Source organism: Nonomuraea sp. NPDC050022, assembly GCF_044460705.1.
In the GTDB taxonomy this organism is placed as follows: Bacteria; Actinomycetota; Actinomycetes; order Streptosporangiales; family Streptosporangiaceae; genus Nonomuraea.
The window spans coordinates 1-108,001 of the sequence record NZ_JBITKE010000016.1; the positions used below are offsets into that span (position 1 = coordinate 1).

A 108,001-nucleotide genomic window follows, 5' to 3' on the forward strand; every position below is an offset into this window, starting at 1 on the left:
TCCCGCGGTCCCCGCGCCCGCCGCCACCAGCCCGGCCGCGCCCGGGATGAGGATCTGCCCGGTACGGTTGCGCGGGGGGGGGGGGGGGCGGCGCCCCCCCCCCCCCCCCCGGGGGGGGGGGGGGGGGGGGGGGGGGGGCCCCCCCCCCCCCCGCCCGGCTCACCAGTCGCTACTGGTGAGGCTCACCTCCTCCGGGGCGCGGCCGGGGGTGCCGGTGCAGACGTGGTTCTTCTCGGTTCCCGAGTGGTCCCGAAGTTTGGTCAGGCAGGTGCCGAGGGCCCGCTGGCCGTAGTAATTGGGGTGAATGGATTCCTGACTCTGGCCCTGGGATTCCAGGACGACGAGGAAACGAGTCCATTCGCTGATGTCGCCGGGCAGCGGGTTCTCAAGAGAGTTGGCGGCGGTGGCTTGCTGCGCACGGTTGGCGCAGACCTCGTGGCCGTCGAACAGGTTGCGCAGGTCGAGGAATTCCACGTTCTGGGTGCGGGCGACGTCCTTGAGCATGTCGGAGATCGCGGGAATGACGGTGTTATGGGCCCAGTCGGAGTCGTCGTTGAACATCGGGCAGCCGCCCACGGTGAAGCGCGAGTCGCTGAACTCGTGGTAGCGGTTCTGGTCGCCCAGCGGAACGGGAGACGGGTAGGACTGCAGGACGAGCCGGTAGGAGCCATCGGCGTAGTGGGCATCGGTCATGGCCCGCTTGATTTCCTGGACGGCCTGCTCGACCTTGGGCTTCGTCTTTGCCAGGCCGTCACGGAAGACGGGCTCCTGGTCCACGTGGCAGTGCTCGATCCCATGCTGCTTCTGCCATCTCTTGACGCATTTCTCAAGGACGGAGGCGAAGCCGAGGTCGTTGCCGCCGATGGACAGGACCACCAACTCGACCTTGTACCGCTTGGCGGCCCGGCGGAGCTGGTCGGCCTGGGGAGGCTCGCCCTTGAAGGATTTCCCGCCCGCGTCGGCCCCGATCACGTTGACGGTTCTGGCGCCGGAGCAGGCGAGGTTGATCCGGCGCAGCACGTTGATGGCCGCGCTCTGGATCTCGGCCGAGTCCGAGCGGTTGCAGCCGTTGTCGAAGGACTCACCGTAGACGCGCCGGCCGTCGTGACCGCACCGCAAACCGATCGCGGTGCAGTTGTAGGCGGCGCGGTCGGTCCCCCAGCGGTCACCCCGGTTGCTCGCCGGTACGGCATTGCCCTTCCAACGGCCGGCCTCACCGGAGATGTAGCTGTCACCGAGGGAGACGACGGCGGTCCGGTCCACAGGTCTGTCGAGAACGGCCACACCGATCGGAGACCGGCCGACGTTGATGGTGGTGACCTGCTCTTTGGTGGCGGTGTTGATCACTGACACGCTGTCCGACCGGTTGTTGGTGACGAAGGCGCGCGTGCCCGCGGTGTTGATCGCCACACCACTCGGTGACTGACCGACCTGGATGGTGCTGGTCTCCTTGTTGGTGGCGGTGTCGATTACCGAAATGGTGCCCGAGAAGTGGTTGGCGACGTAGGCGAAGGTGCCCGCAGGGTCGATCGCCACCGCGATCGGATGGTCGCCGGCGCGGATGGTGTCAGTGACCTTGCTGGTGGTGGTGTCGATCACCGACACGAGATTGGGGTTGGCCGCCCCATAGTGCGTCACGTAGGCGCGGGTGCCGCCGGGCGTAACGGCCACACTCTTGGGCCAGGACTTGACGCCTATGGTGGTGACATTGCTGGTGGCGGTGTCGATGACCGACAGGCTGCTCGACCCGTAGTTGGTGACGTAAACGCGGGTGCCGTCCGGGTTGATCGCCACACCGGTCGGAAAACGACCGACGGCGATCGTGGTGACAGAGGGCGGGGTGGCGGTGGTGTCGATCACTGACACGTTGTCCGAGCCGCTGTTGGCGACGTAGACGCGGGTGCCGTCCGGGTTGACCGCCACACCACTCGGCGAACGACCGACGTCGATCGTGGTGACGGCCTTGGTCTCGGTGTCGACCACCGACACGTTGGCCGAGGTGCTGTTGGTGACGTAGAGGCGGGTACCGGCCAGGTTGATCGCCACCTGGCTGGGAGCTCTGCCGACACCGACGGGCGTGACGGTCTTGTAGAACGTGTCGACCAGCGACACGTTGTCGGAACCGCTGTTGGCCACGTAGAGGAAGTCCTGAAGCTGTGGATCGGCGGACTTGGTCAGTTGTGGCTCTGTGGCCGCCGCCGCGGACTGGGTCAGTCGTGGGCCGGCGGTCGCCGGCGCGGATTCGGCCATGGGCACCGCCAACCCCGCTGCGACGACAACCCCCGCCGCCAACACCCAGACCCGGGACGGCCGCACCGGCCGATCTCGTCTGCCAGATGGTGGCCTGCGGCGGTCCCCTGCCGCCTGTCTCGTCTGACGTCTCAGCATCGAACCCCCGTATTCCGTAATGAGGGTCCTGTTCTAGCCAGGACGGCATCTCGCTCAGGGGGGCGACGCGCCTGGAAGAGGTTTCCTGGCTGATCATTGGCAGGTTACATAGTCGCCACCGCCGGTCACAGCGTCAGCGCGGCTCCGCGCCGTCGCCGCGTACGATCTTGTAGAGCCCGTACAGAGCCTCCAGACCGCCGAGGACCATCAGAACCAGCCCGACCTTCGTCGGTGTGAACACGAAGATCTCGGTGTCGAGCCCGAACAACCACAGCGCCAACCCGGCGGCGAAGACGGTCAGACCGGTGAGGAATGTCTTACGGGCGGGGGCCATGCGGATCTCTTTCGATCATGAGGGACGCGGTGCTGAAAACGCTAATCAACTACCACCGTTTGAAGCTGGTGGTTTGCTCTCGCGGTCCCGTCTGGCTGAAGGGAGGCCGGTAGCGTGTGGCTGGTTGATGGCAGCCCAGCCCGCTATGCCGCGTGTGGCGATGTTGCGGGCTGCGATGTGGTCGGCGTGCCCAGCGAGGCCGCACCTTTGGCAGACGAACCGGCCCCGCGCCGGCCGGTTCGCCCTGCTGACGTGCCCGCATTCCGGGCAGGCCTGGGAGGTGTAGGCGGGGTCGACCAGCAGGAAGGCGACTCCGGCGCGGGCGGCCTTGTAGCGGGTGAAGGTGATCTGCTGGGCGAAGGCCCAGCTGTGCAGGGTGCGCCGCTGGAGCCGGTGAGCCCTTACCCGCTCGCGGATGCCCTGCAGATCCTCCAGGGCGATGCCGCGGCCGGTGCGTTCGGCTTCACGCACCACAAACGTCGAGATTTGGTGGTTGAGGTCGGTCATCATCCGGTTCTCACGCCCGGACAGACGGCGCAGCACCCGCCGCGCCGCAGACGTGCCCTTCTTCTGCAGCCGTCGGCGCTGACGGTGCCGCCGCTCGCGCAGGGTGCGGACGTGGCCGTTACCGCCGACCGGCCCAGGCAGGGCCGGGCCGGGCAGCACCGCACCATCGGAGGTGACCGCCAGGTTCACCACCCCTTGATCAACCCCGACAAAGCCGCCGACCGGCTCACGCACCACCGGCTTGGGCAGGGTGACGGCGACCTGCAGCAGCCACACGCCGCGCCGGTAGATCAGGTCGGCCTCGCCGAGAGGCAGCGTGTCGATGGCTTTGAGGTCTTCTGGCCGGCCGGTGTAGGGGAGGGTGACGCGGCCGGTGGGGGTCCACAGGGACACGGTGCGGGCGTCACGGTTGAAGCTCATCAGCCGGGCGTCGTAGGGGACCGCGCCGTGCGGGCGGAAGATGTGGGCGCGTTTCTTGCTGGCGCGCCGGTTGGCGTAGGCGCCGGCGACCCGGGCGATCGCCCGCACGGCCGCTTGCGCACCCAGCCCAGCCACCTGCCCGCGCACCTCGTAATAGGCCAGCCGATGCAACTCCACCACGGCGAAGACGCGGTGCTGCCAGGCCAGCCGGGACACGACGGTGGCCGCCTGATTGCACAGCAGCACCGCCGCCGCCAGCGCATCGCCCTGAACCGGTGCGGGTGTGAGCCGCAATTGCACGACGGTGGGCAGGCCGTGGCGTTTGGTGGCGGAGCGGCGGATCGCCATCGCACACCTCCTGTCACAGCGTCCTCACTCACCGCACACATTACCGAACGTGACCGATAGTTTCCATACTGTTTTCGAAAGGAAGGGTGGCGCTTCCTCCCGCCCCTGAAGGACCGGGTCTCCGCGTCACCATTCAGATGAAGAGCCAGATCGGAGGCTTCCTGCGCGTTGAGGAGATCGGCCTAGATTCTTCGGGTGACGCCACTCCTTGCCTCTGGGCGGTTTGGGCTGGCATCATGCCGAACATGATCGAGAGAATCGAGTCCTTCGTCCGCCGGTGAGCGCGATGACCGAGCCTGGACCGCTCGGACCCCGGATCAGCCTGTTCGAGTACGCGCTGAGCCTGCACCAGCTAGATCCGAACTCTCCTCTGCCGCGTGACGGCGACCCGTACCCCGACGAGGAGCAGTACCGCCGACGATCGCGACGAGATATGCCAGAAGATCAACGGCTGGTCGGCGTGGATGTCGCCGTGATCCCGGACGGGCACTTCGCCAGAGCCGATGCACCGCCCAGCGAACTCGCCGATGCCTTCCACGACGTTGACGTCCCGATCCATCGCAACGAGCACATCGCCGCCGCAGCGCTGCGGGCGGACGCACAGCGTGTTCAGCAGACCGGGTGATGGCTCGTACGCCACAGCGGCGATCGGCGCTCCGCCGTCGTGGGGCTGGCGTTGCTCGCCGCCGATTGGGCGGAAGAGGACATCCCGCTGATCCGGACGATTGGGCTGCTGTCGAACTGGTTCGGTCCGTTGGCCGCCGATGCCCTGCGACGACGCCATCGTGGTGGCCAGGAGGCACTGATGTGGCTCGCTCAAAGGGTCGTCGGATGGGGACGGGTCTACGTCATTGAGGAACTCTGCCGGGGGAGCGCGTCGTCCAAGGCGCGCCCATGGCTGCTGCGTCACTTCTGCGACGGCGACTTCCTCAACGGCTACTTCGCCGGCCAGGTCGCCACCTCCGCTCACCTCCACGAAGCGACCACCGGGCCCGATGTCGACGACGACCTGATCGATCACACCGGCCGACTACTGAAGACCATGGCCGACTGCGGCGGCATGGGTCTGACCCTGGAGCGCTATCCGCTGGCACGCATCGTCCTGGACGCGTACGTCGGTCATCTCAGCCGCCAGACAGCGACCCTGAACAGGTATGTCGACGCCGCCATGATTGCCGACCACCTGGCCCAGAAACCGGCGGAAAGACTCGGTTACACCCCCGAACAGCGAGACCGCCTCGTACGCCGGTACCTGGCAGTGCTCGACCGGGAGGACTGGTGCGAGACGGTTCGCGCGGCCCATGACCCGGACAGCGACTTCTTCGCTTGGTTCGCCGGCAACGTAGCAGCGCGGCTGCGTCTACGAGCGTTCACCGATCCCAACACTGAGAAATCATGAGTAAGGCCCTCCGCTTCGCCCGGGACCAGCTGATTGGAGCGGGATTTCCACATCATTAGCGGGGATAGTGCCGCCCAATCTCCTCGAGCGCCAATGCCCAGGGATAAGTGTCCAGATTCTCTCCTCCGGTCTCAGCGGGAGGTGGCTCGAATTGGCCGGGGCCGAGGAGGACGGGGACGCCTTCGGCGCGCAGGCTTTCGACGCTTCGGAGAAAGGGGTAGCGGGAGGCTAAAGCGCTGCTGACGAAGGGCAGGACGACGACGGGAATGCCCAGGCCGGGCGCCTCGGCGAGGAGGCCGAGAGCGTAGGTGTCGGCGATGCCCTGGGCGAACTTGTTGATGGTGTTGTAGGTCGCGGGAGCAACGATGATCGCGTCGGCTCTGGGGGGTTTCGGCTCGTGCGGCTTGCGGTACTGGCTGCGGACGGGGCGGCCGGTCTGCCGCTCCAGTTCGGGGACGTTGATGAAGTCCAGGGCGGACGGGGTGGCGACTATCTGGACCGTCCAGCCCTCGTCCTGCGCGTAGGTGACCAATCGGCCGACGTCGGCGGCGGCTCCTGCGGCGCACACGATGATGTAGAGGATCTTGCTGGATTGGATCACGTGAGGGCTCCCGGCTGCGCGGCATACTCGCGGGCTTCACGCTAGACGCTGAGTCGGCGGCCTGAGACCAAGCCCGATACGTTCCTCAGGTACTCCCGCCTCTTGGAGAGGAACCACGCCCCTCGTGAACGTCGGCATCTTCGGGCAAGCCGCCGGCCTGTTCGCCGTCACCAACATCGACGACATCGTGATCCTGGCGCTGTTCTTCGCCCAGGGGGCCGGGCACCGCGGCGCCACCTCGCGGATCATTCTGGGGCAATACCTCGGGTTCGCCGCCATCCTCGTCGTCGCCATCGCCGCCGCTTTCGGCGCTACCTTCCTGCCCGAGCCCGTCATCCCGTACCTCGGCCTGCTACCGCTGGCCTTGGGTCTCAAGGCCGGCTGGCAGGCGTGGCGCGTCCACGTCAACGGCGAGGACGCCGACAACGAGCAGGCCGCTACGGGTGGACCCAAGGCGTTGGAGGTCGCCGCGGTCACCTTCGCCAACGGCGGCGACAACATCGGCGTCTACGTCCCTGTCTTCGCCACCGCTGGTCTCGGCGGCATGAGCGTCTATGCCGTCGTCTTCCTCGTCCTGGTCGCCGTCTGGTGCCTGGCGGGCAGGTTCTTCGCCACCCGACCCGTCATCGCCAAGGCTCTCAGCCGGTGGGGGCACATTCTCCTGCCCATCGTCCTGATCGGGATCGGCCTGCTCATCCTCGTCCAAGGCGGAGCCTTCGGCCTCTGACCGGGAGTGCGATGGCCACAACGTGGCTCGCTAGCGCGCGACCAAGGAGTCGTGCTCCGGTGATGGCTGTGGGGCGGAGCGGGCTTGGCGGTACCAGTCGAGAATCTGCTCACCGGTCCAGAACTCGACGTCCTGGTGGGCGCGGATGTGCTGCAGGGCCTGCTCGAAGTACCTCAGGCGGTGCGGTGCGCCCATGATGTAGGGGTGTACGACCAGAGCCATGACCCGGGCAGACTCGGCAGAGTCCTTGTACAGCTGGTCGAACTGGTCGACCGCCCGCTGGAAGTACTCACGAGCCGGATGGTGCTGGATCAGCATCATCGCGACGTCGTTGCACTCCTGGGTGTAGGGAATGTTGACGATGGGCGAGGTCCGGGTGGCCAGCTCCACGGGTTGGTCGTCCAGCACCCAGTCGCATACGTACTCATATCCCTCCTCGACCAGGATGTCCGGCGTCTCCCAGGTCTCGGTCAGTCCGGGGCCCAGCCAGCCCCGTGGCCGGGCACCGGTCACGGACTCGATCGCCCACGTGGTGGCCTGGATGTCGGCTCGCTCGTCCTCGACCTTCTGCATGTTCTTCTGGGTGAACCCGTGGCCGAGAAACTCCCATCCACGATCTCGCGCCGCCTGCGCGATCTGCGGGTAGTCCTCGACGGACTGGCCGTTGATCGCCAACGACGCTCGTACGCCCTGGCGGTCCAGGGACCGGAGCATGCGCCAGAAGCCGACCCGGTTGCCGTACTCGTGCCAGGCCCAGTTGGGCACGTCGGGTGCCGGGATGCCACCGGCCGGAGGGGTCAGGACGGTCCGGGGCATGGGATCGGTGTCGGACCAGGTCTCGACGTTGACGATGACCCAGACCACCATTCGCTTGCCATCGGGCAAGGCGAGTGCGGAGCGGCCTTCGATGGGGTCGTACTCGAGCCGTTCACTGGGACGCATGGGCGTCTCCTTCGCTGATGGTCACGGTCAGGGCGGGCAGGCCGGTGATCTCGACGCGAATCTGGTCACCGGGGCGTACGGCGGCGACGCCGGCGGGAGTTCCGGTGTAGATCAGGTCGCCGGGCATCAGGCGGTAGGAGTGGGACAGCTGGCTGATGATCTCCGGAACATTCCAGATCATCAGGTCCAGGCTGGTGTGCTGCCGTTGGCGGTTGTTGACGCTCAGCCGCAGTTCCCCGGACAAGGTCGAGACGGCCTTCTCGATGGGGAGGATCGAGCCGCAGGGCGCCGAGTGGTCGAAGGACTTGCCGGCCTCCCAAGGACGGGCCATGTCGCGGCAGTCACGCTGCCGGTCGCGCCGGGTGAGGTCGATGCCGGCGGCGAGGCCGAAGATGTGCCCCGGCGCGTCCTGCGGGCTGATGCCGGACCCGGCCGCGCCGATGGCGACGACCAGTTCCCCTTCGAACTGAAGATCCTCCGTTTGAGGCGGGTAGGGGATGGCGGAGCCGTCGGGGACGACAGCGTCCGTCGGCTTCTGGAAGAAGAATGGTTTGTCGCGTTCGCTGCCCTCCCGCATCTCCTGGATGTGGTCGAGATAGTTCCGCCCGACACAGTAGACGCGACGGACCGGGAAGGACTTCGGCCTTCCGACAACGGGCAGGGTGGTCTGGGCGAGTTGCCAGAGCACAGGTGCGGTCATGGGTCAGTGATCCTGAGTCGTAGTGGTTTTGCTGAACAGGTGCGGGTGCAGGGTGAGAGCGAGGACGGCGCCGAGCACCGAGAAGCCGACGATCTGCACCATGCCCGCCGTGATCCAGTCGGTGGCCGAGACCAGGCGGCTGAACAGCAGACCGGCGACGCCGGCGGCGACATAGATACAGGTGACGAACAGTCCGGCCGCGCGGCTGACGTTCTCGCTGTTGACGGACTTGATGAGGTAGCCGGCCGCGGCCACGTACACACCGCTGCTCGCGAAGAGCCCGAACAAGAACGAGAAGGTCGCCTGCCAGGACGTCGAGCCGGGCCCGAGGAACAGGGCACAGCCGGACGCCGCGACACCGAGGTTGAGCGCCGGCAGCACGATCCGCGGACTCCACCGGTCGACCAGATGGCCGCCGAGTGGTGAGGCGAACGCCGCCAGTCCTGACAGCCCGATGACGAACCCGGCCCCGCCGGGGGTGAAGTCCAGTTGCTCACGGAGATAGCTGGCGTAAAGGCCGATGAACGCGAAATCGGCAAGACCGAAGAGCGCGACGATGGCGGCGAGTACGAGCGGGTTACGCGAGAGGAGCGTGTCCGCGCCACCGATGTGCGGGGACTGGCTCGCCGACGAGTCGACCTCTGTGAATCGTGGCGACACCAGCACCACGATGGCCAGCGCGAGGGCAATGCCGATGGCGGCGAACACGAGCATCGGCGCCCGCCAGGTGCCGTGACTCTCGAGCAGGCCGCTGCCGAGTGACGGGCCGATGACCGACCCGGCGGCGAAGGCCACGTTGACGCTGCCGATGGCCACGCCGCGACGGGCCGGGAACGCGGTCGAAGCCACGGCGATGATCATCGCGAGCTGCAGCGCCTCACCGACTCCGGACAGCACGCGCCACAGCACCATGTCCGTGAACCCGAACGAGGCCGTGGTCAGGGCGGTCGCGAGCGAGAACACGACGGTGCCGGCCACGATCGTCCGTTTGCGTCCGAGCATTCGCTGGAGCCGTCCGGCGGGTAGGCCCGCCAGCCCCATCCCGATGGCGAACACGGTGGCCTGCAACCCGGCCGCCTCGAGACTGAAGCCGTACTCGCCACGCACCTCGACGAGCAGGATCGGAAAGACCATGCGGTCCATGGCGTTGACGGCGTAGGCCAGCAGCAGCAGGCCGAACATCGCGACCGCGGCTCTGGGAGCCAGGCCTTCCCTTGGCGAGGGCAGGATGGAGTGGGGGGTGGCGTTCATCGTGGTCTTCCTTCATCCGCGATCGTTGGGGGATCCGAGATGGGCTGGGACGGGGTGCCGGCGCCGTGGGCCGGCCAGTCGCCGGCCGCCGCGGCCCTGCGCAGCAGCGCGTCGCGGCGGGCGGCGGCCACGAGGACGGGGTTGTCCGCGTCGTCGGTGGGCTCAAGCCGTCCGTGTCGCTTGAGAATCCGGCCATCGGCGATGACGGTGTCGATGTTGTCGACCTGGCCCGTGTAGACCAGCGCCTCGACCGGGTCGCCGGAGGGGACCAGGTTGATGTCGGACGAGCGCAGGATCACGAGGTCCGCGCGCTTGCCGGGGGTGACCGAACCGACGATCTCCTGCAGTCCGAGATCCTTGGCACCGTCGATCGTCGCGAACTGGAGCAGCCTGCGCGGTGTGACCGTACCGGAGCCGGTACGGGCGGCCTCAACCGAAATGATCGTGCGCAGGTGCCCGAGTATGTCGGCGCTGGTCGGCATGGCGAGCGTGTCCAGGGAGAGCGATACCCGCACGCCGGCTTCGAGGAGTTCCGTGAGCAACGGGAACCCCATGGTCCGCATCTCCGTGATCGGGCTCAGCGACACCCGGGTCCGAGTACGGGCAAGCGCGTGGATGTCCTGCTCGCTGGCATGGACGGCGTGGACGATCTGTACGTCCTCACCCAGCAGTCCGAGCTCTTCGAGGCGGACCAGGCCACAGCTGCGGCAGCCTTCCTCACGCAGGCATCGATCGCAGTGCATGGTGATCGGCAGGCCGAGTGACCGCGCCGCCGCCCACTCGCGCTCGTACACCTCTGGAGGGGTGCGGTAAGGGCCACGCAGGGCGACGCCGAAGTCCAGTCGGCCGTCGAGACGGTCACTGGACCAGCGCGCCCGCAGCGCGGCCAGGTCGTCCAGGTCGTTCGTGCTGCTTGGGGCGGCCGAGTCGGGGGGACCGTAGGAGAAGCGTCCGCGCAGGCCGGAGTCCAGATGCGCCTGGATGTTGGCGTCGGCGTCGCGAGGCCCGCGAACGTTGTGGTCGAAATTGTGCACCGTGGTGATGCCGCCGCTGATCGCCTCGGCCAGCCCGAGACGGGCCGCCCAGTAGAAGTCGTCCAGCTCGAAATGCGGCGCGAGCGCACGCTTGACCGTGAAGTAGTCCGTTCCGGGCCGGTCGCCGACCGTGCCGCGCAGGAGCGAGTTCCACAGGTGCCAGTGGGTGTCGACGAAGCCGGGAAGGGTGACTGTTCCGGCCGCGTCGATGATCTGCGCGTCGCCGGCCTCTCGGTCCGGGTCGTGCGGGCCGACGTCGATGATCTGACCGGCGCGGATGAGGATGTCGGCGGATGGAACGTCCCCGATGGCGGGATCCATCGAGATCACGTGCGTGCCCGCGATGAGCAGGTTGTGTCGTTGACGCATGGTTACCTTATGAAGAGTGCGACGGACAGGACGAGACCGGCGCCGACGATGAGCCAGCGAAGGTATCGGGGTGGCACGCGCCGGGCGAGGACCACTCCGCTTCGGCCACCGGCGAGGCCGGTGAGCGACATGACGGCTACCGGGATCCATTCCACCGGCCCGAACATGGTGAAGCACAGCGCGGAGACCGAGCCGACGAGCAGTGACAGGGCGCCCTTGAGGGCGTTGAGCCGGTGCAGGTCCGCGGCCACGAAGGCGCCGAGGACGGCGAGCATCATCACGCCGAGCCCCGCGGCGAAGTAGCCGCCGTACATCGAGACCGCGAACTGGCCGATCAGCAGCCCGCGCCCGCCGCCGGCGGCTCTCGCTTTGTCGAGACGTCCCGCCACCATGCCTTGCAAGGCCAGGGCGATGACCGACACGAGGACCAGAACCGGGACGATGGATCGGAACTGCTCCGCCGGCGCGCCGAGCAGGATCGCCGATCCGCACGCCGCGCCGGCGACACTCACCGCGGCGAGTTGCCGGATCTTCGGGCCGACTGTGCCCAGTTCGTCACGGTATCCGACCAGCCCGCCCACATAGCCGGGCAGGGTGGCCAGCGCGCTGGTGACGTTGGCCGCCACGGGTGAGTAGCCCATGGCCAGCAGTGTGGGAAACGAGATCAACGAGCCGCCGCCGGCGACCCCGTTCACGGCACCGGCCAGGAAGCCCGCAACGGCGAGAACGGTCAATCGCAGGGGGTCCAGCACGGCGCTCCTTGTCTCGAATGTCTGGGTACTAAGTATCCACTGCATGCAATGCATGTCAAGGATTCATTCGGCGTTCACAAGGTCGACTGATTTGCATGCAGCGTATACTGAGCGAATGGCGATCTCCTCGGACTCCCAGCCCGGTAGCGCCCACGCGGTGTACGTCGCACTGCGCCACAGATTCTCGGATGGCGAATTCGCGCCTGGTCAGCGGCTCACCGAGACCGCTTTGGCCGCGGACCTGGGGGTCAGCCGGACGCCGGTGCGCGAAGCGATCGGCAGGTTGCTGGCCGAAGGGCTGGTCATCCCGGCGGCGCGAGGGGTCGCCGTCGCGGCGCTGACCTCAAGAGAGGCGCAACAGCTGTTCGTACTGCGCGCCGATCTCGAGGCGCTGGCCGCGGAGCTGGCGGCCAAGCGGCAGGCGCATGGCGAGCTCGCCCCCATCGAGGTCGATGCCCTCGATCGAGCCGTGGACCAGGTCGAGATCGCGGTGAAGGCGCAGGACGCGCGCGCTTCCGCGCAGGCCAACCTGGCCTTGCACCGCGCCATCGGAGCCGCGGCGGGCAACGCTTTCCTCGAAGACGCCCTGCACCGTGTGTGGGATCGAATCGCGGTCACCACCGTGGCGAACCTGGATGACCCCCACTGGGCCGGTGCGATCACCGAACAGCACCGCGCCATCGTCGCCGGAATCCGCGCCGGAGACCCGGAGACCGCCCGGCGCGCGGCCAAGGCGCACATAGAGGCGGCTGGTCGCGCGTATCGGCCGGTCACGTGAGGTCAGAGTAGGAACCGGCCTCGGCCCGTCATGACCCAATAGATCGCCTCAGGCCTGATCATCGAGCTTCGCGGGCCGCGGCGCCTCGAAGCAGGCGAGCCAGGTGGTGAGCAGCGACTCCAGCTGGGCGGCCTGCTCGGGTGTCAGGCCGTCGAGCAGGCGGCGCTCGTTCGCCACGTGCTCGGTGAACGCCTGGTCGAACAGTTGCCGGCCGGCTCGGGTGAGCGCGACGACCCGGCCGCGCCCGTCGCTCGCGCTGCGCTGGCGGGTGACCAGACCGGCGCGTTCGAGCCGGTCGATGCGCTTGGTCATGGCGCCCGTGGTGACCATGGTGTGCGCGGCCAGCTCGCCGGGCGCGCGTTCGTAGGGCGCTCCAGCGCGCCGGAGGGCGGCGAGCACGTCGAAGTCTCCCTCGCCCAGCCCGTACTGGCGGTAGACCACGCACAGCCGCTCGGTCAGGTGACCGGCGAGGCGGTGCAGCCGTCCGATCACGCCCAGTGGGCTCACGTCCAGGTCGGGCCGTTCGCGGGCCCACGCCTGCTGGATGCGGGCGACGTGGTCGAAGTCGTTCGTCACGATTCCAATATAGCTTCCACGGAAGCTATATTGCTTCCATGGAAGGTACTTTTCGGTGGGCGGCTGTGACCGCGCTCGCGCCGATCGCCTGGGGCTCCACCTATCTGGTCACCCACCGATTTCTGCCACCCGATCATCCGCTGTACGGGGCGGTGATCCGGGCCCTGCCGGCCGGGTTACTCCTCCTGCTGCTCGCCCGGAGGCTCCCCCGGGGAGCGTGGTGGTGGCGTTCGCTGGTGCTCGGCACGCTCAACATGGGGGCGTTCTTCGCGCTGGTCTACCTGGCCGCCCAGAAGCTGCCGACGAGCATGGCATCGACGATCATGGCGACCTCCCCGGTGATGATGATGCTGTTCGCCTGGGCGGCGCTGGCCGAGCGCCCAAGGGTGGCGCACCTGACCGGGGCCGGGATCGGGATCGCGGGCGTCTGCCTGCTGCTGCTCGACGGTACGGCGTCGGTCGACGCCTCCGGCGTACTGGCCTCCGTCCTGGCCATGGTCATGTCCTCGGCCGGCTATGTGCTGGCCAAACGGTGGAGCGCGGGGGTCGACGTCTTCTCGCTGACCTCCTGGCAGCTCATCGCCGGCGGGATCGCGGTGCTACCCGTCGCCGTCGCCGTGGAGGGCGCGCCGCCGTCGCTGGACGGCCCGGCGCTGTTCGGCTTCGGCTATGTCACGGTCGTCGCGACCGCGCTGGCGTTCGCCGCCTGGTTCGCGGGGCTGCGGCACCTGAGCGCCGCGACCGTCGGTCTGATCGGGCTGCTCAACCCGGTGACCGGCGTACTGCTCGGCACCGTGCTCGCCGGCGAGACGCTCACCGCGCAACAGGTCTGCGGGCTGATCCTGGTGCTCTCCGGCATCCTGCTGGGCCAGCCGGCCGCCAAGCGCCTCGTCGCGCTGATCACGACAAGGCTCAGTCACACCATGGCCAGATAAGCGGCGAGCTCCTCCGCTGACGAGGTCGAGATCCCGACATATCCATCCGGCCGGATCAGCGTGTGGCGCTCGGCGCCGTACGGCTCGGCCAGCTCGTACGCCCGCACCTCCGGCCCGCCGACCACGCGCGGCGCCGGATCGGGCGACAGCAGCGTGAAGTGCGTCCCCCGCAACAGGTCGAACATCCGGACCTGAGACCCGTCGGCCAGCCGCACCCGACCATCCGGCACGCGGTCCCCGCCCCGCCGGGCCAGCGAGCCGCCCCGATAGCTCACCATCAGCTGGTGGGTCTCCTCGTCGCGTTTGTGGGTCTTCTTGTCGAGCAGGTCGGTGCTGAGGCCGAGTACGCGGGCGGCGACGGGCCGCCGCTCCTCCTCGTACGTGTCGAGCAGCGCCTCCGGCGCCCCGGCCAGCACCCTGGCGAGCTTCCAGCCCAGGTTGTAGGCGTCCTGTACGCCGGTGTTGAGCCCCTGCCCGCCGGCGGGCGAGTGCACGTGGGCGGCGTCCCCGGCGAGGAAGATCCGGCCGGTCCGGTAGCTGTCGGCCAGGCGGATGTTCACCCGGTACAGGGACGACCACAGCAGCTCGGTGATCCGAACCCCGCCCAGCATCGACCGTTCCCCGAAGAGCCGCTGGAAGCCGGCGAGCGTCTGGTCCGGCACCACGCCCGGCTTCAGCGGGGCGAGCATCTGGAAGGTGTCGGTGCCGGCCATCGGGAAGAGCACCACCATTCCCTTGCCCGGCCGATACCAGACATGGATGTGGTCCCGGCCGAGCCCCTCGACCCGTACGTCGCCGAGGGCCATCCGCTCCTCCTCGCGGGTCTCCCCGGCGAAACCGATGCCGAGCGCCTTGCGTACGAAGCTCTTGCCGCCGTCCGCCGCGACCAGGTAGTCCGCCCGCAGGGTCACCCCAGCGCTCAGCCTGGCCGTCACGCCGCGCGCGTCCTGCTCGAAACCGGTCAACCCGGTGCCCTGCTCCACCTTTCCGCCCAGCTCGGTGAGCCGCTCGCGCAGCACCGCCTCGGTGCGCCACTGCGGGTGCATCATCACCATGGGGTACGGCACCGCGTCGGTGGGAGTGACGAGCTTGTGCATGCGGCCCTGGTACACCGGCACCCTGCCGATCCTCCCCCGAAGCGGCGGATAGAGCGTCGTAGCCGCCAGGACCCGGTCGATCACCCCCAGATCATCGAAGACCTCCTGTGTCCGGGGCTGTAGCCCCTTGCCCTTGGAGCCGCCCAAGGGCTCCGGCGCCTGCTCCACGATGCGGCAGCCGACGCCGCGCCTGGCCAGATCCACGGCGAGAGTGAGCCCGGTCGGGCCGCCGCCGACGATGAGTACGTTCGTCTTCTCGGTCATGGTGCGACCATGCCTGTCCGTACTGCCAGATCTCTGTCAGCGTCCCGCCCGCCACTGTCATCGTCGGACTCGCTTGAGATACTTCCCATATGTCCTCCGTGATCTCCAGTGCGCTCTCTGTGATCGCGATCTCCTTCCTCGTCCTCTATGCGGCGTGGATGATCATCGCGAACCTGCCCCGCCGGGATCGGGCGACGTCGCACGCGCTGGCGGATAGAACGGGCGTGGTCGTCTACTGGCGGCCCGGCTGCAGGTACTGCATGAGGCTCCGCACGCGTCTGCGCTTCACCCGGTTGCGGCACGCCGAGGTGAACATCTGGCGAGACCCTGAGGCGGCGGCGTTCGTCCGCTCGGTGGCGAACGGGAACGAGACCGTGCCGACCGTGACGGTGGCCGGAAAGACGATGGTGAACCCGTCGAAGGATCAGCTGCTGGAGGCGGTCAAGACGGAGGCCCCGCACGTGCTGCCCGACCCCGGTGGCCGCGGCGGACGGCAGTCCTGACTGGCATACTGCCCGGATGTCCGACTTCGCTGCCTTCTTTGCCGCCGGACGCGACGCCCTCCTGTCGGGGCGCGCCGTCCACGACCGGCCGATGGTGGAGGGTGGCGCGCGCTGGGGAGCCGCCGCGGTCCTGCGGCCCGCCGGTACGGTGCTCGACCGGCTGGTGGAGCTGGCCCGTGAGGCGAGTACGGTCGCCGGGCCCGGGCACTGGGCGCACGGCGCGGACTGCCTGCACGTCACACTGCGGTCCCTGGAGCATTACCGGTCGGTCATCCGCATGGACGATCCGCTACGGCGTGCCTGGGCCGACGCTCTGCGTGAGGCGGTCGCGGGGTTGCCGCCGGTCCGGGTGGTGCTGCGGGGCGTGAGTCCGCACGCGGGTGGGGTGCTCGCCTGTGGTTACCCGGTCGACGACGCGCTGGTCACCCTCCAGAAGCGGTTCGCGCACGGGCTGGCCGCTCGTGGGGTGCGCGACTTCGAGCGTGGCCGGGTGCGTGATCGCTGGTACGTCAGCCTCGTCCACTTCGCCGAGCCCGTGTCCGTGACGACGGCCGAGGAGATCGTCGGGTGGTGCGACGAGCGGGCCGACCTGCCGATCGGCCTCGCGGAGCTCACCGCGGCCGAGATCGTCCAGGCTGTCTTCACAGGGACCGGGGTGCGGCTCGACACGCTGGAGTCGGCCGAGCTCTGAGGGGGCGTCAGTACGGCCCCGCGCCGCGTCGACGCCCCCCGCCCCCACCAACGCACAACCCCCACCGTCGCCCAAGGACCGCGCGGCCCAAGACCGTGCGGCCCAGGACCCCCGGCGGCTACCTCACCAGCAGCGCGGTGACGAACTGCAGCAGGTGCCACGCCACATAAGCGCTGAGCGAGCAGAACGCCCACTCCTTGGCCCGTGCGATATGCGACACCCACCGCAACGCCTCGGCCGGCTCCCGCCGCGGCCGAGCCGTGATGGCGAGGAAGCCCGCCGCCACCAGCCAGGCCGCCCCCGACGCGGTCACCAGCCCCAGCGAGATGGCCAGCAGGGGGCCCGACCCGGGCATCGGGTCGGTGGGGGAGAGTTGGCGGATCCAGGCGGCGAGCACTCCGGCTAGCACGGAGAGCGTGATCCGCCGGTCTTTGCGTCCTTGTCGCTTGAGCCAGTGCAGGTCCCGACTGAGCCAGCGCAGGTCTCGACGCGGCTGGTTTCTGAGCATCCGGTTCACCTCCGTTGGAGTAGCTGGTAGCACCAGCTAACGGCAGGGAGCCGGTCAAGATCTGCGACCTCAGGTCGCGAAATTTACGACATTTGGCGGAGTTCTGCGGTGGCCTTCTTGAGCTCGAAGACGTCGCCCACCTCTTCCAGGATGCGTACCGCCTCCCTCAGGTGGGCCACGGCTTCCGCGCGGTCCCCGACCCGGTGGGCGATCAGGCCGATGGCCCGCAGCGCACAGCCCAGGTCGCGCCGGGTGCCGGAGTCGAGATGCACGTCCCTGGCCTGCGACGCGAACGTCAGCGCCTCCACCGGCCGGTCCAGGTCCAGCAGGATCATGGCCAGCGTGGTGAGCGCCGCCGCCCAGCGGTCCCGGGTGCCGCTCTCGTTCTGCAGCTCGACCGTCTCCCTGGCGTACCCGAGCGCGGCGGCCGGCTTGCCCGCGACGTGCATGGCCTGCGCGATCGACAGCAGCGAGCTGGCCTTGTTGTCGCGCAGCTCCTCCCTGATCGCCAGCGACGCCTTGGCGGCGCGCAGCGCGTCCTGGTGCCGGTCCAGCGACAGGTACGTGTAGGCCAGCGTCTCCTGGACGTCCGCCTCGGCCCGGCGGTTGCCCATGCCCTGGACCAGGTCCAGTGCCTCCAGCGCGTGGACGAACGCCACCTGCGGCAACCCCTGGCGGCGCCGTACCCGCGCCAGCCGGTTGAGCATCCGCGCCTCGACCGGCAGGTCGTGGATCTCCCGGCTGATCGCGAGCGCCTGGTTGAGGTAGTCGTCGGCGCGCAGGTAGTCGGCCAGCCGCCAGTGCACCAGCCCGATGTCGCCGAGCGTCTCCGCCCGCCCCTGCTCGTGATGGAGCTCCCGCTGTACGGCCAGCGCCTGCTCGTAGTGTTCGAGGGCCTCGTCGTAACGGGAGCCGTTGCGCGCGATGCGCCCCAGCGTGCACAGGGCCCGGCCGCAGCCGTGCTGGTCGCCGGTGGCCGTGTACCCGGCCAGGGCCCGCTCGGCGTCGCGCTGCGCGTCGTGCGGCAGCCGGAGCGAGTCGTAGATCTCGGCCAGGCAGAGCAGCGTCTCGGCCTCGCTGTGCTCATCGCCCAGGTCGTGGCAGATCGCCAGCGCCTCCAGCCCCTCCGACAGGGCCGCGTTCGGCTCGCCCAGGTGGTGCTGTACGCGGGCCAGGATGATCAGGCTCTGCGCGGTGCCGTGCGGGTCGCCGAGCTGCTCGCGTACCTCCAGCGCCCGCCCGGCGTGGTGCAGCGCGAGTTCGTGCCGTTCCTGGGACAGGTGCAGCCGCGACAGCGAGTGCAGGCAGTCGGCGACCCCGGCCAGGTCGCCGATCTCCTGGTAGAGCTCCAGGGCCTCGCCCGCGCACTTGAGCGCGTCGCCGCTGTTGCCGGCGATGCCGTGTACCTCGGCCAGGTCGTTCAGGGCGCGGGCCCGGCCCTCGCGGTCGCCGAGCGAGGTGAAGTCGGACAGCGCCTCGCCGATGTAGCGGGCGGCCTGAGTGGAAGGGCCGATGTCGCGGTAGATCGAGCCGAGATGGCTGCGCATCAGCGCGATCGCCCGCCGGTCGCCGATCCGCGCCGCCGAGTCGAGCCCGATCTGCTGGATCTCCAGGTCGTTCTGGTAGTACCGCAGCCGCCTGAACGGCTCGAACACCGCCTCGGCCAGCCGCCAGGCGGCGTGGTGCGCGCCGGTCTCCTCCGCCAGCCGTACGACCGAGACCAGCGAACGGCGCTCGGCCTCGAACCACGCGCGCGGCGTGGCCGGATCGGTCGCCATGCCCAGGTAGTGGTCGAGCAGGCGGACCCTGGCCTCGCGCACGCCCGCCTCCGCGTGCCGGCCCAGCTCCCTGGCCAGCCGCTTGACCAGGTCGTGCACGCGATAGCGTGTCTCGGCCATCGGCTCCACCAGGTACGCCCGGTGCAGCCCCTCGACCGCGATCACCGCCTCGCTGACGGAGCCGCCCAGCGCGGCGGCCAGCACCTCGGGCGTGAAGTCCCGGCCGGGCAGCAGCCCGACGTGCCGGAACGCGCGCCGCTGCGGCGGAGACAGCGACTCGTAGGCCAGGTCGAGCGCGGAACGGAAGGCGTCCTCCGGATCGCCGGACAGCGGCTGCCGCTGGTCGGGACCGCGCAGCTCATGTACGCGCGACTCGACGCTCAGCCCGGGGTCCTCGGCGAGCTTGGCCGCCGAGATGCGCAGCGCGAACGGGTGATACGAGCAGACCCTGGCCAGCTCGGCCAGCGCGTCGCGGTCGGCGGCCCGTGGCGACTCCTCGCCGAGCACCGCGACCAGCAGCGCGACGGCGTTGCCCGGATCGAGGACGGACAGGTCCATCAGGTCGGCGTGCCCGGTCGCGCGCAGCGGCGCCATCCTGGTCCTGCTGGTCACCAGCACCACGCAGTCCTTGCTGCCGGGCAGCAGCGCCCGCACCTGGGCCGGGTCGGCGGCGTTGTCCATGATGAGCAGCAGCTTCCGCCCGGCCAGCCGGCTGCGATAGAGCAGCATCAACTCGGCCTCGTCGGCGGCGGGCATGTGCTCGCCGACGCCGAGCGAGCGCAGGATCTGCCCGAGCGCCTCGGCCGGGGTCATGGGTGGCTGGCTGGGGGACTGCCCGCGCAGGTCGATCACGATCTGCCCGTCGGGGAACCGGGCCGCCTGCTGGTGCGCCCAGCGCGTCACGAGCGCCGTCTTCCCCACGCCGGGAAGCCCCTGTACGACCATCGTGTTCGGGCGGCGTGGCCGGTCCAGCCATGAGGTGAGCAGATCGAGGCTCTGCTGCCGCCCGGTGAAGTCGGACACGTCGGCGGGCAGCTGAGCGGGCCGGGGCACCTCTCCGGCGGGCAACGGCTCAGCCGACGCGCCCGGCCGGGTCAGGAACTGGGTGACCCGCCCCTCCCAGGGAGCGGACAAGTGCTCCCAGGCCCCGGCGACGCCCCGCAACGCCGCCGCGTCGGCGATCCGCAGCCGCCGATAGCCGGGCCGGACCAGCCACCCCTGCCGTACCCACCGGGTGAGCTGCCGCTGCACCACATCGGGCGCGCTGCCCACCAGATCGGCCAGCGTCTCCATGGACAGGGGCGGCGCCGACTCGCCGGCGAGCCCGTAGCGCTCGTCCAGGTGCAGCAACCACACGGCCAGCCGCGCGGCGACGGGCGCCCGGGCCAGCGCCTCATGGCGGCGAGCGGCGACGTCTCTGGCGAACAGTTCCTGCACCAGCGCCATGGCCACCGCCGTATTGGCCGCGGCGTGCTCGCGCAATGTCCGTACGTCGATGGACCAGGCGCGTACCTCGGTCAGCGCGTCGATCCGCACCCGTTCGCCAGGACTCCAGAACGCCAATTCCCCGACGAGATCGCCGCCGGCCCGCAGATCGTGAATGCCGTCGCGCTCGCCGCCCGCTAAATACTCTCGCGCATAGCCATAATCGATCACAAATACTCGGTTGCTCGGCCGAAATGCCGAACAAATGCTCTCGTTACGCCGAAAGATTCGGGGCCGCGCGCCTTCTTCGACCAGCGACCGGAAGATCCCCACCCCGACACCACCCCTCTCGGGACGGCGGTGTCCACGACCGAACGACATGACAGCGATACGACGGCTGAGGGCCGCCCTGTCACATCAGTGGAACCCTGGGTGCGTCACATGTCAACCGTGGAGGATCAGACGTGGGCCGGGTCGGTGCGGTCGGGGACGAAGCGGTAGCCCACGTTGCGGACCGTGCCGATCAGCGACTCGTACTCCGTGCCCAGCTTCGCGCGCAGCCTCCGGACGTGCACGTCGACGGTCCGGGTGCCCCCGAAGTAGTCGTAACCCCACACCTCCTGCAGCAGCTGGGCGCGGGTGAACACGCGGCCCGGATGCTGGGCGAGGTATTTCAGCAGCTCGAACTCCTTGAACGTCAGATCGAGCACCCGCCCCCGCAGCCGCGCCGTATATGTCGCCTCATCAATGGACAGATCACCGCTACGGATCTCGTCCGGAACATCCTCGGCCTGAGTCGTACGGCCGACGGCCATTCGCAGCCGCGCCTCCACCTCAGCCGGCCCCGCGCTCTCGAGCAGCACGTCGTCGACCCCCCACTCGGCGGTCATGGCCGCCAGCCCGCCCTCGGTGACGACCACCAGCAGCGGGCAGTCGATGCCCGTCGTGCGGATCAGCCGGCACAGGCTTTTGGCCTGCACCAGCTCCTTTCGGGCATCGACCAGAACGGCGTCGGCGGGCGGCGTGTCGATCAGCGCGGACGCCTCGGCGGGCGAGACGCGGACCGAGTGGAGCAGCAACCCCAGCGCCGGAAGCACCTCGGCCGACGGCTCAAGGGCGTTGGTCAGCAGGAGCAGGTTGCTCATATCGGCCTCCTCAAACACACAAGGACCCGGGGGCTTCGTCGCCCAGGTCCTGTAGGCGAGGATATCTCACGCGGCGTTCGCGTCCATTGCGCGTCCACCAGATGAACAGCGCAAACCCTGGAACGCCGATGTTAACGCGGTCGCACAATGGAGCCGAGAAGAATGTGAGGTGGCCATGGCCACGGGAAAGGTACGTTATTGGGCCGCCGCGAAAGAGGCGGCCGGAGTCGCCGAGGAGCCGTTCGACGCGGCCACACTTGGCGAACTCATGACAAAAATCACACAAAATCGTGCCGAACTGGCCCGCGTGGTCAGCCGTTCGTCGTTCCTGGTCGACGGCTCGCCGGTGGGCAAACGGGCACACGAGGAGGTGATCCTCGGCGACGGAGCGACGGTCGAGGTGCTGCCGCCCTTCGCCGGGGGGTGATCGAGCGCTCGGCCAGGGAATGAGGCATTCCAGTCGATAAGCTCATGATCCCCCGTGAGACAGGATGTCCGATGCGCAAACTGATCGTTTTCTTGATCGTGCTGGTCGTTCTCCTCGCTGTCGTCGACCGGGTGGCGGTCACCGGAGTGCAGCGCGACCTGGCCAACAGGATCTCCGCCGCGGCCGACCTCAACAACCAGCCGACGGTGACCATCGAGGGCATCCCATTTCTCACACAGGCGGTCTCCGGCCGCTATCCAGAGGTACGGTTCAATCTCGGCACTCTCACCTACGGGGGAGTTCCGGTGAAGGACCTGCAGGGCGTCGCCTACGACGTGACCGCCCCGCTGGCCGACGTGCTCCAGAACAGAGCCAACGTCCGGGCCGGGCGCCTGACCGTCCACGGCACTCTGACCAGGGCGACGATCGACAAGTACGCACCGCAGGGCGTCAAGATCTCCGGGAACGGCCAGCGGCTCGTCGCGTCGGGTGAGGTGACGGTAGGGGTGAACAAGGTGAAGTTCAACGCGGAGATGCGCGTCCAGGTGGCCGACGGCGGCATCAAGCTCCAGGCGGAGAAGATCCAAGGTGTGCCCGACGCGCTCGCGAAGTTCGTGACCTACACGATCCCGTTCAAGGGGAAGCTCCCGTTCGATGTGAAGGTGACCGGAGTGAAGAGCGTGGCCGACGGGTTGGAGTTCGCGGCCGAAGCGTCTGACGTGCCACTCCGTGGATGACATCGAACCGGTCGGTCCCGCCGTACGTGATGAGGGTGTGACTGCAGCCGACACCGCCGACGAGGAACTGGTCAGGACCCTCTTCGACGAGCACGCTGGGCCACTCTACGGATACGTGTTGCGACTCACGGGCGATTCGGGACGAGCGGAGGATGTCGTGCAGGAAACGCTGCTGCGGGCTTGGCGGCATCCTGACGCCCTCACCGGCCGCCCGATACGTGCCTGGCTGTTCACCGTCGCCCGTAATCTCGTCGTGGACCAGCACCGCGCCCGCAAGGCGCGCCCGCAGGAGACCGGCGACGAGGCGCTCGCCGTGCTGCCTGCTGACGACGAGCTGGAGCGGGCGGTCGAGTCATGGGCCGTGGCCGAGGCGCTGGCCGCGCTGCGGCCCGAGCACCGTGAGGTGCTGATGGAGGTCTACTACCGGGGGAGATCGGTGAAGGAGGCGTCGGCCACGCTGGGCATCCCGCCGGGCACGGTCAAGTCACGCACCTACTACGCGCTGCGCGCGCTGCGGCTCGCGCTCGAGGAGCGAGGGCTGGCGCCGTGATGACGTGTGAGGAGGTGCGGCTGGCACTGGGCGCGCACGCGCTCGGCGCGCTGGACCCCGACGAGGCGATGGAGATCGACACCCACCTGGCGACCTGCGAGGCGTGCGGTGCCGAGCTGCTCGACCTGGAGGGCGTCGCGTCGTTCCTCGGCAAGGTGTCGGAGCGCGACGTCGAGCTGGTCTCCAGCCCCCCGCGTCAGGTGCTCGACCGGCTGCTGAACGCCCGTGCCCGGCGCCACCGGAGAGGACGCGCGCTGCTGACCGTGGCCGCCTCCGTCGCGGTGATGGCGGTCGGCGTCACGGTGTGGATGGGCTCGCAACAGGCGAACCACACCCAGTCGGCCGCCCAGCCCGCCGCCACCTCCGGGGAGGTCGAGTCCAAGGCGGTCGCGCCGTACGCGGCGCAGGACACCGCGCCGAATGACGCGCGGCTCAAGAAGTCCGAGGCGCGGCCGACTCCGCGGCCGTCGGCGAGCCAGACGGCGCCCGGCCGTGAATTCCCCGGCGAGAACGCGGCCAAGGGCTATCACGCGAGCGTGACGGCCTTCCCCGGCGGCGACGTGACGAAACTGTCGGTGCGGGTCAGCGGCCTGCCGCTCGGTACGACGTGCCGGCTGGTGGTGTTCGCCAAGAACGGCGCGTACGACTCCACCACGAGCTGGAAGGTCAGCCGGGAGACCTACGAGAACAAGGCCGTCTTCCCGCGCCAGACGCGGATCCTGATGAACGACATCGCCAGGTTCGAGGTCGTCGACTCGGCCGGAAAGGTGCTCGTCAAGATCCCGGCCCCGAAGGGGAAGTAAAGCGTCCCCTCCGGGGTTGCACCACGAGATGACAGGACTGTGGGTGGCGCTGGCGACGCTGGCGCTCGGCTCGGTGATCGGGGTGGTACGACTGCGCCGCGACGGCAGGGTGCGCGACACGGCTCGGGCGGACGACCGCCTGGCCACCGCCGACCTGGGCGCTGACCTGGGGGAGCGGGCGACGCTCGTACAGTTCTCGACCGCCTTCTGCCAGCCGTGCCGGGCGACCCGGCGGGTGCTGGCCGACGTCAGCGGGCTCGTGCCCGGGGTGGCGCATGTCGAGATCGACGCCGAGTCGCGGCTTGATCTCGTCCGGCGGCTCGACATCATGCGTACGCCGACGGTCCTGATCCTCGACAGCGCCGGAAATATCGTGAAAAAGGCGTCTGGCCAGCCGCGCAAAGCGGACGTACTCGCCGCCTTGGCCGGGGCAGTGTCCCACGTTTCGTCTCAGAACGCGGACGAGATGTGACAGATGCCGAGACGGCGAGTAGTGTCCTTGCCATGAACCCATCGACAGAGCTGCTGACGAAGCGGCGCGCGGTTGATTTCTGCCGCGTAGCCACCGCGCTCTGTCGCGCTGCCTGAGGACGGTCTCGCGCGGACTTCCGATCCGCCCCAACCCGACCCCCTTCAGGAGCATCCTTCGATGCGTGCCGACCCTAGAGCGTTGCGTTTCAGCGCGGCCATCACGACTGCGATCCTCGCCATCGTCCTGGTGACGGGGAGCGCTTGGCCGTTGGCTGCCCAAGTGCTGCTGGCCGCCCAGGCGGTGGTCTTCGCACTCGGCGTGGCAGGGCGCTCGCCTTACGTGGTGCTCTTCAAGGCGCTCGTCAAGAGCGCTCCCAGGGAGACGGAGGACGCCCGCCCACCCCGCTTCGCGCAGGGTGTCGGGCTCGGCTTCGCGGTCGTGGGTCTGGTCGGATACCTCGCCGGGATCACGCCGCTCGCCCTCGTGGCCACGGCCGCGGCACTCCTCGCCGCCTTCCTCAACGCAGCCTTCGGATTCTGCCTCGGCTGCGAGACGTACCTGCTGATTCGCCGACTACTGCCCGCCGCCAAATTGGAGGTTCCCCAATGAGCCGCTCCGCCGTCCTGGTGGATGCCGAATGGGTCGAGGCCAACCTCGACACCCCCGGCGTCGTTCTCGTCGAGGTTGACGAAGACGCCAGCGCCTATGACAAGGGCCACATCCGTGGCGCCGTGAAGGTCGATTGGCAGAAGGACCTTCAGGACCCGGTCCGCCGTGACTTCGTGGACAAGACCGGCTTCGAGACACTGCTGTCCGAGCGCGGCATCTCCAACGACGACACCATCGTGCTCTATGGCGGAAACAACAACTGGTTCGCCGCCTACGCCTACTGGTACTTCAAGCTCTACGGCCACGACAACGTCAAGCTGCTCGACGGCGGGCGTAAGAAGTGGGAGCTCGACTCGCGCGAGCTGGTCAAGGACGTGCCGCAGCGCGCCAAGACCTCCTACGTGGCCCAGGAGCAGGACACGTCCATCCGCGCCTTCCGTGACGACGTGGTCGCCGCGATCGGCAAGCTCAACCTGGTCGACGTCCGCTCTCCCGACGAGTTCACCGGCAAGCTGCTCGCCCCGGCCCACCTGCCGCAGGAGCAGGCGCAGCGCGCGGGCCACGTGCCCACCGCTCGCAGCATCCCGTGGTCCAAGGCGGCCAACGACGACGGCACGTTCAAGACCGACGAAGACCTGCGCACGCTCTACGGCGAGGCGGGGGTCAATTTCGACAAGGACACGATCGCCTACTGCCGCATCGGCGAGCGTTCCGCGCACACCTGGTTCGTCCTGCACGAGCTGCTCGACCAGGCGAACGTGAAGAACTACGACGGTTCGTGGACCGAATACGGCTCGCTCGTGGGCGTGCCGATCGAGTTGGGGGAGGCCCGCTGATGACCACCACTCAGACTGCCCAGAACGTACAGACCGCACCGGGTTGCGGAGCTCCGGAGCAGACCATCGCGCTGCCCGCGGGGATCGACCTGTCCACCCAGTCCGTGATCCAGGGCGTCGTGACGGGCGCCGGCACCGCCTACGCGCGGCTGCTCGACCACTCCGGCGAGTTCACCGGCGAGGTCGTCGTGTCCGACGAGGGCGTGTTCCGCTTCTTCGCCGCGCCTGGCGACTGGACGGTGCGCATCATCGCCGGCGGCGGCGTCACGCGTGACGTCAAGGTCCAGGCGAAGCTGGGCGAAGTGGCTCAGCTGGCCGTCGCCGTCTGACCCACCGCAATATCTAGCAGAAGGCTCGCGTCCGATCTCGGACGCGGGTCTTCTGCTTTCCGGGTCTGTGGTGGCTGGTGTCCTTTGGAGGGATCCCCCCTTCGGGGGAGCGGGAGAAGCCGGTCCGTGGTGGTTGGGAGCCTTTGGGGGATACCCCCTCCGGGGGGAGAGGAAGCAGCCGGTCCGTGGTGGCTGGGGCCCTTTGGGAGGGATCCCCCTCCGGGGGCGGGAGAAGACGGAGCGCCTTCTCTACGTAACAGAAAGGCTACTTTCTGTTACGGCACCGCCTGGCTGGCCGCCACCCGCCGCACGGGGTCTGTGGCGTCCAGGAATACGGCCTCTGACCCGCACGGGGCCGGGCGCCGTGACGAGACGGTGAGACCATGGCCGGTCAAGGGTGCAACGGATTACGGCCCGGCGGTGTTGTACCTGGTGTGAGTGACATCGACTGCCTCGACCCGGTGCGAAAGGCGCTGCTCGACGACCTCGACGGAGGGTTCGCCGAGCTGTTCGGCGCGTATCGCGGCGTGGTCTTCTCGACCGCCCTGCGGCTGAGCGGGCGGTGGGCCGATGCCGAGGACCTCACCGCTGAGACGTTCTTGCGTGCCTACCGTGCCGTCGCCGGCTATGACCGAGAACGGATCGCCGCCCTGCAACCGCGGGCCTGGCTCCTGACGATCCTGCTGAACATCTGGCGCAACTGCGCCCGTACCAAGTCCCGGAAGCCGCCACCCGATCTGCGCGAGGAGCCGGTCGATACCGTTGATCCACGCGAGAGCGTCGAGGACGCGGCGGTGCGGCACGAGACCGGTGACGAACTCGCCGAAATGCTCGGCATGCTGCCGGAGGATCAGCGGGTGGCCGTTGTGCTCAGGCATGTCGTCGATCTACCGGTCAGTGAGATCGCCACAGTCCTCAGGATTCCGCAGGGCACGGTCAAATCGCATGTGTCACGGGGTCTGCGGCGACTGCGCACACTTGGAGGTGTCCGATGACCCAGGACCTGACCCGGGATCCGCTGCTCGCCGGACTCGCGGCACTCGCCACGGACGCGCCCGACGGGCTGCTCGAGCGGATCGCCGCGCGCTGGGTGACGGCGCCGAGCCCGCTCGGGGAGCTGTCCGTCGCGTTCACCGGCCAGGGCATCGCCTACGTCCATCAGGGCGACGGGTTCGCCGCCGCCTTCAGAGCGCGGGCCGGACGCCCGCTGCTGCCCGCCGACCGGCCGCCTGCCGGACTGCTGCCCGCGCTGCGCACCGGCCGCTCCTCGGGGGTCGCGCTCGACCTGCGGGGGCTGAGCGACTTCCAGCGCGACGTCCTGCTGGCCGCCCGGACGATCCCCAGGGGCGAGGTACGGCCCTACGCCTGGATCGCGGCTCAGATCGGCAGGCCCAAGGCGGTACGCGCGGTGGGCGCGGCGCTGGGCGCGAACCCGGTGCCGCTGCTCGTCCCGTGCCACCGGGTGACCAGATCCGATGGGGTGGCGGGCGACTACGTGTTCGGGGCGGCGGCCAAGGAGCGGCTGCTGGTGGCCGAGGGCGTGGATCTGGACGCGGTGCGGCGGCTGGCGCGGGCACGGGTGTTCTACCTGGCCAGCGACACCACCGGCGTGGTGTGCTTCCCGACCTGCCACAACGCGCGGCGCATCACCGCCGCGCACCGGCACGGCTTCCGCAGCATCGCCCAGGCCCAGGAGGCCGGTTACCGGCCCTGCCGCACCTGCCGGCCCGCTTTGGCCGCCTGAGGCGCCCGTCCTGAGGCCGCCGCCGTGAGCGCCCGTCCTGGGGGCGCGTCCTGAGCGCCCGTCAGGTACGGGTGTCCGGTCGGATGCGGGTGTCCGTCAGGTCTGGGTGTCCGTCGGGTAGCGCATCAGCAGTGAGGCTCTGACCTCGTCCGGCGGGACCGCGCGGTAGCCGTGCGGGACGTCCGAGCGCCACGAGATGTGGTGGCCGGGGCCCGCCGTCAGCGGCGCGTCCAACGGTCCCGCGATCAGTGTGCCGGCGTAGACCGTGAGGTGCTCGGTCACCCCTTCGAGATGCGCGGCGGAGGTCTGGATGATGCCGGGCGGGATGCGCAGCCGATAGAACTCATAGGTCACCCGCTCGTCCTCGAACACCTCCAGCAACGCGGCCTCGATCGCCGTGCCGCGCACGACCTGCGGCGATGGCGGTGTGTCGAGTATCGCGCCGATCGGCACGCCGAGCTGCGCGGTGATGGCCCAGAGCATCTCCGCCGTCGGCTTGAGCAGGCCGTCCTCGACCTCGGACAGCGTCTCCCGGTCGATGTCGGCGCGCCTGGCCAGCTCGGACAGCGAGACGCCTGCCGCCTGACGCAGCAGCCGCACCCGTCGCCCGACGATGACCGGATCTGTGTCCAGCGCAGGCCGTCCCTCCATGTCGCCATGTTCCCCCACATCTCGCCGGATTGCGCCGGGCGTCCTGGTCTGTTGTCGCTATCTCCCGGCGGTTCGCCATGAATGCTTGGCGATCATCACGCCTGGTAGTCGCATGTCTCGACATGTCGGTAGGATCCCGTGGGTGTCCGCGATGTCAGGAGTGATGGCCCCGTCCCGGCCCGTGTCCGTTCCGGGACCGATGCCGTCGCCGTTCTCTCTGCCCCTGCACGCGCTACGCATCGCCGGGAAGTGCGCGCTACCGCTGATCGCCTGGTTCTCGGCCGGTCAGGCAGTGCGCTTCGGGTTGCTGTACCTCGGTACGGAGATCTCTCATGGGGACGCCCGGCAGCTCCGCCTGGTCGCGACCATCGCGGTGCTGACGCTCATCGTCATGGCGTCGATGACGATCACCGCGGGCATGCTGTGGTCGCTACGCGGCGCGCTCTGGGAGATCAACGCCCGGCGGGCGGGCGGTGAGGAGGACGAGCGCTACTGGGTCTCCATGAACCGCGTCGCCCCCGCCTTCGCGGTCATCTACCTGACCTGGGGGTTCCATGTCGAGGACGCCCGGGACTTCGTACAGACGGACTACCTGCACAACATCGACGACTTCTTCAGCGACAGCTTCCTCGGCAGGAGCAGCACGGTCGGGCGGGGGCTCATCGACCTCGACTGGCGGATCTCGCTCGGCCTGATGGCCGTGGCGTTCCTGCTGCGCGCGCTGTTCAGCAAAATGGTGGAGCGGGGCGACGGGAAGATCTCGGGGCTGGGCACCGCCCTGTCCGAGTTCGCCTTCGTGTTCTTCGGCCTGAACGCCACCTTCGTGCTGGCCAACGCGCGCTCCGACTGGGTCTCGCACCGCCTCGCCATCTCCGCCTCGGGCGAGCTCGTGACCCAGGCCGAGCAGAGCATCCCCGGCTGGGAGGCGTTCTGGGGAGCGGTCGGTGAAGTCTGGCCGTACATCGTGGACGGTGTCTTCATCCCGCTCACCTGGCTGACGGTGGCGGTGCTCGTCTTCGGTACGTACGCGGACGACGCCCGCACGATGCTCCGCGACACCCGCTTCGAGAAGGGCATCGACAAGCTCTACTCGACCCACTCGATCACGCAGAAGTCGGTCGAGCGGATCACCGGCGGCTTCCAGGAGCGCTGGGTCCCCCTGGCCAACTCCTTCAGGCAGACGCTGACGGGCGGCGTGGCGCTGTTCGGGATGATGTGCCTGTGCTACGTGTCGCTGCACGTCGGCGCGGAGTACGCGATGCGCGGCGTGCGGACGCTGATCGGGTCGAAGGTGGAGTGGCTCTGGATGCTCGTCGGCGCCCCCGTCGACTTCGTCAAGAACCTGCTCGTCACGGTCCTGACCATGGCTCTGCTGGCCGCCGCGTTCGACATCGCGGCCACGCGGGGCCGGCGGATGGCGCCGGCGCCCGAAGCGCCGGAACCGCCCGCCGTACGAGATGGCCGGACGGGCGTCAGCGCTTGAAGCGCAGCACGTCCAGCTCCGGTTCCGTCTTCGCGGTCATGAGCTGGGCCGTGGGGATGTCCGAGCGGTAGTTGCTCGGCGTGAGCAGCAGCTCGACCTCGGCCGCCTGCGCGGGCGGCACGCGGGCGTAGGCCGTCATCTGGTACGACTCGCCGATCTCCATCTTCTCGGCCGGTGTCGTGTCGTTACCGACCAGGGCCACCCACGTACGGCCCTGTCGATCCGTCACGAACAGGTCCTTGGGCTTGGCCGTCTTGACCGCTCCGTCCGCGTCGACGGCCGACCGGGTGATGTCGATCTTGATGTAGGCCGATCCCGGCTGGGGCTTGCTGCCGGGGACCTGCGGCACGGTCTCCATCGTGGACTTCCAGCTGACGTGCTTGACCGTGACGGACTGCCCCGCCGGTACGACCTGCTCCTGCTTCGCCGGAAGCTGCCCAGACCTGACCAGATAGACGTGATAGCGGTCGTACGTCGTCGCCCCGACCGCCACGACCAGCGCGGCCACGGCTCCGAGCGCCGTCAGCATGGGCCGGCGGCGGCGCGGCGGCGGAGTCACGGCGACCGGCACCTCGGCGACGACCGGAACCGCCGGTTCCTCGGGAGGGGGCGGGACGGCGGGGAGGGGTGGGACGACGGGGAGGGGCGGGACGGACGGCCGGGGAAGTGGCCCGGCGCTGGGGATGGCCGGGATCGGCTGGGTGGAGGTGTCCACCGAGGGTTCCGTCCGCTTGGGCGGCCACACCTGCTGATCGGGAGGGACCACCCGCGTCGCGGCCGAACGGCGCCGCCGCGGCCGCGGCCTCTGAGATCGCGGTTGCGGCTGGGACGGAGGCGACGCCTGGGGCTGGGGCTGGTCCGTGTTCTGGCCGGCCGGAGGGGAGAACCAGCCGCGGTCGTCTGTGCTCATCAGCTCTTCTTCAGGATGTAGACGTCGCTGGGCGCGGACTTGAGCTGGGCCGCCGCCGGGCCGTCGATGCCCAGATCGACCTCGGCCTCCGGCTCGAACGGCTCGACCAGTGCCGATCCGGGCAGCTTGAACACGACCCGCGCGCCTTCGAGCGCCGAATCGGGGATCTCGAAGACGAAGTTGCCGCTGACCCAGAAGCCCGGCTGTACCCAGGGGTTGGCCAGCGTCTCGGATGCCTCGATCTTGTCCGTGGCGTCGTAGCTGACGCCGTCCGGGGTCAGCAGCGCGGGGGTGCCCAGGTGTATGGGCTTGGTGGCGGAGGTCGCGGACGCCTGGACGATCAGGAAGAGCTGCTCGGTCTCCACCTTCCCGCTCGCGCCCTGCACGGCCCGCGCCACGGCGACCGAGTTGACGCGGACCGCGAACCTGCCCGTGTTCACCTCCTGGCCCTTCGCGCCGACGGTGGTGATGGGGGCGTCCAACTCGTTCGGGGTCAGGTTGCGCGTCTGAAGGCCGACGGCGCCGCCCAGCAGCACCAGGCCGACGAGGGCGCCGAGCACGCGCGAGCCACCTTGCCGGCGGGCGCGGGAGCGGCGGCCGGGCGGGCGGCGGGACGCGGTGGCGGTCATGTCGCCTCCGCGCCGTGCACCGGGAGCGTCACCTGGGCCTGGATGACGGGGCGCCGTCCGTTGCCGGGCACTCCCGAGCCGGACTCTTCCGAGTCGGTCTCTTCGGAGATCAGGCCCCAGTGGAAGGACGGGTCGTTGAAGCCCGGCTCGTATTCGAAGCCCGCCACGTCCAGCGTCACCTTCTGCGGCGGCTTGGCCGCGCCGTCCAGGTCGTAGCGGAGGACGACCGTGGTCGGGACGCCCGGCTGAAGCTGGCCGCTCTGCGCGTTCTTCGACAGGCTGTAGACCGTCGGCACACCCTTCGCCTGGACCTGCGGGGTCACCTTGACCAGCGACCCGGCGAAGCTCGTCGCTGAGATCGAGCCCTCCGGCTTGCTGGGCGGAAGGCCGACCATGGCCGTGGCCTTGCCCTGGTTCGTCACCTTGAAGGTCAGCTCCACGAAGCGTTTGTCGGTGTCCCAGTCGGCCTTGGCCTTCTGCGTGGCCAGTTTGGCCGTCACGAACTGCGTACTGAACTGCCCCTGGTCGAGCACCGCCCCCTCCCCGTATTGGGGTGGAGCCGGATCGGGAACCTCGGCGAAACCGCCGAGCAGGGCGGTGATGCCGAGGGCGGTGACTGCCACCAGGGCCACTGCCGGCACCGCTACCGGGCGTTTGGGCTTGTTGCTGCCGCCGGAGGGTTCCGTCATGGGTAAGGATGGTAATAGGTCACGCTTGCCCCATCTGCCGCTAGCCTCCCATCTGGCTGGTCTAATTGCCGAGAACCCTGCCGCAGCAGGGGGTCTAGCTCATACGCTGTCACGGAGCGGAGGGTCAGCCCCCACTAACGACATATCGCGGCCGGAGGGTCACGTGGCGGACGTGCATCCCGAGCATGCGCAGCTCCAGGCGGACCGCATCTACCTGGGCTGGCAGTACATCTTGCTGCACCCCGACCCGGGACCGCCGCCCAAGCGCCCCTCGCCCGGCGAAGGGGAGGCCGCCTCCGCGGAGGCCGACCAGGAGTTGCTGCGCCGCGAACGCTTCCAGCAAGACCTGCTCAACCGGCCCGTGCGGGTGTTCAGGGTGTTCATGGTCATCCTCACCGTGCTGATACTCGGGCTGGCCGTCGCCGGTTACCTGCAGTGGTCGTTCGCGCTGCTCGGTCTGGTCGCGGCCGGCGGCGTGGCGATCATCTGCAGCTACGCGCTCGTACAGGGTGACCGGGCGGTCCGCTACCGGGTGAGCGAGCAGCAGGCCCGTGACGACCGGCAGCGACGGGAACGTGACAAAGAGCTGTTCCGCGCGCAGGAGGAGCACGCCCAGCGCTACCGCGAGTGGCAGGAGGTCAAGGAACGCCACGACCGCCAGCTCACCTGGTACGCCGTCGCCGTCCCCGACGAGATCGACCGCATCGACGTGGCCGGCGGCACGCTGCCCGGCTGGTCGGCGCTGATCACCCTGCTCGGCGCCACCCGCCTCTACAGCGGCGGCCACCTCACCGTGCTCGACCTGTCCGAGGGGGCGATCGCCAAGGACCTGATCGAGCTGGCCCGCCGGGGCGGCGACGACCCGCTGGTCTGGGTGCTGCCGACGGACCTGCCCCGGCTGGACCTGGGCGCGACGCTGAAGCCCGAGGCGTTCGCCGACGTGCTCGCCCACGTGGTCAGCGTGAGCGAGGAACACCGCACCACGCGCGACCTCAGCTTCGACAACGCGATCCTGGAGCGGGTGCTGGAGGTGCTCGGCGAGAACGCCACGATCAATCAGGTCACCGCCGCCCTGCGGGCCCTCGCCCAGGTCGGCGACCCGCGCGACGACCTGAGGTTCGGGCTGATCACGGCGTCGCAGCTCGAACGGATCGGCACGCTGTTCGGGCGGGGCGTCAGCGACCGCGTGGTGATCGAGCGGGCCTGGGCGCTGGAGTCCCAGCTGCGCAAGCTGGAGACACTCGGCACGGAGGCCGTACGGCTGCCGCCGGCCAGGTTGCGGGTGGTGAGCATGGACCGGCAGGCCGGGGTGTTCGGCAACCGGGTGCTCGGCACCTACGTGGCCACCGCGCTCACCCACATCCTGCGCCAGTCGCCTGCCGCCGACCGGCCCTGGTATCACACGATCATCGTGGCGGGGGCCGACAAGCTCCGTGGCGACGTGCTGGACCGGCTCATGGACGCCTGTGAGACGTCCAGGACCGGCCTGGTGCTAACGTACCGGAGTCTGACCCCGACCGTGCGGGAGCGGCTCGGCAGGGGCCACGCGGCGGTGGCGTTCATGCGGCTCGGCAACGCCGAGGACGCCCGGGTGGCCAGTGAGCACGTCGGCACCGAGCACCGGCTGGAGCTGGCCCAGCTCACCGAGACGATCAGCGACTCGATCCCCGGCCTCGACGGCGGCTACACCTCCACGATCTCCCAGGTCGAGGATGCCACGGAGGAGCGTGGCGACAACCGTACGGACCTCGCGGAGGACCTCGTGGAGTCGACGGAGTGGGGCAGGACGGCCGACAAGATCTCCGAGAAGGAGCGGGTGCTGCAGCGCTCGCGCGAGTTCCTCGTCGAGCCGCACCAGCTCCAGCAGCTGCCCACGACGTCCGTGATCGTCACCGACGCGACCGCGCAGGGCCGCCGGGTCCGCCTGGCCGACGCGAACCCGGCCATCCTCACATTTCCCAAGACCACGCTCGGCGAGCTGGACGACGTCCGCGAGGCCGTACTCGCGATCGACGGCAAGGGCGCAGACGGCGACGGAGAGCCGCCTCCGAACCTCGGCCCGCCGCCGCCACGCCTGGACTGGCGCAAGGACAGGCAATGACATGGTCAATGTCAACGTGGCGCGCTGACGGTAGGCGGATTTTACTAGCAACCGTCTGTGGGGGAATGAAATGCAGTCGAGTGTCTCGCTGAGCGGGCCCTGGTACCGAATCCAGTCGATCGCGGCACCCTCGCGAAGCTCGTCGGCGGAGTGGGACTTCGTCACCGTGCTGCCCGCCGTGCTGTCCGCCGCCCAACGTGACCGGCCGTTCGTCATCGGGTGGCTCTCCCGTGGCTCCGGGGCGCCGCTCGAACTCATCACCAACGCCGGGCCGCTGTCGCCGCCGCGCCAGCCGCGCCGCGCCACCGACGCGCCGGGGGCGCCGGCCGGGCCGCAGCCGCTGCTGTTCCCCGGCGGGGCGCGCGGGGTGCAGCTCGACGAGGAGTACCTGGCCGACCTCGCCGACCTGGTGTGGACGCCGTGCCCGGGACGGCAGGCGCCGCCGCTGGGCGGCCGCCGCGAGTTCGGCGGGCTCGAACCTGACGAGCTGAAGCGGCCGACGCTGTTCGAGGCGACGCTGGTCACGCTCATGTCGAGGCCGTTCGCGTGGCTGGTGGTGGCCGAACCGACCGACCTGCTCGACGCCGAGGTCGCGCACCTGCGTACGCAGCTCAACGTGCTCAGGCAGTACGGCGACGCCTCCGAGCGCAGCAGGTTCGACGCCGAGCGGGCCGAACGCCGCATGCAGGAGCTCGACGCCTTCCGCGAGGCGGGGCTCTGGAACGTACGCGTGCTGGCCGGCGGCGCCACGGCCGAGGAGCTCCGGCAGATCGCGCCGGTCCTGGTCGGCTCCGTCGAGATGAGCCACCACCCCTACCGGCTGCGCAGCGCCCAGGGCGCCGTCTACGGCCTGTCGGAGGCGCTCGCCCTGACGATGCAGGACCCGGCCGACGGCGCCGCCGCGCCCTTCGCCGCGACCGCCGGGGCCCTCGCGGCGCTGGCCGGGCTGCCCAGGCGCGAGGTGCCTGGCGTACGGGTGCTCGACTCCGGGTTCTTCGACGTGACCTCCGAGGCCGAGGAGGGCGAGCTGGACCTGGGGGAGATCCTCGACGGGCAGGACCGGTGCGTCGGCTCCTTCCGGGTGCCGCTGAGCACGCTCAACCGGCACGCCTTCGTCACCGGGGCCACCGGCTCGGGCAAGTCGCAGACGGTCAGGCACCTGCTGGAGCAGCTCAGCAGGGCCGGCATCCCGTGGCTGGCGATCGAACCCGCCAAGTCCGAGTACGCCGCGATGGCCGGCCGCATCGAGCCCGGCACGGTCACTGTGATCAACCCGTCGGCCCCCGCGGGCGTGCCGTTCAGCATCAACCCGCTGGAACCCGAGCCCGGCTACCCGGTCCAGGCCCACATCGACATGGTCAGGGCGCTGTTCATGGCGGCCTTCGACGCCGAGGAGCCGTTCCCGCAGATCATGTCGCTGGCCCTGCAGCGTGTCTATGAGGCCACCGGCTGGGACGTGGTCACCGGCGGCGCCGTACCGGGCTCCAAGGTGCCGCCCAGCGTGCCGACCCTCGAACTGCTCCAGCAGCACGCCATGGACGTCATCCGGGAGATCGGCTACGGCCGCGAGGTCCAGGCCGATGTGGAGGGCTTCATCTCGCTGCGGCTGCGCTCGCTCCGCGTCGGCTCGGCCGGCCGCTTCTTCGAGGGCGGCCACCCGGCCGACATCGGCGGCCTGCTGGAACGCAACGTGGTGCTGGCGATCGAGGACGTGGCCAACGACGAGGACAAGGCGTTCCTGATGGGCACGCTGATCATCCGCATCGTCGAGCACCTGCGGATGCGGGCCCGGCAGGAGAAGTCCACCGGCCTGCGCCACGTCATCGTCATCGAGGAGGCCCACCGGCTGCTGCGCGACCGCGGCGCCGGCCGCGCCTCCACCCACGCGGTCGAACTGCTGGCCGGCATGCTCGCCGAGATCCGGGCGTACGGCGAGGGCATCGTGGTGGCCGAGCAGATCCCCACCAAGCTCGTCACCGACGTGGTCAAGAACACCGCGCTGAAGGTCGTCCACCGGCTGCCCGCCGAGGACGACCGGCAACTCGTCGGCGCGGCCATGAACCTCAGCGAGGAACAGTCCCGCCACGTCGTCTCCCTGCAACCGGGCTCAGCCGCGGTGTTCGCCGACGGGATGGACCGCCCGCTGCGCGTCCGGGTGCCGCTCGGCGAGTCCCGCGAGAAGCTGCTGGCCAGCCCCGCCCCGCCGATCCGGGGCCGAAGATCGGCGGCCTGCGGCAGCCAGTGCCGCACCGGCCAGGCGTGCACCCTGGTCGAACTCCGCGAGGCCGACGTCCTCGCCGACGCGCCCGACTGGGCCTGGCTGCGCATCTGGTGCGACACGGTCGTCCTGGCCTTCGTGAGCAACCGGCCGCTGCCCGGCGTACCTCGCGCGCTGACGGCCGCCTGGTCCGAACTGCCCGCCAGGCGCCGGGAGTGCCTGCTGGCCACCCTGATCGAACGCTCGGTGCAGCGCCGGGCCTGGTCGCTGCGCAGCTGGTTCGACCCGGCCCTGCTCACCGAGAAGGCCGCCGCGACGGCCACCCGCCTCCTCGCCGCCGTGGACAGCGGCGGCGAACGCCCCGGCGCCTCATGGGTCATCCCGCAGGTGCGCTGGCTGCACGAGGTCGACAGACTCTTCCCGTACGGCCAGCCGGCCCCGAACCTGCGCAGCCCGGCACCGCCGATGGAGTACGCCCTGTTCCGCAACGCGCCCAACGGCAGCTCGGCCGAACTCCTGCAATCGGAGCTCCTCGGCCACCGCGCCAAGGCACTGCGCCACCACCCGCTGTCGATGGAGGTCGACCACAACAGGGCGCTGGCCTGGCGGGTCATTCTGGGCGACGACGAGAGCGAGGGCGTGCAGCGCGACATCAGCACGGTCGCGATCGGCGTCGACCCGTCGTCCCGGTTGCGGCACGTGGGGCAGACGATGGGGGCTGGGTGGTTGGAGGGGGTGCTGTCTTGGCCGCGTAGGTTCGTGCTGCCGTTCGACCGGGACGGCGCCCCGGAACTCTCTTTCGCCGAGCCGGGCTGAGCTTTACAAAGCGTTCTTCCTTTGGCGCTCGTCACAAAGGGCTCGCAGTCGGCGCTTCGCGCATTTGGAAGCTCGACGTTCTTCCTTTGGCGCTTGTCGCGCACTGCAAGGGCTCGCCGATCGGCGCTTCGCGCCCATGGGCTCGGCGTGCTGCCCGGGGCCTTCGGCCCCTCCTATGCGAGGGCAGGCCCTCGCGCTCCCACGCTCCGCCACGGCCAGACCATGGGGCGCAAACGTGCGACGTGTGCTGCCTGGGCACGCTCGACGATTGGGGGTGCTGTAATTATCCAGTTACTATATGTGACCGATCATGGAGTCCCCCCATGCGACAGATCCGCACAGCCCTCGCCGCCCTCACTGGCACACTCCTCACCCTGGCTATCGCCGGGGTCTCACAAGCGACCGCCGCCCACGCGGCGGAGATCGTCATCATCGACGGCTACACCAAGACGGTGAGGGAATCGGCCCGAATCCCCGTCGCCTGCCCGACCGATCAGGTCCTGCTCGGCCGCGCCCACTTCGGGGACGAGAACGGCGAGACCACCTACTACTGCGGCCTGATCCTCATTGACGGGCAGCGCGTCAAGGTCGGCGCACCGTCCTGGAGCGACGCCCAGCGAGAGAGCAACTCGTTCTTCGCGGCTCCGCAGGATGAGGTCCTGGTCGGCCGGCAACATTCCGGCGATGAGAATGGGCCCACCCGCTACGCCACCGCCAGCATGAGCGCGTGGGGGCGGACCGTCGAACTGACCTCCTACCGCTGGGCTCCCGGACAGAGGGAAAGCAGCAGCCATTCCAAGGCGGGCGACTACGAAGTCATGGTCGGCCGCCAGCACTCCGGAGACGAAATCGGCCAGACCCGCTACCAATACGCCAGGATCGCCGACTAGACCTCAGCGACTGTCGGGCCGCCTCCGATCGCCCTTGGCGGCCCGACAGCTCCACCACCTCTGGAGCTCTGCCCGGCAAGGCCCACGATCTGAGCGCCGCCCGCATCTGGGGTATCTTGCGCGCGTTGGAGCAGGCCGGGATCATCACTCTGGCCGACAAGGCCTATCAGGTAGCCGAGGGGCCGGTCCGCGCCCCGTACAAGGGCAAGAACAAGCCCGACTCCCAGAAGCGGGCTAACCGCGCCCACGTCAAGCTGCGCGGGCCCGGCGAACGTGCGAACGCCCAGTTGAAGAGTTGGAAGATCCTGCGCAAGCTACGCTGTAGCCCCTCCAAAGCCGGCCACCTCTGCAAGGCCATTGCCGTCCTTCAGAACCACCGCGTTGCTCAGGCCGCCTGAGGATGAAGGAGGTTCAATGTTCCAATTGCGCGGCCGTGCCGCACTACGATCACCCCGAAGATCTATGCACATATATGTCGGCCGCCGAAGGCCAGGTCACGGTGTACGGGAGGCGACCGTGGGGGTCTGCGTCTACATCGACGTCGTCAGAGACGGAAAGAAACTTGGCAGCTACGACCTCGACACGAGCGCGCACTATCTCCGCGTGGGGCTGGATGCCCTGGGGCTCGACGGCGACGAGATCGTTCACGGAGAGGGAGGTCCGGACGGCGCTGACGCCGAGGAGTCGGAGGAAGGATTCGTGGGCCGACTCACCTCCGAGCAGGTCAAGGCCTTCTGGGAACGCCTCTCGCCCGTCACTGTCGAGCAGTTCATGACGGGCCTACGGACGACCGAGAACGTCAAGGTCGACGACGAGGAGTACTTCGCGCTGTACTTCGCCGACCTCAAGAAGGCGTACAGCGCGGCCGTTCGCGCGGACGCGGGTATGACGATGTCCTGGTACTAACGGCCCGCGTTAATTCGAGATCCACGCTTTCAGACGAATGCGCGACTCGCGATCATGCTGTGATCACCGGCCTCTGCCGAGGATGAAAACAGCTCACGCATGATCGTAATAACAGCCGTCGCGCTGGCGGCCGTCGGCTGTTCCGGCTCATCGGCTTGTAAGGGCGCTGTCCGGCGCTTCCCACTACTCGCCTGGCCTGGTCATTCCGGAGCGGAGCCGCCGCCGGAGCCATGATCAAATTCGCTGCGTCTCCGCCAGCACAGGAGAGCGCCCGATCGCCACGCAGGCGACCGGGCACTTCCTCTGAAGGCTGGACTATGTGCGTGCTTAATCATCCAGGTCGAATTGACCAAGTTGGGCACCGCCGATGAAAGCCCGCCACTCAGCAGGCGTGAAGATGAGTACCGGTCCCTGGCGGTCCTTGCTATCACGAACGGCCACGACCTGGCTCAGGTTGGTGGCAACCTCCACGCAGGCTCCACCATCGCCATTACTGAGGCTGCTCTTACGCCATTCGGCACGAGACAGGTCTATAGGCGCTTGCGTCTCAGGGTTCATCCCATGGACCTTCTCTCTAGAGCGCCCAACTATTTGATCTCTTTCGCCACTTGCGCGATGAAGGCGCGGGAAGCTTCGGCTGGTAGAGCTGATGCACGTAGGTGGTCGAACGCCACCATATAGGAGTCTATTTCAGGACTTTTCTCCAGATACAGACTACCTGTCTGATACTCGATGTATACGACTGCGCCAGCTGGCGGCGGGAAGCTGAGGGCGTGAAATCCGCCGCCCATCGCTGCGTGCGCTCCAGCGGTGAAGGGAAGCACTTGGAGGGTTATGTTGGGAAGCTTGGTAGCCTCCACGAGCCGCGTGAGCTGCTCATTCATGATCTCCGGTCCCCCCACTACGCGGCGAATGACCGCTTCGTTGATCACCGTCCAGAGCTGCGGCGCCTCGGCTTGGGTGAGCAACGCCTGCCGAGCTGTACGTACGGCAACCATCTGCTCAATCTCGTCATCGGTTCTGCGCTTCTTGGCTCGATGTAGGGCTCGGGCGTAGTCCTCCGTCTGGAGGAGGCCGGGGACGAACTCGCTCTCATAGATCAACAGCGAAGACGCCTCGGACTCCAGACCCAGGTAAACCTGGAAGGACTCGGGAACTGCGTCGCCGTACGCCTGCCACCAGCTTCGTTGCCGCGCTTCCCGGGCAAGCGCCAACAAGGGTTCGGCGTCGGACCGTGCGAGCTCGTACACCGCGAGCAGGGCTCGAACATCGCTTGTTCTGACTGCACGCTTGGCAGTCTCGATCCGGCTGAGCTTGGTTGGGTGCCAATCGACCTCATCGGAGACCTGTTCGAGCGTGAGACCACGCTCTTCGCGCAAACGACGCAATTCGGCAGCAAGACGTCGGCGGCGAACCGTGGGGCTCTGCATCGGTATCAGGACCTCTTTCATTGCTCTGCCAGTCTGCCAGTGCAGCCGGTCAAATGCCCATCCTCTGGACAGTTGCCTTTTGGCACTTGCCACATGGCGTTCGCTGCATGACACTAGCCATGTTGACAGCAGGCGAGGGTGCAGTTGTGGAAATCTACTTAACGCTGCGTAACGATTCAGTCGCAGCCCGCTTGCCGCAGCAGACCTGAGACCGCACGCGGTCGAACTCAGGAACGACTCTCGACAGAGAGGAAGCCTCGCCGTGGGAGCGAAGGGGGCGCACCTCCCGGTCGCTGGCGCCGGCGCCGAGGTTGCACATCGTCCTAGCCAGCTCGCAAGATGCCCGACCCCGCAACGGAGCCAGCCCTCGTCATGAATAACCCCTAACCCCAAGGAAGATCCGTTATGCGGTCCTTCGATCACGATGAGGAACGGTTCATTCACTTAGTGCGATTGTTGTGGGATCTCTCTCGGCTCGGGCTCGGGCTGGCCCTGGAGTGGCCTCGAAGGAACGAGCCGTTCATTTCCATTCTTCGGGCGCGTGGGGCTTTGCGGGTGCGGGCTGCGTTGAGGGGTGATTCCTGGGTCTTCACCTGGGGCCATGGTCGGGGTCGGTGGGTGGATGCGTATGACGAAGACGCGGTTGCACGGGTCTGGGGGGAGACGCAGTGAACGAGCGGTTTCTTGGTGAAATCGTGTTGCCGGGGGTGGCGCAATCGGTGGCGGTGGCCCGTCGCTGCGTCGGGGAGATGCTGGCGGCCGCAGGGCTTCGAGTCGTAGAGGACATGCGGTTGATCGTCAGTGAGTTGATCACCAATGCGCTGATCCATACCGCTTCGGGGCTGCACGGCGGGGTGGTGACGGTGGAGGTCGTCGCCGTTGATGCCGAGATCGTTCGCGTTGAGGTGACCGACGACGGGTCGGACACGGTTCCACGATCGCGTGTGTCCGGCGATGACGATTGTCACGGGCGAGGTCTGTGGCTGGTCGAGCAGGTCTCGGTCAAGTGGGGCGTGCGCCTGTTGGGTGCGGGGCAGCGCGCGGTCTGGGCGGAGATGTTCACGGGTCAGGTCGCGCCTGTCTGTGGTCGGGAAGACGTGACGGTCGGGGTCGCGCACAGCGGGCGGCAGGTGAGGGGGTGAGTTGGGTGATGAGTCAGTGGCGGTTTCCTCCTCATTGCACGGCGCCGCATGTATCAGCCGTGCAGTCGCACTACGAGGAGCTGACATGGAACGATCCACGCCGGGGAGAGTCGGACGGCCGGGTTATGCAGTGGACCTGCGACTGCGATGAGGTCGTTTACGAACTGATCACGCTCGGTGGGTTGCGGTCCATTCGGCGTACAGCTTTCCGGGCCGGGAAGAGCGTCATTCATGAGAGTGATCGCTGGCCCTTCCGTGTGGCAGATGCCATGTGGAGTGCCCTGCTGATGGGGCTCGCGAGATGAGCGGAAGATCATCGGGTCGGCGTTGGCCGACCAGACAGGCAGCAGCCTCTATCGCACTTCGTAAGTGTTCTCTGGTGGCTCTCAAACGAACGGTTAACAGCTAAGTGTTCGTATGAGCGGGGTAGTACAGCTGTGGCCGAGTACATCAACCTGCCGTGGCAGGGCGCCCCTAACGGCGCAGCGCGAGCGGAACGTCAGAGCTGCGGCTACAGAGCTTACGTTCCCGACCCTCTGCTGGGCCGCCCATTGACCCTGAAGGGACAGCGCGCAGCGGACGTGAACGACGTCGAACGCCGGCTCATGGAGTTGAACACCTCCGAACGTCCTCCGGTCAGCCTTGAAGCACGGGCCAGGCTTCTCCTACGGATCGAGGCCGTAGCGAGTTCCTTCATCGAAGGCATGCAGATCAACGTGCGACGTCTGGCCAAGGCCGACGTGGCGGAACGTACGGGCATAGAAATGCGCGACGACACGGCACACGCCGTCCTCGGAAATGTCCGGGCGATGGAATCAGCCCTCGGACTTGCGGACGCGCCAGCCGTACACCTCGACGACGTGCTGGAGCTGCACCGGCGACTTCTCAATGGGACTCGGGACGCACGCTTCGGTGGGCTGATCAGAACCGAGCAGAACTGGGTCGGTGGAACCGGGATGTCACCCTGCAGTGCCGACTTCGTACCTCCACCGCCGGATCGAGTGCACGCGCTCCTCGAAGACCTGTGCGCATACATGTCGGGGGACGAACACCCTGCTCTTGTCCAAGCGGCTATCGCACACGCGCAGTTCGAGACGATTCATCCGTTCGTTGATGGAAACGGGCGTACTGGGCGGGCGCTCATCCACTTGATCCTTCGGCGTAGAGGGCTGGCGCCCCGTTTCGTTCCGCCGATCAGCCTCATCCTGGCCTCACACGCTGACGCGTATATCTCCGCGATCACGTCATATCGGTATGAAGGAGCCGCTGACTCCCCAGAGGCCCAGGAGTCCATGGGCGTGTGCATGGATCGATTCACCGTGGACACCGCCCGCGCCATCGTCGATACGGATCGCTTCGGTGCGGACCTCGACGCTCTGGAAACGGACCGGCGACAAAAACTGGGGAGCGTCCGCTCGGGATCTTCTGTCGATCTCTTGCTGCGGGTGCTTCCCTCCGCTCCTGTGCTCACGGTGGCCACTGCCGCCGACCTGATCGGAAGATCCAGTCAGCGAGCCAATGACGCTGTCAATCAGATGGCAGCAGTGGGCATACTCCGACAGACCACCATCGGAAGACGCAACCGCGCATTCGAGGCACCCGACCTCATCAACGCCCTCACCGGATTCGAGCGAGCACTCGCCAGCCCTCTGGGTGATACGCGACAGGCGCCGCCCGCGTCCGGCGCGGGCAGCCGACAGTCACAAGAGTCGCTGCATCCACAGCGAGCTGATGTACTGGCCGTTCTTGGTGGCGTACTCGCGGAAGGTACCGACTTCTGTGAAGCCGAACTTGCGATGGAGGGCGACCGACGCGTCGTTTGGCATGGCGATTCCCACGACGACGGCGTGGATCGGCTCGTCGGCGATGCTTTCGAATAGGGCTCGATACAGCGACGTTCCCACGCCCCCGCTTCGGCATCCAGCGTCGAGAGAAACGCTGAGCTCAACAGTGTCCCGGAACGCCTCGTGGTTCCGATAGGGCTGACTACAGGCGTAGCCGATTGTCCGACCGTGACGCCGAGCGACCAGCAGCCGGTAGGGGCCTGTCGGAGAGAACTGCTTGAACCAGGCGTGCCGCTCGGCCACGCTGGTCGGCCGGGTATCGAAGGTTGCGATCGAGGTTGCCGCCACGTTGTTCAAGATGTCGACGATCCCGGGGAGATCGGTCTCATCCGCAATGACGATCTCGACGGGTTCTTGATCCGCAATCATGCGCATAGTGGTCATTCGTCACATCATGTCCGACTAGCCACCCCCCCGCTACCTCCGATGCAGAAGCGCCAACCGCTCACCGCGCTCCCCACGTTGTCCGGCTATGCCCGGGCGTCCGCGACCTGGCGGGAGTACGGTTCCGCTCACCCCGCACCAGGACGACCACGGCCCGCAGACCCACAGCCACCAAGAGTGCGGTCAGTTCCCACGAACGAAACCAAACGCTTGTGCCTGAGAGCATCACCCTGTCGTGGCAGGGCATTCCGGTCGACCGACCGCAGGCGGAGGCTCCTGCTCGCGATCACGAGTGCTCCCCGTGTTGAGGAGGCCCGCCGGTTGCTGCGAGATCGAGGCATGGACCGCGCCTCCACGCACACGGTCGAACGACTAACCGGCATGCTGGCGCGGGTGTGTCAAATAACGGCTGATCTTGGCTGGTGATTGGTCAGTTGTTGCTCGGGGTCAGGCGGCCCTCGAAGGCGATCTGGAAGGCGTTCAGGGGCGCCTTCCAGCGCATGGTCCACCGCTTACGGCCCTTCCCCGTGGGGTCTAGGCTCACCAGCGCCATGTAGACGCATTTCAACGCGGCGGCCTCGTTCGGGAAGTGGCCACGGGCGCGGACGGCCTTGCGGATGCGCGCGTTGACGCTCTCGATGGCGTTCGTGCTGCAAATGACCTTACGTATCTCGACGTCGAAAGAGAGGAAGGGGACGAACTCGGCCCAGGCGTCCGACCACAACTTCACGATCGCCGGATACTTCCGGGCCCCAGGACTCCTGGAACTCCAGGAACCGCTCTGTCGCCGCGTCCTCGCTGGGAGCGGTGTAGACGGGCTTGTGCCCTGGCGACCTTATCCCAGTCCTGGCGGGCGGCGTATCGGAACGAGTTGCGCAGCAGGTGAACCACACACGTTTGGACAATTGTGCGAGGCCAGACGGTCTCCACGGCCTCGGGAAGGCCCTTGAGCCCGTCGCAAACCAGCATCAGCACATCGTCCAGACCGCGGTTCTTCAGCTCCGTGAACACATGCAGCCAATACTTCGCGCCCTCACCCCCGTCGCTGGCCCAGATGCCGAGGATGTCGCGGGTGCCCTCCACGGTCACCGCCATCACCACGTAGATCGGACGGTTCGCGACCTGCCCGTCCCTGATCTTGACGTTGATGGCATCCACGAACAAGACCGGGTAGACGCGGTCCAGCGGCCGGTTCTGCCATTCGGCCATGCCATCCATGACCTTGTCGGTGATGGTGGAGATGGTCTGCTTGGACACCTCGGCGCCGTACACCTCGGCCAGATGCGCCGAGATCTCCCCGTGCGTGAGGCCCTTCGCCGACAGCGACAACACCATCTCATCGACGCCGGTCAGGCGGCGCTGCCGCTTTTTGACGATCTGCGGCTCGAAGGTGCCGGCGGTGTCACACGGCACCCCTGACCTCGACCGGTCCGACATCGGTTAGCACGGTCTTGGCCCGGGTGCCGTTGCGGCTGTTGCCGCTGTTCTTCCCCGCCACATCGTGCTTGTCGTAGCCGACATGGTCGGTGATCTCGCCCTCCAGCGCGGACTCCAGCACTCGCTTGGTCAGCTGCTGCAACAGCCCGCCCTCACCGGTCAGCTGCAGCCCTTGGTTCCGAGCCCGATCAACCAGCATCGCGATCAGCTGGTCATCCGAGGTTGCAACAGTCGACTTCTCTATCGGCTGGCCGGCATGCTCGATCTCCACGGCGGTCTCCGTCATCAGAAGCAAGCTCCTTGATCATCAGATCCGCCGTTAATTAGACACTCCTGCTGGCGTACATCGGCTGATCCCAGGCGCGGCCCTCTCTGGGAGTCCTCTCGGAATCCGCGCGGAGGTTACGCCTGATGCGGAACGCGCCCGTCTCCCGGCTGACGGCAGTCATCGACCTGGGTCCGGCAATCGTGGGCAGCCCGCAGGAGATCGCCGCGATCGCTGAGCAGGTGCGGCCCGGCAACGGGGCCAGTGTCCTGGAGTACGTCCAGGACTTGGAGCAGGCGTACGCGATTCCGATCCTGCAGGTGCGCGAGTTCGAGGGCCTGTCGGCGGAGGAGTTGCGCGAACTTCTCGGCTCGTGGCATCCGCCGCAGGGCTATCTGCGGCTGCGCAACCCGGGAAATCTGGACATGTTGCGCATCTGCGAGAAGATCGCAGGTGGGGAGCCGATCCGGCAGATGACCGTGCACCATCCGTAAGCTGCCGCGCCGCGGGGGCGAGCGCTACGCCGCCAGCTAGTACAGCTGGATGCGGGTAATGACGCAGTGCGGCTCAGCTGCGTCTGCAACGACGATGTACTCGGCCACGCCCAAGATCCCGTTCTTGCCGAGTGGAACTCTGCGCTGTTGTGGCCACTGGGCGGAGGTGGTCTGTCCGGAGACGTCGCCTCTCGTCTCGTTGATTTCAACGGACAACGCGACGATTGCCGAGAACAACGTCGGGCTGATCTGAGGGTCCGCCAGGAGTTCCGCTACCCCGTCGGAGAAATGGCAGGGCCATCCCTCCTTTTCGGAATCACTCAAGGGGCAGGCCCTGCTGCTCTCGGTGGGCAAGGATGTCTGCGAGGGTGACGACAGGCAGGGTGCCTTCCAGCGCGGCCTTGCGAATCTGATCGGCCTCAGGATCAGTGTCGAGCATCGCCTCGCACCACCAACGGCGCAGGACCGCCTCGGCCTGGTCCAGCGGTGCCGTGCCGAGCTCGCGGTAGAACTCCATCCGTCGGCCGCCTTGGAGAGCTGCGGCGATCCCATCGACGGTACGCGGCACCCTGGGCTCGCCAGGAACGTGCGGGCGGAGGGGCTGAGCACTCATACCGTGAGGATAGCTGTTGGAGGGAGATCGCATTGGGAAGAGACGGGACGACTTCAGAACCCAAAGGAGTCTTCTCGTTGACTGAGTTCGCGCTGCCGGTTGATCGAGCTTGACTGCCCGGCCGTACTGCTCCTGCGGACGGTCACCGAAGCCCAGTTTGTGGGGATTGCCGTTGGCAGCCGCAGCCGCAGTGGCGCGGGCCGCGCCCGCTTTCCTCGGCGGCGGACAGGACGCAGAGCTGCGCTTGCAACCTTTTGCGCTGGCGTGGACGCTCTTGGACGGTGGCTGAGGACGGGTGTTGAACAAGGCCGGCGTAACCCGCCTCAGCTTCAGCCGGCGTCACTTTGGGTGGCTTAGGTCGCGGCCGGCGGCGATCTCCTCCGCGCTGAACACGCCGGTGGCGGGATCGAGCGCGGCTTGGCCGTAGCGACGAATTGCAGTGATTTCACGGACCATCTGGAGATATGTCTCCCGGTAAGTCCGTCCCTCGGCCTGGCCGCGAGCGGATGGGGATGCCATGGTGCGGTTTGAGGTCGCTGCTCGGCGGAAACGGGCGGCCATTAATTGCAGCCAGGCGTCCTCGGTCAGGTTGGGTGGAGGGGCGTCTTCCAGCATCTTGGCGGCGCCGCGGTAGATCATGGCACGCCCGGCGAGTTCATCGTCGATCAGTGAGCCTGGGTTGGGAGATGCGGGCTGCTGCGGCGATGTGTCCCAGAGTTGCGCGGCACGAGCGCGCAGGATGAAGGCGTATTCGTTGGCCGGCGGGAAGGGGTCCGCGACCAGAACGGCGTCACGGTCGCCTTGCCGATAGGCGCGGCGCGCCATGGGCTCCAGGATGCGGTCGATGGTGGAGCGGGACATTCCGGTGATCTCATGTACTTCGGAGGGGTCAACCCCGGAGGCCAAAGCGCCCCGCACCAAGGGGTCGCGGCGGTCGTCGAGGTCGCGCTGAGTTTCGACATAGGCGCGAAGAAGGATCTTGGCTTGGTGTGGATCATCGAAGGCGAGAGCCGGTTCAACATCATCCATGTATCGCACGATACGCCATAGATGTATCGTGCGATACATGATTCGCTGAACGAAATGAGCGTGACGTCGGCCTGGTCTGGTAGGTGCACCTTTTGGAACCCATTGAGCAGCTCGTTGAGGTCGTCGGAGGGGTCTGAGTTCTCGAGGCTCACGATTAGCCAGCCTGGGGGTACTGATCGCCAGGACGCGACGGTCCGGCGCCCCCCGAACCGTCGATCTGCATGGTGGTGATCCAGTCAACAGGTGCCGTCCCGTAGAGCGATGTGCGCTGCTGGTGACCGACTATGACCCGGGCGGCCCGTCCTGTTCTTGCCGCCCCTCTCGGTGCGCCGGTGCCGGAGACTCGGCCGTTGGCGGCAGGGCTGCGGCGATGCAGTTGAGGACCTAGGCCAGCTTCGGCCAGCGAGCCAGGCGCTCGGGCCGCATTCAGGTCACCGCTGAACCCTCCAGTTGCGTACGCGGTACCCAGTAATTTACTCTGGCCACCGCAACTGCGTACGAAGTACCCAATGGAGGGGATCATGGATCCGATCGTGGTCGCCGAAGGGCTGCACAAGTCCTTCGGCGACACCCACGCACTGCGCGGCCTCGACCTGAGCGTCCCGAAAGGCACTGTCTGCGGCGTACTGGGGCCCAACGGCGCCGGGAAGACGACGGCGGTGCGCATCCTGGCGACCTTGTCCGATCCCGATGCCGGGCACGCCCGCATCGCCGGATACGACGTCGTCCGCGAGGCCGGCAAGGTGCGGGAGAAGATCGGGCTCGCGGGCCAGTACGCCGCCGTGGACGAGAAGCTCACCGGGCGCGGCAACCTGCGCATGTTCGGACGCCTTTCCCACCTGTCCCGGCGTGCGGCGCACCGGCGGGCCGACGAGCTGCTCGAACGCTTCGGCCTGATGGACGCCGCCGATCGCCAGGTCGCCGGCTACTCCGGCGGCATGCGGCGCCGCCTCGACCTGATCACCAGCCTCATCCTGCGCCCAGAGGTGCTCTTCCTGGACGAGCCGACCACCGGCCTGGACCCGCGCAGCCGCGGCGAGATCTGGGACAGCGTCCGCGAGCTGGTGGCGGACGGCACCACGGTGCTGCTCACCACGCAGTACCTGGACGAGGCCGACCGGCTGGCCGACGACATCGCCGTCATCGACCACGGCCAGGTGATCGCCACGGGCACTCCCGACGAGCTGAAGGCCACCATCGGGGACCGCCTCGACGTCGTCGTCGAAAACCCCGCCGCACTGCGCCCGGCGGCGACCGCGCTGAATGCCATGGCCGGAGCCGAACCCACGGTGACGGGCGCCGACCGGCTCAGCGTCGCCCTGCCCGGCGGCGGGTTCCGGCTCGCCGACATCGTGCGCGAGCTCGACCGCGCCGGGGTCGCCGCGCTCGACGTGAGCCTGCGCCGCCCCACCCTCGACGAGGTGTTCCTGCGCCTCACCGACCGCAAGGAGATCGTCCGATGACCGCCCAGACCAGCCATCTGATGACCGCTCGCACCAACCAGAAGAAGACCGTCCGATGACCGCCCTCGCCCCGCCGATGGGCCGCCGCCTGCGCTGGACGTTCATCGACGGGCTCACTCTGGTCGGCCGCGAGCTGGGCCGGGTGCGCCAGGAGCCCGGCGAGATCGTCGGTGCGCTGCTCTTCCCGGCCATCGTGGTGGTGCTGTTCGGGTACGTGCTCGGCAGCGCGATCCAGGTGCCGGGCGGCGGTGACTACCGCGAATACCTTATGCCCGGCCTGTTCTCGATGGTGACCTTCACCGCCCTGCAAGGAGTCATGGCGCGCACGGCCGCCGACGCCTCCCGCGGCGTGATGGACCGCTTCCGCTCCATGCCGATGGCCCGGCTGGCGGTGCCGTTCGGGCAGACCGGCGCCGACTCCCTGGTCGGCCTGCCACTCCTGGCCATCATGGTGGGCACCGGCCTGCTGGTGGGCTGGCAACCGCACCATGGCCTGATCCCCACGGCCGAGGCGTTCGGGCTGATGCTCCTGCTGCGGTACGCGCTGAGCTGGGTGGGCGTCTTTGTGGGCCTGGTGGTGAAGAGCGAACAGATCGTCGCCCAGGTGGTGGTGCCGCTGTTCCTGCCGTTCACCATGCTCTCCAACTCGTTCGTCCCGACCGACGGCATGCCCGGGTGGCTGCGTTTCCTGGCCGACTGGAACCCGGTCAGCGCGCTCACCGCCGCCTCCCGTGAGCTGTTCGGCAACCCGGGCGCCCCCTCCGGCGACGTGGCCTGGCCGCTCGTGCATCCGGTGACCACCGTCCTGCTCTGGTCGGCCGTCCTTCTGGCGGTGTTCGTCCCGCTGTCGCTGCGCGCCTACATGCGTAGAGGACGCTGAACGCCGCCTTGTTCTCTGCTTAATCGCTCTCCGCCGGAAAGGCAGCAAAATGACCGACAACACCTACGAAAAGGTGCAGCAGATCCTGGACTCGGCTGTGGCCGAGGACGGCATCCCCGGCATCGTCGCCGAAGTCCATGACGCCGGCGGAACGTGGTTCGGCGCCGCGGGCGTGGCCGACCTCGCCACCGGACGCCGCCGTCAGCCGGGGGAATACCTGCACATCGGCAGCTCCGGCAAGGCCTTCACCGCCGCCGCGGTGCTGGCCTTGGTGGCCGAAGGCAGGTTGAGCCTCGAGGATCCGGTGAACAAATGGCTGGCCGGTGTCATGGACGCGGGCGGCTACGACGGCAACAAGATCACCATCCGACAGCTGCTCAACCACACCAGCGGCCTGTTTCTCACCGGCCTCGCACCAGAACTACAGCACAGCATCGTCACCCAGCCGGCCCGCGTCTGGACCATTTCCGATCTGCTGAACCTCGCGGTTTCCCAGCCGCCGGTCGGCGAGCCGGGCGAAGACTTCGTCTACGCCAACGGCGGCTACTACCTGGCCGGCGCGATCATCGAGAAGGTCACCGGCAACAGCTACGCCGCCGAGGTCGAACGTACAGTCATCCGGCCGCTCGGCCTGACCAGCACCTACGTACGGCCCATCACCGACACCAGCTACCCGGACCCGCACCCCCAGGCGTACGTCGCCAATATGCTCAAGGAGGGTGTCGACCCGGCATCGCTCACCCCGGAGGACTATGCCTCCCTGGAGGACTCCGGCCTGTCGCCCATCGACTGCACCGCGCTCAACACCTCATGGGGATGGGCGGCCGGCGGCATCGTCTCCACCACCGGCGACCTGAGCCGCTTCCTCAAGGCGATCGCGACCGGCAGCCTGCTGCCACCGGCCCAGCACCATGAGATGTGGACCATGGTCTCCTCCGGCAGCGCCGTCTGGCTGCCGCACGCCGGCTATGGCCTCGGCGTGATCGAGTTCGACAGCGCGGGGACCAACGGCCTGACGCTGAGAGGCGTGAGCGGCACCCTGCCCGGATCCTTCACCCTCGCGCTGAGCGCCGACGACGGCCGGCAGGGCGTCGCCGTCCACACCAACATCGAGCCGAAGAACTTGGACATCCCCATCAAGATCATCAAAGCGGTGTACGGCGTCACCCTCGGCTGACCGGATGGCCGGATTTGGGAGGCAGTCGTACCGCCCATACGAACACTTGGCAGCTAAGTGTTCGTATGGGCGAGAGCTGGTAACCCCGGGTAAGTGATCCCGAACGAGATCCGCCGGCAAGGATCGGGGTTCGGTGAAACCCACGTCCGCCCTCGTTCTAGTGTGCGAAGCAGGGCCCGCTGATCAGCTGACCCCCGACACGCTGTACGCCGCCCAGGCACGATGGCACGACGCCCGATGCGGCTCATTTCTGGCCGGGGCCGTCCACCACCTTGGCCTCCAATAGGGCCGTCAGGGTAAGCGGTGTGCCGGCCTTGACGACGTAATTAGGGCCGTCGGTATAGTCCGTGGTCCGGTCCTGCACGGTCACTCCGTATGTGCCGAGAAAGCGGAAATCGACGGGATCCAGAATGAGGTCGTAGCGGGTCCATCCGCCGGTGTAGCTGAACGCGACGCCCTGCCGGCCGTCGGCGTCCACGGCGTTCTGGTTGACGGTCACCCCGGGGATGGTGGCGAGGCCGCGGAACAGTGCCGCCCGCACCTGCGGCGGTAGCGCCTGGGTGCCCATGATCTGGTAGACGGCCTGGAACAGCCGCTCATCCATCGAGGGCGGCGCATCGGTTCCCGCCGACGTGATGTGCATGTCCGCAAGCTTCTGGCGGATCTTCGCGAGTAGCCCCTCGGGAGTGACTGGTTGGCGGGCCAGCTCGTCCGCGCTCAGCCCCGGGTGGTTGCCCTGTACCAGCAGCTTGCCGTTGGGGAACAGAGACGCCATCTGCAGGCCGTCCACGCTGTTCCACTCCTCCCGTACCTCGCGTCTGGACAGGTCGACGCCATAGCCGCCGTCCGCGGACTGCGGGGCCTGGAGCTGCTTGATGTACAGCCACTGGCCGGGGTTCGGCGCCTGTCCGCGGTCGTCGTAGACGGCCTGAGCGGCCCGCTCGCTCAGTTCCCGCACGCTCACCACCGGAACCGCGCGCGGATGGTCATTCGCCACCACCACGCTCACGCCGACCGCCACGGCCAGCGCGCCCGCGAGCACCAGCCGTCGGCCGAGCCGCGGCCCGCGCCGAGGTTCACGGTGAGGCTCGTGCTCACGCGCCGCGGCAAGAAGCCGGGCTCGGGCGGCGCTCGCCGCCTGTGCCGTCATTGGTGGGGTGTCCCGCCGGAAGTCCTTGATCGTGCTCATCACAGCTCCTCATCTCCCAATACGGCCCGTGCCTTCTTCCTGGCCCGGTGCAGCCGCGACCGGACGGTCCCAGGCGGGATGCCGAGCGCCTGGGCCACCTCCTCGTAGCTGAGGCCCTCCCACGCCACCAGCAGCAGCACGTCGCGGTCACCGCGCGACAGCGACGCCAGCGCCCCCGCCAGCTCGCGCTCCTTGCCCCGCGCGGCGACCCGCCGCACCACGGCGTCGGCAATCGGTTCGGGTAAGGGATCCAGGCCGGTACGCGCCAGCGCTCGCAGCATTCGCTCCTCCTGCCGCCTGTGTCTGGCGACGAGCGTCGTGGCGATGCCGTACAGCCAGGGGCGTGCCAGCGGAAAAGATGTGTCGTACGAGCCGCGCCGCCGGAACGCGGCCAGGAATGTCTCGGCCACGATGTCGTCGGCGGCCTGCGTGCCGATGCGCCGCGCGGCGTACAGGTGGATCTGCCGTGCGTACCGGTCGAACAGCGTGGCGAACTGCTCCGGGTCACCGACGGATCGCCTGATCAGCTCGGCGTCGTCGCTCTCGGCCGTCTCAACGGTCAACGGCCCTCCTTAAGGTCGGTCGGTCACCCTGCTGTCTCCCGCACCCCATGGCAAGGTTCTCGACCCCGGCGGAAGAGTGACGGACGTCACAGGCACGGCCCCAGTCGAGCAACTTCACAGATCTGGCTGCGTCGCGTGGACCTTGCCGCCGTCACCCGTCACCCGTCACCCGTCACCCGTCATCTCGAACAACGCGCGAGCCATCCCCACGCCGTGTGCGTCCAGGGCCGGTGGGCGCCGGACGGCGTGTTGCGGCTGAAGGTGTCGTCGCCCGGTACGAATCGGGATGGCGGCATCGTTGATCAAGAGCAAGCCTGGAAACGCGGCCCCTTGTCGTTGCCCGCTGCTAGCCTGCAACCCCAGTTGATCTTCCCCTGTGAAAGGCGAGCGATGTCGGGCGATGCCGGCTCCCCGGTCGAATACCTGTCTTCAGGAGTTCTTGCCCAGCTCAAGCGGCTACATGGCCACATCCCCGAGGACTTCGAGCCACGCGAGTGGATCGTGACCACGCCCGTGGGCGAATATCCGGTTCCGCCGTCTGTCCAGGCGCTACTGGCCGTGGTCTGGCCCGCAGAGCAACGCCTGCGGACGAATGACGAATTCGAGTGGGAGACCCTCCTCTACTACGGTGGCGAAGGTTCGGAAACCGAGCCTGGTCTCGTGGTTGAGGACCGCGCCTGGTACACGGTCGGTGAGGACTCGGGGCAATGGTTCTTGCTCGTCGACCTGGCCGAGGCCGCGACGGCGATCGACCCGCTGACCTACCGCGTCGACCATGAGGGATGCCAATCGGCGCCGGTCGGCGTCTGGCTCTCCAACAGGCTCTCCGAGCTCAAACGATCAACGGCCGCCATCGAGTTCGGCCGGGCGTGCGCATGGGGCGATGTGGAGGCCGTACGGGCGGCTCTGGAGGGCGGTATCGGTACGGGGCCATTGGAGCAGTCCGGCCTTACGCCGCTCCATCTGGCTACGTTCTCAGGCTCGGTGGAAACCGTACGAATCCTCCTCGACGCCGACGCCGATCCCAACACGGCACTTGCCGATGAAACGGCTCCGCTCGACATTTTTTCCACCTATTTTGAAAAGTACCGTGGCCGGCGATCGGATATCGATCCGCTGTTGTCCTTCTCTCGCGATAAGGGTGATACTCCCCTGCATTTTGCGCTGCGTAACCTTTACAGCATCGATCACATCGATGGCATACGCGCATCGCTGCTGGGCATGGTCAGACTGCTGCTGGCCGACGGAGCGCAGTGCACGTTCCCCAACGAGGAATACAGCCCTGCGGACATCGTCTTCGACATGACTGTCAGTATGTCGAAGACCGATGCGCCCGAGGTATACGAATGTCTTGAGCTGCTGTATGACGCCGGAGCGGAACTTGTCGCTTACGCCGGCTGGACCCCTGATGAGGAATGAGGAGATCAGCCGCTCCTGATGCGTCTTCGGACTCACTCAAGGGGCAGGCCCTGCCGCGCTTCGGCGGCCTCCATGATCAGGTCGGCCACCGCGTCCGGCTGTGAGATCGACGGTGAGTGGGACGCCTGTACGCGCACCACGTGTGACCCGGCGCGTTCGGCCATGAATTCCTGCGCCTGGGCCGGGATGGCGTTGTCCTGTGTCGCGATCAACGTCCACGATGGCAGGGTGCGCCACGCGGGCTGGCCGGACAGCTCGGCGGTCAGTGCCTTCTGGAGCACCGGGCGCTGGGTGACTGCCAGGACATTCGTGGTCGCTTCGGGCAAGCCCCCGGCGATGACGTCCCGGAAGTGCTCGGGCATGGGGAGATGACGATCGCCCAGGACCTCCACCCCAAGGACCGGCTCCTGCGCACCGCGTCCCGCCTGTTCTACGCCGAGGGCATCCGCGCCGTGGGCGTCGAGCGCCTCATCACCGAGGCCTCGGTCACACGCGCCACCTTCTACCGCCACTTCCCCGGCAAGGATGACCTGGTCGTCGCCTACCTCAAGGCCACCGCCGAGGGGATCAAGGACGCGGTCGAGCGGGCACGGGGTGACAAGTCACCGCGCGAAGCGGTCCGCGCGGTCATCGACGATCAGCGCACGTGGCTGTTCAGGACGCTGCGCGACCTGTTGGGCAGGGCCTGCGGCACGACGTCAGGGCGTCGGCCCGGAAGCCGCGGTAACAAAGGCCGTTCGGCGGATGCGGCGTGCCCGAAAGGCCGATGGCAGCGTCGGGTGATCCGAGGACGATCTCGATCATGAAATGGACACCCCTCATCACGAGCCTGGTGCTGATCGCGGCAGTAGCTCCAGCGGTTCCTGCCGCTGCGGCCAGCACGATCGGAGCAGCCGGCCTGAGCGGTACGGGCACGATCGGAGCAGCCGGCGTGAGCGGTACGGGCACGATCGCCTGGCGGGCCTGCGGAACCGAGCCCGGGGCCGAGTGCGGCACGGTTGCCGTGCCGATGGACTGGGCGAAGCCGGACGGGCCGGCGATCTCGCTGAACGTGACGCGGCGGAAGGCCACCGGCGAACGGATCGGGGTGCTGTTCTACAACCCAGGCGGTCCCGGGACGGGCGCGGCCGATCTGGTGCGGGACTGGGCGCCGCAGTTCTTCTCGCCGGAGTTGCGCGAACGCTTCGACGTGGTCGGGATCGACCCGCGCGGGGTCGGGGGCAGCGGGCAACTCCAGTGCGGGAAGGCGGTGCATGATCCGTCGGTCACGCAGTTCCCGGCGACGCGGGCGGAGTACGACCGGCTCGTCGCGCACAACCAGGCCGTGGGCGAGAGCTGCGGGCCGATGATCCAGTACGTGGACACCGGGAGTGTGGCGCGCGACTTCGACGCGGTACGGGCCGCGCTGGGCGAGGAGCGGGTCAGTTACCTGGGCCGGTCGTACGGGAGCATGCTGGGGACGGAGTACGCGCGGCGGTTCCCCGGCCGGGTGCGGGCGATGGCTCTGGACGGGGTCGTCGATCATGGGATGAGCTCGCGCGAGATGGTGCGGGATGCCGCGTCGGCGGTGGAGGACGCGTTCGAGAGGTTCGCCGGGTGGTGCGAGCGGACGACGGAATGCGCGCTGCACGGCCGACCCGTGGCGCAGGTGTGGGACGCGCTGGTGCGCGGGGCGGAGAAGACGCCGATTCCGGTGGCCGGTGGGCGTCCTCTGACGGCGGAGGAGCTGCGTTACAGCGCGTACGCGATGCTCACGATCGCCCCCGACTTCTACGGCGGTCTGGCCAGGGGCATCGTCGAGGCGGAGCGGGGCGACGCGGTCACCTTCGGGCAGATCCGGGCCGAGGCTCTGGACAACCCCGCGACGACCTCGGCCTATCGGGCGATCCTCTGCCAGGACATCAAGCCGGAGATCAGTGGCTTCCTGGAGCTCAGGGCGCGGGCCCGAGACATCGCGCGGCGGGCCCCGCACATGCGCGGTACGTCGGAGTTCTGGGACATGACGACCGGATGCGTGGGATGGCCCGCCTCGCCGGCTAATCCGCAGCGGCCGGTGCGCATCACCAAGGCGCCGCCCGTGCTACTGGTCGGGAACACGCATGATCCCGCGACGCCGCTCGCCTGGGCCGAGAGCCTGGCCAAGGGCATCAAGGGGTCGCGGGTGCTGACCTCCGACGGCGACGGGCACACCGCGTATCTGCGCAACGCGTGCGCGACCGCGAGCATCGACCGCTACCTGGTCTCCGGGACGCTCCCCGCGCCCGGCACGGTCTGCCGCTGAACCGGCACGCGGAGCTGATCAACCGGGGCATGGATCGATGCCCGTCGAGCGGAGACCGGCCGCGAAATCCCGGTCTCCGCCGATCGCCGGGCAGTCGATCAGGTGATCTTGCAGACGGGCGTGGCGGAACTGATAACTGCCGCCCACCTGCCGGAGCACGCCGTGACGGTGGGCATGGTCCAGGAAATCCATCACCCGCCAGGGCAGTTTCCTCCTGAACACCAGCCAGGCGCGGATCAGCATCCACCGCCCCCACGCGGTGCTGCTCACCGCGATCAGAGTGACCCCGATGCCCACCCCGGCGCCGGCCACCAGCGCGGCGCCCAGCCTGGCCGCGGGATGGGCGAGCAGGGCCGCCGCGACGCCGACCATCAGCCCCGCGCCGAGCCCGCCGCCGAACGCCTGGGTCAGCGCGGTGGCGCGGTCCAGGTCGAGGAGCGAGCGGGGGCTGATGTTCTCCTCGGGCCCGACCGGCGCGGTCAGGCCCGCGCCCAGCCCGACACCGATCCCTCCGGTGACTCCGGCCACCACGCCGGCCATGAGCCCGATGCCCGAGCCGCCCGTCATGAACCAGAAGACCACCCCGAACACCAGGCCGGAGAACACCCCGACGGCCACCCCCACGAGGACTCCCCGGAGGACCTGGCGGCGGCGGCCCTTGATCGGGAGCCGGACCCGGGAAGGCGACGGCCTTCTCCCGAACCCGGACACCAGCGCCGCCCCGACGCCGACACCGAGCCCGGTCCCGCACCCGGCGACGGTCAGGAACGATCGCCCGAACACGAGCCCCGCCACCAGCCCCATCACCGGTCCCGCCGTCAGTCCGGCCGCCAGGCCGGCCATGAGCTCGAAACCGCCCCGGGGGAGGGTCCGGTGCAGCTCCCACCAGCCGAGATCACGGGTGCCGAGGGCTCTCAGATGCCGGGCGAGGTGCGCGAGCCAGGCCCGAGCCTGGTCGTGCTCGTACGCGCGGATGGGCGTCGCGGGGGATCCGGGACGGTCCGGCGGCGGCAGCGAACGCGCCGGATAGACCGTGGGAAGGAACGCGTCGAGCAGGTGGTGTTCGATCGCGGAGCGGTCCGGGAACCTGCCGAGGTCGAGCAGGTCGGACGGGTCGGTGCCGGGAGGCGCGTACGCCGAGCGCGTGAGGGAGACCATCAGCGGAGACGACAGCGATCGGGCCAGCGGACCGTCGGGGCAGGCCAGGAGATGATCGAACATCGGCCCCCAGCGATCGTCGCCGGTGGGAAGGGCGGCGCGCAGGTGGTCGACGGCGTCCTCGGGTTTGACCGGTTCGATCTCCACGACCGCCGCGTGGGCGAGTGGCTGGCCCTCCGCCGCGACCGCGGCGGCGTACTCCGCGCCGCGACAGGTGATCACCAGTGGGCGCTCGTCGAGGACGGCTCGATTGATCGCTTTGATCGCCGTCGGGTGCAGCCCGCCCGGCATCTCGTCCAAACCGTCGAGGACGAGCATCACCCGCGCGTTGTGGACCAGCCGCCATGCCACGTCGGTGCCATGGACGTCCCGGTCCGCCAGAAACGGGTACTCCTCACGCAGCCGCCTGGCGAACCAGACGTCGAGCCGTTCCCGGGCCGGGTCCCATGAGGACGCGGTCAGCAGGACGGGCACCGGCTCGGCCGGCTCGCGGGTTCGGAGCATGCCGAGGGTGAACAGCAGCGCCAGTACGGTCTTGCCGGCCGCGTGCTCTCCCAGGACCATCAGCTGCTTGCGCGGGAGCTTCCGGAACGCCGCCACCACGTCGCTCAGGCTGCCGTGCAGCCGCAGACGCGTGGGCCGCCCCGGTATCGTCCCCTTGCCCAGCACCGCGATCGGGGAGGCACCGGGACGGCCCGAGGACGACCAGCGCAACTGCAGCGGATCGGGCCGGCCCAGCGTCCGCATCGCCGCCTCCTCGGTCCACTGGCCGCGAATCCGGTCCGCCAGCCGGGCCACCCACGGATCCAGCGCCCGAGCCTCGTCCGCCGGGGAGACGGCGCCGTCTCCCCGGGGTGCGGCGGCACCCCATCCCAGAGCGGCCACGGACACCAGCAGCGAGACCGCGCCGAACAGCAGGCTGCCGACGCTGGCGAGCTTGTCGGCCTTCTCCAGCCGATCGGGCGAACCAAGGAGAAAGAACACGAGCACTGCGGCCACGGCGATCAGAAACGCCGCACCGCTCACCCAGAGCAGCACTGAGCGTCGTGATTTGATTACTCTCCGCACCTGGACATCATCGCCCACCGAGGTCCGGGCGGGGGCGGGAACGCCCTGGTCCAGCCCCCTCAGCGTCCGGCCGGGGTGATGGCGGAGATCTGCGTGGCGAGCGCCGCCAGGTGCGCGAGTGAGGAGTCGGCGGCGGCGTCGGGGACGGCCACGATGACGTGGTCGATGCCCAGAGCGGCCAGGTCGCCGCAGCGCTGGACGCTCTCTTCGACGCTCTCGCCGTCGGCGACGCGCATGTGGAGGGTCTTCTCGATCTCCTCGTACGGCCGTCCCAGGCGTTCGCAATGGCCGCGCAGTACGCCGAGCTTGTGCCGTACATCGGCGCCGTGCAGGAAGTTGCAGGCGTCGGCGTATTCGGCGACGAGACGGAGGGTCTTCTTCTCCCCGCTGCCACCGATCAGGATCCGGGGGCGGGCCTGCGGGGAGTTGAGCGTGCGCTCCAGCTGGTAGTGGGTGCCCTCGTACGGCTTGTCCTCATCGCTCCACATCTGTTTGGCGATCTGGAGCGTCTCCTCCAGCCGCTCGAACCGCTCGGCAAGGGCAGGGAAGCGGAGGCCGAGACCTCGGGCCTCCTGCTCGTACCAGCCCGCGCCGATGCCGAGGACGGCGCGGCCGCCGGAGAGCGCGTCGAGCGTACTGACCTGCTTCACCAGAAACCCGGGCGCACGGTAGACGGCGCCGGTGACGAGGGTGCCGAGCGTGACCCGGCGGGTGAGGGCGGCGGCATAGGACAGCGCGCCGTACGCCTCCAGCATCGGGTCCTCCACGGCGCCGAAGTTGGGGATCTGGAAGAAATGGTCCATCACCCACAGGCTGTGCAGCCCCGCCTCGTCGGCGCCGCGGGCGACGGCCGCGAACCTCTCGGCGATGGCGGTGTCACCGCCGGGCCAGATGAAGCGAGGGCAGGTCAGACCGAGTTTCATGGTGTCTCCTTGATCGGGGAATGCCTGCCGCAGGATGACGTCGCTGCGATTTCGGGCATGAAAAAACCCTCCCGCCTGGGTCGCTGGACCCGAGGCCGAGAGGGCTCCGTACGAGTAATTATCTCATGGGGACGAAGGTCCTAGCGGTCGCGCCGGCGTTCGATGCGCTTGCGGCGGGAGACCTCGCGCTTGTGCCGGGCCAGGGCCTCGCGGCGATCCTTGCGGTCACCGGCGGCCTCCCGCTTGCGGCTCTCCAGCTCCAGCCGCATGGCCTCCTGCGCGGCCGTACTCCTCGAAGAGACCCGAGCCGCCGCCCGCGCGGCCAGTTTGGCGGCCCGCTTGGGATTGACCCGCCCGCCGCCCCCGGAACCGGCGGGAACGGGTGGCGCGGCCGACGCCTGGGCCAGCAGCGCCAGGCCGTGCCGCATCAGATGCTCGTACAGTTCGGGGTCGGTCGGCTCGGCGCCGAATGTGAAGCGGGTGGCCCGCAGTTCGCCGTCCTCGACGATCTCCAGCACGCCGATCCAGAACGAGCCGTCGAGATAGACCGACAGCGTCACCATGGTTGCCCTCCAGCGGGTATGCCGAACGACGGCCTGACGAGGCCGCTTCCGGCACACCGGACATCCCTGGAAGGGCGGATACGAGAAGCGTCGCCCGGGCTACCGAACCGGGCCGCGTTTTCGTGTGCCCCACCAGAGTAGAGCCCAACGCCGACTAGGATCCTGTGCCATGACCCAGCTTCCACTGCGGGCTCAGCTCGCGAGCGCCCTGGGCCGCAGTGCCGCCACGCTGTCGAGGATGACCGGGCGCGGCGACGGCTCGGTCATCGGCGGTCGGGTCGGCCTGATGCTCGAGCCCGACCTGCTCCGGCAGCTCGCCCGTGACCGCAGGCTGGCCCTGGTCAGCGCGACCAACGGTAAGACCACCACGACCCGGCTGATCACCTCGGCGCTGCTGGAGCTGGGGGAGGTGGCCACCAACGCGTTCGGCGCCAACATGCCCGCGGGGCACGTCTCGGCGCTCTCCACGCACAAGGACGCCCCCTACGGCGTGCTGGAGGTCGACGAGAAATACCTGCCCGAGGTGCTCGACACCACCGGCGCCGGCGTCGTCTGCCTGATGAACCTCAGCCGCGACCAGATGGACCGCGCGGCCGAGATCTGGCTGCTCGCGCAGAAGTGGCGCAGGGCGCTGTCCGGCAAGCCGACGCACGTCATCGCCAACTGCGACGACCCGCTCGTCACCTGGGGCGCCTCGACCGCGGCCAAGGTGACCTGGGTCGCGGGCGGTCAGCGCTGGAAGGAAGACTCCTGGTGCTGCCCGGAGTGCGGCGGGCCGCTCGATCGTAAGGACGCCGACTGGGCGTGCCGCGAGTGCACGTTCCACCGGCCGGAGCCGCAGTGGGTTCTCGACGACGACGCGGTGGTCGATCCGCGCGGGCAGCGGTGGCTGCTCGACATCCAGCTGCCCGGCCTGGCCAACCGGTCCAACGCCGCGATGGCGCTGGCGGTGGCCGAGGCGTTCGGGCTGCCGGTCGAGCGGGCGCTGCCCCGGCTGCGCGAGGTCACCTCGGTCGCGGGCCGCTACACCACGGTCGAGCGCGACGGCCGCCACGCGCGGTTGCTGCTGGCCAAGAACCCGGCGGGCTGGCTGGAGGCGTTCGACGTCTCCGACCCCCAGCAGCCGATCATCCTCTCGGTCAACGCGCAGGGGCCCGACGGGCGTGACACCTCCTGGCTGTGGGACGTCGACTACCGGATCCTGCGCGGTCGCCCGGTGTTCGTCACCGGTGAGCGGCGGCTGGACCTGGCGCTCCGGCTCGACGTGGCCGACGTGCCGTTCTCGATCTGCGGCACGTTCAGCGAAGCCCTATCCATGCAGCCGCCGGGCCGGGTCGACGTGATCGCCAACTACACCGCCTTCCAGCAGATCCGATCGGAGTTCGGTCGTGCCGTCTGACAGCGCCCTTCGCATCGTCTGGATCTATCCTGACCTGCTGAGCACGTACGGTGACCAGGGCAACGTGCTCGTCCTGGAGCAGCGCGCCCAGCGCCGGGGGATCGAGACCGAGACCATCTACGTGCGCTCGGCCGACCCGGTGCCGGAGAGCGGCGACATCTACCTCATCGGCGGCGGCGAGGACCGCCCGCAGATCCTCGCGGCGGAGCGGCTGCGCAAGGACGGTGGCCTGCACCGCGCGATCGCGCGGGGCGCGGCGATGCTCGCGGTCTGCGCCGGTTACCAGATCATGGGCAGTACGTTCGGCGGCGAGGAGGGGCAGCCGGTCGACGGCATCGGCGTGCTCGACATCGCCAGCTCCCGCGGCCCCGCACGGGCGGTCGGCGAACTGGTCGCCGAGGTGGACGCCGAGCTGGGCCTGCCGACGCTCACCGGCTTCGAGAACCACATGGGAGTCACCCGCCTGGGGCCCGGCGTCAAGGCGCTGTCCCGGACGACCGTGGGAGTGGGCAACGGCGACGGCTTCGAGGGGTGTTACGCGGGGCACATCGTCGGGACCTACCTGCACGGGCCCGCGCTGGCGCGCAACCCGGCGCTCGCCGACCTGCTGCTCTCCTGGCGCGCGGGCGACCTGGCCCCGCTCGACGACACCCGCTACGAGCAGCTTCGGCGAGAGCGTCTGGCCGCCGTGCTGGGCAGCTGACCTTCTAGCGCGCCGGCCTTGGCGTGCAGGTAGCGCTGCTGCTGGAGGCTGTTCGTTCGCTGTGCGGCCGCCTCGTACGACTCACGGGCCGCCCGGTGGTCGCCGGACATCTCCAGCAGGTGGGCCCGGACCGCGTGCAGCCGGTGGTCTTCGGCTATCCGGGGGTCGTGTGCCAGCTTTTCGAGCAGGGCCAGTCCCGCTTCCGGGCCGTCGACCATGGCGGCCGCGACGGTGTGGTTGAGCGTTACCACCGGGTTGTCGGACAGGCGCATCAGCACCTCGTACAGGGCCTTGATCTGGGGCCAGTCGGTCGCCGCCGCGGTCGGCGCCTCGTCGTGCAGGGCGGCGATCGCCGCCTGGAGCTGGTAGGGGCCGGTCGGGCCGCGGGCGAGGGCTCCGGTGATGAGGGCTATGCCTTCGGTGATATAGGCCGGGTTCCAGAGGGTTCGGTCTTGTTCGGCCATGGGGATGAGGGAGCCGTCCGGGCCCGTACGCGCCGGTCTGCGGGCGTCGGTGAGGAGCATGAGGGCCAGCAGGCCCGCCACCTCGGAGTCGTCCGGCAGCAGCCGGTTGACCAGGCGGGTCAGGTGGATCGCCTCGGTGGTCAGCTCGGTGCGGTGGAGGGCCGGGCCCGAGGTGCTGGCGTAGCCCTCGTTGAAGATCAGGTAGAGGACGTGCAGGACCGCGGCGAGCCGTTCCGCGCGGTCCTGGCCGGAGGGCATGCCGAAGGGGAGGCCGCTCTCCTTGATGCGGTGTTTGGCCCTGGTTATGCGCCGGGTCATAGTCGCTTCCGGGACCAGGAAGGCCCTGGCGATCTCCGCTGTCGTCAGGCCGCCGACGGCCCGCAGGGTGAGCGCGATCTGCGACGCGGGCGAGAGCGAGGGGTGGCAGCACATGAACAGCAGGATGAGCGTGTCGTCGGACTCCGACGCCGGCCTGTCCGCGGCGGGGGCCAGCCACTGGTCGGGCAGCGTCCAGCGCGAGACGGTGTCCTCGCGGTGCCGGCGGGCCTGCTCGCCGCGCAGCAGGTCGGTCAGCCGGCGTGCGGCGACGGTGATCAGCCAGCCGCGCGGATTGTCCGGCAGGCCCTCTCCGGGCCACTGGAGGGCGGCCGCGAGCAGTGCCTCCTGCGTCGCGTCCTCGGCTGTGGCGAAGTGCCCGTAACGACGTACCAGCGCGCCGAGAACCTGCGGCGCCAGCCCGCGCAGCAGGTCCTCGATCTCGCCCCCGGTCACATCGGCTCCCCAGCCTCGCCTCCGGTCACACCGGTTCCTTCAGCCTCGCCCCCGGTCACAACAGGACCTTGCCGCCGTCACAGCTCCTCGTAGCCTCCGACGATCGGCCGTATGTCCACGTGCCAGTCGTGGATCGGGGTCGCGTTCGCGGGGTGGGGAGTGTCGGCCAGTTGCGCGGCGATCTCGGTGGCCCGGTCGAAGCTCTCGCACTCGACGATCGTGTAACCGGCCAGGACCTCCTGCGTCTCGGAGTAGGGCCCGTCGGTCACGACCGGAACCCCGTCCTTCAGCTCGACCCTCCTGGCGAGCACGGGCGCGCTCAGTCCCTGGGCATCGACGAACTCTCCGGACTCGACCAGGGCGTGGTTCCACGCCTCCATGAAGGCGTGCAGCGCCGCGACGTCCTCCCCGGACCAGACCGGGTTGCCGGGCTTTCCGGACAGATTGTCGTAGTCGCGCTGCGTGCCGCTCATCATGATCATGTACTTCACGATCTCTCCTCTCGGCCGGCACCGCTCCCGGTGCCGTACACCAGAGACGTCGGAACCACCGCGCCACCCCGGACACGCGAGCCGGAGGTTTTTCGCGGTCAGTACACGAGAGCCTGCGCGCCCTCCGCCACGGCCTCCTCGACGAAGGTGGAGGCGCCGGCGATGCGGACGCCGTCGATGAGATCGTCGACCGTGAGGTCTCGCCGGGCCGCGCACTGGGTGCACACCGTAACCCGGCCGCCCGCCAGAACGGCGTCCAGCAGGTCCGTGAGCGGAGCGGCGTGAGCCAGGTTGAACTCCTTGGCCCTGCCCGGCACCGCGAACCAGGAGGACTCGCCGGTCAGCCAGAGAGAGACCGGAACGCCGCTCGCCAGCGCGGCGGCCGCGACCGTGAACGCCTGGTTGCAGCGCTCCGGGGCCTCGGCGCCGGCGGTCACCTTGATCACCAGAGATCGTGCCATGTCCGTCACCCTAAACCCCTTCCCACCGGACGTCTTCACCGCGGGCGGCCAGTACAGTTTGGTGCCATGGAAGATGCTGAGGTCCAGGTGCCGGTGCATCCCGATCTGGAGCACATCGCGTTCCTGATCGGCCGCTGGGAGGGCGCCGGTGTCGGGGGATATCCGACGATCGAGAGCTTCAACTTCGGTCAGGAGATCGAGTTCAGCCACAACGGCAAACCGTTCCTGTCGTACGTGAGCCGCACCTGGCTGCTCGACGAGGACGGAAACCGGGTCAGGCCGCTCGCCACCGAGTCCGGCTACTGGCGGCCGCAGCCCGACCGGCAACTTGAGGTGCTGCTGGCGCATCCGACCGGCATCGTGGAGATCTACATCGGCGAGGTCGTCTTCCACAAGATCGAGCTGCGCACCGACGTGGTCGCGCGCACCGCCTCGGCCAAGGAATACACCGCGGCCACCCGCCTGTACGGGCTGGTCAAGGGCAACCTCATGTGGGCCTATGACATGGCCGCGGTCGGGCACCCGCTCACATCGCACATGTCGGCGGAGCTCAAGAAGGTAGCTTGATCCATATGAGCACCCCGTTCACCGCCGAGGCGGTCGAGGCGATCAAGCGGCACATGAACGACGACCACCCCGACGACGCGCTGATCATCGTGCGCGGGCTGGGCGACCGGCCCGCCGCGACGACGGCGGCCACCAGCGGGGTCGACGCCGAGGCGATCGAGTTCACGATCGACGGTGGCGAGCTGGTCAGGGTGCCGTGGGGAGAGACGCTGACCGAACGCCCCCAGGTGCGCATGGCGGTCGTACGCCTCTATCGCGACGCCTGCGACAAGCTGGGCATCCCGGCTCGCGGCGAGCACTGACCGCGCGCTGCGGGGAAGAGGGTATGAAAAAGGGCCCCGGGCGGCGTTCCGCTCGTGATCGAGCGGGCCGGATGGACCATGGACAGGACAACTATCCCGCCCTCCGGCTGCCAGGGGCCCCGGTGGTTGTCTCGAATTCGCTAGGCAGACGCGAGACAACAGTCCGCGTCGTTAGCGGACAACCACCTCGCTAGTCCAACTATGAATCACCATTGTTTGGACCACCTCCTTTCCGCGTACCCCAGAAGTTATGCGCTCGGTCGCGGAGGGGGCAAGCGATTAATACTCGGTCGTAGACTCGGGGCATGACGGAGACGCAGTGGCACGAGGAACTCCGCGCCAAGGGCTACCGGGTGACCCCTCAGCGACAGCTCGTGCTGGAGGCGGTCAAGTCGCTTGAGCACGCCACGCCCGAAGAGATCTCCGTCAAGGTGCGCGAGACGGCCCGCGGCGTCAACATCTCCACCGTCTACCGCACGCTGGAGCTGCTCGAAGAGCTCGGCATGGTCACCCACACCCATCTGAGCCACGGCGCCCCCACCTACCACCTGGCGGCGGACGCCGACCATCTGCACCTAGTCTGCCGGGGCTGCGGCGAGGTCGGCGAAGTGCGTCCCGAGCTCGCGGACGGGCTGGTCAAGGGGCTGGACAGCGAGATGGGCTTCGTGGCCGACGTACGCCACCTGACCGTCTTCGGGCGTTGCAGCAAGTGCCGATAGCACCGTCTTCGGGCGTTTCCGCAACCGTCTTCGGGCGCCGTCGCGACTGCCGATAACCTGGAAGGCATGCGCAGCCCTCTGCTCGATCTCCCCGGTGCCGTTCCCGCCGACGGCCCCGACTCCGACGTGGCCGCCCACTACGGTGACCTGTTCGCCGAACAACGGGCGCTCATCAAGGGCGAGGCGGTGGTCGACCGCAGCAACCGCGAGGTGGTCCGCGTCTCCGGAGCCGACCGGCTGAAATGGCTCAACGACCTGACCTCGCAGAAGCTCGACACGCTGGCGCCCGGCGAGTGGACGCAGACGCTCGACCTCGATCTTCAGGGCCGGGTCCTGCACCACCTGACGCTGGTCGACGATGGCGAGGCCGTGCTGGCGCACGTCGAGCCGGGCACCGCCGACAGTCTGGTCGCCTACCTCGACCGGATGCGGTTCATGCTCCGCGTCGAGGTCTCGCGCGCCGACGACCTGGCGGTGCTCTCGTCCGCGACCGAGGACTTCCTGGTGCCACGCGCCGAGCTGCCCGACCATCTGGGCAAGCCGCTGGCCGGGCTCTGGGCGTACGAGGCGCTCCGCATCGAGGAGCACCGGCCCCGGCTCGGCTTCGACACCGACCACAAGACGATCCCGCACGAAGTGGGCTGGATCGGCACCGCCGTACACCTCACCAAGGGCTGCTACCGGGGCCAGGAGACGGTCGCCCGCGTCCACAATCTGGGGCATCCGCCGCGGCGGCTGGTGTTCCTGCACCTCGACGGCAGCGTCGACACGCTGCCGGCGCATGGCGCACCGGTGATCTTCGAGAGCCAGGAGGTGGGCGTCGTCGGCTCCGCCGCCCGCCACCACGAGCTGGGCCCGATCGCGCTGGCCACGGTCAAGCGGACGGTGCCGGTCGACGCGCCCCTGCTCGCGGGCGGCGTCGCCGCCGCCCAAGAGGTCATCGTCCCCCCGGACGCGGGCCGCAACGTCACCATCGACCCGGCGATGCGCCGCCGCCTCCGCTGAACCGGCTCGGCCTTCTTGCCGATCGCGTAGAAGGACTCGAGGTCGTCGGCGGAGACTATGTTCACACGTCCACCACGAGCGTGATCGGCCCGTCGTTGACCAGGGACACCTTCATGTCCGCGCCGAACCGGCCGGTCTCCACGTGGGCTCCCAGCGCCCGGAGTTCGTCCACCACGGCGTCCACCAGCGGCTCGGCGACCGGTCCTGGAGCGGCGGCCTGCCAGGTGGGCCGCCTGCCCTTGCGGGCGTCGCCGTAGAGAGTGAACTGGCTGATCACCAGGAGCGGCGCCGACACGTCGGAGCAGGACTTCTCGCCATGCAGGATGCGCAGCCCCCAGAGCTTGGCGGCGAGCTTGCGCGCCTCGGCGCGGGTGTCCGAGTGCGTGACGCCGACCAGCACGAGCAGGCCCGGCTCGTCGATCGCTCCGACGGTCACCCCGTCGACCACCACAGACGCGGTGCTGACTCGTTGCACGACTGCTCGCATGAGACCTCATTCTGGCGCAGGTCAAAAGCTTCGTAGACTCACGCCGAAAGGGGAGGCGAATGTCGCTGGTCGTCGAGGTTGTCCGGTCCGGGTTCGTGGAGTCGACCCATCACGTGCGCATGCTCACCGTGGACGCCGCGGGCGATCCGGTCGCGGCGCACGGCGCGGTGCACGTGCCGGCCTCGCCGCGCTCGGCCATGAAGCCGTTCCAGGCGGTCGGCATGCTCCGCGCCGGGCTCGCGCTCGACGGCGAACTCCTCGCGCTGGCCTGCGCCTCCCACTCCGGTGAGCCGTACCACGTGGACGGCGTGCGGAAGATCCTGGCGGAGGCCGGGCTGACGGAGTCGGCGCTGCTCTGCCCCGAGGACTACCCTTTCGACCGGGCGGCGACCGACCTGGGCCGCGTCTACATGAACTGCTCGGGCAAGCACGCCGCCATGCTCGCCACCTGTGTGCTGAACGACTGGCCGCTGGCCACCTACTTGGAACCGGCGCACCCGCTGCAGCGGGCGATCCGCCGCACGGTGGAGGAGTTGACGGGCGAGCGGGTCGCGGCGTCGGGGGTGGACGGGTGCGGCGCGCCGCTGTTCTTCGTCTCGATGGTGGGCGTGACGCGGGCCTTCCGCGCGCTGGCTCTGGGGGAGGCGGGCTCGTACGAGCGGCGGATCTTCGACGCCATGCGCGCGCATCCGGAGTGGACGTCCGGCACGATCAGGCCGGAGGCCGAGCTGATGCGGGCCCTGCCGGGGTTGATGGTCAAGGTGGGCGCGGAGGGGTTCAACGCGTTCGTGTTCGAGGACGGGCGGGCGGGCACCGTCAAGGTCGAGGACGGCGCGCAGCGGGCCCGCACGCCCGCCACGGTGACGGCGCTGCGCTCGCTCGGCCTGGACGCCCCGGAACTGGACACGATGGCCCGCCCGCCGCTGATGGGCGGCGGACGCGCCGTGGGCGAACTACGCCTCCGCTGAGCTACGCCTACCCGAGCGGCGCTGCCGTGCTCAAGGGGTACGGCGAGCGCGCTTGGACCGACCCGCCCGTCGGCGGGCCCCCTGCTGCTGGGCGCCGTACTGCTCTCACCGTTGCCGCCCCTTGCAGGCCGCCACCTTGATGTAGGGGCACCGTGCGTCGGTCTCTCGGTGAAGCCGCCGGGGTGGGTGCCTGCTCAGGCCGCGATGGTGGCGTGCATCTCCCACACCAGGATCTCGGCCGGCTCCGTGGCGATCACCCGCTGTCCGCCGGTGGCGGTGAACCGGACCGCGTCGCCAGCCGCTAGCTCTCCCGCTCCCTCCAGGTCGATCGCGCCGCGCGCCGCGAACAGGTGCAGGTACGGGGCCTCGGGAAGGTGGACGGCCTGGCCGGGCTGGAGCCGGGCGGCGTACAGGGCCGTATTCTTGTTCCTGATGCGGATCGCCGTCTCGCCGTCGTGCTTGCTCATGCCCGAGGCGACCGGGACCAGCCCGCCGGAGAGCAGTTCGTGCTCGATCTCGAGCTGCTCGTAGCCGGGCGTGATGTTGTTCTCATCCGGCACGACCCACATCTGGATGAAGTGCACCGGGTCGCGGTGGACGTCCCCGCCGAGCCGCCAGGAGTCGTTCTTCTCCGAGTGCAGGATGCCGCGGCCGGCGCTCATCCGCTGCGCCAGACCGGGATAGATCACGCCGTTGTGGCCGGTGGAGTCCTGGTGAACCAGCGAGCCCTCCAGCACCCAGGTGACGATCTCCATGTCCCGGTGCGGGTGGGTGTCGAAACCTGTACCGGCGTCGACGATGTCGTCGTTGTTGACCAGCAGCACACCGTGGTGAGTGTTGCGGTGGTCGTAGTGGTGGCCGAAGGAGAACGAGTGCTTGGAGTCCAGCCAGCCGAAGCTGCTCGTGAAGCGCTCGCCGGCGCGGCGGATGTCCACGCCGGCTGGAAGAACGATGTCGTTCATGATGCCTTACCCCTCTGTACGGGCCTTCAGGCGGCCTTGATCGCCGATACCTCGAACTCCAGAACGATCTTGTCGCCAACCAGGACGCCGCCGGTCTCCAGCGCGGCATTCCAGGTGATGCCGTAGTCCTTGCGGCTGATCGGGACCGAGCCCTCGAAGCCCACCCGGAAGTTCCCGAATGGGTCCGTCGAGGCGCCCTGGTACTCGAACGGGATGGTGATCGAGTTGGTCACGCCCTTGATGGTCAGGTCACCGGTCAGCTCCAGGCTCGTCTCGTCGGCCTGGCGGACGCCGCTGGTGACGAAGGTGATCCGCGGGTGCTCGTCCATCGCGAGAAAGTCGTTGCTGCGCAAGTGCGCGTCACGCTGCTCGTTGCGGGTGTCGATGCTGGCGGCCTGGATGGTCACGCTCGCGCTGGACCGGCTCGGATTGGCGCCGTCGGCGGTGAAACGTCCCTCGAACTCGTTGAACGCCCCGCGGACCTTGGTCACCATCGCGTGCCGGGCGACGAACCCGATCCGGGTGTGCGCCGGGTCGATGACATATTCGCCGGACAGGTCGGCCAGCGTGGCGGGGGCGGTCTGGGCGATGGTCATGGCTCTGCTCCTCATCGTCTGGCGCCACTCATTAGGTGACGCGTCACGTACATGATGTCCCAACTTAGGTGACGTGTCTCTTATTCCGGTAGGCTCGCCGTCCATGGACGCACCGAGCCCGTGGCTGACCGAGAATCAGCAGAACGTCTGGCGCACGTGGCTGACGCTGAACACCCGACTGCAGGCGGCTCTCCACCGTGAGCTGCAGACGGACGCCGGCCTGTCCCTGCAGGACTACGACGTGCTGGTCCAGCTCACCGACACGGCCGACGGCCGGATGCGGGTATCCGACCTCGCCCGCGCCCTGCACTGGGAACGCAGCAGGCTGTCGCACCATGTCACCCGCATGGCACGCCGCGGCCTCGTCGAGCGCGAGGAGTGCGCCGACGACGGCCGCGGCGCCTTCATTGTGCTGACGCCGGCCGGGCGCACGGCCATCGAGCAGGCGGCACCGGCCCACGTGGACACCGTGCGGAAACTCGTCTTCGACTCGCTCTCCGACGAGGAACTCGACACCCTCGCCGCCATCACCGACAAGATTCTCGCCCAGCTGCAGCGGGACTCGACGTCATGAACGCGGATACGCGGCCCGGCTGCGCCAGGAGGGCGACGACTCCTCCGGCTGCCGCCTCTCGGTTGACCGGGGCAGTGGTGTCTCAGCGGATGTCGCGGGCCGCGCGCTTGATGAGGTCGGTGACCGCCTCCGGCTGGGAGACCGCGACCGCGTGCGAGGCGCTCTTGACGGTGACGGTAGGCCACGTGGGTGAGGTCGCCGAGCGCCGATGCGACTTCGGCGTGAGTATGGATCGGGCACGGCCAGGACGGTGAAAAGGAACGGCGTGTCGCGGGGAGGGCACTGGAGGCAGCGCGCTCCACGTCGTGGTCCCACCGCAGGCGGGGCCGGTTGGATGCACCGGCAGACGGCGTGTGTCGACCGGACGCCGGCTGTCGCCGACAATGCGGCCAGGAGGGCTCGACAGCGGGGCCGTGGGGTTGCCTGTGCCGCCTGGTCAGCTCGTGGCGCGTACCGCGTCGCGGATCAGGTCGGCGACCTCCTTCGGCCGGGACACTGCGACGGCGTGCGAGGCGCCCTCGATCTCGACGATGGTCGCTCCGGCCCGCCTCGCGCCGAAGCGCTCGACCTCGGGGTTGATCGCCTGGTCCGCGGTGGCCACGAGCGCCCAGGAGGGCTTGGTCTTCCACGCGGCCGCGGAAGCTGTCTCCGCGAAGGCCATGGCGGCGAGCGGACGCTGCGTCACCGCCAGGACCTTCGTGACTTCCCCCGGCACGTCGGCGGCGAAGATGGTGGGGAACGCTTCATGGGTGATGGCGACCTCTACTGCGGGATCGGCGCCCTGGACAGGGTAGGTCGCCTCCTTCAGGTTGGCGACCAACGGAGAAGCGGGGAAACGGCCCTGAAGCTCGCCGAGGCTCTCGCTGTCTTCGAGGACGTAGGCAGCCACGTATACCAGCCCGACGACGTTCTCCGTAATGCCGGCCACGGTGATGACCGCACCGCCGTACGAGTGGCCGACCAGCACGACGGGACCGTCGATCTGGGCGGCTACGGAGGCGATATACGCGGCGTCGGAGCCCAGTCCGCGCAGCGGGTTGGGCGGGGCCACGACGGGAATACCGTGGCTCTGCAACTCGGTGATGACCCCGGCCCAACTGGCCGCGTCCGCGAACGCGCCATGGACGAGAACCACGGTGGGGGTAGAGGAAGTCATAGTGGGTTCTCTCCTTGTTCAGACGGTGTGAAGGGCGTTCAGACGGTGTGAAGGGCGGCGCGCAGGGTGCTGATGGCCATGGTGATGGCGGCCTCGGCGGCGTGGGTCTCGCGCAGGGCGTTGAGCATGACGAAGTCGTGGATGATGGCCTGGAAGCGCACGGCGGTGACGGACACGCCGGCTTTACGGAGCTTGTTGGCGTATGCCTCGCCCTCGTCGCGCAGCACGTCGGCCTCGCCGGTGATGACCAGGGCCGGGGGCAGGCCGGTGAGTTGCTCGGGGGTGGCCCGCAGCGGGGAGGCGGTGATCTCGGCGCGCTGGGCCTCGTCGGTGGTGTACTGGTCCCAGAACCACTGCATGCCGTCACGGCGCAGAAAGTAGCCGGTGGCGAACTGGTGGTAGGAGCCGGTGTCGAAGTTCGCGTCGGTGACCGGGTAGAACAGGACCTGCTGGAGCAGCGGGACGTCGCCGCGTTCCTTGGCCATCAGGGTCAGCGCGGCGGTCATGTTGCCGCCGACGGAGTCTCCGGCCACGGCCAGGCGGGAGCCGTCCAGGCCCTTGGACGCGCCCTGCTGGACGATCCACTGGGCGACGGCGTAGTTCTGCTCGATGGCGACCGGGTAGCGGGCCTCGGGGGACAGGTCGTACTCGGGGAAGACTACGGCGGCGTCCGCGCCGACGGCGAGCTCACGTACCAGGCGGTCGTGGGTGTGGGCGTTGCCGAACACCCAGCCCGCGCCGTGGATGTAGAGGATCACCGGCAGGGTCCCCTCGGCGCCGGCGGGTTTGACGATACGGGCGCGGACGCTGCCCGTCGGGCCGCCCGAGAGGGTGATCCACTCCTCGTGGATCGCGGGCTTGTCGATCTCGCCGGACTGCACTTCGTCAACGGCCTTGCGCCCTTCCGCCGGGGGTAGGTCGAACAGGTACGGCGGATTGGCAGTGGCGTCCGCGAAGGCGGCTGCCGCCGGTTCCAGGACCGGCTGAGCAGGCTTGACGGCATCGGACATGTGATTCTCCTCAAATGTGTCCTGTGGGGCGCAGGTCCCCGGATCATGGGAACATGCCTCTGACGCCGTTGCCCGGCACGGCTATACCATCCCCGCTAAAACGGATAGACCTGGATAACAGGGCATAAACCTTGCGCCAAGAGCGCGTTGAGAAGATCATTCATGTTCGACCCGAATGGCGGCCCACCCGTTTTCTTCCTCGGCCAAGGCTTTCCGACCAGGAGACCCAGGGTTTCGGGCGCTTCGACCGCACCGCCCCGGCCGCCCTGCTGAACTGACCCATCTCCAATCAAGATGACAGTCATCGCTGATTATCGCTATGACAGAGGAAGCGCCGGCGCAGGCCCGCCGTTGGAACGCCTCGAAGACATTCGGACGGCTCCACTCTGAGAGGCAGCTGTGACTCCTTCCGTTCAACTCCAGGCCGCCCAGCGGACCGCGACGCCGGCGGCCACGCCCTCGGGTCGGCTCGTCGTGCTCCTGGCCGTCGCCTCCGGGATGACCGTCGCCAACCTGTACTATGCGCAACCTCTGCTGTCCTCGCTGAGCGCGTTCTTCGGGATCGGCACGGCCGCCGCCGGCGGGCTCATCACCGCGACCCAGATCGGATATGTGGCGGGCATGCTGCTCCTCGTTCCGCTCGGTGATCGCATCGAGAAGCGCCGGCTGGTCGTGATCTCGCTGGCGGTCACCGCATCGGCGCTGGTGTTGGCGGGCACCGCCACCGCCTTCCCCGTCCTGCTGGCCGCCTCACTGATCGCCGGAGGAACCTCGGTCGTCGCCCAGATCCTCGTCCCGTTCGCAGCCGGTCTCGCCCCCGACCACGCCCGCGGCCGCGTCGTCGGCCGGGTGATGAGCGGCCTGCTCACCGGCATCCTGCTGTCCCGCACCCTGAGCAGCTTGGTCCGGATGGCGTGTCGTCTTCCTGGGCTCGGCCGTCCTGATGGCCGTGCTGGCGTTGGCGCTGCGCTCGGCCCTGCCCCGTCACGCCCCCAGTACGAACGTGTCGTACGGGCGGCTGCTGCGTTCCACCGCACGGCTGGTGCGCACCCACCCGACGCTGGTGCGGCGCGGCTTGTACCAGGCGGTGATGTTCGGCGCGTTCAGCGCGTTCTGGACCACGGTGTCGTTCGAGCTAACCGGCCCCGCTTTCCACTACTCCGGCTTCGGCGTGGGCATGTTCGCCCTGGTCGGAGCGGCCGGAGCGGCTGGAGCGGCGGTGGCGCCGTTCGCGGGACACTGGGCCGACCGCGGGCTGGTGCGCCCGATGACCGGTGCGGCGTTCGCCGCCGCCGCACTGGCGGCCGCGCTCGCCGGATTCGGCTGGCACAGCATCATCCTGCTGGCCGTCGCCGCCGTCCTGCTCGACATGGCGGTGCAGACCACCCTCATTCTCGGCCAGCACACCATCTACCGGCTGGACGCGGGTGCGCGGGCACGGCTCAACAGCGTCTACATCGCCACGTTCTTCGCCGGAGGGGCCATCGGCTCCCAAACCGGCTCGATCATCTATCACGCCTACGGCTGGACCGGCGTGACCGTCCTGGCCGCCGCGCTTCCCGTCCTCGCCCTGCTCTACTGGGCAACCGAACGCCGGCACTGAAACACAGCTCGGCGGTGGGGGATCAGGCGATGTGCCGGAGCAGCGCCGCGACCGCCGGCGGCGCCTCCCCCTTGGGTCGGACGACCATGACCTTCCACCTCGGCGCGTGCTGGGCAAAGCGGTGGGAGGTCAGGTCCGGGAATCTCGCCGCGATCGACTCCGGCATGATGCACACGCCCAGGTCGTGGCGGACGAGCTCGGACGCCGCCACGATGTCGTTCACCTCGAACGTGGTGGGCCGCTCGACCTGGGCCGCGCGGAACGCCTGATCGACCGAGTGCCGGATCGCCCAGCCGGGCGAGAAGTCCACCAGCGGCAGTCGGGCCGCGTTGGCAAGCGTCACCGGCCCAGGGAACTCGCGCCCGGCCGAGGTCACCAGCACCATCTCTTCCCGGGACAACAACCGGGTCTCCAGACCTCGCTGCTGCTGGCGGTCGAGCGCGACGACCGCGACGTCCACGCCGCCGTCCCGGAGTGCCTGCCGGATGTCGACCACCGCCGCCTGCCGCAGGCGGACCACCACGCCGGGATGCTCCTTCCGCAACCCGGCCAGCGCACGGTGCAGGCCGGCCCAGACGCCCTGCATCGTGCCGACCGTGACCCGCCCGCGCAACTTGCCCCCGTATGCCGTCGATTGCCGCCCGCGCGTGCTCGGCGGCCCGTAGCAACCCGTCTGGCGACCAGATAAGCCAGCAGCCTTTGCGCTCCAAGGTGGCGAACTGGGCGATGTCCGCGCCGAGAGCGTCCTCGCCGTCGTCGTGGATGGCCTGCTCGGGCGGGTCATCGCCCGTCACGCTGCCCATCACGTGGTCACTGTCTCGCGCTGAGTGCGGCGATCGTCCTCGGCGTCCATATCAGCGCCAGTTCGTCGACGATCACGACTGGCTGATGATCTTCGATCGAGTGAGCGGGTTCACGTGGTGACCGCCACGAAGCCGGTGCCGGGGCGATAGTCGGGTGACTGGTGGCGGAAGTAGGTGTTGTACACCTCGCAATAGCGGCCGCCCTGGGCGAGCAGGGTGGTGTGGTCGCCCTGCTCGACGATCCGGCCGTGGTCCAGCACGACGATCCGGTCCACGTGCTCGATCGTGGACAACCGGTGCGCGATCACGATGGAGGTACGGCCGGCCAGCACCGCGTCCAGCCCCTCCTGGATCTGGGCCTCGGTCAGCGGGTCGACGCTGGCGGTGGCCTCGTCCAGGACGACGACCGCCGGATCCTGGACGAGCAGCCGGGCCAGGGCGACGAGTTGCCGTTGTCCCATGGACAGGGAACGGCCGTGCTCGCCCACGTCGGTGGCCAGGCCGTCCGGCAGCGCCTCGATCCAGTCGCCGCCGCCGACACCGATGGCCGCTTCCAGCACCTCATCGTCGCTCGCCTCGGGGCGCGGGTAGCGGATGTTGTCCGCGACCGTGCCGCTGAACAGGAACGGCGCTTGCGGCACCGCCCCGATCTGGCGGCGGTACGCGGCCAGATCCAGAGACCGGATGTCTCGGTCGTCGATCAGGAGGATGCCGCCGGAGAATTCGTAGAACCGGGTGATGAGCTTGCTGAGTGTCGACTTCCCCGCCCCGGTGTGGCCGACCAGCGCCACGGTCTCCCCGGCCTCGATCGAGAGATTGAAGTTCTCGAGGACCGGGGTCTCAGTAGAGTAGCCGAAGTTGACGTCCCGGAACTCGATCCGCCCAGCCAGCCGCTCGACCGGCAAGGCATCGGTCTGCACCACCCTGGGGGTGGCGTCGATCAGTGCGAAGACCCGCTCGGCCGCCGACAGCCCCTGCTGGAACTGCGACCAGAACGCGGCGATCGACGTCAACGGGAACCAGAAGAACGCGACCGCCTGCAAGAACAGGTACCAGTCACCGGCCGACAGGCCACCGCCGCGGACCGCGTTGCCGCCCGCCAGGACCAGCATGACCTCGGCCAGCCCGGCGACGAGGAACAGCAGCGGGAAGATCGACGCGAAGGTGAACCCCTGCCGCAGTTGTACGGCGTAGCTCTGCTCGTTGATTGGGCGGAACTCGTCGTAGACCCGCTGCTCCTGGCGGAAGTTCTTGGCGACCGCGATCCCGCCCATGGTTTCGGTGAGATTGGCGTTGACCCGGCTCATCGAGCGCTGCGCCCGCCGGGTGGTGGAGCGGGCGATCTTCCGGAACCGCAGCGCGCAGCCGACCACGATGGGCACGATGAGCAGGGTCAGCAGGGCCAGCGGGACGTTCCGGGTGAACAGCAGCGCGGTGACGAACCCGACGACCAGCACCTGGCTGAGCAGATCCATGCTGAGGCCGACGACGCTCGCGAAGTCATCGGTGTCGGAGGTGACCCGGCTGACGATCCGCCCGGACGGGTTCTCGTCGTAGAAGGACAGGTCCCGTTCGAGAACGGCGTCGAAGGCGTCCTCGCGCAGGGTGAGGACCACGTCGCCGGTGGCTTTCGCGTTGAGCCACTGCCGGACGAAGTTGAACACCCAGCCGAGCCCACCGGCGAGCAGTATGCCCCCGGCCAGTGTCCAGATGCCGCCGCCGTGCACGATCCGGTCGATGCCCCAGCTGATCATCACCGGGACCGCCGCCTGGGTCAGCGAGCCGAGCACGATCATCGACGCGACGCCGAGCATCGTCCAGCGTTTCGGCCAGAAGTAGCCGACGACGCGGCGGAGCAGCTCACGATCGGTGTAGGTGCGGTCGTAGTCCTCGGCCTCCAGGCCGTCCATCAAGAACCCCATCAGACCGGCACCTCCACTTCGTCGTAGTGCGAGAAGATCCGCCGATACAGAGGGCTGCGGCCGAGCAACTCGTCGTGGGTGCCGAAGTCGACCAGCTCGCCCCGCCGGATCAGGAGCACCTTGTCGGCCCAGCGGATCTGGGACAGCCGGTGGGTGATCAGCATTGTGGTCCGGCCGGACTGGACGCGTTCGATCGCCTGCTGGATGCGGTCCTCGGTGGCGGAGTCGATGGCGCTGGTCGAGTCGTCGAGGATCAGGATGGCCGGGTCGGTGAGCAGCGCCCGGGCGATGGCCAGGCGCTGCCGCTGGCCGCCGGAGAGGGTGACGCCACGTTCGCCGATCACGGTGTCGTAGCCGTTGTCGAGCTCGTCGATGAACTCGGCCGCCTGCGCGTCTTCGGCGGCGCGGACGACGGCTTCCCGGTCGGCCCGCTGACCCAGCCCGAAGGCGATGTTCTCGGCGATCGACCGGGAGAACAGCACGATGTCCTGCTCGATGGTGGAGATCTGCGAACGGAGCGAGTTGAGGTTCCAGTCGCGTACGTCCACGCCGTCGACCAGGACCCGGCCGGAGTCGACGTCGAAGATCCGCGGGACCAGCTTGGTCAGGGTGCTCTTGCCGGAACCGGTCTCGCCGACGATGGCCACCGTCTCGCCCTGCCGCACGGTGAAGGAGACACCGCTGAGCACCGGCGAGCCCGCGTAGGAGAACGACGCGCCGTCGAAGACGAGCTCACCGCGCATGGCCGCGGTATGGCCGTCGGCCCGCTGGTCGAGCTCGGTGTCCGCGTTCATGATCTCGAGAATCCGGCGGGCGGAGACCAGTCCGAGCTGGACCAGGGAGAAGGTGAAGGTCGATACGTTCGTGGGGAAGTGCAGCAGGGTCATCAGACCCATGAAGGCGATCAGCTGGCCGAGTGTGAGATCCCCGGCGGTGTGCAGGGCGATCCCGTGCCAAAGGGCGGCGGCCATCGCCAAGGCGAGCAGCAAAGTCGGCAGATAGCGGGCCCGGACCAGGCCCTCGCGTACGGACAGGTCGCGGTAGAGCCGCGCGTTGCGGCGGAACCGGAGTCGCTCCTGGCGTTCCTGCGCGGTCACCTTGATGACCTCTATGCCCCGGACGGCCTCGCTCAGGTGGGCGTTGAGCGAACCGAACTGCTCGCGCATCCCGGTCGCGACCGGGTTGAGCTGCCGCATGTACTGCCACAGCGCCAGCCCGAACACCACCAGGAAGCTCGCCGGCACCAGCAGCAGCCGCAGGTCGATCAGCGCGATGAAGACCAGGGGGATGAAGGCCTGCGAACCGGAGTCGACGATCATGTCGAGACCGGGTGAGACCAGCATGCGCAGCTGTTTGATGTCGTTGGCCGCTCGGGCCATCAGGTCGCCGACCCGCTGCCGGTTGTGGAAGGTCTGGCTCTTGCCGAGCAGACTCACGTAGAGCTCATCGCGGGTATCCCGGTTGAGCCGGCTGGCCAGCAGTTCGCTGCTGAGGCGCGCGCCGATGTCGAGCAACCCGCGGGCCAGCACGATCCCCAGCAGAGCGCCCACGATGGGGAGCAGCTCACCGTGGCCGGCCACCGCGTCGAACGCGGCACCCACCAGACCGGGTATCGCCGCGTTCAGAACCACCATCGCGATGGCTCCGACTAAGAACACGCCCAGATAGAGCGGCTGGCGGCGCAGATGGGACCAGATCCAGCGAGCCGGTCCACGCCGGTCGTGGGTCACCCCAACGACCGAGAACTCAGCCTGTTGAACCGCTCCTGTGACTGTCACCCGCGCCTCCCCGAGCCATGCCGCTCCCCGCCCAGGACGCCGCAAGGTCGGTTGTATCAAATGACACCGACATTTCCCCAGCCGTTTATTCGGGGCTGTCCCCGACGGGCTGGCCGAGCATGAGCGCCCGAGCGGCGTCAGAGAGCCGGGTGATCGGGCTGACCTTCGCCCATACCTGTAGCCATTCGGGCGGCTTGGCCGTCGGCACGAACACGTCGCTCCCGAACGTCAGCGGGATGATCATCACGAAGCCCAGCCGACGACGCTCTCCGGGCTGCGCGCCAGCAGACCCACCAGAGCCGCCAGCCACTCCATCGACATCGAGAACAGCAGGATCAGCCCGCACGCCCCGAAGAAAGCCGGCCAGCTTCCCGCCACGGTGGGTTCGGGGAGCCGCCGGGGCCCTACAAAGTGCGGAACTGGCGGCTGGCCGAGATGGCGCCCGAGGTCGTCGTGGTGAACGTCCGCATCGACCCGGCGAACTTGGACAGATCCCACTCGGCCGGACCGTGATACCAGTACAGGTTGTCGGACTGGGGCCCGTTGCCGGTCACCGAGGCGACGACCCGGGACCAGTGCTCCACGCCATCGAAGATCACCGCGTACGGGAGATAGCGGGAGAACAGCTCCACCCGGTGCTGTTCGGGCACCTCGCCGAGGTCACCGGAGAACAGGTACTCGCGGAAACCCATCGTGTGCGCCAGCGCGGCCGAGCCCTTGGCGGTCTTGGCGGGCATGTACTGGCCGCCGACCGCCAGGGCGCCGCCGGCGATGATCAGCGCCAGGCCCAGCAGGCCGTACGTGGTGAACCAGGCGAGCGCCACCGTGGCCAGCAGGCCCACGCCGATGAGCAGCACGCCGATGACCGTCCAGCGGGTCCGCTCGGTGTCGGGACGGCGGGCGAACCAGCCCTGCGTCACCACGTCGGCGTAGAGGGCGTCGCGGACCTTGCCCAGGTGACTGGCGAACGAACCGGACATCTGAGACAGAAGCACCATGTCGCGCCCGTCGAAGATGGCGTCGTACAGCGCCCGCTCGTACGGCAGCAGCGTGTTGACCGGCGCGTTCGGCAGCCTGACCAGCGTCCAGTCGGGCGCGTCGTAGGTCTGCCGCGGCTGCTCGTCGATGCGCAGGTAGCCGCGGACCGCGAGGTCCACGATCGTCGCGGTGACGTCGACCACGTCGGCCTGTTCGTCCACCAGTGTGCCGATCTGGCCGGGCCGGACGCCATCTGGCGGGGAGAAGTGCCCGTTCTGCACGGGGGCGACCGAGTTGCGCTCGTGGCCGGCGGCCCTGGAGTCGCGCCCCCGCGTCCAGTAGAGCAGGCCGACGCCGCCGAGCAGGAGGACCAGCAGGGCGGCGAGCGCGCCGCCGGTGACGCCGTTCAGCGTGAACGCGCCGGCCAGCGAGAAGCGCCGCTCCAGGATCGGCGCGCCGCTCGTGGAGCCCTTGGCGTAGCCGACGACCACGGTCAGCGCCTGGCCGGGGCCCACGTTCTGCTGCTCGAAGGCGGCCTCGGTGGCGCCGTGGTCCATGGAGGCGGACGTACAGCCGATGGCCGAGGTCAGCCCACCGGCGAAGCACGACAGGTTCTGCACTTGGCCGGGGCCGCTCACCTTGACCGTCGCCTTGGTGACCGGCTCGCTCCAGCCGTTCACCGCGAACCAGCGCAGCTCCTCGATGGCGCCCGCGGGCGTCACGGCCCCCTTGACGTCGTACTCGACGGTCCCGGGCCCCTTCATGGTCAGCACGTCGCCGGCGAGCGTGCCGCCCTTGACGTTCGAGATCTGGTACAGCCGGTCATTGTCGTCGTCGAAGCGGGTCCTGGTGAGGAACGTCCGCTTGAGCTCCCCCGAGCCGCCGCTGATCTTCTCGACCACGTGCAGTGTGCCGTTCTTGGCGAGGCTCATGGTCACCTCGTCGGTGATCCCGGCCGCCGCCGTGGCGGGGACGGCGGTCAGCGACAGAGCGACGGCCCCCAGTATGGCCAGCGTGCGCCTGATACCCGTCATGGCGGCACATCGTAGCGGTTGGTACACCTTGTGCGGGCAGGCGGGATCAGTCGAGCGTGATGCCGTTGGCGGCCCGCTGGACGTTCTCCGGAGCCGCGCCCTGGCCGGGGTTCTCCAGGGCGAGGGCCTGGTTGACCTCGGCGAACGGCCGCATCCGCGCCTCATAGCGATCGAACGCGCCCTGCGGGTCCCTGGACAGCTCCTGGGCCAGTACGTACGCGCCCACCATCGCCAGGCTGGTGCCCTGGCCCGACAGCGGCGAGGCGCAGTAGCCGGCGTCGCCGAGCAGCGTCACCCGGCCCTCGGACCAGCGCTCCATCCGGATCTGCGCCATCGCGTCGAAGTAGAAGTCGTCGGCCGCCCACATCGCCTTCAGCAGCCGGGGCGTCTCCCAGCCCAGCCCGGAGCAGCGCTCCTCGATGAGCCGCTTCTGCTGCTCGACGTCGCGGTAGTCGTAGGCGACGTCCTCGCCGCCGAAGCCGATGTTGACCCGGATCGAGGCGTTGCCGGGGGCGGTGTAGAGGCCGAACCCGGCGTCGCCCTCGCGGTGCCACACCTGCCAGCGGTCCAGGTCGAGGAAGTTGTCGGCGCTGTAGATCGCCACGTACATGCCCAGGTGGTGAATGAATTGCGACTCCTCGCCGAACACCAGCCCGCGCACGTTCGAGTGCAGACCGTCGGCGCCGACCACGTAGTCGAAGCGCCGCCGCCCGCCGCTCTCGAACGTCACCTGGACCCCCTGGCCGTCCTGGTGGAGCGCCGCGATCGAGTCGCCATAGAGGTATTCGACGCCGCTGCCCGAGGCGGCGATGACGAGCGCGGTCAGGTCGTCGCGCATGATCTCGATGTCGGGGCTGTCCAGCCGGCCGCCGCTGATCGTCTCCTCGGTGGTGCGCATCAGCTCGTTGCCGTCGCCGTCGACCATCGACATGCCGAGCATGTCGGTCTTCATGGCTCGTGCCTGCTCCAGGATGCCCATGCGCTCGGCCACCTTCAGCGCGGCTCCCCGGATGTCGATCGCCTGGCCGCCTCGGCGAGGGGCGGGGGCGCGTTCGACGACGGTCACGGCGAAGCCGTGCTCGCGCAGCCAGTAGGCCAGGACGGGTCCGCCGATGCTGGCGCCGGAGATGAGGACGTTCATTTGATCTCCCCTGTGTGTTGTTGACGCTGTACGAGGTGAATGTACGGCGTACAGACAGGGTTTGCAACAGGGGTTCTGCTAATCTCTGTACTAGTACAGTGTCAAAGGAGGCCGGATGGTCGCGGAAGCGGCGCCGCCGTACGTGCGGATCGTCGACGACATCAAGCGCCGCATAGCGGACGGCGAGTTGCGGGTCGGGGAGCGGGTGCCCTCCACCAGGCAGCTGGCCAGGGACTGGGATGTGGCCCTGGCCACGGCCGCCAAGGCGCTGGCCCGGCTCGCGCAGGAAGGCGTGGTCGTGGCCGAGTCGCGCGTCGGCACGGTCGTCGCCGGACCGTCGGCCCGGTCACCACGTCGTCCGCACGGCGCCTCCGACGACCCCGGCCGCGATCAGGTACGTGACCTGGGCCGTGACCTGGGCCGTGACTCCGCGCGTGATCTGGCGCGGGAGCGTGTCGTGCGGACCGCCATCGAGATCGCCGACGCCGAGGGCCTGCCCGCGCTGTCCATGCGCGGCGTCGCGGGTCGGCTCGGTGTGGCCACGATGTCGCTCTACCGCCACGTGGGCAGCAAGGATGACCTGGTCGAGCTGATGATCGACCAGGTGTTCGGCGAATTCCCGCTCCCCGCCGAGCCGCCGCCCGGCTGGCGGGCCCGGCTGGAGGTGGCGGCCCGCGTGCAGTGGGCGGCCTACCGGCGGCACCCGTGGCTCACCCGGATCACCTCGCTGAGCCGGCCGCTGCCATCACCCAGTCTGCTCAAGCACGCCGAATGGGCGCTGGCGGCGGTCGATGGCCACGGCCTCGATCCGGAGAGCATGATGCACGTGCACATCCTGATGTACAGCTACGTCGAGGGGATCGCCGCCAACTTCGAGCTGGAGTCTCAGGCGCAGGCCGAGACCGGCCTCACCGACGACGAATGGATGCGGGCCCAGGACGCGCGGCTGACGGCCGTCGTCACCTCGGGCGCCTATCCCACGTTCGTCGACGTCATCCGGCGGATGGGGGGCGACTTCGACTTCGACCTCGACCGGCTCTTCGAGTTCGGTCTGCGATCGCTGCTCGACGGCCTGGCCGGGATCATCGAGGCCGCGGGCCAAGCCAGGCGGTGATCAGCCGGGGGCCGCGACGCGGAGACGCTGGTCCGGGACCGCGACGCGGAGACGTCAGTCGGAGATGGCGACGCGGAGGCGTCAGTCGGAGATGGCGACGCGGAGGCGTCAGTCGGAGATGGCGACGCGGAGGCGTCAGTCCGAGATCGCGATGCGGAGGCGCCGGAAGCCGCGGCCCTTGCTCTCGATCTTGGCGACCTTGATGCGCCCGATCTGCTTCGTCGAGGCGACATGCGTGCCGCCGTCGGCCTGGGTGTCCAGCCCGACAATGTCGACGATCCTGACGTCCTCCACATGCGCCGGCACCAGGTTGGTCGCCGTCCGGATGATGTCCGGGATGTCGAACGCCTCCTTGCGCGGCAGCACCCGTACGTCGATGCGCCGGTCCGCGACGATCTCGGCGTTGCACGCGTCCTCGACCGCCTCCTTGAAGCCCGGCGGCAGCTCCGGCAGGTTGAAGTCCATCCGCGCGCTCAGCTCGTCCATGTTGCCACCCGTCACCAGCGAGCCGTAGTCGCGGAAGACGACGCCGCACAGGACGTGCAGCCCCGAGTGGGTACGCATCAGGGCGGAACGCCGCGCGTCGGCCACCGCCCCCTGAACGACCGTGCCGACAGGCGGGACCGGGTCGCCCTCTGCCGGAATAAGGTGCAGATCATCGCCTTTGCGCACCCCGACGATCCGAGTTTCCACCCCCAGCCAAAGCAGAACTCCGTGATCCGCCGGCTGGCCGCCTCCGCCCGGATAGAATGCCGACTTGCTCAGCACGATTCCGTCGGGTGTGGAGTCAAGGACGACGGCCTCGAAGTCGCGCAGATCCTGATCCGACAATTCGAGCCGTTCTGTCCGCCCGTGGAGGTCATGAGTCATGTCGGCAGCTTAATCCCCGAGGTGGTTATGCGCGGCCTGCTGGATCGAGCCCTGATCGCACCGGCTGTCGCGATATTGGGGATTTGTTGTGCAATATCGGGATGCGGCGGTGGGGCTGGTGAACCTTGGCCGAGCCCGGCGCAGCTTCATTCTGAGTCGCCTCTGCCGCGGAGCGGGCCGGCCGCACCCGTCGTGATGTTCGTCGGCGACAGCTTCACGGTCGGTTCCGGCCCGGTGCCGCTCTGGCGGACCTACGCCACCGAGTCGGCCCGCCTGCTCGGCTGGCAGCCGGTCATCGCGGGCGCGGGCGGCACCGGCTATCTCAACCAGGGCCGCGTCGGGCGTACGTTCCAGGAGTCGTTCGAGGCCGAGCTGGCCTGGCGCCCCGCGCCCGACATGCTGATCATCTCAGGCGGCCACAACGACAGCCCTTGGTCGCCGACGAACGTACGGCGAGCGGCGGCCAGCCTCATCTCGGAGGCGCGGACCCACTGGCCGAGAACCCGGATCCTCATGATCGGCCCCATCTGGCTGCACGACACCCCACGCAAGGCATATCGGCTGCGTGACGCGCTGTCGGGCCTGGCCCAGCAGGAGGCTGTCCCCTTCCTGGACCCGCTCGCCGAGCAGCGGATCACCGGCACCCCGCCCGGCCAGCTGCTCCCCGACGGCATCCATCCGACCGCCGAGGGCCACCTCCACCTGGCCCAATGGCTGGTCGACGCCATCGGCCGCCTACCCGGGAAGGATCACCAAGGTCCGTAGGGGCCGTTGTTGCCACCGCGCCCGCCCATGCCCTTGACGGCGGGCTTGACGTCGACGACGTAGATCGTCGCCGCGATGACGGCGATGATCGAGAAGAACCCCAGCCCGATCCCGAGGAACTCGCTGCCCCCAAGGAACATGAAGGCCTGGAAGTAGGACCACGCGCCCGCGGCGGAGAACAGCGTGGCCAGGATCAGGATGATCAGCCAGAGGTTTTTCTGCAGCTTGCCGGCCGACACGAACGCGTTGGCCGGCACCCGCGCCGCGTGCACCAGCGCATAGATCGACATGCCGAAGATGCCGACCGCGAGCAGCAGGAAGAGAAGATTCAAGCCGCCGTTGACAATTTCCATGTGTGTCCCGCCCAACGCTCGCGATGAAACGGCCCCAGCCTAGTAGGCGCTCCCGACAAACGGGCACCCCCGAAGCGGAAAGCCCACCTCCGTGCGGAGGCGGGCTTTCGGCGTGGTGTCAGGCCTTGGGCGTGCTGGCCTTGGTGGTGCGGGGCTTCTTGACGGGAGTGGCGACGGCGGGCTCGGCGGCCTCCGACACCTCCTCCAGCTCCAGCGCGGCCTCGCCGGTCGTCTTGCTGACGACCTTGCGCCCGCGGGTGGCGAAGTCCTCGTAGACCTCGGTGGCCAGCACGGTCAGCTGGTCGGCGTAGGTGCGCGCCTTCTCGGGGAACTCCCTGGCGAAGCCCTCGGCCTTGTCGGCGTAGGTGCGGGCCTTCACGGGCAGGTCCTTGGCGAGCTCGGCGCGCCGGGACTGCAGCTTCAGCAGCTGCTCGGGCAGCTCCCGCAGCTTCTCCACGGCATAGTCGCCCGCACCCGCCACGGCGTAGAAAGGCTTGGAGTCGGTGAGCTTCTTGACCTCAGTGGCCAGCGTCATGGGTTAACCTTCCTTGGTTTCCTGGTTGGCGGTGCCATTGCCGGTGGACGCCGCGAAAGGCTCAAGCGCGGCGAGATATTCCTCAGGCAGCGGCTCGTCGTCCGATTCGGAGTCGTGCCGGAGATGAGCGTTCTGGGAGGTCTGCTCGTCTTCGGCGCGCTTCTCCTTGCGAAACGACTCGTAGATATCGATGAGCACCTGGCGTTGCCGCCCGCTCAGGTTCGCGTCGGCGCGAATCGCGGTGATGACATCACTCGGCGGCTCGCGATCCTCGATCAGGCCCGCCTGCACATAGAGCGCTTGCGATGAAATGTGCAGACCCTTGGCGATCTGGTTGAGAATCTCCGCGCTCGGCTTACGCAGACCGCGCTCGATCTGGCTGAGGTAGGGGTTGGACACCCCTGCTGCCGCCGCGAGCTGGCGCAGCGAGATCTTCGCCTGCTGCCGCTGCTCGCGGATGTATTCGCCGATCGAGCCGACCTTCGGTAGTGCCATGCCTCTAGTGTGCCCCAGAGTGCTTGCAATTGCAAACGCAAAGCTAGCGCCAGCAAGCGTTAAAACTGGATGGTCCAGAGGAAGGGGGTGGCGGTGACCAACGTGACGGACAGGGCGAGGATGCTGAAGCGCATCGTGGTGGGCAGCGCGGGACCCGGCTTGATCAGGCGATCCACCCGGGCCATGACGTTCTGGGCGCGTACGCCGAGCATCCCCTGCGGGGTCGGCATGGCGCCGGCCGTACCGAACCTGAGCAGGGCGGTGGCCAGCCTGCGCGGCGAGCAGTAGCGGCGCGCGCGGTCGTCGGCGGCCATCTCGATGAGCAGCTCGACCTGCGCCTGCGCCTCGCAGACCACCTTGGACCAGGGCAGGGCCCGGCGCAGGGCGGCGAACGGCAGCAGCACCAGGTCGTGCCGCTCCCGTACGTGCGCGGCCTCGTGCGCGAGCACGGCCGTGAGCTCGTCGTGCGACAGCAGCTTGAGCGCCCCCTCGCTGACCACCACCTGCGAGCGCAGCCCCGGCACGCAGTAGGCCGCCGCGCTCGGATGGTCGAGCACCCGCACGCCGGGCACGCCCGGGTCGTCGCGAGCGATCAGGGCGAGCAGCACGCGGTGCCGCCTGCGCGCCTGCAGCGCCTGCACGCCGGCGGTGATCAGCACCACGATGAGAACGGTCAGTGAGGTCAGCCCGGCGATCATCGCCGTCATGTGCAGCGGATCCCAGGTCCCGCGCGGGCGCTCGCCGCTCAGGAAGGCCGCCATGCCCGGCAGGATGCCCAGCCCCGAGGGCTGCACGGCGTACGCCAGCATGGCGCCGGTCGTGGCCAGGCCCCAGGCCACGCCCAGGGACTGCCAGAGGATGATGGCGATCCGAGGGGCACGAGACGTCCAGCGGGCAGTCGTGAGACGCCAGGAGCCGAGCCCGCACGCGAGGGCGAGCGCTGCCAGCGTCGCTGCCGTGGTCACTCTTCCTCCAGCTCCAGCTCCGTGAGAGCCCTGCGCAGGATCTCCGCCTCCGAGCCGGACACGGCCTGGGCGAAGCGGGTGAGGGCGGCCGAGCGGTCGCCCGTCAGGTCCAGAGCTTCCAGCATAAGCTCAGCGATGTACGCGTCGCGGCTCGCCGCCTGCTCGTAGCGCCAGGCGCGGCCGTCGCGGGTCCGCTGGAGGAACCCCTTGCGGGTCAGACGGTCGAGGACGGTCATGACGGTGGTCGGGGCCAGATCGCGGTCGGCTATGAGCCTGCCGACCTCACGGGCCGTCAGCGGACTGCTTCCCGCCCAGATGATGTCCATGATGCTGCGTTCGAGCTCGCCAAGACCCTTCACACTCTTCAGCGTAGTACTACAAAGCGTCGAGCAGATATCCGGGATGCTGGTGAGATGGACGTCACGCTCGTACAGGGGGACATCACCGCACAGATGGTTGACGCGATCGTCAACGCCGCCAACTCGTCGCTGATGGGCGGGGGCGGGGTCGACGGCGCGATCCACCGGCGGGGTGGGCCGGAGATTCTCGCCGAATGCCGGGCGCTGCGGGCGTCCCACTACGGCAGGGGACTGTCGGCGGGGCAGGCCGTGGCCACGACCGCCGGGCGGCTCGACGCCCGCTGGGTGATCCACACCGTCGGGCCGGTCTATTCGCGGAGCGATGACCGTTCCAAAGTCCTGGCCTCGTGTTATCGCGAGTCGCTCCGGGTGGCCGACTCGCTGGGGGCCCGGTCGGTGGCCTTTCCCGCGATCTCGACCGGCATCTATGGGTGGCCGCTGGACGACGGCGCCAGCATCGCGCTGCGCACTGTGCGGGAGGTTTCCACAGCTGTGGACGAAGTGCGGTTCGTCCTGTTCGACGCGGTCGCTTACGCGGTGTTCTCCGCGGCTCTTTAGAGCGCGCGCCTCTTTGGGAGGGCTTTTCAGAGCGGGGGGAGCTTTCAGAGCGGGGGGCTTTCAGGGCGGGAGGGCTTTCAGAGCGGCGCCACGGAGTCCCAGGGGAGGGTCAGTTCGCCGAGGCGCCATCTGGCCGTGCCGCCGAGCGGCGGATGCCGGTGGATGGGCCAGGAGTTCGCCAGCAGGTCCACGGCGGCCAGCCAGCGTTGTCGGCGGCCATGGGCGCCGTACGGGGCGGTTCTCGCCCAGGCACGGTCGAAGTCGCTCAGGAACGCATGGATGCGCTCACCGGGGACGTTGCGGTGGATGAGGGTCTTGGGCAGACGGTCGGCCAGGTCCGAAGGGCGGTCGAAGGCGTCGAACCTGGCCGAGAGGGTGAGCGTGCGCGGGCCGTCCCGATCCAGACCGGCCCAGATCGCCCGATGGCCGCTCTCCGAGCAGGTGCCCTCCACCAGGACGCCGCCGGGGGCCAACCGGCCGCGCAGCGCCTCCCAGTAGCGCCAGGCGTCCGCCTCGCCGTACTGCCTGAGGACGTTGAAGGCCCGGATCAGCAGCGGGGGACGCGAGACCGGCAGCTCGAAGCCGCCCAGGGCGAAGCTCAGCCCGGCGCGCTCGTACGGCTTGGCCAGGGCGACCCGCGCGGGGTCGATCTCGATGCCCACCACCTCGATGTCCGGGCTGATCCGCCGCAGGCGGGTGAACAGCTCCAGCGTGGTGGTGTGGGAGGCGCCGTAACCGAGGTCCACGGCCAGCGGCCGGACGGCGCCGCGCAGCAGACGGCCGTGCGCGGCGGCGATCCACCGGTCGGCGCGCCGCAGCCGGTTGTGCCCGGTCGTGCCCCGGGTGATCGAACCGACCGGCCTAGCCACCGACGCGGTGCACCCGGTGCTGGGCGGCCTGGGCGCGCGGGCGCATGACCAGGCGGTCGATGTTGACGTGCGCGGGCCTGGTGACGCACCACACGATCGCGTCGGCCACGTCGTCGGAGCTCAGCGGATCCGGCACGCCCTGGTAGACGCGGGCGGCCGCCGCCTCGTCGCCGCGGAAGCGGGTCACCGCGAAGCCCTCGCTCTGGACCATGCCCGGCGCGATCTCCACGACGCGTACGGGCTGCCCGACCAGCTCCAGTCTGAGTGTCTCGGCCATCGACCGCTGGGCCTGCTTGGCGGCCACGTAGCCGCCCCCGCCCTCGTACGCCACCAGCGCCGCGGTCGAGGTGAGCATCACCAGCACCCCGTCGCCCGACTCGACGAGCATGGGCATCAGGGCCTGCGTCATCCGCAGTGACCCGAGGACGTTGGTGTCGTACATCCGCTGCCAGTCGTCGAGCCGCCCCTCGGCCACCGGCTCCATGCCGAGCGCGCCACCGGCGTTGTTGACCAGCACGTCGCACCGGTCGAGCGAGGCCGCCAGCGCGTCCACCGACTCCTGAGAGGTCACGTCCAGGGACACGGGGCGGATCCCGGGCACCTCGGCGGCCAACTTGTCCAGCCGGTCCTGACGTCGCGCGCCCGCCACCACGTCGTAGCCCTCGGCGGCCAGCCGCCGCGCCGTCGCCTCACCGATCCCGCTGCTCGCGCCCGTCACCACAGCCGTCTTCTTCATGCCACACATCTTGCCAGCACTGCCCATGACACCCCGCTTGTCGGGAATGTCGGGATGTTCTGCATAGTTGTACTGCGTTTGGAGGTGGTGTCGGGTGAGGCGACGACGGGTCAACCGGGTCGCGACCATCAGCATGCACACGTCTCCCCTGGAACAGCCCGGCACGGGCGACGCCGGTGGGATGAACGTGTACATCGTCGAATCGGCGAAGCGACTGGCCGAGTCCGGCGTCGAGGTGGAGATCTTCACCCGGGCCACTGGACGTGACCTGCCACCGGTAGCCGACCTCGCCCCCGGTGTCATGGTCCGCCACCTGACCGCCGGACCGTACGAGGAGCTGACCAGGGCCGACCTGCCCGGCCAGCTCTGCGCGTTCCTGTCCGGCGTGCTGCGGACCGAGGCGATGTACGACCCCGGCCGCTATGACGTCATCCACTCGCACTACTGGCTGTCCGGCCAGGTCGGTTGGCTGGCCAAGGAGCGCTGGGGCGTGCCCCTGGTGCACACCATGCACACCATGGCCAAAGTGAAGAACCTGCTGCTGGCCCAGAACGACCAGCCCGAGCCGCAGGCCCGGGTGGTGGGCGAACAGCAGGTCGTGGAGATCGCCGACCGGCTGGTGGCCAACACCGCCGACGAGGCCGGCGAGCTCATGGAGCTGTACGGGGCGCAGGAGGAACGCGTCGCGGTCGTGAACCCGGGTGTCAACCTCACGGTCTTCCAGCCAGCTTCACAAGGAGCCTCCCGGCGCCGCCTCGGCCTGCCGCAGAACGCGCACGTCCTGCTCTTCGTGGGCCGGATCCAGCCGCTGAAGGCGCCCGACGTGCTGCTGCGCGCCGCCTCGCGGATGCTCATCGACGACCCCTCGCTGCGCGAGCGCCTGGTCGTCGCGTGCGTAGGCGGACCGTCGGGCAACGGCCTGGCCAGGCCGTCCCTCCTCGCCGAGCTCGCCGCCGAGCTGGGCATCTCCGACGTCGTCCGGCTCGTGCCGCCCGCGCCGCAGCACGAGCTGGCCGACTGGTACCGCGCGGCCGACGTGACCGTCGTGCCGTCCTACAGCGAGTCGTTCGGCCTGGTCGCCCTGGAGTCACAGGCATGCGGAACCCCCGTCGCCGCGGCCGCCGTGGGCGGGCTGCGCACGGCCGTACAGGATGGCGTGTCGGGCGTGCTCGTGGACGGCCACGACTCGCACGAGTGGGCACGCGCGCTACGCCGCTTCGTCACCGCGCCGGCCTGGCGTGACGGCCTGTCGATCGGCGCCCGTGAGCACGCGGCGGCGTTCGGCTGGCAGGCCACGTCGTCGCGGCTGATGGAGGTCTACGCGGACGCTGTCGCCGACCTGCACCGGCTGCCGGTCGCCGTCATCTCATAGGCCGCCTGTTCCGTAGGCTGTACGACATGCGCGAAGTCGTAGAAACCGCGCTCAAGGCCGCGGACGTCTCCTTTGACGAGCCGCGGCCGGGGGCGTTCCTGGTGAAGCTGCCCGGGCAGCACAAACTCGCCACGATGACGTGGTTGATCATCGGCGATCAGGCGCTGCACGTCGAGGCGTTCTTCTGCCGCCAGCCCGACGAGAACCACACCGAGTTCTACAAATGGCTGCTCGCCAAGAACGGCGGCATGTATGGGGTCCACTTCTCCGTCGACAGCGTCGGCGACGTCTACCTCGTCGGCCGGGTGCCGCTCACGGCGATCACGGAAGAGGAGATCGACCGGTTGCTCGGCTGCGTGCTGACCTATTCCGACGACTGGTTCGACCGAGCCCTGGAGCTCGGCTTCGCCTCGTCGATCAGGCGCGAGTGGGCATGGCGCGCCAAACGCGGTGAGTCGCTGGCCAACCTCCAGGCGTTCGCCCGCTTCGCGGATCCGGCGCGGACCGGCGACTGACGCTCGCCATAGGATTGCCCGCATGGCGACTTTGGTGCTGCTACGGCACGGCGAGAGTGACTGGAACGCGAAAGGCCTGTTCACCGGGTGGGTGGACGTGAGCCTCTCGGCCAAGGGCGAGGACGAGGCCCGCCGGGGCGGCAAGCTCCTGGTGGAGGCCGGGGTCCGGCCCGATGTGGTGCACACCAGCCTGATGACCAGGGCCATCCAGACGGCTCAGCTCGCCCTCGGCGAGGCCGACCTGCTCTGGCTGCCCGTCAAGCGCTCGTGGCGGCTCAACGAGCGCCACTACGGCGCCCTCCAGGGCAAGAACAAGGCGCAGACCCGCGAGGAGTTCGGCGACGAGCAGTTCATGCTCTGGCGGCGCTCCTTCGACGTCCCGCCGCCCCCGATCGCCGACGGCGACGAATACTCCCAGGCGGGCGACCCGCGCTACGCCCTGCTGCCGCCCGAGCTCATGCCGCGCACCGAGTGCCTCAAGGACGTCGTCGACCGCATGCTGCCCTACTGGTACGACGAGATCGTCCCGGATCTCGCGGCCGGGCGCACCGTGCTGGTGGCGGCGCACGGCAACTCGCTGCGGGCGCTGGTCAAGCACCTCGACGGCATCCCCGACGAGGAGATCGCCGGGCTCAACATCCCCACGGGCATCCCGCTGCGCTACGAGCTGGACGCCGAGTTCAAGCCGCTCCAGCGCGGCGGCGAATACCTCGACCCGGAGGCCGCCAAGGCGGCGATCGAGGCGGTCGCCAACCAGGGCCGCTGAACACCGACGGCGGGGCGCATCGCGCGCCCCGCCGCCATCGGCTCATCAGCTCGGGTCAGGTGGCCGTCGGGCGGGAGCCCGTCACCAGGTAGACGACGTCACCGGCCACATTGACCGCGTGGTCGGCGTAACGCTCGTAGTAACGGCCGATCAGCGTGATGTCGATCGCCGGCTCCACACCGTGGGGCCAGTCCTTGGCCAGGATGTTCCTGAACAGCCGCCGGTGCAGCTTGTCCATGGCGTCGTCGTCGGCCTCCAGCTCCAGCGCCGACTCCACGTCGTGCGAGGCGATGCAGCCGCCGGCCTTCGTGACCAGGGTCTCGGCGATCTGACCCATCTGCACGATCGTGGGCCGTACCTCCGCCGGGATGGCCGTCTCGGGGTGGCGCAGCCGCGCGATCTTGGCCACGTGCACCGCCAGGTCGCCCATGCGCTCCAGGTCCGTGCCCATCCGCAGGGCCGTGATGACCATCCGCAGGTCCACGGCCACCGGCTGCTGCCTGGCCATCAGCTCGAAGATGGACGCCTCGAGCTGCTCGAACGTCGCGTTCACCTCCGCGTCTCTGGAGATCACGCTCTCCGCGAGCTGGAGGTCGGAGTCGAGCAGGGCCGTGGTGGCTCTGGAAATGGCCGAGCGGACCAGTCTGGTCATCTCGACCAGCTTGTCGGTCAGGGAATCGAGTTCTTCATGGTACGCGTCGCGCATGTCGTCACCGTACGTCGCTCTTGATGAACGAACTCCTACCGCGAGATGAACTTTCCTGGAAAGAGCCGTTCATCCGCAGGTGGAAGGGCTGTCGCTTGAAGAAGGCCACCTACCATCGAAAGCATGAGTGAGATGGCCATGAGCTTGACGGCCCTGGCGGGGTTCGTCGTGGGAGCGCTGGCGGTCCTGTTCTACCGCAACCAGATCGAGTCCTCGAACAGGGCCGCGACGGCCGGCGACCAGGAGGCCGGCGCCTTGCCGCAGGGTGTCGCCTCGGTGCTCGCCGTGCTGCCCTCGTCCGCCGTCGTGCTCGACGCGCACGATCGCGTGCTGCGGGCCAGCTCGGCCGCCCGCGCGTTCGGGCTGGTCAAGGGCGACCGGCTGATGGCCGCCGAGCTTCTCGCCCTGGCCAGGCAGGTACGCCGGGACGGCGAGATCCGCGAGAGCGAGATCGACGTCGCCGGGCACAAGTTCGGCCAGGAGATCACGAACTTCGCGGTCCGGGTGGCCCCGCTCGGCTCGCACGGCCAGGTGCTGGTGCTCGCCGAGGACCAGACCGAGCGGCGCAGGGTCGAGGCCGTCCGCCGCGACTTCGTGGCGAACGTCAGCCACGAGCTCAAGACCCCCGTCGGCGCGCTGAGCCTGCTCGCCGAGACCATCCAGGACGCCGCGGACGATCCCGAGGCCGTCACCAGGTTCGCCGGGCGCATGCAGCACGAGGCCGCCCGGCTCAACTATCTCGTGCAGGACCTGATCACGTTGAGCCGGATCCAGGGCGCCGAGCCCATCCCCACCCCCGGCCAGGTCTCGATCGACGAATCCGTCCACGACGCCATAGACCACTGCAACACCAGAGCCATCGCCAAGGACATCACGCTCGTCACCGGCGGCACGGAGGGTCTGCGCATCTGGGGAGACGACGAACTGCTCGTCACCGCCCTGCGCAACCTCATCGACAACGCCGTCGCCTACAGCCCCGAACACACCCGGGTCGTCGTCAGCGTCAGACCGGCCGGCGACTCCGTCGAGATCAGCGTCAGCGACCAGGGCATCGGCATTCCGGAAGAGTCGCTGGAGCGCATCTTCGAACGCTTCTTCCGCGTCGACGCGGCCAGGTCCCGGGCGACCGGCGGCACCGGCCTCGGCCTCGCGATCGTCAAGCACGTCGCCGCGGCGCACGCCGGCGAGGTCTCCGTCTGGAGCAAGGAAGGCTCCGGCTCCACATTCACGCTGCGGCTGCCCGCATTCGGCGGCACCGCGGTGGTCGTACCACCCCCGAACACCCTGGAGGCCGCAAAATGACCCGAGTTCTCGTGGTCGAGGACGAAGAGTCGTTCTCCGATGCCTTGTCGTACATGCTCCGCAAAGAAGGCTTCGAGGTCTCCGTCGCGGCGACCGGGCCGGAGGCGCTCGACACGTTCGACCGGAGCGGCGCCGACCTGGTGCTGCTCGACCTGATGCTGCCCGGACTGCCGGGCACCGAGGTATGCCGCTCGCTGCGGCAGCGCTCCAAGGTGCCGGTCATCATGCTGACCGCCAAGGACAGCGAGATCGACAAGGTCGTGGGCCTGGAGCTGGGCGCCGACGACTACGTCACCAAGCCGTTCTCCTCGCGCGAGCTCGTCGCCCGCATCCGCGCCGTACTGCGCCGCCAGGGCGACGCGGTGGAGGAGCTGGAGTCCGCGGTGCTGGCGGTGGGTCCCGTGCGCATGGACGTCGACAGGCATGTGGTGGCCGTACGCGGTGACCAGGTGCAGCTGCCGCTGAAGGAGTTCGAGCTCCTGGAGGTGCTGCTGCGCAACGCCGGGCGGGTGCTCACCCGGGGGCAGCTCATCGACCGGGTGTGGGGCGCCGACTATGTGGGAGACACCAAGACGCTCGACGTTCACGTCAAGCGGCTGCGCGCCAAGATCGAATCAGACCCGTCCAACCCGCGCTGCATTCTGACCGTGCGCGGGCTGGGCTACAAGTTCGACGCGCTGGAGAGCTGACTTCGACGCGCTGGAGAGCTGACAGAGTCAAGCCCCGGTTCGGCACGTATCTCTCGTGCCGGACCGGGGCTTTCTCATGGGGTCAGTGCTCCCCCTCGGCCGCGGCGGTGGCCGAGGGCGTAGGCGTCGGCGCGGCGGTCGCGTTGGGCGCCGGCGGGTAGTCCTTGAACTCGCGGCTGCGCGTGACCACGGGGACGTTCATGGACACGACCCCGGCGTTGGCGAACTGGAGGTCCAGGCGGATGCTCTCGCCACCCCTGAGGCCCTTGGAGATGCCCTCCAGCATGATCTGCGGGCTCGGCTTGCCGGTGTTGACGAGCTGGTTGCTCGGCAGCTGGATCGGCGTGGTCACCTTCGCGGTGGCCATGGTGCCGGCGTTGACCGCCGTGAGCGTGTCAGGGGCGCCGTTGGTGTTGAGGATGTTCAGGTAGACCGGGGCGGAGCCGCCGTAGACGAGCTGTGCGCCGGAGTCGGGGCCGAGGATGAACGCCTGGGGGATCTGGATGCCATGCGTGCCGTAGTTCTTGGCCTGATCGAAGAGGACTCCGGCCTCATTGGGGGCGTACGGCTTGTTGGTGTCTGCGTCGAATCCAGCTGAACAGCCGGCGAGCACGGGGGCGGCCAGGAACGCGGCAGCGGCGACAATCCAGCGACGGCGGGTCACGAGCGGGTTCTCCTAGGGTCTTGCACATGCATGTTGGGCAGCGCCCACCATATCCACCCGAATCCATGGTCATATCCGCACCCCTGCAGGTCATTAGCTATGCGCGCATATGCGATTCATAGACTTGACGCCTTGTCAACCCCCAATATGCCGCTTTGACCTGCAGTTATGATGATTTCACTGTTCCGGGAGCCTGTGGATGCGTGGTACTCTGGAGTACAGCGGAAGGGGTACTTGTCACATGACTTTCCAGGTCGGCGACACTGTCGTCTACCCCCACCATGGGGCTGCTCGGATCGAAGCAATCACGAAGCGATCCATCAAGGGTGAGGAAAAGACCTACCTGGTGCTCAAGGTCGACAAGGGCGACCTTACCGTCCAGGTGCCAGCAGAAAACGCAGAACTCGTCGGCGTGCGCGATGTTGTCGGCCAGGAAGGCCTAGAGCGGGTTTTCGATGTTCTTCGGATGCCGCACACCGAGGAACCGACCAACTGGTCCCGGCGCTATAAGGCCAATCTGGAGAAGCTCGCGTCCGGCGATGTCAACAAGGTCGCCGAGGTGGTCCGGGACCTGTGGCGGAGGGACCGCGAGCGCGGCCTGTCCGCCGGTGAGAAGCGTATGCTCGCCAAGGCCCGTCAGATCTTGGTGAGTGAGCTGGCCCTCGCCGAGAAGACCAATGAGGACAAGGCGGAGGCCTTGCTCGACGAGGTTCTCAACTCCTGAACACGAAGCTTCCACGGGTGGGCGTCGGAGTCGACGTCCACCCGTTCGTTTCAGGGCGAGACCTGCATCTCGCCGGCCTGCACTGGCCGGGCGAGATCGGGCTCGCGGGCCACTCCGACGGCGACGCCGCCGCGCACGCGGCCTGCGACGCGCTGCTGTCCGCCGCCGGGCTCGGCGATCTCGGTGGCCTGTTCGGCACCGCCGACCCGCGCTGGGCGGGCGCCTCGGGTGTCACGCTGCTGGAGGAGACCGCGCGCCAGGTACGTTCTGCGGGCTTCGAGATCGGTAATGTCGCGGTCCAGATCATCGGTAACCGGCCCAAGCTCGCGCCTCGGCGTACAGAGGCCGAGAAGGCGCTCAGCGCCGCTCTGGGGGCGCCTGTGAGCCTCAGCGCGACCACTACGGACGGGCTGGGGCTGACCGGGCGGGGCGAAGGGGTCGCGGCCATCGCGACGGCGCTCGTTGTCGCTTAGTTCTGGTCGCTTTAGCTCTGGTCGCTTTAGCTCTGGTCGTCGTCTAAGGCGGTTCGTCAACCTTTACCGGCACTGCGGCGTCTTCTTACGGGATCCGTTGAGGGTATCCCGGCGGGCGCTGCCTCCGGCCCGCCGAGCGAACGGGGGCGGCGGTCCGTTACTGGCGCGGTACGGATCGCCGCCTTCCCGAGGGTACTTTCCCGATATGTCGGGTAAGTCCTTCTGAAGACATGTGGAACGTCTTCGGGGGGAGCTACACATGATCGGCGCGATTGTTTCCGCAGTCGTCATCGGCGCCATTGTCGGAGCACTGGCCCGGTTGATAGTGCCCGGTAAGCAGAACATGTCCATCGGTCTGACGTTGATCGTCGGCATCGTGGCGGCTCTGCTCGGCACGCTCATCGCTCAGGCGTTCGGCTGGGCCGACACCCGGGGCATCGACTGGCTGGAGCACATCATCCAGCTCGCTCTGGCCGTCATCGGGGTCCTCATCGTCGCCAGGGTGAGCGCCGGAAAAACCGGTCGTACCGGAGGAACGCCGATCTGACCTGGCGTTTCCCAGCACCTACGCATATTCGCGCGTGGCCGGGTACTGATCTCCCTCGAGAGTGAACGGCTCACTCTCACTGGGAGGTTTGGTCATGACAATCCAGTCCATCCTTGGCGCCATCGTGATCGGCGCCGTGATCGGCGCCCTCGGTCGTCTGCTGCTTCCCGGCAGGCAGGCCATCGGGTGGATCCTCACCATCGTCGTCGGTATCGTCGCCGCCCTTGTGGGCACGCTCATCGCGCAGGTGCTCGGCGTCGCCACCACCAATGGCATCGACTGGATCGAACTCGTCATGCAGGTCGTTCTGGCCATTGTGGGTGTCGGGCTCGTGGCAGGGCTGCGGCGGGGCAGTGGCAAGAGCGTCTAGACGATGGCTTAGGCAGTTCCGCGACTGTGCCGAACCCCCTTCGGCGCGGAACGGTACGCGAAGACCCGCCCGGTACTTACACCGGGCGGGTCTTTTGCTGCGCTTCTGCCGCGCTGGGCAGGTCTTCTGGTGGGTCTGCTCAGTCCTCGGGCGGAAGGGGGGTGCTGCGGAGCCGGCCCGAGGGGGCGTCGTCTTCTACGACCGGGTGAGGGGCGGTGTCCTCAAGGGCGCGGTCCTGCAGTGTGCGGGTACGGGCGGTGGCGGACTCGGCGGGGTCGGCGACTTCCGGGCCGTGGTCGGGGTCGGGGTTGTGCCCCGCTTCGGCCTGTTCGGCGACTCCGGCTCTGGCCTCGGTCTGTTCGGCGACATCGGCGACATCGGCGGGGTCGGCGACATCGGCGGCTTTGGCAGCTCTGGCGCGGGGCGGTGCGGCTGGGATGTCGCTGAAGACTCGGACCGGTTGGGTGTCGGTGTCCCGGTCGGTGACAGTGGGGGTGCGGGGGTGGACGAGGACGTCGGTCGGCTTGACCCGATCACCCCAACGCACCGGACGCTTCTGCTCGTTGCTCGCCTCCGGGGCCGGCTGTGGCTCGGCGCTCGACTCAGAGGCTGGCTCGGGCTCGGAGGTCGGCACGGGCTCGGAGGTCGGCACGGGCTTCGGAGCCGGGGTTGGCTCAGGCGGTGAGGTTGGCTCGGGCTCTGGGGACGGCTCGGGTGCCAGGACAGGCGGGGCCGGTGCCGTGTTTTGGGGCCCTTCGTCGGGCTCAGTGTGGAAGCCCGGCTCAGCGCGTACATCTAGCTCGGTGCGTCCGCCGGGCTCATCGCGTACATCTAGCTCGGCGTGTCCGCCTGGTTCACCACGTCCGTCTGGCTCCGTCCGTCCGTCCGAGTGGATGCGGCGGCCCGCCTCCGACTCTGACTCCGGGGCGCGCTCTGACCGGTGGGCCCACTCGAGTCTGGGGGCCGGCTCTTGAGCCCTCTCCGGCTGGCGGGGCCACTCGGTGGTCGGTTCCGGGCTGCGTAGCGGCAGATCTGTCGGTCCGGCGTCCGGAGCCTGTGCGGGGGCGGTGGGCCAGTGGGTCACGCGGGCGGAGATGGGCGGGGTTTCCGGGGCGGGCGTGGGACCGATGACCGGGGTGGTCTCCAGCACGGGGTGGTGCAGCGGCTTGGTCAGCGGCGGTGGGTCCTCGGCGGTGCGGTTCCGGTGGAAGGGCACGATGTCCTGCTCCGCCGTAGCGTCGTCATCGTCGTCTGTGGACGTCCTGCGGGCCTGGACGTGCTTGATGAGCAGCAACCACAGCCAGAGGGCGATCGCCAGCATGATCCATGGGGCGACCGCCACCCCCACCGCGAGAGGCCGTACGTCGAGCTGGACCTGGAGCGCCGTCGTGGCGTTCGACGCGGCGGCGGCCACGATGAGCAGGACCAGCACGAGCGCCGCCTGGGCGCGTACCAGCAGGCGGGCCGAGCGCAGCAGGAGGACGCCGATCAGCGCGACGACCAGAAGCGCGTCGAAGCCGGCCGGATAGAGGAAGGCGAGGTCGGGTCGGGATTCGCCGCGGATGGCCAGCGCCCGCAGGTCGTCGAAGGAGAGCACGCAGGCGACTGCCGTCAGGCCGGCCACCGCGAGACCGGCGAGGGCGATGCCCAGGCGTCGGAGCGTAGAAGGGGGAGTCACGTCCATGGCGGTTCGAGCCTACAGAAGAATGGGGGGCAGGACCGATCAAGGGAGATACATGACCGAGCTCTCAGGGGACGTGCGCGAGCTGTTCGACGGGCCCAATTACGCGACGGTGACCAGCATCAATCCCGACGGCGGACCTCAGTCGACGGTCGTGTGGGTGCGTACGGACGGCGACGACGTCCTCTTCTCCACCGCCAAGGGGCGGCGCAAGCCGCGCAACTTCGAGCGCGACCCCCGGGCCAGCCTGCTCGTCATCGACCCGGCGAACCCCTACCGCTACGCCGAGGTCCGTGGTCGCGTGAGCATGGAGGAGGACCCCGCGGGCGACCTCATCCAGGAGCTCTCGCTGAAGTACACCGGTAAGCCCTGGGAGGACAAGCCAGGAGTCGAGCGGCTAATTGTCCGCATAAGTCCAGAGAAGGTCATCATGCGTGCGTGATTAAAGGACCTGCGACGTTGGCTTAGGCGTTAGCCTTTCATTCGTGAGCCTGCACATCTACGACACCAGCGCACGTGCCATCCGCGAATTCGTTCCGGTCGAAGCCGGCCGGGCGTCGATCTACCTGTGTGGGGCGACCGTGCAGGCTCCCCCGCACGTCGGGCACATCCGCTCGGGCGTCAACTTCGACGTGCTGCGCCGCTGGCTCATGCGTTCCGGCTATGACGTGACGTTCTGCCGCAACGTCACGGACATCGACGACAAGATCATCCGGGTGGCCGCCGAAGAGAGCGTCCCCTGGTTCACGGTCGCCGAGCGCAACCAGCGCGCCTTCACTTGGGCGTACGACACTCTCGGCTGCCTGCCCCCGACCGTCGAGCCCCGCGCGACCGGTCACGTGCCCGAGATGATCGTCCTGATGCAGCGGCTCATCGACCGCGGCCACGCCTACGCGTCGGGCGGCGACGTCTACTTCGACGTCGTCTCCTACGAGGACCGCTACGGCAAGCTGTCCAACCAGAAGCTGGCCAACATGCGTGCGGCGGCCGACACCGACGACGAGTCGTGCAAGCGCGACCCGCGCGACTTCGCCCTCTGGAAGGGCGCCAAGCCCGGCGAGCCGACCTGGCCGACCCCCTGGGGCCTCGGCCGCCCCGGCTGGCACCTGGAGTGCTCGGCGATGGCGACCAAATATCTCGGGCCGGCGTTCGACATCCACGGCGGCGGCCTCGACCTGATCTTCCCGCACCACGAAAACGAGCTCGCCCAGTCCCAGGCGGCCGGAGACGACTTCTCCCACTACTGGATGCACAACGGCCTGGTCAAGATCGGCGCCGAGAAGATGAGCAAGTCGCTCGGCAACTCGCTGCTGATCCCGGAGATGGTGCAGAAAGTACGCCCGGTGGAGCTGCGCTACTACCTCGCGGCACCGCACTACCGCTCGTCGATCGACTACTCGGAGGAGGCGCTGCGGGAGGCCGCGGCCGCCTACCAGCGCATCGAGGGCTTCGTGACCCGGGCCGCCGAAGTGATCCACGACGTCGACGCCGACGCTCCGCTGCCGCAGGCGTTCAGCGACGCGCTCGACGACGACCTGGGCACCCCACAGGCCCTCGCCGTCGTGCACGAGGTGGTCCGCGAGGGCAACGTGGCGCTGGCCAGGGGCGACAAGGAAGCGGTGGCACGCCTGCTGGCCGAGACCCAGAACATGCTCGACGTGCTGGGCCTCGATCCGCGCTCGGCGCAGTGGCGCTCGGCGAAGTCCGACCTCAAGCCGGTGGTCGACGCGCTGGTGGCCGTGGCGCTGGAGCAGCGTAAGGCTGCTCGGGCGCGCAGGGACTATGAGGCGGCTGACGCGATCAGGGACCAGTTGACGGCGGCGGGCATCACGGTGGAGGACACGCCGCACGGGGCTCGCTGGGAGCTGTCCCACTAGGCCCTGCCGCGCGAGCCGCTGTGGACGTCCCAGAACGCCGGGATACGTCCACACGATCACACGGCGTTCGGCGCGTCCGCTGTGCGGCCGACCCGCAGACGGTGGTGACCGGACGGCAGTGACTGCACGCTGGTCGCCCGCCGGCTGCGGTGACCGCCGCCTTTGGTGATCCGTGATCTTGTGCCATCGAAGGTTGAGCGGCTCAGGACCCACTCTGGGCGTGGGTCTCGCCCTGATCGGCGGCTGGCATCGTGATCTGCGTGCGCGCTTCCTCGACCTGGCGCATGATGCGTTCGGCGCCGCAGTCCGCCGCGGTGGCGTACGCCTCGTCCGCCAGCGCCAGCGCGTCGCTATTGCGGTTTTCCGCGGCAGCGATGTAGATCAGTCCGACCTGATTGGCCGCGACTCCAGCCAACAGCCCTATCTCACGGCGCAGCCGTATCGATTCCTCCAGCCGCTCCCGCGCGGCCTCCAACCGACCGGCAGAATGCTCCGCGATCCCAAGATGCCGAAGCACCTCGGACTGGGTGAACCGATCTCCGGCCTGCGTCGCCAATTCGTACGACTGCTCGAACAGCGGAATGGCCGTAGGGGTGTCACCCCGTACAACCTGGTGAAAACAGCCCACCCAGAACAGCGACTCGGCCAGGCCGGGAAGATCGCCGAGCATTCGATACAGCTGCGTCGCACGCTCGAACAAGGCCAACTCATGCGTGACCTCCTGCCGGTCTTCGAGAAACCGCGCGTGCAGGATCCGGCCCCGAGCCAAGGCAAGATCAGCCTCGACCTTGTCCAGCTCCCGCTCCGCTCCGGCCAGCCCAGCGGTCTCACCGGCGTAGACAGCGCGTTCGTATGACACCCTGGCCCGCTCGATACGTTCTTCCGCATGCATCCCGCTCACCCCGTCCCAGCGTCGACGACACGGTACATCGACAGCCGCCGAAAGATCGAGCCGTGCGTCAGGCGAGACCCTGTCAGGCCCGGGTGGTCCGAACCTCGCGGCGGATCGCGAGCACGCTGAGCCACGTGCGGTGGGTGGCGTTCTCGGCGTGCTCGCGTACCTCGAAGCCGATCTCGGCGAGGACCGCGAGCAGCGTTCGCGGCTTGCGGTGTACGAACCAGCGCTGGAGCCCTTTGTCGTGCGGGACCGGCTCCCAGACCTCGCCGTCGCCGGTCGAGGTGCTCAGCCCGAGCACGCCCCCGGGGCGCAGGGCCGCATGCCAGGCGCGCAGCGTGGAGACGGTCTCGGCGGCCGGTACGTGCAGGAGAGCCGCGACCGACCACAATCCGGCCAGCGAGCCGGGAGTCAGCGGTGGGTGGCGCAGGTCGCCCAGAGCCACGGGAACGCCGCGGTCGGCGGCCAGTGCGGCCATGGCGGCCGAGCGGTCCACTCCTACCGGGGAGAGCCCCTGCTCTCGGAACCAGGCCGCGTCCCTTCCCGGGCCGCATCCCAGGTCGGCGACGCGTCCTCCGGCGGGCAGCGCGGCGGCGAAGCGCGCTCGAAAGGCGCGGAACGCGGCGTCGGGGTTCTCGGAGCGGGATGCGAAGACGGAGGCGATGCGGTCGTACGTGGCGGTGGTCCGAGCGATGGGATCTTCCATCCTGCGGATATTGCCAGGTTCTGGACGTGCGAGGTGGGGTGTGCGGCCCGGTCGGCTGTCTGTGCTCGACCCTGTCAGGTGCGCGTCACGTTCACCTGGCACGCGACCTGGCGTGGCTGGGAGGTGCGGGCGGTCACCTGGCGCCGCTGTTCACGCCTGCTCTCGATCACTCGGAGTTGCATTGCGTCTGGTCGCATTGATCCGGAGCGACGGGGCCAGGACGGGGCGGGCGTCCAGAAGCCCACGCTCCCCGTGGTGCTGCTATTTCGCACCGACATCCCGGCCCCGTCCAGCCCGCAAACCTGTCCGAAACTGCCAGCAAACGCTGCTGCTACTCGCCGGCAAAATCACCAGAGCCTACAACCAACCCAGGGCAGCCCAGAGTTCGTTGCTCGGCGACCCTGGCGTTGAGCTGGCACGTTGGACTCGTGGCGGGTGTTCACTTCACAGTGTGGAGCCGTTCACTGACAGCGCGACGTCGATGTTGCCGCGTGTGGCGTTGGAGTACGGGCACACCTGGTGTGCGGTGCGCACCAGATCGGCGGCCTGCGCCGGGTCCTCGATCGAGGGCAGCGTCACGTCCAACTCGACCCCGAGCTTGAACGTGCCGTTGGCGTTCGGGATCAGCATGACCTTGGAGTCCACCGCCGCGTCTCCAGCCTCCAATCCCTGCCGTTGCCCGAGCATCGTCAGGACGGCGGAGAAGCAGGCGGCATAGCCGACCGCGAACAGCTGCTCCGGGTTTGTCCCATCACCATCGCCACCCAGTTCTTTCGGCTGGCGCAGGTTCACATCCAGCATCCCGTCGCTGGAACGCCCGTGCCCGTGTGCCCGGCCACCGGTCACCTGTGCCTGCGCGGTATAGAGCGGTTTCGTCATGTCGGAGTCCTTATCATCGTCTTCTCGAAAGTGAATCTTAGACTTCAAAAACAGGAAGTCAATGCTTTAAGATCCCACCGTGATCACTTCGCTGGAGGAACTATGACGAGGCCTCAGGTCGGCTATCTGCTGCCGACACGTGACTGGGTCGTGCTGGGGGATCGGGAGCCGTCCGCGCTGGTCGAGCAGGCGCGACTGGCCGAGGAACTAGGCTTCGACTCCGTCTGGGCGGGCGACAGTCCGGTGACCCGTCACCGCGCGGATCCGCTGATGCTCCTGTCCGCGGTGGCCGCTATGACGGAACGGGTGACGCTCGGCACGGCCGTGCTCCTGCCCGCCTTGCGTCATCCGATCCTGCTGGCTCACCAACTCGCCACGCTGGACCGGATCGCCGACGGGCGCCTCATTGCCGGGATGGGCGCCGGATTCCCGCATCCGAACACCGAGGCACAGTTCGACGCGCTCGGTATCGCGTTCAAGCGCCGGGTCAGCCGTACCGAAGAGTCGATCGACGTGATGCGGCGACTGTGGGCCGGCGGCGGGGCGGTGTCGTACCAGGGCGCGCATTTCGACTTCCAAGATGTGGTGCTGGAACCCAAGCCCGCGCAGGTCGGGGGGCCGCCGATCTGGCTGGCGGGCAGTGGCGCGTCAGGGCTGCGACGCGTGGGGCGACTGGCCGATGGGTGGTTGCCGTATCCGCCGACAAGTGAGACGTACGCCCATGAATGGGGCGTGGTCCAGGAGGTGGCTCGTCTGGGCGGTCGTGGGTCTGGTGAGGTGGCACATCTGGGCGGTCATGGGGTCGGGGAGGCGGCACATCTGCCCGGTCCTGCGTCCGGCGAGGCTGCACGGTTGCGCGGTTCTGCGCGTATGCATGGCGATGCGGCAACTCTCGGTGCTCGCGTGGCGGGGGACGCGTCGCTCCTGGGTGGCTCTGTGCCGGGTGAGGGAGCGCGCGTGATTACGCCTGCGTTGTACGCGACGGTCTGTCTCGATGATGACCCTGAGCGGGCGCGAGGCCGTCTGCGGACCAGCATTGAGCGCTACTACAACGCGCCGCTCGAGTTCATCGAGTCCATTCAGGCGACGTTCGCCGGATCTGCGGCCGATGCGGTCGATTGGCTGAACGCGTACACCTCAGCTGGGGTGCGGCACGTGGTGATCCGGTTCGCCGTTGATGACCATCGCGCGGCGTTGGAGGAGTTCGCCGGCCGGGTGTTGCAGCGGCTTCGCGTGGAGATCCGTCCATGACCACCTTTGTTCTGGTTTCCGGTGCTTGGCATGGTCCCTGGGCGTGGGATCGCGTCGCTCCCTTGCTCGAACGCGTAGGAGCGCGCACTGTCGTTCCTGACCTCGTGTATGGCCGTGACGTGGGTCTTCATGATCATGTGGCACAGGTTGTCGCCGCGATCGACGGTCTCGAAGCCGAGACCGGCGTCGAGACCAAGGGTGTCGAGACCAAGGGGGCCGGAGCCAGGGCAGAGACGGAGGCCGGGGCTGAGGGCGGTGCTGGGGCCGGGGCCGAGGGCCGTCACGTGGTCGATGTCTGCTCTGGCGGCGGTGTTGTGCTGGTCGGGCACAGTTACGGGGGCTTGGTGGTACGGCAGGCAGCCGACCTCCGTCCCGAACGCGTTGACCATGTGATCATGGTGGAGGGCTGGGCCGGGACGGACGGGGACAGCCTGCTCAGCCTTGCTCCCGAAGGGTTCGTGAAGTTCGTTCAGGCTTCGGCCGATGGCTGGCAGGTGCCCGCTCCCGCGCCGACGCTCTTCGGCGTCACCGATCCGGCTGACGCCGCGTGGCTTCAGGAGCGGTTGCGTCCGCAGCCGCTGCGTACCTTCACCGAAGGCACTCGCCTGACCGGGGCCGTCGAGCGGATCCCTGGGACAGGGGTCTACTGCCGGCCGCAGACCTTCGCCTTCGACAGGTTCGCCGAGGCGGTCGGCTATCGAACCGTCGCGCTGGACGGGCCACATGATGTGCTGCTCACCGATCCGGGTGCTGTCACTGCCGTACTTCTGAGGGCTCGTGCCGGTGTGAGCGTCGCCCTGACCCACGACGTACTCGACCACGCCGCCCGCCCTTGAGCACCCTCATCACCCGGAGGGGCAAAGCCGCGGGGCATTTGAGCCACCCCACCCGCACGGTGGCGTGCGGCCGAGGCCATGACAGGGGGCCTTCGACCCGGCCAAGACGTGCTTCGAGAGCTGATCAGCCGACGACCACGTCCAGGAAGATCGGCTTCTTGGCGGACAGCAGCTGAGTCCCGGTCTCGTCGGTCATCTTCCAGTAGATCTTGCATCTGCCGGGGGAGTCCGATGCGCGGACGCGTACCGCGATGTCGACGGGCTCGCCCGGCTGGACCACGCGGATCTCGACCCGTTTGGGGGCGCGGCAGGGGGTGTCGTTCAGCCGGGTGAGATAGCGTCCCCGCCACGGGATGGTGCCGGTGTTCCTGATTCGCCAGATCTTCGTGAACTCCGCCCTCGTCTTCACCACCGTGCCATCCGGATGGGTGACGTCCTGCTCGAAGGCGGAATCGTCGTAGGAGGAGGCAGCTTGAGCCGGGGTGGCCGACGTGGTGGGCTTGTTCTTTCCGGAGAATGGGGCGAGCCAGGTGAAGAGGGCGGCACCGGCGGTCGCGACCGCTGCGATCATGGCCAGCCTTCTGGCAAGGAGAGGCCAGGCTCGGCGTTCGAGGTGCTCCGCCTGCCCAGCGTAGGTCTGGTCGTGACCCGTACGGTCCTCGGTGATCTCGCTGAGTGCGGCGCTCGCGGCCCGCTCCCAGTGAGCTCGCCACTCGCGCCTGGCCTCCGCGGCGTCCTGCTTCAGCCGGTCGACCGCGAGGACCCGGACGAACTCCCACGTCGTCTCCCAGGTCGGGAGCACCTGCCCCCGGGCGGCGGCCGCCAGCGAGGACTTCGAGGCCGCCGCGCCCATGCGGGTCGACATCTCCGCGTAGGACGGGTCCCCCGCCTCCGCCTTGAGCTCCCACAGCCGATACGCGAGAGCCGCCACCGGGCCCGCGGCCGGGTCCAGCCGGACCGGCTTTCGCCCAGGTCGCGATCCCATGCCTGTCCGCAGCGGGCCAGGCTCGTCCCCCTGCGAGCCTGATGTCCCTGGTAATTCCGGCATCTTCACCTGCCCTGTCCGGCGCCGTCATCCGGCCGTGCCGACGACTCTGGCATGGCCTGTGACACCTGAGAGCAAATGAGATTACCTGAATTGTCCGAATAAGTCCGGAATTCTGCGGTCTACTCGGGGGCGCCGCGGTCATTCACCCGCGCATGCCCGGAAGCCGTACTCCGCCGCGAAGGATCGCAGCGCCTTCTCGTTCTCGTCCGGTTCCAGGGACTGTTCCACCGCCTTCTTCGCCTCGCCCTTCCTGCCCGCGCGCATCGCCGTCTGCGCGCTTCCGCTGAGTTCGCGCAGGCTCGCGGCCAGCGCCCTGGCGGGCACGAAGAACCTCGCCCGCACCCGCGGGACGTCACCGCCGGGCGGCGTGATCGCTTCTATCGCGGCGATGGTGCTGGTCATCGACTCCGAAGCGCGGCGCAGTTCGTCCACCTCCTCGCGCAGGTTCGCAGGTGGCTCCTCGCGGAGATCCGACTGTCGGGACGCTTCCTCACACACCGCGTCTACGGCGGCGATGTACTGCCTTTTGACGTCCTCGTACGGTTTCTCCTCCGCCACCGAGACCGTCGCCCACAGCACGAATGCCAGGACGG

The 108,001-nt window shown here is 68.7% G+C and carries 117 protein-coding genes and 4 pseudogenes (1 of these 121 cut by a window edge); 59 read left to right on the forward strand and 62 right to left on the reverse strand.

Annotated features, from left to right (window positions below; genetic code table 11):
* Nucleotides 1–159: 159 nt before the first annotated feature.
* From ACIBO2_RS48785 to ACIBO2_RS48795, 3 genes are all read right to left on the reverse strand, one after another.
* Nucleotides 160–2,250 carry a beta-propeller fold lactonase family protein gene (locus tag ACIBO2_RS48785; protein WP_397304528.1) on the reverse strand — a complete coding sequence of 697 codons (2,091 nt, stop codon included), beginning with the start codon at nt 2,248–2,250 and terminating at the stop codon, nt 160–162.
* Nucleotides 2,251–2,521: 271 nt separating this feature from the next.
* Nucleotides 2,522–2,722: a DUF5708 family protein gene (locus ACIBO2_RS48790; RefSeq protein WP_358552164.1), complete on the reverse strand. Its 201-nt coding sequence runs from the start codon at nt 2,720–2,722 to the stop codon at nt 2,522–2,524.
* Between the two features lie 45 nt (nt 2,723–2,767).
* Complete coding sequence (locus ACIBO2_RS48795) at nt 2,768–3,997, reverse strand: RNA-guided endonuclease InsQ/TnpB family protein (RefSeq protein WP_397304529.1); 1,230 nt, start codon at nt 3,995–3,997, stop codon at nt 2,768–2,770.
* Nucleotides 3,998–4,274: 277 nt separating this feature from the next.
* On the opposite strand from ACIBO2_RS48795, the gene ACIBO2_RS48800 reads away from it, so the two are divergent.
* Nucleotides 4,275–4,622: a hypothetical protein gene (locus ACIBO2_RS48800; protein WP_358552160.1), complete on the forward strand. Its 348-nt coding sequence runs from the start codon at nt 4,275–4,277 to the stop codon at nt 4,620–4,622.
* 39 nt (nt 4,623–4,661) lie between these two features.
* Nucleotides 4,662–5,396, forward strand: a complete 735-nt coding sequence (locus ACIBO2_RS48805) for a hypothetical protein (RefSeq protein WP_397304531.1) — start codon at nt 4,662–4,664, stop codon at nt 5,394–5,396.
* 55 nt (nt 5,397–5,451) lie between these two features.
* On the opposite strand, the gene ACIBO2_RS48810 is transcribed toward ACIBO2_RS48805, so the two are convergent.
* Nucleotides 5,452–5,997 (reverse strand): flavoprotein, encoded by a 546-nt coding sequence (locus ACIBO2_RS48810; protein WP_397304532.1) that lies wholly within the window; start codon nt 5,995–5,997, stop codon nt 5,452–5,454.
* A 124-nt stretch (nt 5,998–6,121) separates the two neighbouring features.
* Here ACIBO2_RS48810 and ACIBO2_RS48815 point away from each other — a divergent pair, with 124 nt between their 5' ends.
* Nucleotides 6,122–6,724 carry a cadmium resistance transporter gene (locus tag ACIBO2_RS48815; RefSeq protein WP_397304533.1) on the forward strand — a complete coding sequence of 201 codons (603 nt, stop codon included), beginning with the start codon at nt 6,122–6,124 and terminating at the stop codon, nt 6,722–6,724.
* Nucleotides 6,725–6,754: 30 nt separating this feature from the next.
* Here ACIBO2_RS48815 and ACIBO2_RS48820 read toward each other — a convergent pair whose 3' ends face one another.
* The 5 genes from ACIBO2_RS48820 to ACIBO2_RS48840 are packed head-to-tail and all read right to left on the reverse strand — an operon-like array spanning nt 6,755 to nt 11,772.
* Nucleotides 6,755–7,666: a polysaccharide deacetylase family protein gene (locus tag ACIBO2_RS48820; protein ID WP_397304534.1), complete on the reverse strand. Its 912-nt coding sequence runs from the start codon at nt 7,664–7,666 to the stop codon at nt 6,755–6,757.
* Nucleotides 7,653–8,366, reverse strand: a complete 714-nt coding sequence (locus tag ACIBO2_RS48825) for a fumarylacetoacetate hydrolase family protein (RefSeq protein WP_358552150.1) — start codon at nt 8,364–8,366, stop codon at nt 7,653–7,655. The genes ACIBO2_RS48820 and ACIBO2_RS48825 overlap by 14 nt, the downstream gene beginning before the upstream one ends.
* Before the next feature lie 3 nt (nt 8,367–8,369).
* Entirely contained in the window at nt 8,370–9,617 is a 1,248-nt protein-coding gene (locus ACIBO2_RS48830; RefSeq protein ID WP_397304535.1) for an MFS transporter, read from the reverse strand.
* Nucleotides 9,614–11,020: an amidohydrolase family protein gene (locus tag ACIBO2_RS48835; protein WP_358552146.1), complete on the reverse strand. Its 1,407-nt coding sequence runs from the start codon at nt 11,018–11,020 to the stop codon at nt 9,614–9,616. Before ACIBO2_RS48835 ends, ACIBO2_RS48830 begins: the two co-directional genes overlap by 4 nt.
* 2 nt (nt 11,021–11,022) lie before the next feature.
* The gene (locus ACIBO2_RS48840) at nt 11,023–11,772 is read right to left on the reverse strand and encodes a sulfite exporter TauE/SafE family protein (RefSeq protein WP_397304536.1); all 750 of its coding nucleotides are present in this window, start codon (nt 11,770–11,772) and stop codon (nt 11,023–11,025) included.
* Between the two features lie 115 nt (nt 11,773–11,887).
* On the opposite strand from ACIBO2_RS48840, the gene ACIBO2_RS48845 reads away from it, so the two are divergent.
* On the forward strand, nt 11,888–12,550 hold the full coding sequence (locus tag ACIBO2_RS48845) for a GntR family transcriptional regulator (RefSeq protein ID WP_358552142.1): 663 nt from the start codon (nt 11,888–11,890) through the stop codon (nt 12,548–12,550).
* 48 nt (nt 12,551–12,598) lie between these two features.
* On the opposite strand, the gene ACIBO2_RS48850 is transcribed toward ACIBO2_RS48845, so the two are convergent.
* Nucleotides 12,599–13,126: a MarR family transcriptional regulator gene (locus ACIBO2_RS48850; RefSeq protein ID WP_358552140.1), complete on the reverse strand. Its 528-nt coding sequence runs from the start codon at nt 13,124–13,126 to the stop codon at nt 12,599–12,601.
* 38 nt (nt 13,127–13,164) lie between these two features.
* On the opposite strand from ACIBO2_RS48850, the gene ACIBO2_RS48855 reads away from it, so the two are divergent.
* Nucleotides 13,165–14,061 carry a DMT family transporter gene (locus ACIBO2_RS48855; RefSeq protein ID WP_397304537.1) on the forward strand — a complete coding sequence of 299 codons (897 nt, stop codon included), beginning with the start codon at nt 13,165–13,167 and terminating at the stop codon, nt 14,059–14,061.
* Here ACIBO2_RS48855 and ACIBO2_RS48860 read toward each other — a convergent pair.
* Nucleotides 14,043–15,422, reverse strand: a complete 1,380-nt coding sequence (locus ACIBO2_RS48860; RefSeq protein ID WP_358552136.1) for an FAD-dependent monooxygenase — start codon at nt 15,420–15,422, stop codon at nt 14,043–14,045. The genes ACIBO2_RS48855 and ACIBO2_RS48860 overlap by 19 nt on opposite strands.
* 89 nt (nt 15,423–15,511) lie before the next feature.
* Between ACIBO2_RS48860 and ACIBO2_RS48865 the strand changes: the two genes are divergently transcribed.
* The gene (locus tag ACIBO2_RS48865; RefSeq protein ID WP_397304538.1) at nt 15,512–15,925 is read left to right on the forward strand and encodes a glutaredoxin domain-containing protein; all 414 of its coding nucleotides are present in this window, start codon (nt 15,512–15,514) and stop codon (nt 15,923–15,925) included.
* Nucleotides 15,926–15,941: 16 nt separating this feature from the next.
* Nucleotides 15,942–16,616: a 2'-5' RNA ligase family protein gene (locus ACIBO2_RS48870; RefSeq protein ID WP_397304539.1), complete on the forward strand. Its 675-nt coding sequence runs from the start codon at nt 15,942–15,944 to the stop codon at nt 16,614–16,616.
* A 118-nt stretch (nt 16,617–16,734) separates the two neighbouring features.
* Here the strand turns inward: ACIBO2_RS48870 and ACIBO2_RS48875 are convergent, their stop codons facing one another.
* From ACIBO2_RS48875 to ACIBO2_RS48885, 3 genes are all read right to left on the reverse strand, one after another.
* Nucleotides 16,735–17,124 (reverse strand): hypothetical protein, encoded by a 390-nt coding sequence (locus ACIBO2_RS48875; protein ID WP_358552130.1) that lies wholly within the window; start codon nt 17,122–17,124, stop codon nt 16,735–16,737.
* Nucleotides 17,125–17,207: 83 nt separating this feature from the next.
* A complete protein-coding gene (locus ACIBO2_RS48880; RefSeq protein WP_358552128.1) occupies nt 17,208–20,558 on the reverse strand; it encodes a tetratricopeptide repeat protein in 3,351 nt (1,116 codons plus the stop codon).
* Nucleotides 20,559–20,785: 227 nt separating this feature from the next.
* Entirely contained in the window at nt 20,786–21,472 is a 687-nt protein-coding gene (locus tag ACIBO2_RS48885) for a response regulator transcription factor (protein ID WP_357958170.1), read from the reverse strand.
* Between the two features lie 175 nt (nt 21,473–21,647).
* On the opposite strand from ACIBO2_RS48885, the gene ACIBO2_RS48890 reads away from it, so the two are divergent.
* The 11 genes from ACIBO2_RS48890 to ACIBO2_RS48940 all read left to right on the forward strand — a co-directional run bounded on the left by ACIBO2_RS48890 (nt 21,648) and on the right by ACIBO2_RS48940 (nt 27,979).
* Complete coding sequence (locus tag ACIBO2_RS48890; RefSeq protein WP_357958303.1) at nt 21,648–21,899, forward strand: MoaD/ThiS family protein; 252 nt, start codon at nt 21,648–21,650, stop codon at nt 21,897–21,899.
* A 71-nt stretch (nt 21,900–21,970) separates the two neighbouring features.
* Nucleotides 21,971–22,636 (forward strand): DUF2993 domain-containing protein, encoded by a 666-nt coding sequence (locus ACIBO2_RS48895; protein ID WP_358552126.1) that lies wholly within the window; start codon nt 21,971–21,973, stop codon nt 22,634–22,636.
* 37 nt (nt 22,637–22,673) lie between these two features.
* Nucleotides 22,674–23,186: a sigma-70 family RNA polymerase sigma factor gene (locus ACIBO2_RS48900; RefSeq protein WP_358552124.1), complete on the forward strand. Its 513-nt coding sequence runs from the start codon at nt 22,674–22,676 to the stop codon at nt 23,184–23,186.
* A complete protein-coding gene (locus ACIBO2_RS48905) occupies nt 23,186–23,989 on the forward strand; it encodes a zf-HC2 domain-containing protein (RefSeq protein ID WP_358552236.1) in 804 nt (267 codons plus the stop codon). The genes ACIBO2_RS48900 and ACIBO2_RS48905 overlap by 1 nt, the downstream gene beginning before the upstream one ends.
* 28 nt (nt 23,990–24,017) lie before the next feature.
* Nucleotides 24,018–24,461 carry a thioredoxin family protein gene (locus ACIBO2_RS48910; RefSeq protein WP_357958167.1) on the forward strand — a complete coding sequence of 148 codons (444 nt, stop codon included), beginning with the start codon at nt 24,018–24,020 and terminating at the stop codon, nt 24,459–24,461.
* 32 nt (nt 24,462–24,493) lie between these two features.
* Nucleotides 24,494–24,577, forward strand: coding sequence for a putative leader peptide (locus ACIBO2_RS48915; protein WP_350668905.1), 84 nt, complete (start codon nt 24,494–24,496; stop codon nt 24,575–24,577).
* A 61-nt stretch (nt 24,578–24,638) separates the two neighbouring features.
* Nucleotides 24,639–25,070: a DUF4395 domain-containing protein gene (locus ACIBO2_RS48920; protein WP_358552122.1), complete on the forward strand. Its 432-nt coding sequence runs from the start codon at nt 24,639–24,641 to the stop codon at nt 25,068–25,070.
* Nucleotides 25,067–25,906: a sulfurtransferase gene (locus tag ACIBO2_RS48925; RefSeq protein ID WP_357958163.1), complete on the forward strand. Its 840-nt coding sequence runs from the start codon at nt 25,067–25,069 to the stop codon at nt 25,904–25,906. Before ACIBO2_RS48920 ends, ACIBO2_RS48925 begins: the two co-directional genes overlap by 4 nt.
* Nucleotides 25,906–26,235, forward strand: coding sequence for a DUF1416 domain-containing protein (locus ACIBO2_RS48930; protein ID WP_357958161.1), 330 nt, complete (start codon nt 25,906–25,908; stop codon nt 26,233–26,235). Before ACIBO2_RS48925 ends, ACIBO2_RS48930 begins: the two co-directional genes overlap by 1 nt.
* Before the next feature lie 434 nt (nt 26,236–26,669).
* Nucleotides 26,670–27,230 (forward strand): RNA polymerase sigma factor, encoded by a 561-nt coding sequence (locus tag ACIBO2_RS48935; protein ID WP_358552120.1) that lies wholly within the window; start codon nt 26,670–26,672, stop codon nt 27,228–27,230.
* Entirely contained in the window at nt 27,227–27,979 is a 753-nt protein-coding gene (locus tag ACIBO2_RS48940; protein ID WP_358552118.1) for a methylated-DNA--[protein]-cysteine S-methyltransferase, read from the forward strand. The genes ACIBO2_RS48935 and ACIBO2_RS48940 overlap by 4 nt, the downstream gene beginning before the upstream one ends.
* A gap of 96 nt (nt 27,980–28,075) precedes the next feature.
* On the opposite strand, the gene ACIBO2_RS48945 is transcribed toward ACIBO2_RS48940, so the two are convergent.
* Nucleotides 28,076–28,630 (reverse strand): XRE family transcriptional regulator, encoded by a 555-nt coding sequence (locus ACIBO2_RS48945; RefSeq protein ID WP_358552116.1) that lies wholly within the window; start codon nt 28,628–28,630, stop codon nt 28,076–28,078.
* A gap of 142 nt (nt 28,631–28,772) precedes the next feature.
* Here ACIBO2_RS48945 and ACIBO2_RS48950 point away from each other — a divergent pair, with 142 nt between their 5' ends.
* Nucleotides 28,773–30,113 carry a hypothetical protein gene (locus ACIBO2_RS48950; RefSeq protein WP_397304540.1) on the forward strand — a complete coding sequence of 447 codons (1,341 nt, stop codon included), beginning with the start codon at nt 28,773–28,775 and terminating at the stop codon, nt 30,111–30,113.
* Here the strand turns inward: ACIBO2_RS48950 and ACIBO2_RS48955 are convergent.
* From ACIBO2_RS48955 to ACIBO2_RS48965, 3 genes are all read right to left on the reverse strand, one after another.
* The gene (locus tag ACIBO2_RS48955) at nt 30,103–30,828 is read right to left on the reverse strand and encodes a hypothetical protein (RefSeq protein ID WP_358552112.1); all 726 of its coding nucleotides are present in this window, start codon (nt 30,826–30,828) and stop codon (nt 30,103–30,105) included. The two genes, ACIBO2_RS48950 and ACIBO2_RS48955, sit on opposite strands and share 11 nt — an antisense overlap.
* Before the next feature lie 194 nt (nt 30,829–31,022).
* The gene (locus tag ACIBO2_RS48960; protein WP_397304541.1) at nt 31,023–31,652 is read right to left on the reverse strand and encodes a hypothetical protein; all 630 of its coding nucleotides are present in this window, start codon (nt 31,650–31,652) and stop codon (nt 31,023–31,025) included.
* The gene (locus ACIBO2_RS48965) at nt 31,649–32,341 is read right to left on the reverse strand and encodes a hypothetical protein (RefSeq protein WP_358552108.1); all 693 of its coding nucleotides are present in this window, start codon (nt 32,339–32,341) and stop codon (nt 31,649–31,651) included. Before ACIBO2_RS48965 ends, ACIBO2_RS48960 begins: the two co-directional genes overlap by 4 nt.
* 163 nt (nt 32,342–32,504) lie before the next feature.
* On the opposite strand from ACIBO2_RS48965, the gene ACIBO2_RS48970 reads away from it, so the two are divergent.
* From ACIBO2_RS48970 to ACIBO2_RS48990, 5 genes are all read left to right on the forward strand, one after another.
* Nucleotides 32,505–34,442 carry a hypothetical protein gene (locus ACIBO2_RS48970; protein ID WP_358552106.1) on the forward strand — a complete coding sequence of 646 codons (1,938 nt, stop codon included), beginning with the start codon at nt 32,505–32,507 and terminating at the stop codon, nt 34,440–34,442.
* Between the two features lie 70 nt (nt 34,443–34,512).
* Entirely contained in the window at nt 34,513–37,476 is a 2,964-nt protein-coding gene (locus tag ACIBO2_RS48975; protein ID WP_397304542.1) for an ATP-binding protein, read from the forward strand.
* 323 nt (nt 37,477–37,799) lie between these two features.
* Nucleotides 37,800–38,366: a hypothetical protein gene (locus ACIBO2_RS48980; RefSeq protein WP_397304543.1), complete on the forward strand. Its 567-nt coding sequence runs from the start codon at nt 37,800–37,802 to the stop codon at nt 38,364–38,366.
* Nucleotides 38,367–38,434: 68 nt separating this feature from the next.
* Nucleotides 38,435–38,764 (forward strand): transposase family protein, encoded by a 330-nt coding sequence (locus tag ACIBO2_RS48985; protein WP_397304658.1) that lies wholly within the window; start codon nt 38,435–38,437, stop codon nt 38,762–38,764.
* 118 nt (nt 38,765–38,882) lie between these two features.
* Nucleotides 38,883–39,272, forward strand: coding sequence for a DUF1877 family protein (locus ACIBO2_RS48990; protein WP_358552102.1), 390 nt, complete (start codon nt 38,883–38,885; stop codon nt 39,270–39,272).
* Between the two features lie 327 nt (nt 39,273–39,599).
* On the opposite strand, the gene ACIBO2_RS48995 is transcribed toward ACIBO2_RS48990, so the two are convergent.
* On the reverse strand, nt 39,600–39,830 hold the full coding sequence (locus ACIBO2_RS48995) for a DUF397 domain-containing protein (protein ID WP_397304544.1): 231 nt from the start codon (nt 39,828–39,830) through the stop codon (nt 39,600–39,602).
* A 29-nt stretch (nt 39,831–39,859) separates the two neighbouring features.
* Complete coding sequence (locus ACIBO2_RS49000) at nt 39,860–40,723, reverse strand: helix-turn-helix domain-containing protein (RefSeq protein WP_397304545.1); 864 nt, start codon at nt 40,721–40,723, stop codon at nt 39,860–39,862.
* Between the two features lie 647 nt (nt 40,724–41,370).
* On the opposite strand from ACIBO2_RS49000, the gene ACIBO2_RS49005 reads away from it, so the two are divergent.
* Nucleotides 41,371–41,844 carry an ATP-binding protein gene (locus tag ACIBO2_RS49005; RefSeq protein ID WP_397304546.1) on the forward strand — a complete coding sequence of 158 codons (474 nt, stop codon included), beginning with the start codon at nt 41,371–41,373 and terminating at the stop codon, nt 41,842–41,844.
* 809 nt (nt 41,845–42,653) lie between these two features.
* On the forward strand, nt 42,654–43,724 hold the full coding sequence (locus ACIBO2_RS49010) for a Fic family protein (RefSeq protein ID WP_397304659.1): 1,071 nt from the start codon (nt 42,654–42,656) through the stop codon (nt 43,722–43,724).
* Here the strand turns inward: ACIBO2_RS49010 and ACIBO2_RS49015 are convergent.
* Both ACIBO2_RS49015 and ACIBO2_RS49020 read right to left on the reverse strand, forming a co-directional pair.
* Nucleotides 43,623–44,072, reverse strand: a pseudogene (locus ACIBO2_RS49015) (GNAT family N-acetyltransferase); the annotation flags it as partial. The gene ACIBO2_RS49010 and the pseudogene ACIBO2_RS49015 overlap by 102 nt on opposite strands.
* 430 nt (nt 44,073–44,502) lie before the next feature.
* A pseudogene (locus tag ACIBO2_RS49020) lies at nt 44,503–45,708 on the reverse strand (IS256 family transposase).
* Nucleotides 45,709–45,920: 212 nt separating this feature from the next.
* Between ACIBO2_RS49020 and ACIBO2_RS49025 the strand changes: the two are divergent.
* Nucleotides 45,921–46,268 carry a hypothetical protein gene (locus ACIBO2_RS49025; RefSeq protein ID WP_358552094.1) on the forward strand — a complete coding sequence of 116 codons (348 nt, stop codon included), beginning with the start codon at nt 45,921–45,923 and terminating at the stop codon, nt 46,266–46,268.
* A gap of 36 nt (nt 46,269–46,304) precedes the next feature.
* Here ACIBO2_RS49025 and ACIBO2_RS49030 read toward each other — a convergent pair whose 3' ends face one another.
* The 3 genes from ACIBO2_RS49030 to ACIBO2_RS49040 all read right to left on the reverse strand — a co-directional run bounded on the left by ACIBO2_RS49030 (nt 46,305) and on the right by ACIBO2_RS49040 (nt 47,910).
* A complete protein-coding gene (locus ACIBO2_RS49030; RefSeq protein ID WP_358552092.1) occupies nt 46,305–46,592 on the reverse strand; it encodes a hypothetical protein in 288 nt (95 codons plus the stop codon).
* On the reverse strand, nt 46,585–46,881 hold the full coding sequence (locus ACIBO2_RS49035; RefSeq protein WP_358552090.1) for a hypothetical protein: 297 nt from the start codon (nt 46,879–46,881) through the stop codon (nt 46,585–46,587). Before ACIBO2_RS49035 ends, ACIBO2_RS49030 begins: the two co-directional genes overlap by 8 nt.
* 339 nt (nt 46,882–47,220) lie before the next feature.
* Nucleotides 47,221–47,910 carry a hypothetical protein gene (locus ACIBO2_RS49040; protein ID WP_358552088.1) on the reverse strand — a complete coding sequence of 230 codons (690 nt, stop codon included), beginning with the start codon at nt 47,908–47,910 and terminating at the stop codon, nt 47,221–47,223.
* Nucleotides 47,911–48,431: 521 nt separating this feature from the next.
* Between ACIBO2_RS49040 and ACIBO2_RS49045 the strand changes: the two genes are divergently transcribed.
* Genes ACIBO2_RS49045 through ACIBO2_RS49055 form a run of 3 tightly spaced genes read left to right on the forward strand, consistent with a single transcriptional unit; the run spans nt 48,432 to nt 51,430 of the window.
* Nucleotides 48,432–49,373, forward strand: a complete 942-nt coding sequence (locus ACIBO2_RS49045) for an ATP-binding cassette domain-containing protein (protein WP_358552086.1) — start codon at nt 48,432–48,434, stop codon at nt 49,371–49,373.
* 55 nt (nt 49,374–49,428) lie between these two features.
* Entirely contained in the window at nt 49,429–50,253 is an 825-nt protein-coding gene (locus tag ACIBO2_RS49050) for an ABC transporter permease (RefSeq protein WP_397304547.1), read from the forward strand.
* 49 nt (nt 50,254–50,302) lie between these two features.
* Nucleotides 50,303–51,430, forward strand: a complete 1,128-nt coding sequence (locus tag ACIBO2_RS49055) for a serine hydrolase domain-containing protein (RefSeq protein WP_397304548.1) — start codon at nt 50,303–50,305, stop codon at nt 51,428–51,430.
* Between the two features lie 244 nt (nt 51,431–51,674).
* Here ACIBO2_RS49055 and ACIBO2_RS49060 read toward each other — a convergent pair whose 3' ends face one another.
* Together ACIBO2_RS49060 and ACIBO2_RS49065 are read right to left on the reverse strand one after the other, a co-directional pair.
* Nucleotides 51,675–52,619: a CU044_5270 family protein gene (locus ACIBO2_RS49060; RefSeq protein WP_358552080.1), complete on the reverse strand. Its 945-nt coding sequence runs from the start codon at nt 52,617–52,619 to the stop codon at nt 51,675–51,677.
* Entirely contained in the window at nt 52,619–53,182 is a 564-nt protein-coding gene (locus ACIBO2_RS49065) for an RNA polymerase sigma factor (RefSeq protein WP_358552078.1), read from the reverse strand. The genes ACIBO2_RS49060 and ACIBO2_RS49065 overlap by 1 nt, the downstream gene beginning before the upstream one ends.
* A gap of 135 nt (nt 53,183–53,317) precedes the next feature.
* On the opposite strand from ACIBO2_RS49065, the gene ACIBO2_RS49070 reads away from it, so the two are divergent.
* A complete protein-coding gene (locus ACIBO2_RS49070; RefSeq protein ID WP_397304549.1) occupies nt 53,318–54,601 on the forward strand; it encodes an ankyrin repeat domain-containing protein in 1,284 nt (427 codons plus the stop codon).
* Nucleotides 54,602–54,633: 32 nt separating this feature from the next.
* Here ACIBO2_RS49070 and ACIBO2_RS49075 read toward each other — a convergent pair whose 3' ends face one another.
* Entirely contained in the window at nt 54,634–55,113 is a 480-nt protein-coding gene (locus ACIBO2_RS49075; protein ID WP_358552075.1) for an alpha/beta hydrolase, read from the reverse strand.
* Here ACIBO2_RS49075 and ACIBO2_RS49080 point away from each other — a divergent pair.
* Entirely contained in the window at nt 55,009–55,407 is a 399-nt protein-coding gene (locus tag ACIBO2_RS49080) for a helix-turn-helix domain-containing protein (protein ID WP_358552234.1), read from the forward strand. The genes ACIBO2_RS49075 and ACIBO2_RS49080 overlap by 105 nt on opposite strands.
* Entirely contained in the window at nt 55,404–56,882 is a 1,479-nt protein-coding gene (locus ACIBO2_RS49085) for an alpha/beta hydrolase (protein WP_397304550.1), read from the forward strand. The genes ACIBO2_RS49080 and ACIBO2_RS49085 overlap by 4 nt, the downstream gene beginning before the upstream one ends.
* Before the next feature lie 18 nt (nt 56,883–56,900).
* Here the strand turns inward: ACIBO2_RS49085 and ACIBO2_RS49090 are convergent, their stop codons facing one another.
* The 3 genes from ACIBO2_RS49090 to ACIBO2_RS49100 all read right to left on the reverse strand — a co-directional run bounded on the left by ACIBO2_RS49090 (nt 56,901) and on the right by ACIBO2_RS49100 (nt 60,594).
* Entirely contained in the window at nt 56,901–59,108 is a 2,208-nt protein-coding gene (locus tag ACIBO2_RS49090; protein WP_358552071.1) for a hypothetical protein, read from the reverse strand.
* A 59-nt stretch (nt 59,109–59,167) separates the two neighbouring features.
* A complete protein-coding gene (locus ACIBO2_RS49095) occupies nt 59,168–60,031 on the reverse strand; it encodes an LLM class F420-dependent oxidoreductase (protein WP_358552069.1) in 864 nt (287 codons plus the stop codon).
* 140 nt (nt 60,032–60,171) lie between these two features.
* Entirely contained in the window at nt 60,172–60,594 is a 423-nt protein-coding gene (locus ACIBO2_RS49100) for a YjdF family protein (protein WP_397304551.1), read from the reverse strand.
* Nucleotides 60,595–60,763: 169 nt separating this feature from the next.
* Here ACIBO2_RS49100 and ACIBO2_RS49105 point away from each other — a divergent pair, with 169 nt between their 5' ends.
* Nucleotides 60,764–61,993 carry a MurT ligase domain-containing protein gene (locus ACIBO2_RS49105; protein WP_358552065.1) on the forward strand — a complete coding sequence of 410 codons (1,230 nt, stop codon included), beginning with the start codon at nt 60,764–60,766 and terminating at the stop codon, nt 61,991–61,993.
* A complete protein-coding gene (locus ACIBO2_RS49110) occupies nt 61,983–62,696 on the forward strand; it encodes a type 1 glutamine amidotransferase (protein WP_225294286.1) in 714 nt (237 codons plus the stop codon). The genes ACIBO2_RS49105 and ACIBO2_RS49110 overlap by 11 nt, the downstream gene beginning before the upstream one ends.
* Here the strand turns inward: ACIBO2_RS49110 and ACIBO2_RS49115 are convergent.
* The 3 genes from ACIBO2_RS49115 to ACIBO2_RS49125 all read right to left on the reverse strand — a co-directional run bounded on the left by ACIBO2_RS49115 (nt 62,648) and on the right by ACIBO2_RS49125 (nt 64,883).
* Nucleotides 62,648–63,931 carry an RNA polymerase sigma factor gene (locus ACIBO2_RS49115; protein WP_397304552.1) on the reverse strand — a complete coding sequence of 428 codons (1,284 nt, stop codon included), beginning with the start codon at nt 63,929–63,931 and terminating at the stop codon, nt 62,648–62,650. The genes ACIBO2_RS49110 and ACIBO2_RS49115 overlap by 49 nt on opposite strands.
* 77 nt (nt 63,932–64,008) lie before the next feature.
* Nucleotides 64,009–64,413, reverse strand: a complete 405-nt coding sequence (locus ACIBO2_RS49120; RefSeq protein WP_358552232.1) for a YciI family protein — start codon at nt 64,411–64,413, stop codon at nt 64,009–64,011.
* A 107-nt stretch (nt 64,414–64,520) separates the two neighbouring features.
* Nucleotides 64,521–64,883 (reverse strand): DsrE family protein, encoded by a 363-nt coding sequence (locus ACIBO2_RS49125; protein WP_358552061.1) that lies wholly within the window; start codon nt 64,881–64,883, stop codon nt 64,521–64,523.
* A gap of 66 nt (nt 64,884–64,949) precedes the next feature.
* On the opposite strand from ACIBO2_RS49125, the gene ACIBO2_RS49130 reads away from it, so the two are divergent.
* The 4 genes from ACIBO2_RS49130 (at nt 64,950) to ACIBO2_RS49145 (ending at nt 67,476) form a co-directional block, all read left to right on the forward strand.
* Nucleotides 64,950–65,450, forward strand: a complete 501-nt coding sequence (locus ACIBO2_RS49130) for an FABP family protein (RefSeq protein WP_357958097.1) — start codon at nt 64,950–64,952, stop codon at nt 65,448–65,450.
* A 5-nt stretch (nt 65,451–65,455) separates the two neighbouring features.
* Nucleotides 65,456–65,752 (forward strand): DUF2470 domain-containing protein, encoded by a 297-nt coding sequence (locus ACIBO2_RS49135; protein ID WP_358552059.1) that lies wholly within the window; start codon nt 65,456–65,458, stop codon nt 65,750–65,752.
* 305 nt (nt 65,753–66,057) lie between these two features.
* Nucleotides 66,058–66,471 (forward strand): Fur family transcriptional regulator, encoded by a 414-nt coding sequence (locus ACIBO2_RS49140; protein WP_357958094.1) that lies wholly within the window; start codon nt 66,058–66,060, stop codon nt 66,469–66,471.
* Nucleotides 66,472–66,537: 66 nt separating this feature from the next.
* Nucleotides 66,538–67,476: a YgfZ/GcvT domain-containing protein gene (locus ACIBO2_RS49145; RefSeq protein WP_397304553.1), complete on the forward strand. Its 939-nt coding sequence runs from the start codon at nt 66,538–66,540 to the stop codon at nt 67,474–67,476.
* A 61-nt stretch (nt 67,477–67,537) separates the two neighbouring features.
* Here the strand turns inward: ACIBO2_RS49145 and dtd are convergent, their stop codons facing one another.
* Entirely contained in the window at nt 67,538–67,963 is a 426-nt protein-coding gene (gene dtd, locus ACIBO2_RS49150; protein ID WP_358552055.1) for a D-aminoacyl-tRNA deacylase, read from the reverse strand.
* Between the two features lie 59 nt (nt 67,964–68,022).
* Here dtd and ACIBO2_RS49155 point away from each other — a divergent pair, with 59 nt between their 5' ends.
* Nucleotides 68,023–68,931, forward strand: coding sequence for an asparaginase (locus ACIBO2_RS49155; protein WP_358552053.1), 909 nt, complete (start codon nt 68,023–68,025; stop codon nt 68,929–68,931).
* Between the two features lie 194 nt (nt 68,932–69,125).
* On the opposite strand, the gene ACIBO2_RS49160 is transcribed toward ACIBO2_RS49155, so the two are convergent.
* Nucleotides 69,126–69,893 (reverse strand): pirin family protein, encoded by a 768-nt coding sequence (locus ACIBO2_RS49160; RefSeq protein WP_358552051.1) that lies wholly within the window; start codon nt 69,891–69,893, stop codon nt 69,126–69,128.
* Between the two features lie 26 nt (nt 69,894–69,919).
* Nucleotides 69,920–70,489, reverse strand: coding sequence for a YceI family protein (locus tag ACIBO2_RS49165; protein ID WP_358552049.1), 570 nt, complete (start codon nt 70,487–70,489; stop codon nt 69,920–69,922).
* A gap of 103 nt (nt 70,490–70,592) precedes the next feature.
* On the opposite strand from ACIBO2_RS49165, the gene ACIBO2_RS49170 reads away from it, so the two are divergent.
* Nucleotides 70,593–71,063: a MarR family transcriptional regulator gene (locus tag ACIBO2_RS49170; protein WP_358552047.1), complete on the forward strand. Its 471-nt coding sequence runs from the start codon at nt 70,593–70,595 to the stop codon at nt 71,061–71,063.
* Nucleotides 71,064–71,499: 436 nt separating this feature from the next.
* Here ACIBO2_RS49170 and ACIBO2_RS49175 read toward each other — a convergent pair whose 3' ends face one another.
* Nucleotides 71,500–72,219, reverse strand: coding sequence for an alpha/beta hydrolase (locus ACIBO2_RS49175; RefSeq protein ID WP_358552045.1), 720 nt, complete (start codon nt 72,217–72,219; stop codon nt 71,500–71,502).
* Between the two features lie 38 nt (nt 72,220–72,257).
* A complete protein-coding gene (locus ACIBO2_RS49180) occupies nt 72,258–73,229 on the reverse strand; it encodes an alpha/beta hydrolase (protein ID WP_358552043.1) in 972 nt (323 codons plus the stop codon).
* Between the two features lie 498 nt (nt 73,230–73,727).
* On the opposite strand from ACIBO2_RS49180, the pseudogene ACIBO2_RS49185 reads away from it, so the two are divergent.
* Nucleotides 73,728–74,072, forward strand: a pseudogene (locus tag ACIBO2_RS49185) (MFS transporter); the annotation flags it as partial.
* A gap of 67 nt (nt 74,073–74,139) precedes the next feature.
* Nucleotides 74,140–74,832, forward strand: a pseudogene (locus tag ACIBO2_RS49190) (MFS transporter); the annotation flags it as partial.
* Between the two features lie 22 nt (nt 74,833–74,854).
* Here the strand turns inward: ACIBO2_RS49190 and ACIBO2_RS49195 are convergent.
* The 7 genes from ACIBO2_RS49195 to ACIBO2_RS49225 all read right to left on the reverse strand — a co-directional run bounded on the left by ACIBO2_RS49195 (nt 74,855) and on the right by ACIBO2_RS49225 (nt 82,488).
* The gene (locus tag ACIBO2_RS49195) at nt 74,855–75,616 is read right to left on the reverse strand and encodes a LysR substrate-binding domain-containing protein (protein ID WP_397304554.1); all 762 of its coding nucleotides are present in this window, start codon (nt 75,614–75,616) and stop codon (nt 74,855–74,857) included.
* Between the two features lie 129 nt (nt 75,617–75,745).
* The gene (locus ACIBO2_RS49200; RefSeq protein ID WP_397304556.1) at nt 75,746–77,557 is read right to left on the reverse strand and encodes an ABC transporter ATP-binding protein; all 1,812 of its coding nucleotides are present in this window, start codon (nt 77,555–77,557) and stop codon (nt 75,746–75,748) included.
* Nucleotides 77,557–79,287, reverse strand: coding sequence for an ABC transporter ATP-binding protein (locus ACIBO2_RS49205; protein ID WP_397304660.1), 1,731 nt, complete (start codon nt 79,285–79,287; stop codon nt 77,557–77,559). Before ACIBO2_RS49205 ends, ACIBO2_RS49200 begins: the two co-directional genes overlap by 1 nt.
* A gap of 133 nt (nt 79,288–79,420) precedes the next feature.
* Nucleotides 79,421–79,582, reverse strand: a complete 162-nt coding sequence (locus ACIBO2_RS49210; RefSeq protein WP_358552033.1) for an ABC transporter permease — start codon at nt 79,580–79,582, stop codon at nt 79,421–79,423.
* Nucleotides 79,579–79,713, reverse strand: coding sequence for a hypothetical protein (locus ACIBO2_RS49215; protein WP_358552031.1), 135 nt, complete (start codon nt 79,711–79,713; stop codon nt 79,579–79,581). The genes ACIBO2_RS49210 and ACIBO2_RS49215 overlap by 4 nt, the downstream gene beginning before the upstream one ends.
* 26 nt (nt 79,714–79,739) lie before the next feature.
* On the reverse strand, nt 79,740–81,347 hold the full coding sequence (locus ACIBO2_RS49220) for a DUF2207 domain-containing protein (RefSeq protein ID WP_358552029.1): 1,608 nt from the start codon (nt 81,345–81,347) through the stop codon (nt 79,740–79,742).
* A gap of 46 nt (nt 81,348–81,393) precedes the next feature.
* Entirely contained in the window at nt 81,394–82,488 is a 1,095-nt protein-coding gene (locus ACIBO2_RS49225) for an FAD-dependent monooxygenase (protein ID WP_358552027.1), read from the reverse strand.
* 115 nt (nt 82,489–82,603) lie between these two features.
* On the opposite strand from ACIBO2_RS49225, the gene ACIBO2_RS49230 reads away from it, so the two are divergent.
* On the forward strand, nt 82,604–83,602 hold the full coding sequence (locus tag ACIBO2_RS49230) for a TetR/AcrR family transcriptional regulator C-terminal domain-containing protein (RefSeq protein ID WP_397304557.1): 999 nt from the start codon (nt 82,604–82,606) through the stop codon (nt 83,600–83,602).
* Nucleotides 83,603–83,737: 135 nt separating this feature from the next.
* Here ACIBO2_RS49230 and ACIBO2_RS49235 read toward each other — a convergent pair whose 3' ends face one another.
* Entirely contained in the window at nt 83,738–84,472 is a 735-nt protein-coding gene (locus tag ACIBO2_RS49235) for an alanyl-tRNA editing protein (RefSeq protein ID WP_358552023.1), read from the reverse strand.
* A 195-nt stretch (nt 84,473–84,667) separates the two neighbouring features.
* On the opposite strand from ACIBO2_RS49235, the gene ACIBO2_RS49240 reads away from it, so the two are divergent.
* On the forward strand, nt 84,668–85,237 hold the full coding sequence (locus ACIBO2_RS49240) for an SGNH/GDSL hydrolase family protein (protein ID WP_397304558.1): 570 nt from the start codon (nt 84,668–84,670) through the stop codon (nt 85,235–85,237).
* Here ACIBO2_RS49240 and ACIBO2_RS49245 read toward each other — a convergent pair.
* The 5 genes from ACIBO2_RS49245 to ACIBO2_RS49265 form a co-directional block, all read right to left on the reverse strand.
* Nucleotides 85,222–85,590, reverse strand: a complete 369-nt coding sequence (locus ACIBO2_RS49245) for a DUF2516 family protein (protein ID WP_358552021.1) — start codon at nt 85,588–85,590, stop codon at nt 85,222–85,224. The two genes, ACIBO2_RS49240 and ACIBO2_RS49245, sit on opposite strands and share 16 nt — an antisense overlap.
* Nucleotides 85,591–85,708: 118 nt before the next feature.
* Nucleotides 85,709–86,125, reverse strand: a complete 417-nt coding sequence (locus ACIBO2_RS49250) for a hypothetical protein (RefSeq protein ID WP_358552019.1) — start codon at nt 86,123–86,125, stop codon at nt 85,709–85,711.
* Between the two features lie 3 nt (nt 86,126–86,128).
* Nucleotides 86,129–86,620: a helix-turn-helix domain-containing protein gene (locus tag ACIBO2_RS49255; RefSeq protein ID WP_358205386.1), complete on the reverse strand. Its 492-nt coding sequence runs from the start codon at nt 86,618–86,620 to the stop codon at nt 86,129–86,131.
* Nucleotides 86,621–86,679: 59 nt separating this feature from the next.
* The gene (locus ACIBO2_RS49260) at nt 86,680–87,585 is read right to left on the reverse strand and encodes a M56 family metallopeptidase (protein ID WP_357958074.1); all 906 of its coding nucleotides are present in this window, start codon (nt 87,583–87,585) and stop codon (nt 86,680–86,682) included.
* The gene (locus ACIBO2_RS49265; RefSeq protein ID WP_225294249.1) at nt 87,582–87,944 is read right to left on the reverse strand and encodes a BlaI/MecI/CopY family transcriptional regulator; all 363 of its coding nucleotides are present in this window, start codon (nt 87,942–87,944) and stop codon (nt 87,582–87,584) included. The genes ACIBO2_RS49260 and ACIBO2_RS49265 overlap by 4 nt, the downstream gene beginning before the upstream one ends.
* 54 nt (nt 87,945–87,998) lie before the next feature.
* Here ACIBO2_RS49265 and ACIBO2_RS49270 point away from each other — a divergent pair, with 54 nt between their 5' ends.
* Nucleotides 87,999–88,502, forward strand: a complete 504-nt coding sequence (locus tag ACIBO2_RS49270) for an O-acetyl-ADP-ribose deacetylase (RefSeq protein WP_358552017.1) — start codon at nt 87,999–88,001, stop codon at nt 88,500–88,502.
* A 77-nt stretch (nt 88,503–88,579) separates the two neighbouring features.
* Here the strand turns inward: ACIBO2_RS49270 and ACIBO2_RS49275 are convergent, their stop codons facing one another.
* Together ACIBO2_RS49275 and ACIBO2_RS49280 are read right to left on the reverse strand one after the other, a co-directional pair.
* Nucleotides 88,580–89,371 (reverse strand): class I SAM-dependent methyltransferase, encoded by a 792-nt coding sequence (locus tag ACIBO2_RS49275; protein WP_358552016.1) that lies wholly within the window; start codon nt 89,369–89,371, stop codon nt 88,580–88,582.
* Nucleotides 89,364–90,107: an SDR family NAD(P)-dependent oxidoreductase gene (locus tag ACIBO2_RS49280; protein ID WP_358552015.1), complete on the reverse strand. Its 744-nt coding sequence runs from the start codon at nt 90,105–90,107 to the stop codon at nt 89,364–89,366. Before ACIBO2_RS49280 ends, ACIBO2_RS49275 begins: the two co-directional genes overlap by 8 nt.
* A 133-nt stretch (nt 90,108–90,240) precedes the next feature.
* Between ACIBO2_RS49280 and mshA the strand changes: the two genes are divergently transcribed.
* The 3 genes from mshA to ACIBO2_RS49295 are packed head-to-tail and all read left to right on the forward strand — an operon-like array spanning nt 90,241 to nt 92,760.
* A complete protein-coding gene (gene mshA / locus ACIBO2_RS49285; RefSeq protein ID WP_358552228.1) occupies nt 90,241–91,479 on the forward strand; it encodes a D-inositol-3-phosphate glycosyltransferase in 1,239 nt (412 codons plus the stop codon).
* A gap of 26 nt (nt 91,480–91,505) precedes the next feature.
* On the forward strand, nt 91,506–91,994 hold the full coding sequence (locus ACIBO2_RS49290; RefSeq protein WP_397304561.1) for a YbjN domain-containing protein: 489 nt from the start codon (nt 91,506–91,508) through the stop codon (nt 91,992–91,994).
* 22 nt (nt 91,995–92,016) lie between these two features.
* Nucleotides 92,017–92,760, forward strand: a complete 744-nt coding sequence (locus ACIBO2_RS49295; protein WP_358552013.1) for a phosphoglyceromutase — start codon at nt 92,017–92,019, stop codon at nt 92,758–92,760.
* A gap of 55 nt (nt 92,761–92,815) precedes the next feature.
* On the opposite strand, the gene phoU is transcribed toward ACIBO2_RS49295, so the two are convergent.
* A complete protein-coding gene (phoU, locus tag ACIBO2_RS49300) occupies nt 92,816–93,466 on the reverse strand; it encodes a phosphate signaling complex protein PhoU (protein ID WP_358552011.1) in 651 nt (216 codons plus the stop codon).
* 132 nt (nt 93,467–93,598) lie between these two features.
* On the opposite strand from phoU, the gene ACIBO2_RS49305 reads away from it, so the two are divergent.
* Nucleotides 93,599–94,768 (forward strand): ATP-binding protein, encoded by a 1,170-nt coding sequence (locus ACIBO2_RS49305; RefSeq protein WP_358552226.1) that lies wholly within the window; start codon nt 93,599–93,601, stop codon nt 94,766–94,768.
* Complete coding sequence (locus ACIBO2_RS49310; RefSeq protein WP_225294233.1) at nt 94,765–95,457, forward strand: response regulator transcription factor; 693 nt, start codon at nt 94,765–94,767, stop codon at nt 95,455–95,457. Before ACIBO2_RS49305 ends, ACIBO2_RS49310 begins: the two co-directional genes overlap by 4 nt.
* Before the next feature lie 82 nt (nt 95,458–95,539).
* Here the strand turns inward: ACIBO2_RS49310 and ACIBO2_RS49315 are convergent, their stop codons facing one another.
* Entirely contained in the window at nt 95,540–96,121 is a 582-nt protein-coding gene (locus tag ACIBO2_RS49315) for a copper chaperone PCu(A)C (protein WP_358432093.1), read from the reverse strand.
* 241 nt (nt 96,122–96,362) lie between these two features.
* Between ACIBO2_RS49315 and ACIBO2_RS49320 the strand changes: the two genes are divergently transcribed.
* The 4 genes from ACIBO2_RS49320 (at nt 96,363) to ACIBO2_RS49335 (ending at nt 98,235) form a co-directional block, all read left to right on the forward strand.
* Entirely contained in the window at nt 96,363–96,845 is a 483-nt protein-coding gene (locus ACIBO2_RS49320) for a CarD family transcriptional regulator (protein ID WP_043624891.1), read from the forward strand.
* Between the two features lie 17 nt (nt 96,846–96,862).
* Entirely contained in the window at nt 96,863–97,318 is a 456-nt protein-coding gene (ispF, locus tag ACIBO2_RS49325; RefSeq protein WP_358552009.1) for a 2-C-methyl-D-erythritol 2,4-cyclodiphosphate synthase, read from the forward strand.
* A 259-nt stretch (nt 97,319–97,577) separates the two neighbouring features.
* Complete coding sequence (locus ACIBO2_RS49330) at nt 97,578–97,865, forward strand: GlsB/YeaQ/YmgE family stress response membrane protein (RefSeq protein ID WP_357958053.1); 288 nt, start codon at nt 97,578–97,580, stop codon at nt 97,863–97,865.
* A 94-nt stretch (nt 97,866–97,959) separates the two neighbouring features.
* Nucleotides 97,960–98,235 (forward strand): GlsB/YeaQ/YmgE family stress response membrane protein, encoded by a 276-nt coding sequence (locus ACIBO2_RS49335; RefSeq protein ID WP_358552008.1) that lies wholly within the window; start codon nt 97,960–97,962, stop codon nt 98,233–98,235.
* Nucleotides 98,236–98,374: 139 nt separating this feature from the next.
* Here ACIBO2_RS49335 and ACIBO2_RS49340 read toward each other — a convergent pair whose 3' ends face one another.
* A complete protein-coding gene (locus ACIBO2_RS49340) occupies nt 98,375–99,919 on the reverse strand; it encodes a DUF2637 domain-containing protein (RefSeq protein WP_397304562.1) in 1,545 nt (514 codons plus the stop codon).
* 52 nt (nt 99,920–99,971) lie between these two features.
* On the opposite strand from ACIBO2_RS49340, the gene ACIBO2_RS49345 reads away from it, so the two are divergent.
* A complete protein-coding gene (locus ACIBO2_RS49345) occupies nt 99,972–100,358 on the forward strand; it encodes a PPOX class F420-dependent oxidoreductase (protein ID WP_358552005.1) in 387 nt (128 codons plus the stop codon).
* Between the two features lie 43 nt (nt 100,359–100,401).
* Complete coding sequence (gene cysS / locus ACIBO2_RS49350) at nt 100,402–101,793, forward strand: cysteine--tRNA ligase (protein WP_358552003.1); 1,392 nt, start codon at nt 100,402–100,404, stop codon at nt 101,791–101,793.
* A 202-nt stretch (nt 101,794–101,995) separates the two neighbouring features.
* Here cysS and ACIBO2_RS49355 read toward each other — a convergent pair whose 3' ends face one another.
* The 3 genes from ACIBO2_RS49355 to ACIBO2_RS49365 all read right to left on the reverse strand — a co-directional run bounded on the left by ACIBO2_RS49355 (nt 101,996) and on the right by ACIBO2_RS49365 (nt 104,273).
* Complete coding sequence (locus ACIBO2_RS49355; protein WP_358552001.1) at nt 101,996–102,685, reverse strand: tetratricopeptide repeat protein; 690 nt, start codon at nt 102,683–102,685, stop codon at nt 101,996–101,998.
* 82 nt (nt 102,686–102,767) lie between these two features.
* A complete protein-coding gene (locus tag ACIBO2_RS49360; RefSeq protein WP_397304563.1) occupies nt 102,768–103,394 on the reverse strand; it encodes a class I SAM-dependent methyltransferase in 627 nt (208 codons plus the stop codon).
* A gap of 444 nt (nt 103,395–103,838) precedes the next feature.
* The gene (locus ACIBO2_RS49365; RefSeq protein WP_358551997.1) at nt 103,839–104,273 is read right to left on the reverse strand and encodes an organic hydroperoxide resistance protein; all 435 of its coding nucleotides are present in this window, start codon (nt 104,271–104,273) and stop codon (nt 103,839–103,841) included.
* Nucleotides 104,274–104,375: 102 nt separating this feature from the next.
* Between ACIBO2_RS49365 and ACIBO2_RS49370 the strand changes: the two genes are divergently transcribed.
* A complete protein-coding gene (locus ACIBO2_RS49370) occupies nt 104,376–105,524 on the forward strand; it encodes an LLM class flavin-dependent oxidoreductase (RefSeq protein ID WP_397304564.1) in 1,149 nt (382 codons plus the stop codon).
* Nucleotides 105,521–106,360, forward strand: coding sequence for an alpha/beta fold hydrolase (locus ACIBO2_RS49375; protein ID WP_397304565.1), 840 nt, complete (start codon nt 105,521–105,523; stop codon nt 106,358–106,360). Before ACIBO2_RS49370 ends, ACIBO2_RS49375 begins: the two co-directional genes overlap by 4 nt.
* A gap of 124 nt (nt 106,361–106,484) precedes the next feature.
* On the opposite strand, the gene ACIBO2_RS49380 is transcribed toward ACIBO2_RS49375, so the two are convergent.
* A complete protein-coding gene (locus ACIBO2_RS49380; RefSeq protein WP_397304566.1) occupies nt 106,485–107,345 on the reverse strand; it encodes an NBR1-Ig-like domain-containing protein in 861 nt (286 codons plus the stop codon).
* Nucleotides 107,346–107,546: 201 nt separating this feature from the next.
* Nucleotides 107,547–108,001, reverse strand: the 3' portion of a protein-coding gene (locus ACIBO2_RS49385) for a hypothetical protein (RefSeq protein ID WP_358551989.1). 64 nt of this gene lie beyond the right edge of the window; the window shows 455 of its 519 coding nt (coding positions 65–519); its start codon lies off the right edge, out of view — the gene reads right to left on this strand; it ends in the stop codon at nt 107,547–107,549.

What these genes read in the sequence shown, in the direction of transcription:
- ACIBO2_RS48785 (WP_397304528.1), bottom strand. Translation starts at nt 2,250, where the DNA reads ATGGCCGAATCCGCGCCGGCGACCGCCGGCCCACGACTGACCCAGTCC.
- ACIBO2_RS48790 (WP_358552164.1), bottom strand. Translation starts at nt 2,722, where the DNA reads ATGGCCCCCGCCCGTAAGACATTCCTCACCGGTCTGACCGTCTTCGCC.
- ACIBO2_RS48795 (WP_397304529.1), bottom strand. Translation starts at nt 3,997, where the DNA reads ATGGCGATCCGCCGCTCCGCCACCAAACGCCACGGCCTGCCCACCGTC.
- ACIBO2_RS48820 (WP_397304534.1), bottom strand. Translation starts at nt 7,666, where the DNA reads ATGCGTCCCAGTGAACGGCTCGAGTACGACCCCATCGAAGGCCGCTCC.
- ACIBO2_RS48825 (WP_358552150.1), bottom strand. Translation starts at nt 8,366, where the DNA reads ATGACCGCACCTGTGCTCTGGCAACTCGCCCAGACCACCCTGCCCGTT.
- ACIBO2_RS48830 (WP_397304535.1), bottom strand. Translation starts at nt 9,617, where the DNA reads ATGAACGCCACCCCCCACTCCATCCTGCCCTCGCCAAGGGAAGGCCTG.
- ACIBO2_RS48835 (WP_358552146.1), bottom strand. Translation starts at nt 11,020, where the DNA reads ATGCGTCAACGACACAACCTGCTCATCGCGGGCACGCACGTGATCTCG.
- ACIBO2_RS48845 (WP_358552142.1), top strand. Translation starts at nt 11,888, where the DNA reads ATGGCGATCTCCTCGGACTCCCAGCCCGGTAGCGCCCACGCGGTGTAC.
- ACIBO2_RS48855 (WP_397304537.1), top strand. Translation starts at nt 13,165, where the DNA reads ATGGAAGGTACTTTTCGGTGGGCGGCTGTGACCGCGCTCGCGCCGATC.
- ACIBO2_RS48860 (WP_358552136.1), bottom strand. Translation starts at nt 15,422, where the DNA reads ATGACCGAGAAGACGAACGTACTCATCGTCGGCGGCGGCCCGACCGGG.
- ACIBO2_RS48865 (WP_397304538.1), top strand. Translation starts at nt 15,512, where the DNA reads ATGTCCTCCGTGATCTCCAGTGCGCTCTCTGTGATCGCGATCTCCTTC.
- ACIBO2_RS48870 (WP_397304539.1), top strand. Translation starts at nt 15,942, where the DNA reads ATGTCCGACTTCGCTGCCTTCTTTGCCGCCGGACGCGACGCCCTCCTG.
- ACIBO2_RS48875 (WP_358552130.1), bottom strand. Translation starts at nt 17,124, where the DNA reads ATGCTCAGAAACCAGCCGCGTCGAGACCTGCGCTGGCTCAGTCGGGAC.
- ACIBO2_RS48885 (WP_357958170.1), bottom strand. Translation starts at nt 21,472, where the DNA reads ATGAGCAACCTGCTCCTGCTGACCAACGCCCTTGAGCCGTCGGCCGAG.
- ACIBO2_RS48890 (WP_357958303.1), top strand. Translation starts at nt 21,648, where the DNA reads ATGGCCACGGGAAAGGTACGTTATTGGGCCGCCGCGAAAGAGGCGGCC.
- ACIBO2_RS48895 (WP_358552126.1), top strand. Translation starts at nt 21,971, where the DNA reads ATGCGCAAACTGATCGTTTTCTTGATCGTGCTGGTCGTTCTCCTCGCT.
- ACIBO2_RS48905 (WP_358552236.1), top strand. Translation starts at nt 23,186, where the DNA reads ATGACGTGTGAGGAGGTGCGGCTGGCACTGGGCGCGCACGCGCTCGGC.
- ACIBO2_RS48910 (WP_357958167.1), top strand. Translation starts at nt 24,018, where the DNA reads ATGACAGGACTGTGGGTGGCGCTGGCGACGCTGGCGCTCGGCTCGGTG.
- ACIBO2_RS48915 (WP_350668905.1), top strand. Translation starts at nt 24,494, where the DNA reads ATGAACCCATCGACAGAGCTGCTGACGAAGCGGCGCGCGGTTGATTTC.
- ACIBO2_RS48920 (WP_358552122.1), top strand. Translation starts at nt 24,639, where the DNA reads ATGCGTGCCGACCCTAGAGCGTTGCGTTTCAGCGCGGCCATCACGACT.
- ACIBO2_RS48925 (WP_357958163.1), top strand. Translation starts at nt 25,067, where the DNA reads ATGAGCCGCTCCGCCGTCCTGGTGGATGCCGAATGGGTCGAGGCCAAC.
- ACIBO2_RS48930 (WP_357958161.1), top strand. Translation starts at nt 25,906, where the DNA reads ATGACCACCACTCAGACTGCCCAGAACGTACAGACCGCACCGGGTTGC.
- ACIBO2_RS48940 (WP_358552118.1), top strand. Translation starts at nt 27,227, where the DNA reads ATGACCCAGGACCTGACCCGGGATCCGCTGCTCGCCGGACTCGCGGCA.
- ACIBO2_RS48945 (WP_358552116.1), bottom strand. Translation starts at nt 28,630, where the DNA reads ATGGAGGGACGGCCTGCGCTGGACACAGATCCGGTCATCGTCGGGCGA.
- ACIBO2_RS48960 (WP_397304541.1), bottom strand. Translation starts at nt 31,652, where the DNA reads ATGACCGCCACCGCGTCCCGCCGCCCGCCCGGCCGCCGCTCCCGCGCC.
- ACIBO2_RS48965 (WP_358552108.1), bottom strand. Translation starts at nt 32,341, where the DNA reads ATGACGGAACCCTCCGGCGGCAGCAACAAGCCCAAACGCCCGGTAGCG.
- ACIBO2_RS48975 (WP_397304542.1), top strand. Translation starts at nt 34,513, where the DNA reads ATGCAGTCGAGTGTCTCGCTGAGCGGGCCCTGGTACCGAATCCAGTCG.
- ACIBO2_RS48980 (WP_397304543.1), top strand. Translation starts at nt 37,800, where the DNA reads ATGCGACAGATCCGCACAGCCCTCGCCGCCCTCACTGGCACACTCCTC.
- ACIBO2_RS48995 (WP_397304544.1), bottom strand. Translation starts at nt 39,830, where the DNA reads ATGAACCCTGAGACGCAAGCGCCTATAGACCTGTCTCGTGCCGAATGG.
- ACIBO2_RS49000 (WP_397304545.1), bottom strand. Translation starts at nt 40,723, where the DNA reads ATGAAAGAGGTCCTGATACCGATGCAGAGCCCCACGGTTCGCCGCCGA.
- ACIBO2_RS49010 (WP_397304659.1), top strand. Translation starts at nt 42,654, where the DNA reads ATGGAATCAGCCCTCGGACTTGCGGACGCGCCAGCCGTACACCTCGAC.
- ACIBO2_RS49025 (WP_358552094.1), top strand. Translation starts at nt 45,921, where the DNA reads ATGCGGAACGCGCCCGTCTCCCGGCTGACGGCAGTCATCGACCTGGGT.
- ACIBO2_RS49035 (WP_358552090.1), bottom strand. Translation starts at nt 46,881, where the DNA reads ATGAGTGCTCAGCCCCTCCGCCCGCACGTTCCTGGCGAGCCCAGGGTG.
- ACIBO2_RS49040 (WP_358552088.1), bottom strand. Translation starts at nt 47,910, where the DNA reads ATGGATGATGTTGAACCGGCTCTCGCCTTCGATGATCCACACCAAGCC.
- ACIBO2_RS49045 (WP_358552086.1), top strand. Translation starts at nt 48,432, where the DNA reads ATGGATCCGATCGTGGTCGCCGAAGGGCTGCACAAGTCCTTCGGCGAC.
- ACIBO2_RS49050 (WP_397304547.1), top strand. Translation starts at nt 49,429, where the DNA reads ATGACCGCCCTCGCCCCGCCGATGGGCCGCCGCCTGCGCTGGACGTTC.
- ACIBO2_RS49055 (WP_397304548.1), top strand. Translation starts at nt 50,303, where the DNA reads ATGACCGACAACACCTACGAAAAGGTGCAGCAGATCCTGGACTCGGCT.
- ACIBO2_RS49060 (WP_358552080.1), bottom strand. Translation starts at nt 52,619, where the DNA reads ATGAGCACGATCAAGGACTTCCGGCGGGACACCCCACCAATGACGGCA.
- ACIBO2_RS49085 (WP_397304550.1), top strand. Translation starts at nt 55,404, where the DNA reads ATGAAATGGACACCCCTCATCACGAGCCTGGTGCTGATCGCGGCAGTA.
- ACIBO2_RS49095 (WP_358552069.1), bottom strand. Translation starts at nt 60,031, where the DNA reads ATGAAACTCGGTCTGACCTGCCCTCGCTTCATCTGGCCCGGCGGTGAC.
- ACIBO2_RS49100 (WP_397304551.1), bottom strand. Translation starts at nt 60,594, where the DNA reads ATGGTGACGCTGTCGGTCTATCTCGACGGCTCGTTCTGGATCGGCGTG.
- ACIBO2_RS49105 (WP_358552065.1), top strand. Translation starts at nt 60,764, where the DNA reads ATGACCCAGCTTCCACTGCGGGCTCAGCTCGCGAGCGCCCTGGGCCGC.
- ACIBO2_RS49120 (WP_358552232.1), bottom strand. Translation starts at nt 64,413, where the DNA reads ATGATCATGATGAGCGGCACGCAGCGCGACTACGACAATCTGTCCGGA.
- ACIBO2_RS49125 (WP_358552061.1), bottom strand. Translation starts at nt 64,883, where the DNA reads ATGGCACGATCTCTGGTGATCAAGGTGACCGCCGGCGCCGAGGCCCCG.
- ACIBO2_RS49130 (WP_357958097.1), top strand. Translation starts at nt 64,950, where the DNA reads ATGGAAGATGCTGAGGTCCAGGTGCCGGTGCATCCCGATCTGGAGCAC.
- ACIBO2_RS49135 (WP_358552059.1), top strand. Translation starts at nt 65,456, where the DNA reads ATGAGCACCCCGTTCACCGCCGAGGCGGTCGAGGCGATCAAGCGGCAC.
- ACIBO2_RS49140 (WP_357958094.1), top strand. Translation starts at nt 66,058, where the DNA reads ATGACGGAGACGCAGTGGCACGAGGAACTCCGCGCCAAGGGCTACCGG.
- ACIBO2_RS49145 (WP_397304553.1), top strand. Translation starts at nt 66,538, where the DNA reads ATGCGCAGCCCTCTGCTCGATCTCCCCGGTGCCGTTCCCGCCGACGGC.
- dtd (WP_358552055.1), bottom strand. Translation starts at nt 67,963, where the DNA reads ATGCGAGCAGTCGTGCAACGAGTCAGCACCGCGTCTGTGGTGGTCGAC.
- ACIBO2_RS49155 (WP_358552053.1), top strand. Translation starts at nt 68,023, where the DNA reads ATGTCGCTGGTCGTCGAGGTTGTCCGGTCCGGGTTCGTGGAGTCGACC.
- ACIBO2_RS49160 (WP_358552051.1), bottom strand. Translation starts at nt 69,893, where the DNA reads ATGAACGACATCGTTCTTCCAGCCGGCGTGGACATCCGCCGCGCCGGC.
- ACIBO2_RS49165 (WP_358552049.1), bottom strand. Translation starts at nt 70,489, where the DNA reads ATGACCATCGCCCAGACCGCCCCCGCCACGCTGGCCGACCTGTCCGGC.
- ACIBO2_RS49170 (WP_358552047.1), top strand. Translation starts at nt 70,593, where the DNA reads ATGGACGCACCGAGCCCGTGGCTGACCGAGAATCAGCAGAACGTCTGG.
- ACIBO2_RS49175 (WP_358552045.1), bottom strand. Translation starts at nt 72,219, where the DNA reads ATGACTTCCTCTACCCCCACCGTGGTTCTCGTCCATGGCGCGTTCGCG.
- ACIBO2_RS49180 (WP_358552043.1), bottom strand. Translation starts at nt 73,229, where the DNA reads ATGTCCGATGCCGTCAAGCCTGCTCAGCCGGTCCTGGAACCGGCGGCA.
- ACIBO2_RS49195 (WP_397304554.1), bottom strand. Translation starts at nt 75,616, where the DNA reads ATGACCCGCCCGAGCAGGCCATCCACGACGACGGCGAGGACGCTCTCG.
- ACIBO2_RS49200 (WP_397304556.1), bottom strand. Translation starts at nt 77,557, where the DNA reads ATGGGGTTCTTGATGGACGGCCTGGAGGCCGAGGACTACGACCGCACC.
- ACIBO2_RS49220 (WP_358552029.1), bottom strand. Translation starts at nt 81,347, where the DNA reads ATGACGGGTATCAGGCGCACGCTGGCCATACTGGGGGCCGTCGCTCTG.
- ACIBO2_RS49225 (WP_358552027.1), bottom strand. Translation starts at nt 82,488, where the DNA reads ATGAACGTCCTCATCTCCGGCGCCAGCATCGGCGGACCCGTCCTGGCC.
- ACIBO2_RS49230 (WP_397304557.1), top strand. Translation starts at nt 82,604, where the DNA reads ATGGTCGCGGAAGCGGCGCCGCCGTACGTGCGGATCGTCGACGACATC.
- ACIBO2_RS49235 (WP_358552023.1), bottom strand. Translation starts at nt 84,472, where the DNA reads ATGACTCATGACCTCCACGGGCGGACAGAACGGCTCGAATTGTCGGAT.
- ACIBO2_RS49240 (WP_397304558.1), top strand. Translation starts at nt 84,668, where the DNA reads ATGTTCGTCGGCGACAGCTTCACGGTCGGTTCCGGCCCGGTGCCGCTC.
- ACIBO2_RS49245 (WP_358552021.1), bottom strand. Translation starts at nt 85,590, where the DNA reads ATGGAAATTGTCAACGGCGGCTTGAATCTTCTCTTCCTGCTGCTCGCG.
- ACIBO2_RS49250 (WP_358552019.1), bottom strand. Translation starts at nt 86,125, where the DNA reads ATGACGCTGGCCACTGAGGTCAAGAAGCTCACCGACTCCAAGCCTTTC.
- ACIBO2_RS49255 (WP_358205386.1), bottom strand. Translation starts at nt 86,620, where the DNA reads ATGGCACTACCGAAGGTCGGCTCGATCGGCGAATACATCCGCGAGCAG.
- ACIBO2_RS49270 (WP_358552017.1), top strand. Translation starts at nt 87,999, where the DNA reads ATGGACGTCACGCTCGTACAGGGGGACATCACCGCACAGATGGTTGAC.
- ACIBO2_RS49280 (WP_358552015.1), bottom strand. Translation starts at nt 90,107, where the DNA reads ATGAAGAAGACGGCTGTGGTGACGGGCGCGAGCAGCGGGATCGGTGAG.
- mshA (WP_358552228.1), top strand. Translation starts at nt 90,241, where the DNA reads ATGCACACGTCTCCCCTGGAACAGCCCGGCACGGGCGACGCCGGTGGG.
- ACIBO2_RS49290 (WP_397304561.1), top strand. Translation starts at nt 91,506, where the DNA reads ATGCGCGAAGTCGTAGAAACCGCGCTCAAGGCCGCGGACGTCTCCTTT.
- ACIBO2_RS49295 (WP_358552013.1), top strand. Translation starts at nt 92,017, where the DNA reads ATGGCGACTTTGGTGCTGCTACGGCACGGCGAGAGTGACTGGAACGCG.
- phoU (WP_358552011.1), bottom strand. Translation starts at nt 93,466, where the DNA reads ATGCGCGACGCGTACCATGAAGAACTCGATTCCCTGACCGACAAGCTG.
- ACIBO2_RS49305 (WP_358552226.1), top strand. Translation starts at nt 93,599, where the DNA reads ATGGCCATGAGCTTGACGGCCCTGGCGGGGTTCGTCGTGGGAGCGCTG.
- ACIBO2_RS49310 (WP_225294233.1), top strand. Translation starts at nt 94,765, where the DNA reads ATGACCCGAGTTCTCGTGGTCGAGGACGAAGAGTCGTTCTCCGATGCC.
- ACIBO2_RS49320 (WP_043624891.1), top strand. Translation starts at nt 96,363, where the DNA reads ATGACTTTCCAGGTCGGCGACACTGTCGTCTACCCCCACCATGGGGCT.
- ACIBO2_RS49330 (WP_357958053.1), top strand. Translation starts at nt 97,578, where the DNA reads ATGATCGGCGCGATTGTTTCCGCAGTCGTCATCGGCGCCATTGTCGGA.
- ACIBO2_RS49335 (WP_358552008.1), top strand. Translation starts at nt 97,960, where the DNA reads ATGACAATCCAGTCCATCCTTGGCGCCATCGTGATCGGCGCCGTGATC.
- ACIBO2_RS49340 (WP_397304562.1), bottom strand. Translation starts at nt 99,919, where the DNA reads ATGGACGTGACTCCCCCTTCTACGCTCCGACGCCTGGGCATCGCCCTC.
- ACIBO2_RS49345 (WP_358552005.1), top strand. Translation starts at nt 99,972, where the DNA reads ATGACCGAGCTCTCAGGGGACGTGCGCGAGCTGTTCGACGGGCCCAAT.
- ACIBO2_RS49355 (WP_358552001.1), bottom strand. Translation starts at nt 102,685, where the DNA reads ATGCATGCGGAAGAACGTATCGAGCGGGCCAGGGTGTCATACGAACGC.
- ACIBO2_RS49360 (WP_397304563.1), bottom strand. Translation starts at nt 103,394, where the DNA reads ATGGAAGATCCCATCGCTCGGACCACCGCCACGTACGACCGCATCGCC.
- ACIBO2_RS49365 (WP_358551997.1), bottom strand. Translation starts at nt 104,273, where the DNA reads ATGACGAAACCGCTCTATACCGCGCAGGCACAGGTGACCGGTGGCCGG.
- ACIBO2_RS49370 (WP_397304564.1), top strand. Translation starts at nt 104,376, where the DNA reads ATGACGAGGCCTCAGGTCGGCTATCTGCTGCCGACACGTGACTGGGTC.
- ACIBO2_RS49375 (WP_397304565.1), top strand. Translation starts at nt 105,521, where the DNA reads ATGACCACCTTTGTTCTGGTTTCCGGTGCTTGGCATGGTCCCTGGGCG.
- ACIBO2_RS49380 (WP_397304566.1), bottom strand. Translation starts at nt 107,345, where the DNA reads ATGGGATCGCGACCTGGGCGAAAGCCGGTCCGGCTGGACCCGGCCGCG.